This is a genomic window from Streptomyces anulatus (assembly GCF_000721175.1).
Lineage (GTDB): Bacteria > Actinomycetota > Actinomycetes > Streptomycetales > Streptomycetaceae > Streptomyces > Streptomyces anulatus_C.
This window is the reverse complement of the sequence record NZ_JOEZ01000028.1, coordinates 1-109,061: the sequence shown is the minus strand read 5'-3', so window position 1 is coordinate 109,061 and position 109,061 is coordinate 1. Positions and strand designations below refer to the sequence as shown.

Below are 109,061 nucleotides of genomic sequence, written 5' to 3'. Positions count from 1 at the left end.
CGGAGCGGCCTGGAGCAACGCGTCGAGCAAAGGCTGTTCAGCTTTGCCCGGATGATGAAGCTGCGCCGCGACGGCGGGCAGACCGCGTTGGAGTACCTGGGCCTCGTCCTGGTGGTCGTCGCTCTCGTCGGCGGGCTGATGGCCACCGGAACCGGCAGGCAGCTCACCGCGGAGATCCGTAGCGCGATCTGCGAACTGACCGGCAGCTCGTGTCCGGCCCCGGGGCATGACGTCGTGGCCGGTGGTGGGAGCACCGACGGCACGGGCACCGGCACCGGCGGCAGTAATGGCACCGCCAACGGCACCGGTGACGACGAGGCCCCTGGCGCTGATGCCGACACCGGTGCAGCCGGCGGAGGCGGTGGAGGCGACGAGTCCAGCCTGACCGGTGGTACCGGCAGTACCGGTACCGACGGTGACACCGGTGGGGCCGCAACCACCGGCTCCACGGTCGGAAGTAACGGCAACAGCAGCGGAAGCGACGACAGCAGCAACGGCAGCAGCAGCGGAAGTAGCGGCGGCAGCAGCGGAGACAGCGACGGCTCCGGTGGCTCCGGCAGCTCCAGCCCCTCAGGCGACACCGCCCATCCCCAAGGCGGCGACGCCTTCCCCCCGACCGCCGTCTTCGTCCCGGTTGACGCGGGTAGACCCGCGGGCCCCGGCGGCGGGTTCCTCGACGGGTTTCTCGGGGACGGGCTGGGGGGCGACGTCCAAGGGGTCGTCGACGCGGTCCTGCGGCCGGGTGAGAGCGGGCGGCGCATCGTCGACCAGTGGGGGCGCGACACCCGCGGCGCGGGTGAGAAGTGGGCGCGGGGCGACTACATCGGTGCGGCCTGGGACTGGAACAAGGCCGTCGGCGGTGCCGGTGCCGGGCTGGCGATACCCGGTTCCGGGGCGCGTGTCGACGCCGAGGTGCGGGACGCCGAGCGCGCGCACCTGAGCGGGCGGATCCCGCAGAACGCCACGCCCGCCGAGCGCAAGGCCTGGTGGGACGGGCTCTCGCCGGAGGAGCGGCAGCGGTACATCGAGCTGGTCCCGGAGCTGATCGGCAACCTCGACGGCATCCCGGTCCTCGCGCGCGACGCCGCCAACCGCCGCAATCTCCCGGCACTGATCGACAAGCTGGAGGGGGTCGACACCGACAAGGCCCGTGATCAGCTGGCCGGGCTCCGGGAGATAGAGCGGCAGTTGAAGGAGGACGGGAAGCCGCCCATGTATCTCATCGGCATCGGGGACGAGGGCAACGGGCGGGCCATCGTCTCCTTCGGGAATCCGGATGCCTCGCAGCATGTGTCGGCGTACGTACCGGGGCTCAACACCTCGCTCGACGAGGAGTTCGCCAAGAACGACCTCGGGCGGGCCCGGGACACCGCGATCGGGGCGCAGGGGTACGACGAGTCCACGGCGTCCATCGTGTGGCTCGGGTACGACGCGCCGCAGCTGCCGGACAAGGACGGGGCGGCGGGCTACTTCGCCGTCATGGGTACGGGGCGTGCCGAGAAGGGCGGGGCGGCGTACCGCGACTTCATGGGCGGGATCTCCGTCACCAACCAGAACAAGGATCCGCACCTGACGGCCATCGGGCACTCCTACGGGTCCCGGACCGTGGGCGCCGCGGCGGCCCGGCCCGGGGGGATTCCCGGGGTCGACGACATCATCCTCGTCGGCAGTCCGGGGGTCGGCGTCGACCACGCCGTGGATCTCGGCGTCGGCAGCGAGCATGTCTTCGTCGGGGCCGCCGCCAACGACCCGGTGACCAAGTTGCCGTCCAAGACCCAGGTCGTGGTGGGCGGGATCGGGCTGGTCCTCGGTGGGCCCGGCGGGGCCTACCTCGCCGGCGACCTGGCCGATCCGGGCGACGACGACCTGTGGTTCGGGAAGGATCCGGCGAGCAAGGCGTTCGGGGCCCGGCGCTTCCCGGTGGCCGACGGTCCCCCGCTCGTCAGCGGCAGCGGTGTCAGTCTTGACTCGCACTCGAACTACTTCAGCCCGGAACGCGACGCCGTGTCCGCGGACAGCATCGCCCTGATCGTGTCGGGCAACGCCGACCGGCTCAAGATGGAGGAACCGAAGTGAGACGAGCGAAGCGGGTCCTGCCCCTCGTCGCGGTGGTCCTGGCCCTGGGGGTTCCGCTGTCCGGGTGCGGGAGCGTGGAGGGAAGCGCGCGCGACGACGTGAGCACCGGGAAGGAGAGCGGGATGGATATGCAGGAGGCCGCCGAGCGGTCCGACGCGATGCTGGACGCCGTCCTGAAGGGCATCGACCCCGATGTGCAGTGGGCGCACGGGCCGACGACCACCCGGGCCTGCGGGGTGACCCGTCGGCGGACCGTCATGACCGTCGTCTCCGCCGAACGCCGGCAGACGTTCCTGGACCGGGCGGAGACGTTCTGGCGGAAGAACGACTACCGGATCAAGGCGGTCAACAAGGACGAGGAGTTCCCGGCGGTCTACGCGGTCACGAAGACCGGATTCGGTGTCAGCGTCTCCTTCCGTGGGAAGGGGCAGGCCTTCTTGGAGGCCGACAGTCCGTGCGTGAAGGAGTCGAAGGTCGCCGCCCCCACCGCCGAGCCGAACGGACCCGCGTACAAGGACGTCTATCCGCTGCCCCGGCCCAACGTCCGTTCCGACTTCTGGTCGGGTAAGGGCGACTGAGGAGGGCTGGGGGCGGCCGAGGGGGCTGAATGTCCGTCAGTTCTGTCAGGGGTGAGCCGTCGGCGCCCCCGTGTGCTTCGGGTGCGCCGGTGGTGTGCCGCGGATGACTCGTACACACCGTCGAAAACACCTCTGAAGCGCACCCCGATGGGGGATGGTTGAGGGGTGCGGAAATTCTGGGTGTTCGGTGGCATCGGCGTCGCCATGGTCATGTGCTTCCTGGCGCTGCTCGTCGTCGGTACGTACTCGGCCGCCGCCGGGCTCGCCGGGGCGGGGGGCGGCGGTGCCGTCGCGCTGGCCAAGGGAGCGGTCCCGGCACGCTTCCAGCCGCTCGTGCAGAAGTGGGGCAACCTCTGCCCCGCCATCAACCCCGCCCTGCTGGCGGCGCAGTTGTACCAGGAGAGCGGCTGGAACCCGAAGGCGCAGAGCCACGCCGCCGCGCAGGGCATCGCCCAGTTCATCCCCGGGACGTGGGCCACGCACGGGATCGACGGCAACGGCGACGGCAGGCGGGACGTGTGGGACCCCGCCGACGCGATTCCGTCGGCCGCCTCGTACGACTGCGAGCTCGCCGGGTACGTGAAGAAGGTGCCGGGCGACCCGACGAGCAACATGCTCGCCGCGTACAACGCCGGCGCCTACGCGGTCATCAAGTACGGCGGCGTCCCGCCGTACAGGGAGACGCAGAACTACGTCAAGATCATCCGCTCGCTGGAGAAGAGCTTCGCCCGCCCTGTCGGCCGGGTCGCACCCTCCCGGCAGGCCGCAGGGGCCATCTACTTCGCACAGAAGAAGCTCGGCACGCCCTATCTGTGGGGCGGCAACGGGACACCGGAGCAGCAGGGCCGCTTCGACTGTTCGGGGCTGACCCAGGCGGCGTACCGGACCGTCGGCATCGAGCTGCCGCGCGTCGCCAACGATCAGTACAACGCGGGTCCGCACCCCTCGCGGGACGAGCTGCTCCCGGGCGACCTGGTGTTCTTCTCCGACGACCTGACCAACTCGCGCGCGATCCGGCACGTCGGGCTGTACGTCGGGGGCGGCTATATGATCAATGCGCCGTTCACCGGGTCGGTCATCCGGTTCGACAAGATCGATACGCCGGACTACTTCGGTGCGACACGGGTCACCAAGGACGGAGCGGCCGCCCTTCCGACGGATCTGCCCACAGGGTGACGGATGTCTCCCATGCGGATGTCCGGATGTCCGGATGGGCGGGTGTCGGGGTGTGGGGGCACGGAGTTCCGCCCAGCGGAGTTCCGCGCAAGGTTCCGGAGCGGCGAACGGTGCTGACGGGTAGTCGGCCACGGTCGGAACTCTCCGTGAAGCCTGGGCCCTGAGCTGCGACGACCCATCACTCTTCGATAACGTCATGGTGATCATTCGGTGGAGAGCGGAACGCACACGACGGCCGGGCCGTTCCCTGGACGGGGTACGGGAACGGCATGCGCACTGACCCATGCTTTGTAGTGAGGTGCAGTGCGGTAACGGATCGCACCGATACACGGGGGTTCGACCACGGCGGCGGGCAAGGACGCGCGTCGCAGCAGATGAAGCAGACAAGGCAAGGGGCCGCAGCAGATGGCTGGACTCGAACTCGACGGGTCGAACCCGGACGTCAGTCTGCTCTACGACATCAACGGGCTCGCGAAGGCCGCTCCGACCTGGTTCGACCGGGTCATGGAGTTCGTCGGCGAGTACGGGATCATGCTCGGCCTGGTTCTGGTGGGTCTGTGGTGCTGGTGGAGCATGCGCAAGCGCGGGACGGCCGAGGACTCGGTGACGGCCGCCGCCGCCATCGTCTGGGCGCCGCTCGCCGCCGCCATCGCGATCCTCATCAACATCCCGATCCGGGGCTTCGTCGAACGGCCCCGTCCGTTCAACGACCACGAAGGCCTTGAGGTCCTGATCCACGGCAAGACGGACTTCTCGTTCGTCAGCGACCACTCCACCCTGGCGATGGGCATCGCCGTCGGCATCTTCGTGGCGAACCGGAAGTTCGGCTTCGTCGCGATCGGCCTCGCCCTCTTCGCCGGTTTCAGCCGGATCTACATGGGCGTCCACTATCCGACCGACGTGATCGGCGGCTTCGCCCTCGGTACGGCTGTCGTCCTGCTGCTGGCCCCGCTCGCCATGGCGCTGCTGACCCCGCTGATGGCCGCGGTCGCCCGCTCACCGCGCGTCGGCTGGTTCGTCCGGTCGAAGAGTGCGGCCGTCGCGTACGCGGACGAGCAGGGTGGGGCGAGGGGCATCCACGAGCCTCGGCCCGGCCATGGACGCGGCGATCTGGGGGAGAAGGACCTGGCCGCCTGACGGTCCCGTCCTCCCTCCCGTAGCCGATCCGTCAGTCCTCGGGCCCGCTTCAGCCTCCAGTCGCTCGGCCCGTTTCAGCCTTCAGTTGATCGACCGGCCTCCCGTTCCCCCAGGTGCTTGGCGCCTGGGGGTTCGTGCTGAACGGGGCCGATCAGGGGGCGGTGAGGTGTTCGGCGGCATCGGTACGGGCCCGGTCCCGGGACCTGCGCGCCGGGCCCCGCCAGCCGCAGGTGCAGCGGGCCAGGCAGAACGAGCCGCGTTCGATCGTCGTGGCGCTGTGCCCGGCCGGCGGCTCCGGAGGGGGAGCTGACGCGGAGGCGGTCGTGAGCCCCGGGGCGGTGTGGGCCGGGGCGGGGGAATCCTCATGCACCCGACCACGGTACTGGCCGCGGCCGGCCGGCGGGGGGTCGCGGCCCTGCCATCCCCCGACACGCCCGCATCCCCGGTGCGGGACGCGCCGGGGCCGCGTGACGGGGGGCGGCGGCGGTCGTTATGCGGGGCGGGTGAGGGCTCGGCCGGGCGGTAGTCGTTGGGGGTTGGCAGGCGATGGTGGTGCAGCAGTACAGGGACGGAGGCGGGGCCCGTGCTGCCCGCGCCCTCGCCGTGGCCGGGGTGATCGCGGTCACCGCCGGGTGCTTCGGCGGGGACGCGAGGAGCGGCGCGAGCGACGGCTCCGGGCAGCGCTCCCTGGCCGCCGGTCGTCCGCTCGACGTGCTCGGGCGGGCGGCGGACGTCCTCGTCGAGGCGGGCGGCGCGGAGACCCGTACGTCGATGGAGACGGCGGCCGGCGGGACGCGGGTGACGATCCGGGGGCAGGGTGCGTACGACTTCCGCAGGCAGATGGGGCGGCTCAAGGTGGTGCTGCCCACGGACGCCGCGGGCAAGGATGCCGCGGGCGCGGACGGCCACCGGCCGATCACCGAGCTGCTGGCCCCCGGGGCGCTGTACATGAAGAACCGCGGCGCCGGGGTGCCCGACGACAAGTGGGTCAGGATCGACACGACCACGCTGAAGGACGGCAACCTCGTCACCGGCGGGGTCACCGATCCGATGGCCGCCGCCGAACTGCTGCGCGGGGCCGACGACGTGACGTACGTGGGGGAGTCCGAGCTGGCCGGGGTGACGGTGCATCACTACCGGGGCGTCGCCGACCTGAACCGTGCGACCCGGGCCGCCTCACCGCAGTCGCGCGGGGCGCTCGGCGCGGCGGCGGAAGGGTTCAGCGAGGACGCCGTCCCGTTCGATGCCTACCTGGACGAGGACGGCCGGCTGCGGAAGGTCCGGCACCGTTTCACCTTCCCCTCCGAGGACCGGGAGGTGGCGGTGGTCTCGACACTGCTGCTGTACGGGTTCGGGCTGCCGGTCCGGGTGACCCTGCCGGACGAGGACGCCATCTACACCGGCGAGATCCGGCAGGGCTGAGGGGTGCGGGCGGTGGGCGGGGACGCGGTTCCGGGTGGCCGGGGCCGGGGCCCCGCGGCGCCGGGTGGCCGGTCGTGACCTCAGGGGAGGCGGCGGCCGGGACGGGCCGGGCGGTGGGGCCGGTTGGGAGGGGGCTGAAATGGTCCGTCCGTGCCATGCGCGGTGCGTGTCGCGCTCCCTAGGCTGGGAAGCCGGTGTGCCGGGAGTCGCGCGGCAGACGGCAGTTCGACGGCAGGCCCCAGGGGCCGGTGACGGCAGAGAGAGGTGACGCAGGTGGTGACGCTCAGCGCTCCGAACGCTCAGGACTTCGTGGCCCTCGCCGAGATCGAACTGTGCGGCGAGCTGATGATCGCCGCGTCGGCGGCGGGCGAGGAACGCCTCAGTCCCGACCGTATCGACGAAGTGCTCGACGTCCGGGGCGCGGAGTCCTGGGCGACGGTCCCCCGGCAGGCCGCTCGCCGGGGGTGACGCGCGCGACCCCCGCCGCCGCTCACACGGCAGGGCCTCAGGTGCGGAGCAGGCGGGCGATGGCCTTCGTGGCCTCCTCGACCTTCGCGTCGATCTCCTCGCCGCCCTTGACGGCCGCGTCGGCGACACAGTGGCGCAGGTGCTCCTCCAGCAGCTGGAGGGCGAAGGACTGGAGGGCCTTGGTGGACGCCGATACCTGCGTGAGTATGTCGATGCAGTAGACGTCCTCGTCGACCATGCGCTGGAGGCCGCGGATCTGGCCCTCGATCCTGCGCAGCCGTTTGAGGTGCTCGCCCTTCTGGTGGTGGTAGCCGTGGATGCCGCGGTCGTGGTCCGTGACGATGTCCACAGGGGCGGCCGCCCCCGAATCCGGGGCCGCCACGCCCCCCGATTCCGTCCCCGTGGTCCCGGTCGTGGTCATCTGCGTCCTCCCGTTGTTGCTCTCACGTGTCCCGCTGCGTGCCGAATCGGTGTGTGAAGCGCTGGACTGTTCAACGCCGCACTTTGCCATGCTTATACCCCTGCCGGGTATATCGTAACGAATCCCGCCGAAACGTGACCGGGGGTCCGTGCTGAACGCCTTGTCCGATGGGCGACACTGAAGAACGCCGGTTAGCCGTGGCCGGATGATGCGCCTAGCATCAGCCTGACCGAATCCAAAGCACCCCGAGGACCCCACGTGCGCTTTCGTCTGACCCCCAGGGAGACGAGCTTCTACGACATGTTCTCCGCGTCCGCGGACAACATTGTCACGGGCTCGAAACTCCTGATGGAACTGCTCGGGGCGGACGCTGCCTCCCGAGTCGAGATCGCGGAGCGTATGCGGGCAGCGGAGCACGCGGGGGACGATGCCACCCACGCGATCTTCCACCAGCTGAACTCCTCCTTCATCACGCCGTTCGACCGCGAGGACATCTACAAGCTGGCGTCCTCGCTCGACGACATCATGGACTTCATGGAGGAGGCCGTCGACCTGGTCGTCCTCTACCAGGTCCAGGAACTCCCCAAGGGCGTCGAACAGCAGATCGAGGTGCTGGCCCGGGCGGCGGAACTGACCGCCGAGGCCATGCCGGGGCTGCGGACCATGGCCAACCTCACCGAGTACTGGATCGAGATCAACCGTCTGGAGAACCAGGCCGACCAGGTCCACCGCAAGTTGCTGGCCCAGCTCTTCAACGGCAAGTACGACGCCATGGAGGTGCTGAAGCTGAAGCAGATCGTGGATGTGCTGGAAGAGGCGGCTGACGCTTTCGAGCACGTCGCCAACACCGTGGAGACCATCGCGGTCAAGGAGTCCTGAACCTCGTGGACACCTTTGCGCTGATCGTGACCATCGGTGTCGCGCTCGGCTTCACGTATACGAACGGCTTCCACGACTCGGCGAACGCCATCGCCACCTCGGTCTCCACCCGGGCGCTGACCCCGCGTGCGGCTCTGGCGATGGCGGCGGTGATGAACCTCGCCGGCGCCTTCCTGGGCCAGGGGGTCGCCAAGACCGTCAGCGAAGGCCTGATCGCCACGCCCGTGGGGCAGAAGGGGATGGGGATCCTGTTCGCGGCGCTGGTCGGCGCGATCATCTGGAACCTCATCACCTGGTACTACGGCCTCCCCTCCTCGTCCTCGCACGCCCTGTTCGGCGGCATGGTCGGGGCGGCGCTGGCCGGCGGCACGGACGTCATCTGGTCCGGCGTGCTGGAGAAGATCGTCATCCCGATGTTCATCTCCCCGTTCGTCGGCCTGATCGTCGGCTATCTGGTGATGGTCGGCATCATGTGGATGTTCCGGAACGCCAACCCGCACAAGGCCAAGCGCGGCTTCCGGATCGCGCAGACGGTCTCGGCGGCGGGCATGGCGCTCGGCCACGGCCTCCAGGACGCGCAGAAGACGATGGGCATCGTCGTGATGGCCCTGGTCATCGCGGACATCGAGGGCCCCGACGACGAGATCCCCATCTGGGTCAAGATCGCCTGTGCGCTGATGCTCTCGCTCGGGACGTACGCGGGCGGCTGGCGCATCATGCGGACCCTCGGCCGCAAGATCATCGAGCTGGACCCGCCGCAGGGCTTCGCGGCGGAGACGACCGGCGCCTCGATCATGTTCGGTTCGGCGTTCCTGTTCCACGCCCCGATCTCCACGACGCACGTCATCACCTCCGCGATCATGGGCGTCGGCGCCACCAAGCGGGTGAACGCGGTGCGCTGGGGCGTCGCGAAGAACATCATCCTGGGCTGGTTCATCACCATGCCGGCCGCGGCGCTGGTCGCCGCGCTGAGCTACGGAGCGGTTCTCCTGCTCTTCGGCTGAGCCGTCGGTACGGAGTGATCCCGGCCGGTTGGTTACACGTGTGGGTCCGCCCCCGTTCTCGGTACGAGAACGGGGGCGGACCCTTTCGCCTTGTGGTGGCACCGCCATGCAGCACCGCAAGGCCGTCTGTGGGGTGGAGCGGGCCGGGCTCAGCCGAAGCGGCCCGAGATGTAGTCCTCCGTGGCCTGGACGGACGGGTTGGCGAAGATGCGCTCCGTGTCGTCGATCTCGACGAGCTTGCCGGGCTGGCCCACGGCCGCGAGGTTGAAGAAGGCCGTACGGTCCGAGACGCGCGCCGCCTGCTGCATGTTGTGCGTCACGATGACGATCGTGAAGCGCTCCTTCAGCTCGCCGATCAGGTCCTCGATGGCGAGGGTCGAGATCGGGTCCAGCGCCGAGCACGGCTCGTCCATCAGCAGGACGTCCGGCTCGACCGCGATGGCGCGGGCGATGCACAGACGCTGCTGCTGACCGCCGGAGAGGCCGGAACCGGGCTTGTTGAGGCGGTCCTTGACCTCGTTCCAGAGGTTGGCGCCCTTGAGGGACTTCTCCACGACGTCCGAGAGTTCGCTCTTCTTGTAATTGCCGTTCAGGCGCAGCCCCGCCGCGACGTTGTCGAAGATCGACATGGTCGGGAAGGGGTTCGGGCGCTGGAAGACCATGCCGACCGTACGGCGCACGGCGACCGGGTCGACGTTGGAGGCGTAGAGGTTCTCGTCGTCCAGCATCACCTTGCCCTCGACGCGACCGCCGGGGGTCACCTCGTGCATGCGGTTCAGGGTGCGCAGGAAGGTGGACTTTCCGCAGCCGGACGGGCCGATGAAGGCCGTCACGGAGCGGGGCTCGACGGTCATCGAGATGTCGTCGATCGCACGGTGCGTGCCGTAGAAGGCCGTCAGCCCGCTGACATCGATGCGCTTGGCCATGTGGATCACTTCACTTTCGGTGGCCTCAGCGGCCGGTCTGCGGGGCCTTCCAGCGGGCGATGCCGCGGGCCACCAGGTTGAGGATCATGACGAAGGCGATCAGGACCAGGGCGCCTGCCCAGGCGCGGTCGACCGAAGCCGCGGTGCCGACGGAGTACTGCTCGTACACGTACAGCGGCAGCGAGGACTGCGCTCCCTCGAAGGGATTCGGGTTGATCAGCTTCGTGCCGAAGACGAGCAGCAGGACGGGGGCGGTCTCGCCGGTGATGCGGGCCACTGCCAGCATCACACCCGTCGTGATGCCGCCGATCGAGGTCGGCAGGACCACCTTCAGGATGGTGCGCCACTGGGGGACACCCAGGGCGAGGGACGCCTCGCGGAGCTCGTTCGGGACGAGCTTGAGCATCTCCTCGGTGGAGCGGACGATCACCGGCATCATCAGGATCGCGAGGGCCAGGGAGCCGGCGAAGCCGGACGGGCCGAAGCCGAGCATGAGATTCCAGGTCGCGAGGACGAAGAGTCCGGCCACGATCGACGGGATGCCCGTCATGACGTCGACGAAGAAGGTGACGGCTCGGGCGAGCCTTCCCCGTCCGTACTCGACCAGGTAGACGGCGGTCAGCAGGCCGATCGGGGTCGCGATGACCGCCGCGATGGCCACCTGCTCGATGGTGCCGAGCAGAGCGTGGTAGACGCCGCCGCCCTCTTCGGCGTCGAGGAGACCGCTCATCGAGTGCGTGAGGAAGTAGCCGTCGAGAACGGTGAGGCCCTTGGTGAGGGTGATCCACGCCAGGGAGAGCAGCGGCACGATGGCCAGGGCGAAGCAGACCCAGACCAGGCTGGTGGCGACACGGTTCTTGCCCTGCCGGCTGCCCTCCACCTTCGCGGTGATGAAGTAGGTGGCGGCCACGAACGTCAGTGCGGAGAGCAGACCCCACTGGATCCGGCTCTCCAGGCCGGCCACGACGCCGATCAGGCAGCCGGTGGCCACCGAGCCGACGGCGATGGCCGCCGGGGCCCAGCGGGGCATCCTGGCGTGGGCGAGCGTGCCGCGCGACGGGGCGGCGACGGGGCGCTTGTCCTGGACGGTGTGGCTCATGCGTTGGCCCCCGAGTACTCCTTGCGGCGGGCGATGATCGCGCGGGCCGCACCGTTGACCAGCAGGGTGATGACGAAGAGGACCAGGCCGGAGGCGATCAGGGCGTCACGGCCGAATTCGTCCGCCTCGTTGAACTTCGCGGCGATGTTCTGGGCGAAGGTGCCGCCGCCCGGGTCCAGCAGGTGTCCGGAGAGCACGAAGCTCGGGGAGAGGACTACGGCGACGGCCATCGTCTCGCCGAGCGCGCGGCCCAGTCCCAGCATCGAGGCGCTGATGATCCCGGAGCGGCCGAAGGGGAGAACCGCCATCCGGATGACTTCCCAGCGGGTGGCACCGAGGGCCAGTGCGGCTTCCTCGTGCATCTTCGGCGACTGGAGGAAGACCTCACGGGTGACGTTGGTGATGATCGGCAGGATCATGATCGCCAGCAGGATGCCGACGGTGAAGAGGTTGCGGGCGACGCCCTCGCTGGTCCGCTCGAAGATGTAGGTCCAGCCCAGGTACTCGTCCAGCCACTTGTTCAGGCCGTCGAGGTAGGGCACGAGGAAGACCGCGCCCCAGAGGCCGTAGATGATGCTGGGGACCGCGGCGAGCAGGTCCACCACGTACGCTATCGGGCCGGCCAGCCGGCGCGGCGCGAAGTGCGAGATGAACAGCGCGATGCCGATGGCGACCGGTACGGCCAGGACCATGGCGATGATCGAGCTCACGACCGTGCCGAAGGCGAGGACCGCGATACCGAAGACGGGCGGGTCGCCGGCCGGGTTCCACTCGAAGGTCGTGAGGAAGTTCGCTTCGTCCTTGGAGATCGCGAGGACGGCGCGGTAGCCGAGGAAGGCCGCGATGGCGGCCATGATCACGAGAAGGGTGATCCCGGAGCCCTTGGACAGACCGAGGAAGATCCGGTCGCCGGGGCGGGCCTTGCCACGGGGGGTGCCGGTCGGCGGCCCGGGTGGCGGCGCTTGCGTGGGTGCGGTTGCTGTTTCCATCAGTTTCTCCGGTCTGCGGAGCCTCACGGCTCCTGGCGGCGGTGCACCGGAAGGCGCGGCCGGCCCCCGCTCGGGGGGCTGGCCGCGGCCGGGTCAGGACAGGGTGGGAACGATCTCGCGGACCTTGGCCGCGATCTCGGCGGGCATCGGCGCGTAGTGCGCGTCGGTCAGGACCTTCTGGCCCTCGTCGCTGATCGCGTAGTTCAGGAACGCCTTCACGGAGGGCAGGGTCTCGGCCTTGTTGCCCTTGTCGCAGGCGATCTCGTACGTCACCAGGATGATCGGGTACGCACCCTCGGCCTTGGTGGCGTAGTCGAGCTCCAGGGCCATGTCGTTGCCGGTGCCCTTGACCTTGGCGGCGGCGATGGCCTTGGAGGCGTTCTCCGAGGTGGCCTCGACCGGTGCGCCGGCGCCGGTGTCGATCTTGACGGTGGTCATGTCGCTGGCCGCGGCGTAGGAGAGCTCGAAGTAGCCGATGGCGCCGTTGGTGTCCTTGACACCGGAGGCCACGCCGGCCGAACCGCTGGCGGCCTGGCCGCCCTTGGCCTCCCAGGACTTCGAGGAGGCGTCGAACTTCCAGTCGTCGGGGGCGGCGACGCTGAGGTACTTGTTGAGGTTCTGCGTGGTGCCCGACTCGTCGGAGCGGTGGAAGGCCTGGATCGCGGTGTCCGGCAGCTTCGCGTCCGGGTTGAGCTCGGCGATCGCCTTGTCGTTCCACTTGGTGATCTTCGTGTCGAAGATCTTGGCGAGGGTCGGGGCGTCGAGGACGAGCTCGTCGACACCGTCGAGCTTGAATCCGATGGCCACCGGACCGCCGACCATCGGCAGGTTGATGCCCTTGCCGCCGGTGCAGATCTTCTGGGAGGCCTCGACCTCTTCCGGCTTCAGGGCGGAGTCGGAGCCCGCGAAGGCGACCTGGCCCTGGGTGAACTTGGTGATGCCGCCGCCCGAGCCGATCGGCTGGTAGTTGATCTCCACGCCGGGACACGCGGCCTGGAACTCCTTGACCCAGATGTCCATGGCGTTCTTCTGCGCGCTGGAGCCGGCGGACAGGATCTGGCCCTTGGCGTCGTCGCACGTGATGTTCGATGCGGCGTTCGTCTTCTCGCCGGCGCCGGCCGTTCCGCCGTCGCTGTTGTCGTCCGAACCGCACGCCGTGAGGACCAGGGCGCCGGAGACGGCGAGGGCACCGAGCGCGGTGGCACGAAGCCGGTTCTTGCGCTGAAGCTTCACTTTCGGGTGTTCCTTCCAGGAGCCGCCGTGGTCTTCTCGTTCTACGGCGGCGTGCGATGAGGAGGGATGCTGTGGCTTGTCGCCGCGCACCTTGTACGTCCGAAATTAGGCAGAACAGGTGAAGGCGCCTACGGGGGAGAGTGAACGGCAGGTGAACCGTGTCGGGCAGGCGGGTGCGGGCCGGACCCGTGCGGTCGCCAAGGGCGCGGTTCAGGGCGATGGCCAGGGCGCGGATCGTCAAGCGGATCGGAACGCGGTTCAGGGCGCGGCGAGGGTGTCCAGCAGGGCGGTCAGCTGCTGGACGTCGCGGGGCCGGGTGAGCCGGGCGCGGGCGGCGCCGGGGGCCAGCCACAGGATGCGGTCCACCTCGTCGTTGGCGGTGAAGGAGCCGCCGGTCGCCTCCGCCGCCCAGTAGGCGACCTCCTTGGGCCGGCCGTCCACCGCGTAGCGGGAGGTCGGCAGCCGCTCACCCGGGGCGCAGTGGTGGCCGGTCTCCTCCAGCACTTCCCGTACGGCGGCGGCCAGCGGCTCCTCGCCGCGCTTCAGCTTGCCCTTCGGGAAGGACCAGTCGTCGTAGCGGGGCCGGTGGACCAGACAGACCTCCACCCCGTTCCCGTCCGGGGCGCGGCGCCACAGCACGCAGCCCGCCGCCAGGACGGTGCCGGTGCCGGTGCGCTGCTTCGCGGGCCCGCTGCCCGGGGGCTTCCCGCTCATGGGGTGCTCAGGGCGGTGGCGTACGGCCAGGTCTCCCGGAACACCGCCCGCGCCGCCTCCACGTCGTGGCGCTGGTCCGCGTGGAGCACGCCCAGCGCGTACGCCGTGGCGGGCGCGATCCGGGGGGTGCGGGCCGCCGCTGCCGCCGCCGCGGCCGCCTCCACCGCGTCCCGGTGCAGGTCGAGGGCGTGCCCCGGAGCGGCCAGGACCGGGTCGACGGCGCCGAGGACGACCTCGTGGGCGTACCGGTGCAGCCGCAGCAGCAGGCGGGCCTGGTGCCACGCCGCGTCCTGGGCCTCGTTGTACGGCTCCGTGTCGTCGGGCGGGAGGGCGGCCACCGCGGCGAGGAGGCGTTGCTCGGCGCGTTCGGCGGGCTCCAGGAGGGCCTCGGCGGTACCGCCGGCGGTGCCGGGGGCCAGCGGTACGTCGGAGGCCAGGAGCGCCACGGCGTCGGCGACCGCGTGGAAGCGGGAGGAGCCGAGCGCCTGGAGCGCCGCGGAGTGGGACCGGGTCCGGGCGAGGGTGAGGCGGCGTTCCAGCAGCGCCCCGGCCCGCGCGGCCCCGACCCCGAGGGCGGCGCGGCCCTGGGCGTCGGAGGTCGCGCCCTCCCCGGCGGCCCTGACGCCCCGGGCGGCGGGGAGGGCCGGGCCGGAGAGCTGGTGCAGGGCCTCGACGAGCCGGCTGAGGCGGTTCGCGTAGGCGTGTTCGCGGGCGAGGATGCCGGAGAGCCAGGCCAGTTCGGCGCGGAGCTGGTCGGCCCAGTGCGGGTCGAGCGCGGCCCGGAAGGTGTGCAGGGAGCCGCTGATCCGGCGGGCCGCCCGGCGCAGCGCACGGGTGGCGGCCGCGGCGTCGTGGCCGCCGGAGTCCGCGGGGGCGCTGTGCTCGTGGTGCAGGCGCAGGCTGCGCAGGAAGTCCGCGGCCTGCCGCCGGAGGTAGGGCGCGAGGACCGCCTCCGTGGTCAGGTCCCCGATGGGGCCCCGTGTCCCCGTGGCGTCGGGGAGGCGCTCCGTCCCCGGCCCCGTGGCCTCGGCGGGCGGTGCCGGGGACGAGGTCGTGTCCGGGGCCGCGTCCGGCGTCGGCCGGGTCGTCGTCTGCTGGTCAGGGCGTCGCACGCCTGCGCCTCCGGGCTTCGATGAGCATTTCCTGGACGTGCCGCAGCGGCTGGCCGTCCGCGTCCGTGGCGTGCCGGGTCCAGTTCCCGTCGGGGCCCAGGTGCCAGGAGGCGGTGGTGTCGGCCATACCGGTCTCCAGGAGTCGGCTGAGTGCGGCGCGGTGGGCGGGGTCGGTGACCCGGACGAGGGCTTCGATCCGGCGGTCGAGGTTGCGGTGCATCATGTCGGCGCTGCCGAACCACACCTCGGGCTCGCCGCCGTTGCCGAAGGAGAAGACCCGGGAGTGTTCGAGGAAGCGGCCGAGTATGGAGCGGACCCGGATGTTCTCGGAGAGCCCGGCGACGCCGGGGCGGATCGCGCAGATCCCGCGCACCCAGATGTCGACGGGGACGCCCGCCTGGGCGGCCCGGTAGCAGGCGTCGATGATCGCTTCGTCGACCATCGAGTTGACCTTGATCCGCACGTAGGCGGGGCGGCCCGCGCGGTGGTGGGTGATCTCCTTGTTGATCCGGGCGATCAGCCCGTCGCGCAGGGACTTCGGGGCGACCAGGAGCCGGCGGTAGGTCTCGCGGCGGGAGTAGCCGGAGAGCCGGTTGAACAGGTCGGAGAGGTCAGCCCCGACCTGCGGGTCCGCCGTGAGCAGGCCGAGGTCCTCGTACAGCCGGGCCGTCTTGGGGTGGTAGTTGCCGGTGCCGACGTGGGAGTAGCGGCGCAGCGTGTCGCCCTCCTGGCGGACGACGAGGGAGAGCTTGCAGTGGGTCTTCAGCCCGACGAGGCCGTAGACGACGTGGCAGCCCGCCTCCTCCAGCTTGCGGGCCCACTTGATGTTGGCCTGCTCGTCGAAGCGGGCCTTGATCTCGACGAGGACGAGGACCTGCTTGCCGGACTCGGCGGCGTCGATGAGGGCGTCCACTATCGGGGAGTCGCCGGAGGTGCGGTACAGCGTCTGCTTGATGGCCAGCACGTCCGGGTCGCCCGCCGCCTGCTCCAGGAACGCCTGGACGGAGGTGGAGAACGAGTCGTACGGGTGGTGGAGCAGGACGTCACGTTCGCGCAGGGCGGCGAAGATGTCGGGCGCGGAGGCGGACTCCACCTCGGCCAGGTCCCGGTGGGTGCCCGCGATGAACTTGGGGAACTTCAGCTCCGGCCGGTCCAGCGAGGCGATGGCGAACAGCCCGGTCAGGTCGAGCGGTCCGGGCAGCGGGTAGACCTCCGCGTCGGACACCTTCAGCTCGCGGACCAGCAGGTCCAGGACGTACGGGTCGATGGACTCCTCGACCTCCAGGCGGACCGGCGGGCCGAACCGGCGGCGCATGAGCTCCTTCTCCAGGGCCTGGAGGAGGTTCTCCGTGTCGTCCTCCTCGACCTCCAGGTCCTCGTTCCTGGTGACCCGGAACATGTGGTGCGCCAGCACCTCCATGCCCGGGAACAGCTCCTCCAGGTGCGCCGCGATGACGTCCTCGATGGGGACGTACCGCTGGGGCGAGGCCTCCAGGAAGCGGGTCAGCAGCGGCGGGACCTTGACCCGGGCGAAGTGCCGGTGGCCGCTGACCGGGTTGCGGACGACGACGGCGAGGTTGAGGGAGAGCCCGGAGATGTACGGGAAGGGGTGCGCGGGGTCGACGGCCAGCGGGGTCAGGACCGGGAAGACGCGCTGCCGGAAGAAGGTGAACAGGCGGGCCTGCTCCTTCTCGGTCAGGTCCGGCCAGCGGATCAGCTGGATGCCCTCGTCGGACAGGTCCGGGGCGATGTCCTGCTGGTAGCAGGCGGCGTGCCGGGCCATGAGCTCGCGCGAGCGGGTCCAGATGAGGTCCAGGACCTCGCGGGGCTGGAGGCCGGAGGCGGAGCGGGTGGCGACGCCGGTGGCGATGCGGCGCTTGAGGCCGGCCACCCGGACCATGAAGAACTCGTCCAGGTTCGAGGCGAAGATGGCGAGGAAGTTGGCCCGTTCGAGAATGGGCGTGGCCGGGTCCTCGGCCAGTTCCAGGACCCGCTCGTTGAACGCGAGCCAGCTGCGCTCGCGGTCCAGGAAGCGGCCCTGGGGCAGCTCGTCGCCGTCCCGGTCGGGTTCGTAGGCGTCCGCGTCGGAGTCGAGGTCGGGATCCAGATCGGCCGCGGTGGAGAAGCCGACCCCGTTGGGCGCGGGGGTGGCGTGCGGCCGGTGCGCGGCGAGTGAGCCGACGGACGGCTGGGCTGCGGGCTGGTCCGGGACCTCGGAGCTGGGCTGCTGGCTCATGGACCTATTGTTCCGCGCCGAGCGGTCCTCAGGCGCGTCGGAGCCCGGAAAGATCGCGGAAGGCCCGGGAAGCGGCTCGCCCGGGGCACGGCGGTCGGAGCCGGTGGGGGAGCCCGACGGGGAGCCGGGGGAGCCTGGGGAGGCGTCCTTCCGGGTTCTCCCGATGCGGCGGGGGGCGGGCACAGCTGGCTGCATCCCGTGAGGGTCGCAAGGGCGTCTGAACGGCCGGTAACGGCGACATGGCGTACAGGAAGCGGTGTGCCTGCGGATCGGGCGTGCGGTCACTGTACGTGTTCGACGCGTCGGGGCTGCCCCGGGGGCCGGTGTCCGTGCTGGTCGTCCGGGCCCACCCCTCGTGGGGCCCGGACGACGGCTTGTGGAGCCTTCAGCCGTGCAGCATCAGTTCGGGCCGCTTGCCGAGCGCGAGGGCCAGCGCGAGCCGGGTGCGCTGCCCGCCGGAGAGGGTACGGACGCGGGCCTTGTCCGGCAGTGCTCCGGCGATCCGGTCGGCGGTGGCGCGGTCCCAGCGCCCGGGGTTCAGCTGGGCACCGGCCCACAGGGTGTCGGCGACGGTGAGCTGCGGGTACAGGGGTTTGTCCTGGGAGACGAAGGCGATGCGGTCGCGTACGTCGCCGGGGTGGGCGGAGCCGAGGACGGTGAGGGATCCGGCGCTGGGCCGGTCCAGTCCGGCGGCCAGGTTCAACAGGGTCGACTTGCCGGCGCCGTTGGGCCCGACGAGGGCGCAGACGCGCCCTGCGGGCAGCCGGAACGAGCAGTCGTGCAGGGCACGGTGGCCGCCCCCGCGCCCGTAGGTCTTTCCGAGGCCGTGTGCCTCGATCGCTACGCCGGTCATCTTTCCTCGTCCCCCTTGTACGTGCTGTCCAGTACGGCCGTGAAGAGCGCACCGACGTCGTCCTTCTCCAGCCCGGCCGCCCGGGCCCGGCGGGCCCAGTCGGCGAGTTCGGTGCGCAGCGGTGCGTCGGCGGCGGTCGCGTCGGCCGCGCCGCCCAGCGTCCTGCGGACGAAGGTGCCGAGCCCGCGGCGGGCCTCGACGAGGCCTTCGCGCTCCAGCTCCCGGTAGGCCTTGAGGACCGTGTTCGGGTTGATCGCGGTGGCTTCCACGACCTCGCGGGCGGTCGGCAGCCGGTCGCCCGGTTCGAGCACGCCCAGGCGAAGGGCCTGCTTCGTCTGCTGGACGATCTGGAGGTAGGTGGCGACGCCGCTGCGCCGGTCGATGCGGAACTCGACAGCTGCGGACTCGGCTGCCATGCGCTGCACCACCCTTTCACTAATTGAGTAGTGAAAGGGTGGTGAAAAAATGGGGCGGCGTCAAGTGACGCCGCCCCACAGGGCGGTTCGGGTGGAGCGGTCAGGTGCTCGGCGGGACCGGTGTGCGGTCGGCGCGCAGCTCCTCGTTGATGCGCTGTGCCTCTTCCAGCTGGTCCTCGAGGATGACGATGCGACAGGCGTCCTCGATCTTCGTGCCCTGGTCGACCAGTTCCCGGGCGCGGGCGGCGATGCGCAGCTGGTAGCGGGAGTAACGACGGTGGCCTCCGTCGGAGCGCAGCGGGGTGATCAGGCGGTTCTCGCCGAGCGCGCGGAGGAAGGCGGGGGAGGTCCCGAGCATCTCGGCCGCCCGGCCCATGGTGTAGGCGGGGTAGTCGTCATCGTCGAGCTTGCTGGTGGGGCGGGTACTGCTAGCGGGCATAGCACCTCTTCTTCCGGGGACACGTCGGGGGGCCCGAACGCCTTGCGGCGCTCGGGCCCCGAGCTTTCAACACCATCTGCCGGCTGACTGCGCCGGCTCATCTGTTCCGCCGGTCCGCCCGGGAGGGCGGGGAAGCGGGGATCGCGGATGCTTGACCGGGGACCACCTTCCGTTCCGGGGCCTGCGGTACCCGAGCGGAGTCTTCCTCGCTCAGGCGATCCTGATGGCGTCTGCTCCTTACCTCGTGCGGTTCAGTGTTTCGGTACTGCGGGTACTGCGGTCGTGCGTGCGACCCCTGGGGCCGCCCGGCCCGGCAGCCAGCGGGGGAACCCACCGTTTCCGGCTCCCTCGCTCCACTGCCGTTCCGCTTACTGCTCTGACCTGCGTGCACGGCAGTTCGTGTCTGCCGTGCCCTCTTTGCTTCCGACTACGAGGGAAACGCTAACCCCACCGAAGGCTGGATGTCTACTCCCGCCACGACAGATTTTCTTCGGAGTCGGCTGCGCTACGTCCGTGGCGGCCGCGCTCCGGAAGCTGTCGCGGCCGTCGGCCTCAGGACTCGGTGCGGTACATCAGATCCACCTCGTTCGTGGTGAAGCCCATCCGCTCGTACACCGTCACGGCCGCCGTGTTGTCCGCGTCGACGTAGAGCATCGCGGTGGGCAGCGCCTGGGCCGCCAGATGGTGCAGGCCGATCGAGGTCAGCGCCTTGCCGAGGCCGCCGCCCTGGGCCTCGGGCAGGACGCCGACCACGTACACCTCGCCGAGCTGCTCCTCGGCGTGCACCTTCGTCCAGTGGAAGCCGACGATCTGCCCGTCCCGCTCGGCGAGGAAGAAGCCCTTCGGGTCGAACCAGGGCTCGGCCTTGCGGTCGTCCAGGTCCTGCTGGGTCAGCGTTCCCTGCTCGGGGTGGTGAGCAAAGGCGGCGCGGTTCACGGCGAGCCAGGCGGCGTCGTCGCGGCCCGGCTCGAAGGTCCGTACGGTGACGCCCTCGGGCAGCACCGGCTCCGGGAGGTCGAGCGGGATCAGGCTCCGCCTCAGCTGGCGCAGTTCGCGGAAGAGTGAGAGGCCGAGGACCTGGGCCAGGTGGCGGGCCGCTGAGCTGCCGCCGTGCGCCCAGACCCGCAGCCGCTTGCCGGTCGCGGCGAGGAGGGCCGCGCCGAGCGCCCGGCCGTGCCCGCTGCCGCGCCGGCCGGGGTGGACGACCAGCTCGGCGGCCGGGGCCTCGACCGGGTCGGTGTCCTCCAGCTGGGCGTATCCGACGAGCGTGCCGTCGACGGTGAGGAGGAAGTGCCGTACGCCGTCGCGGTGTCCGCCCCGGATCCGGAGTCTGCCCTGCTCGGAGACCGCCTGCCGGCCGTCGGACCGGGCGGCCTCGGCGAGCAGGGCGAGGACGGTGCCGGCCTGCGCGGAGTCGAGTGCGTCGAGGGTCTGGATCTCACGTCCGGGAGCGGGGAGGGGTACGTCAGTCGTCATGCCTCCGAGCGTACGGCGAGCGGTGCGCCCGGCGGGGGCGCGGCGGGGTGGCGGGGCTGCGGACGGTGCGGGGGCTGTGGGTGCGGGCCGTGCCGGGGCCGGGCCACACCGGTGCGGTGGTCGGAGTCGCCGGCCCCGATCGCCGGCACGTGACGTACAGGCCTTCGGTGGTGACGCCTACCGTGTCGCTTCTGCCCCTATATGTGAGTCAGACGGGTGAAGCAGGCGCTCGTGGGGGGTCTCTGACGAGCCATTTGGCTGGATGGCAACCTGTCCGTAACCCCGAACACCTGTTGCGCTACGCGCGTTGACTCTAGGCTGCGGCACGCAGGATCCCAGACCTGAGACCAGCGACACCACCGACAGCACTGACACACAAGGGGACCGATGCCAGCGACTTCGCAGAAGAACCGTGCGACACGGCGGGTGCTCGCCGCCGCGGCCGGTCTGGCCACCGTGGGCGCGCTCGTCGCCGCGATGCCGGCCGGCGCCCATGACCGGGGCAACGGGCACGGCCACAAGTCCCGTACCGTCGACGTGCAGTTGCTGTCGTTCAACGACCTGCACGGCAACCTGGAGCCGCCGGCCGGTTCCGCCGGTACGGTCAAGAAGACGCACGCGGACGGCACGGTCGAGGCCATCCCGGCCGGTGGCGTCGAGTACCTGGCGACCTCGCTGCGCACCGCGCGCAAGGGCAACCCGTACTCCGTCACGGCGGCCGGCGGTGACATGGTCGGCGCGAGTCCGCTGCTGTCGGGCCTCTTCCACGACGAGCCGACGATCGAGGCGCTGAACGGTCTCGACCTGGACGTGACGGCGGTCGGCAACCACGAGTTCGACGAGGGCGCCACCGAGCTGGCCCGCCTTCAGAACGGCGGCTGCCACCCGGTCGAGGGCTGCTACGAGAAGGGCAAGGAGTTCGAGGGCGCGGACTTCCCCTACCTCGCGGCCAACGTGACCAAGGAGAAGACCGGCAAGCCGCTGCTGAAGCCGTACACGGTCTGGAAGAAGAACGGCGTCAAGATCGGCTTCATCGGCGTGACCCTGGAGGGTACCCCGGACATCGTCACCGCGAACGGCGTCAAGGGCCTCGAATTCCACGACGAGGTCGAGACGATCAACAAGTACGCCAAGGAGCTGGACCGCAAGGGCGTCAAGTCCATCGTGGCCCTGATCCACGAGGGCGGGGCCCCGGCCTCCACCTCGTACAACTACGACTGCGACAGCCCCGGCGCGGGCGACGGCATCTCCGGCCCGATCGTCGACATCGCCAAGGGCATCACACCGAAGGTGGACGCCCTGGTCACGGGCCACACCCACCAGGCGTACGTGTGCACCGTCCCGGACCCGTCCGGCAAGCCGCGCATGGTCACCTCGGCCTCGGCGTTCGGCAAGCTGTACACGGACACCACGCTCACCTACGACCGCCGCACCAAGGACATCGTCCGTACGTCGGTGAAGTCCGCGAACCACGTCGTGACCCGGGACCAGCCCAGGGCCGCCGACATGACGCGCCTGATCGACCGCTGGAACAAGCTGGCCGCCCCGGTCGCGAACAAGCCGCAGGGCTGGATCACCGCCGACATCAACGGCCGCGGCTCCGCGGCCCCGGAGAAGCCGCTCGGCAACGTCATCGCCGACGCCCAGCTCGAAGGCCTCGCCCCGGCCGACAAGGGCGGCGCGGAAGTCGCGTTCATGAACCCGGGCGGTATCCGCGGGGACCTGGTGCACAAGGCGTCCGGCAGTGAGGGCGACGGCGTCGTCACGTACGGCGAGGCGTTCACCGTGCAGCCGTTCACCAACATGATGAACGTCGTCGACCTGACCGGCGCCCAGCTGGTCACCGCCCTTCAGCAGCAGGTCAGCGGCTCCAACGAGGCCAGTCCGAAGATCCTCCAGGTCTCCGGGGGCCTCACCTACACCCTCGACCTGACGAAGACCGGCGCGGACCGCGTGGTCGCCGGCACCATCAGGCTCAACGGCGAGGCGATCGACCCGGCGCGCACCTACCGGGTCGCGATGAACGAGTTCCTCGCGGGCGGCGGCGACGGCTTCCCGGCCCTCGGCGAGGGCACGAACAAGCTGGTCGGCGCGTCCGACCTGGACCTGTTCAACGCCTACCTGGCCGCCCACTCCACGGCGACCGCGCCGCTGGCCCCGCCGGCGACGGACCGGATCACGGTCATCCAGTAGTCGTCATGTGACGCGGTGGAGGGGCGGCGGGCCTGCGGGGCCTGCCGCCCCTTCCTCGTACGGTCCCGAGCTCCTGTCGGCTCCTGAAACCGGCTCCTGGACGGTGCTCGCGTTCGCCATCCCGGGTGCGGTCATGAGGCGTCGGGTGCGGCAGCAGCGCCGGGTGGGGACCACACCTTCGTAGGACGCCGACAGGTGTGCGTGCCGTCGGGGCCCGTCTCGACGCTTCATGCGGCGGTCCGCGCGTGTTCGGCTCGGTTCGCGCGGTCTTCGCGGCAGTCGCGGCAGTGGCCGGGGGTGGGGGAGCGGAAGGCCCGGTCGCAGTCGTCGCAGGTCTGGAAGGGCGTGACGGTGACGCGGGGGCGGGCTGGGGGGGGTGAGGTCGTGGGAGCTGGGGAGTGGTGGGGGCAGCAGGACGGTGGCGCGCCGGGTCGCACCAGTGCACGACCCGGCGCGAGGATACGGCGTGAGGGGGCGGGGCCTGTCCAGGCCCCACCCCCTCACGCTTCACGCCTCTACCGTCAGGCGTCGGAGCCGGCTGATGCCCCGGCCCGCCGGGCCGGCCTCCGGTGGGAGTCATTCCGTCGCCGGAGCGTTCAGCGAACGGGGCGGCTCCTTGCGGTTGCCGCTTCGCCGAATACGGTGCGGTACGCGCCGGGTGTCGTCCCGAGAGCGGTACGGAACCGGCGCCTCAGGTTGACCGCCGAGGACAGTCCGACCCGGACGGCGACCGTCTCGACGGGCAGATCGGTCCGCTCCAGCAGCGACCGGGCCGCGTCGACGCGCTGCTGGAGCAGCCACTGCCCCGGACTGGTGCCGACCTGACGGACGAACCGGCGGGCGAAGGTGCGCGGGGAGAGACCGGCGTACGCGGCCAGCCGGCCGACGGAGAGGTCCGTGTCCAGTCGCGTCAGCGCCCACTCCAGGACCGGGGCCAGCGACGCGTCCGGGCCCACGCCCGGACCTGGGTGCGCGGGGGCGGGCGGGGCCGCGTACTGGAGCTGGCTGCCGTCCCGGTGCGGCGGCAGCACCATGCTCCGGGCCACCTGCGCGGCGTAGAAGGCGCCCAGGTCGGACCGCACGAGGTGGAGGCAGAGGTCGATGCCCGCGCCGCTGCCCGCGCTGGTCGCCACATCGCCGTGGTCGACGTAGAGCACGTCCCCGACGACGGTCACCTCGGGGAACGCGTCGGCCAGTTGCCCGCTCCGCCGCCAGTGCGTGGTCGCACGCCGCCCTGCCAGCAGTCCGGCCTGTGCGAGGACGAAAGTACCCGTGCAGATCGACACGATGCGCGCCCCGCGCCGGTGCGCCGCCCGCAGGGCGTCCAGGACGTCGTCCGGCACGGGCCCGCCGGGCGGCTGCCAGCCGGGCACGATCACGGTGTCCGCGCTCCCCAGGGCGTCGAGGCCGCTCTCGACGAGCAGCGCGTGCCCGACGGTGGTCGGCAGGGGGCCGGGTTGGCGCGTGCAGATCTCGAACGTGTAGTGCGTGGGCAGGTCCGGGCGGTCACCGCCGAAGACCTCGGCGGCACAGGCGAGTTCGAACGGCGACTGCGGTTCGTTGAGCAGCGCCACCACGTGATGCCGGGAACGGGATACGGGCATGGCAGGAAAGTACCCGAGGATGTCGTGTTGGACACTCGCCCCGGGTGATTGTCCCGCGTCACGGTGGAGTCATGAGCGAGGAGAGCCGAAACGGCGCGGTGAGCGCCCTGAAGACCGTTGTCCAGGTCGACGACGTCGAGCCGCACGAGGTGGCCCCCGGGATCCTGCGCCGCAGGCTGCCCGGCACGGCGTACGCCCGGGGCTGGCTGATCGACTTCGCGCCGGGCACGGAGTGGCCCGAGATCGACGAACACCGCACGGAGGAGCGGTACTTCGTCCTGAGCGGCGAGGTCATCGACGGCGGCGAGCGCCACGGGCCGGGGACGTACGTCGTGTTCGCGCCGGGCAGTGAGCACCGCCCGCGCACGGAGGCGGGGGCGCAGATGCTCGGCATCTCCCTCATGACCGCATGACCGCATGACCGCATGACCGCATGACCGCCTGAGTGGCCGAGGCGGCCGACGGGACCACGGCTGTCCGCCCGGAACAGGGGACTGGGCGGACAGGCCGGGGCGCCCGTCGGGGGCGGTGCTCCGGCCCGTGCCCAATCCCCTTGCCGTGCGGCTCCGAATCACTGGTGAGAGACGACCCGGCTCCCCTCGCACGGCAGGTGGGACCCATGACGGCACGTTCCCTGCTCACCCCTGATCTTCCGCCCCGCTTCGTGACGCCGGACCTTCCCGGGGCATGCGTCCCGGTGGTTCCGAAGCCGACCGCCGCTTCCGTCGGCCGGGGGCGCTTCGCCCGCCCCGGGGACCGCCGCGAGAGTGATCCCGACGGCGAGCACCGCGAGGAGGGCGGCGACGGCCACGAAGCCTCCTGCTGACACGTCGCAGCAGGTCACGCCGTCGGTTCCGGTCGCCCCAGCGTGAACCAGACGACCTTGCGGCCAGGGTGCCGTGGTCCGCCGCCGCGCGTCCCCCACGCCAGCGCCAGGCTCTCGACGAGAGCGAGCCCTCGCCCGTGCTCCTCCTCCGGGCCTGCCCGCAGTGCGCCGAGAGCGCCGGTGAGCGGGCTGCCGTCATCCGTGACGGCGAAGGTGACCCGTTTCCGGTTGACGGCCGCGTGGACCCGGATCAACGGCGTACCGGTGTGGCGGTGGGCGTTGGTGACCAGCTCGGTCACGCAGATCCGGGCGTCGTCGACCAGCCCGAGATGCCGGCTGACCTCCAGCAGCGAGGCGACGAAGTCCCGCGCGAGACGCGGGGCGCTCGCGGTGTTCGGCAGGGTGAGTCGGTAGACCTCGCCGCCGATCGGGTTCGGTCGTACGGGAGTTGGGTTCGCAGCGGTCATGTCGGTATCCCCTGGTGGTCCGGTTCGGTGAACGAATGCGCTGCGCCCGGCCCGTGGCGATGGCTGCCCTGCCGAACGCGTCAACGCGCGGCGAAGCGGCTGCACTTCGGGACTCCGGGGTGGAGCGCGGTGCTGTGACGAACCGTAGCGCACTGTCTAACGCGTTAGACCTCTACTTGTAACTAGTTCGACTGTTTGAATACCTGTCGAGCAGGGGGCCACACTGGGACCCGACAAGAGGAGGGCCGATGCCATCGAGGAAGGCGCCCACGGCGCGTCAGCGTCGACTGGGTACCGAGCTGCGTCGGGTTCGTGAGCACACCGGGCTGTCGCTCACCGGGGCGGCGGCGATGCTCGGTACGGACCGCACCACCATCAGCAACATCGAATCCGGAAGGTTCGGCGTGAGCGCCGAACGAGTACGTGCCTGGGCCGGCCACTACGGGTGCCCCGACCATGCCTATGTCGAGGCGCTCGCCGGAATGGCTACCGAGCGCATAAACGGCTGGTGGGAGGATTACCGGGGACACCTCACCAGTGATGCCCTCGATCTGGCCGAACTGGAATATCACGGTGTCGGCATCAGGTCGGTGCAGATCATGTATATGCCTGGCCTGCTCCAGACCGAGGACTACGCACGTGCCGTCTTCGCGGAGAGCGTGCCGCCGCCCACCCCTGCCCGCCAGAGGCGTCAGCTGTCGCATCGGCTGAGGCGGCGCGACGTCCTCGACCGGGCAGAGCTGACCTCTTGTACGTTCCTGATCCACGAGGCGGCGCTGCGGATGACCTACGGCGGCGCATCGGTCGCTCGCAGCCAACTCGACCATCTGTTGAGACAGTCGGACCGCGAGAACGTCGTCATCCGCGCGATCCCTTTCGCGGCGGGCGGTTTCCCGTATGCCAGCAGTTCGGCACACTACGTCTACGGTGTCGTTCCGCAGCTCGACACCGTCCAGACGGATACCTCGACCGGGTCGGGTTTCCTGGATTCGGAGACGAGTCTGGAGAACTGGCGAGTCGCGCTGGACCGAACTGAGGAGAGATCTCTCGACCCGGAGAGCTCGCGAGACTTCATTCGTGGAATCGCTAAACAAGTATGAAGGCGTGAGAATGTTGGAAATTCAGTGGCGCAAGTCATCGAAGTCCTCGAATGCAGAGGGCTCCGACTGTCTGGAACTCGCAGAGCACGGCGGTGAGATCCTGCTCCGCGAGAGCGACAACCCCGACGTGATCGTCCGTACGACGCGCGCCAAGCTCCGGGCGTTCCTGGGCGGTGCGAAGGAGGGCGAGTTCGACGACTTGGCCTGAGCTTCCGTGCTCCGGCAGCGGGCGGCCTCCACCGGCGCAGGTGGGGGCCGCCCGCGTTTTCGACCCGACGCGCAATGCCCACCTCACCCGTTAGGCGTCAAACACTTGAAACAGATCGGCGTAACGCGCTAGCTTCCTGATGTGCCGCCGCAGCTCTGCGCGGCCAACTCCCCTCACGCCTGCGCCCGTTGGGGGAGTCGCGATCCAGTGCGCCCCTCCCCGCAGCTCGTCACGCCGGCCGTGGGCGGGGGGCGTCCTGGTGTCACATCAGGAGGCTCTGCCATGTGCGCCCCCCCCGGGCTGCCCGTGCGGGTCGCCACGATAAAGACTCCCGGAGCCAGGGGCCCGGGAACCGGGCGTCACGGCCGGGCGGGGGACCCGGCCTCCGTCCGGGTGCTGGAGAAGGCCGGGTCGTGGTGTGTCAGCCGTCGATGCCGTACAGGTCGAACTGCTCCCAGGAGCCGGTGACCTCGGCGGAGCGGGCGCGCAGCGTGTACTGGAGCGGACCCGTGTAGCTGTTCTCCATCGCGACGAACAGGTTGTTCAGCGTGGACCGGAACGCGTAGAGGCTCAGGTCCTCGTTCTGGTAGAGCTCGAACCGCTCCCAGCCGCCCGCCGTCGTCGAACGGGCCCGCAGCACGTTCTTCCTGGCGCCGGTGAAGTTCTTCTCGACCGCCACATAGCGGTTGTTCGCGAGGGACTTCAGGGCGAACGTCTGGGAGGCCTCGTCCCACTCGAACGCGAAGCCCTCCCATGCGCCGGTGACATTGGTGGAACGGGCTCGCAGCACACCGGTGTCGGGGGCGGCGTAATTCACCTCGGTCGACGTGAACTTCCCGTTGCGCACCGACTTGACGGCCAGGTTCGAGGTCTCGTCCGCCTGCACGGATGCGCTTCTGCCGGATGCGTCTCCGCCGGACGCGGTCGGGGACTGCTGTCTGTCGGATGCGCCGGGGAGCTGTGCCAGGTCGTCCCCGTCCACCTTCTCCCAGCCTGCCGGGATGCCGGCCGCCGGAACCGGGCGGTCGTTCTGCGGGGTGGCTCCGGCCGCCGGTGCGGCCAGGGCGGATGCGGTCAGCAGGGCGGTCAGGGAAAGGAGGGTGGAGGTCATGCGTCGCACAGGTACTTCCTCGCTCTTCGTTGCCACGGATTCCGCATTCCGCACTCGGTATTCCGCATTCCAGGTTCGGGAATGAGCAGAGAGTGCGGTTCGGTGAAGTCGCCCCAGCGTAAGGGTAGTTCCTGATCTCCGGCAAAGGATTTCATGGCATCTCGGGAATTCCGGCAGCGGTCGCGCTGAATGTATTCGTCCGCGGTTTTCCGTTAGGAAAGAAGACTCGCCTCGTTTCCGTCCCGGCCACTTTCAAAGGGGCGGCGATGGGCGCGGCGGTGGGCGCGGTCGGCGGCCATCAGGGCGTCTTCGCCCAGATCGCGCACGGCGGCCGGGGCTCCCACCCGGACACGGCCGGGTCTCCCACCCGGACACCACCGGGCCGCGGCCGGTCGGGCCCCCGCGGTCCTCGGCCTTCCAGTGAGCGGCCTGAGATGCGGCAGGTGTGCGCCCTCTTCCGGAGGTGACGTGTGCCCGTCAGAATCCAAGGGCCCAGCCCCCCACGGCCCTTGGAGGCACCCGCATGTCCACCCCCGCGCGCACGCCCGAGTCCCGCTCCCTGCCCTCCCGCAGAGGCTTCCTGGCCGGCGCCCTCGCCGTCTCCGCCACCGCGGTCGTCGGTGCGGCGCCCGCCGTCGCCGCCACCCGGGAGGCCGGCCGGGCAGTCCGGGGGACGCAGGACTGGATGGCGGCCCTGCCCGACGGCACCCCGCTCCGGCGGCTCACGATCCCGGGGACGCACGACTCGGGGGCCCGGTTCGGCGGTCCGTGGTCGGAGTGCCAGAACACGACGATCGCGCAGCAACTGGAAAGCGGCATCCGCTTCCTGGACGTACGGTGCCGGCTCATCGAGGGCTCGTTCGCGATCCACCACGGGGCCTCGTTCCAGAACATGATGTTCGGCGACGTCCTCGTCGCCTGCCGGGACTTCCTCGCCAGGCGCCCGAGCGAGACCGTGCTGATGCGGGTCAAGCAGGAGTACTCCTCCGGGAGCGACGCCGCGTTCCGGGCGGTCTTCGACGACTACCTGGACGGGAGGGGCTGGCGGTCGCTGTTCCGCCTCGACCCGGCCCTCCCCGACCTCGGCGGGGCCCGGGGCAAGGTGGTGCTGCTCGCGGACAACGGCGGGCTGCCCGGGGTGCGGTACGGCGACCCGGCCCTCTTCGACATCCAGGACGACTACATGGCGGAGCCGTTCGCCAAGTACCCGAAGATCGAGGCGCAGTTCCGCGAGGCCGCCCAGCAGCCGGGCAAGTTCTTCATGAACTACGTCTCCACCGCCGCCCTGATGCCGCCCCGCTGGAACGCCGACCGGCTCAACCCGCAGGTGCACTCCTTCCTGGAGCGCGCCGAGACCGCCGGGTGGACCGGGCTCGGCATCATCCCGCTGGACTACCCGAACCAGCGGTCCGGGCTGGTCGAGTCGCTGATCAGGCACAACCCGACGGGGTGAGGGGCGCACGACCCGACGGGCCGGCGCCCCGGCCGGCCCGCCTGCTCACATCCCCGGCGGCGGCGTCGGCGCCCCCGGCAGCGTGAGTGCCGCCACGGTCCCGGGGCCGCCGTCCGGGGCCGGGCGCAGGGCGATCGCGCCGCCCGTCTGGTGCACCGTACGGGCCACGATCGACAGGCCCAGGCCCGAGCCGGGGAGCTGGCGGGCGGACGGGGAGCGCCAGAAGCGTTCGAAGACGTGCGGGAGTTCCTCGGCGGGGATGCCCGGGCCCCGGTCCCGGACGGTCAGCTCGCCCCGGTGCAGCGTCACGTCGACCGTGGAACCCGGCGGGCTGAACTTCACCGCGTTGTCCAGGACGTTGACGATCGCCCGCTCCAGCGCGGCCGGCTCCGCGCGTACGTACCAGGGGGCCAGGTCCTCCGTGATCGTCAGCTCCGGGCCGCGCAGGCGGGCGCGGCGCAGGGCGGTGCGGGTGATCTCGTGCAGGGCCACCACCTGGAGCGGGCCCGGCTGGGCGGCGTCGGGGCGGGCCAGTTCCTGGAGGTCGCCGATGAGGGCGGCCAGCTCCGTCATCTGGGCCTTCACCGAGGCCATCAGCGCCTTGCGGTCCTCCGGCGGGATCATCCGGCCCGTCTCGTCGCTGCGGGCCAGCAGCTCCACGTTGGTCCGCAGCGAGGTCAGCGGGGTGCGCAGCTCGTGGCCCGCGTCCGCGATCAGCTGCGCCTGGCGGTCGCGGGAGGAGGCGAGCTGGGCCGTCATCGAGTTGAACGAGCTGGACAGCCGGGCGATCTCGTCCTCGCCGTCCACCGGGATGCGTACGGTCAGGTCCTCGGTACGGGCCACGTGCTCGACGGCCTCGGTCAGTTCGTCGACCGGCCGGAGCCCGGCCCGCGCGATCCACAGCCCGGCCACGCCCGCGCCGACCACGCCGATGCCGGAGACGATGAGCAGCACCCAGGCCAGCTGGTTCAGCGGATCGGTGACCTGCTTCATGGGGACGGCCACGGAGACCGCGAGGCCGGGGCGGTCCGGACCGGCGGGCGAGGTGTGGACCCGCATCTCCGTGCCGTCCTCGGCGGTGGTCGTGTGCGTCGCGTCCTCGCGCAGCCCGCCGGCGACCGCCCGGTCCGCGGCCTCGACCGGGATGGCGGACTTGCCGGGCACCGTGCACGGCTTCTGCCCCACGGCCGGCACCAGCTGGATCGTGTACGGCCCGACGATCTGGAAGTCGCCGGGCAGCCCGCTCGTGCAGGACGTCGTCAGCAGGCGGATCGCGTTCTCGTTCGGCTGCACCTGGGACAGCGTCGTGTCGAGCTGCTCGGTCAGCCGCTCGCGGGTGGTGACCCAGCAGGCCACCGCCACCGCCGCCACCGCCACCGCCACCGCCGTGGCCACCAGCATCGCCAGCCGGGAACGCAGCGGCAGCGCGCGGAAGCGGCGCACCAGCCCGTTCCCGGCCGGCCCGGCCCTGCCCTCGGGGGCGTCCGCCGTGCTCACGCCTCCCCGCTCCCGCCCGCACGCAGCGCGTAGCCCACCCCGCGCACGGTGTGGACGAGGCGCGGCTCACCGCCCGCCTCCGTCTTGCGGCGCAGGTACATCACGTACACGTCCAGGGAGTTGGAGCTCGGCTCGAAGTCGAAGCCCCAGACCGCCTTGAGGATCTGCTCCCGGGTCAGCACCTGGCGCGGGTGGGACAGGAACATCTCCAGCAGGGTGAACTCGGTACGGGTCAGCTCCACCCGCCGCTCGCCCCGGGTGACCTCGCGGGTGGCCAGGTCCATCCGCAGGTCGGCGAAGGAGAGGACGTCGTCGTCGGGAGCGTCCGTGCCCGCCGCCGAGGCGTAGGAGCTGCGGCGCAGCAGGGCCCGGATGCGGGCGAAGAGCTCGTCCAGCTCGAACGGCTTGACCAGGTAGTCGTCCGCGCCGGCGTCGAGGCCGGTGACCCGGTCCCCGACGGTGTCGCGGGCGGTGAGCATGAGGATGGGCGTGGTCGAGCCGGTGGCCCGGATGCGGCGGGCCGCGGTGAGCCCGTCCATCCGGGGCATCTGGATGTCGAGGACGATGAGGTCGGGGGCGTACGCCTCGGCCGTCGCCAGGGCGTCGTACCCGTCGACCGCGACCTGTGTGCCGTACCCCTCGAAGGCGAGGCTGCGCCGCAGCGCCTCGCGCACGGCCGGCTCGTCGTCGACGATCAGGATGCGCTGGGGATCGTCTTCGGCGGGGCTCATCGCTGCTGTTCCTCTTCTCGTGTCGACCCGGACTGCGGGGGTGCCTCAGCCTCGCACGGCCGGGGCGGTGCGAGGGATCAGGAACCGTCGCCCGCGCGCAGGGTGTCCAGGTCGGCCTTGAGGGTGTTCACCGGGATCGCGAAGCCGAGACCCACGCTGCCCGCCGCGGAACCGCTGCCCGCGGCCGAGGAACTGGGCGCGTACATCGCGGAGTTGATGCCGATGATCTCGCCGTTCATGTTGATCAGCGCACCGCCGGAGTTGCCGGGGTTGAGCGAGGCGTCGGTCTGGAGTGCCTTGTACGTCGTGGTCTCCTCACCCGTGTCGCCGTTGAACTGCCGCCCGCCGAACTCGAACGGCCACTGCCCGTTGCCGCCGCCCTGCCGGTCCTGGCCCTGACCCCGTCCCGAGCTGCCGGAGTCGTCCCTGGCCACGGTGACGTCCCGGTCGAGCGCGGAGACGATGCCGCTGGTGACGGTGCCGGTCAGGCCCTCCGGCGAGCCGATCGCCACGACCTGGTCGCCGACCTTGACCTGCGAGGAGTCGCCGAGCGTGGCCGTCTTCAGCCCGCTCGCGCCCTGGAGCTTGATGAGCGCGAGGTCCTTGTCGGGGTCGGTGCCCACGACGTCGGCGGTGTACGTCCGGCCGGTCGAGAGCGTGACCTGGATCTGCCGCGCGCCCGAGATGACGTGGTTGTTGGTGACGATCTCACCGTCCTCGGTGATCACCACGCCCGACCCGGTGGACTTGCCCGCCGACGAGTTCGCGCCGATCTCCACGATCGCGGGCGAGACGGCCTCCGCGACGCCCGCGACGGTGCCCTTGCTGCTCTGCGAGATGGTGGTGCCGTTGACCGCGCCGCCCGAACCGGTGGCGCCGGAGCCCTCGCCGTTCAGCTGTCCGACGAGGGTGGCGGTGCCGCCGCCGATCACGCCCGCCGCGATCGCCACCGCCGCCAGCAGCGCGACCGGCCGCTTCGCCCGGCGCCTGTCGGTGGGGGCGTACGGGGGCGGCGGCGGGTAGCCGCCCACGGCGCCGTCGTACGCCGTGCCGTAGGAGGAGTCGTACGCCGTGCCGTGGCCGTACGGGGCCGGGTCCTGGTCCGTCGAGTGCGCGCCGCTCGGGCGAAGGTTCTCCGTCATGTGCACCAGGCTGGTCGGCGAACATGAGAAACGCCTGAGTACGTCCTGAGAAGCCCGGAAGAACCGCGTATGCCCGCTGTAAAGGCCCGACGGGGCAGAGGAAACAGGTCAGGCGGACGGCGAGGGCTCTCCGCAGCCGCACGAGCGCCGGACCACCAGCGCGGAGGGGAACTGCTTCAGCCGCTCCCGGCGCGATCCCGAGACCCGGAGCGAGTCGTCCAGCACCAGGTCCACCGCCGCCCGCGCCATCGCGGGGCGGTCGGAGTGGACCGTGGTCAGCGGCGGATCGGTGAGGCCCGCTTCCTTCACGTCGTCGAAGCCGGCCACCGCCAGCTCGCCCGGCACGTCGATGCGCAGCTCACGGGCGGCCCGCAGCACGCCGAAGGCCTGGTCGTCCGTGGCGCAGAAGATCGCCGGAGGCCGGTCCGGACCCGCCAGCAGCCCGAGGGCCACCTGATAGGCGTCGTAACGGTTGTACGGGGCATGGAACAGCCGGCCCTCCGTGGAGCGGCCCGACTCGCGCATCGCCCGCCGCCAGCCCTCGACGTGGTCGGCGACCGGGTCGCCGACCACCGGGGTCGACTCCATGCCGCCGAGGCAGGCCACGTACGCGTTGCCGTGCTCCAGCAGGTGCCGGGTGGCGAGCTGGGCGCCGCCCACGTCGTCGGTGACGACGGCGACGTCGTCGATCGCCTCGGGGCGCTCGTGCAGCAGGACGACCCGGGCGTCCCAGGCCTCGATCTCGGCGGCGGCGCGCTCGCTGGGGCCCTGGCTGACCAGGATCAGCCCGGAGACGCGCATCCCGAGGAAGGCCCGCAGGTAGTGGACCTCGCGTTCGTCGCGGTAGTCGGAGTTGCCGACGAGCACCATCTTCCCGCGCTCGGCGGCGGCCTGTTCGACCGCGTGCGCCATCTCCGCGAAGAACGGCTGCCGGGCGTCCGGCACGATCATGCCTATGAGGTCCGTGCGGCGCGAGGCCATGGCCTGGGCGACCCGGTCGGGCCGGTAGCCCAGCTCCTTGATCGCGGCGAGCACCCGCTCGCGCGTGGCCGGGGCGACCGGCCGGGGTCCGTTGTTGATGACGTAGCTGACGACCGCGGTCGACGTCCCCGCCAGTCTCGCCACATCGTCCCGCGTCACCTTGGCCACGCGCCGCAGTCTACGCGGATGGACCTACCTCTTGGCAGCCTCCACCGGGGCTTCTTCCGTCACCCCGGCGGCAGGGGACTGCTCCGAACGGGTGACGGCTTCCGCTTCCCCCGACCGCCGCTGTTGCTGCTGCTGGGCGGCGGCCCGGTCCTTCGCCTCCTCCGCCGCGCGCTCGACCTTCTCCGGGGTGACGAAGCGGTAGCCGACGTTACGCACGGTGCCGATCAGCGACTCGTGCTCGGGGCCGAGCTTGGCGCGCAGCCGCCGCACGTGGACGTCGACCGTCCGCGTACCGCCGAAGTAGTCGTAGCCCCAGACCTCCTGGAGGAGCTGGGCGCGGGTGAACACCCGGCCCGGATGCTGGGCGAGGTACTTCAGCAGTTCGAATTCCTTGAAGGTCAGGTCCAGGACCCGCCCCTTGAGTTTCGCGCTGTACGTCGCCTCGTCGACGGAGAGGTCGCCGTTGCGGATCTCCATCGGGGAGTCGTCGGAGGTGATCTGCCGGCGGCCCATGGCCAGCCGCAGCCGGGCCTCGACCTCGGCCGGGCCCGCCGTGTCGAGGAGGACGTCGTCGACGCCCCAGTCGGCGGTGACGGCCGCGAGACCGCCCTCGGTGACGACGAGGATCAGCGGACAGCCGGGCCCCGTGGACCGCAGCAGCTGGCAGAGCGAGCGGACCTGCGGAAGGTCACGGCGCCCGTCGACGAGGATCACGTCGGCGCCCGGGGTGTCCACGAGGGCCGGGCCCTCGGCGGGGGCCACCCGCACGCTGTGGAGCAGGAGGCCGAGGGCGGGGAGCACCTCCGTCGACGGCTGGAGTGCGTTCGTCAGAAGCAGCAGTGAACTCATCGCCGTCCACCTGCCTGGTTCGGTCGATCGTGTTGCACGGTTCGCTCGCCCATTACGTCGGTCCTCCTCGTTCCCTGCGAGAGGGGCACTCCCGGGTCGGACCCGGGGGAGTATGCGGCACTGCTTCGTACGTCATGCGTCATGCGTCATGCGGGTTCTGCGGTGCGGTCCCGCGCCCTGGGACCGCTGAGCTTGTCGAAACGTCGCCGTAACAACGCCCGAAAAGCACAAAAGGACCCGGGGGCTGCATTGCCCGGATCCTCTTCGCAGCAGAATAGCCCACATGAGTTCCGTGTCCGAGGGTCGATTCCTGGGTTCTTCTGTTCCCTTGCTCACGCGACCCCCACGATTCGGCACGTTGCTGACGGATGACGGCGTACCGGTCGAGGCGGTGTACGAGCCGTGTACGGCGGGCTCAGGGGCGGCGGAGGACGAGGGCGCCGCAGCCCCTGCGGCGACCCCCGCGATCGTCGTCGCGCACGGGTTCTCCGGCTCGGCCGACCGTCCTGCCGTCAGGCGTGCCGCGCGGGTGTTCGCCCAGCGTGCGGCCGTGATCACGTTCTCGTTCCGGGGGCACGGGCGGTCCGGCGGGCGCTCCACCGTGGGCGACCGCGAGGTGCTGGACCTGGCCGCGGCGGTGGCCTGGGCGCGGGAGCTGGGACACACCCGGGTCGTCACGGTCGGGTTCTCCATGGGCGGCTCCGTGGTGCTCCGGCACGGCGCTCTGTATACGGCGGAATCCGTCCTCGGGGATTCGCCCGTTCGCGTACCGGAGCGCGAGGGGCGCACTGGGAGCGAGGGGGCGCACTCGGACGCGGTGGTGTCCGTCAGCGCTCCGGCCCGCTGGTACTACCGGGGGACGGCCCCGATGCGCCGGCTGCACTGGGTGGTCACCCGCCCCACGGGCCGCCTCGTCGGCCGCTACGGACTCCGTACCCGCATCGCCACCGAGGACTGGGACCCCGTCCCGCTCTCCCCGGTCGCCGCGGTCCCGCTCATCGCCCCGGCCCCGCTGCTGCTCGTGCACGGCGACCGCGACCCGTACTTCCCGCTGGACCACCCGAGGATGCTGGCGGAGGCGGCCGGACCCGGCGGCGCGGAGCTGTGGCTGGAGCGGGGGATGGGCCATGCCGAGAACGCGGCGGACGACGCCCTGCTGGCCCGCATCGCCGACTGGGCGACGGCCGCGCCGCCCGCGTGACCCATCATGGAGAGCTGACGCACGAGGCGTCCGACGAACCGACCGAAGGAGTGGCGCCATGGCAGCGGGGACGATCCGCTACTGGGCTGCGGCCAAGGCAGCCGCGGGCACCGCGGAGGAACCGTACGCGGCGGCGACCCTCGCCGAGGCGCTCGACGCGGTACGCGAACGGCACCCCGGCGAGCTGAGCCGGGTGCTCCGGCGGTGCTCGTTCCTCGTCGACGGGGACCCCGTCGGGACCCGCGGGCATGAGACCGTACGCCTTGCCGAGGGCGGCACGGTCGAGGTGCTCCCGCCGTTCGCAGGAGGGTGAACCGCAGGCCATGAGCAGCAGCGATCAGCAGTACCCGTATCCGTACGACCCCGAGCAGCCGCAGCAGCCGCAGCAGCCGCAGCCTTCGTCGCCGCACTGGCCCGACGGGACGGCCGGGCGGTCCGCCGTGTCCCCGGAGCCGGCCGACTTCGGCCAGGGCGCGACGCAGACGTGGCAGGCGCCGACCTGGGACACGCAGTACCAGCCGACGATCCGCCCGGACGACCCGCCACAGGCGCAGGGGCAGGGGTACGGGCAGGGTCAGGCGCAGGGTTACGGGCAGCAGCAGCCGCCGCAGCAGCAGCAGCCGGATCCGTACCGGCAGCAGTACCAGGAGCCCCGGTACCAGCCGCAGCAGCAGTACCAGGAGCCGCAGCACCTGGGGCAGCACGAGCCCCAGCAGCAGTTTCAGGAACCGCAGCAGCACCAGGGGCAGCACGAGCCCCAGCAGCAGTTTCAGGAACCGCAGCAGCACCTGGGACAGCACCAGCCCCAGCAGCACCAGGGACAGCACCAGCCCCAGCAGCCGTACCAGCCCTCCGCGGCCGACACCGCCTATCTGCCGCCTCAAGGGGCCTCGGGCTCCTTCCCGCTGCCGCCCGAGGTCCCGGCCACACCCGTCGCACCCGCCACACCGGCCCCCGCTCCCGAGCCCGCGGCCGGACAGCCGGGACCGGGTGGCACGGGCTACAGCGCGCCCACGACGCTGGGCAACGCCCGGATCACCGATGCCCAGCGGGCCCGCGCCGAGGGGCGCTCGCCGATCATCGCGCCGGGGATGCAGCCCGCGGCGCTCACCGCCGTACTCGGGCTGCTGCTCGCGGGGGGTGCGGCGATCGGGCCGTACGCCCTGCTCGTCCCGGTGGTGCTCCTCCAGGCGGTGACGGCCGCAGGCTGGTTCCGGCTCAACGGCATGTGGCCCGCCCGCCAGGGCATCGCGCTCGCCTTCGCCGGCGGGCTCGTCGCCGACGTCGCCCTGCTCGCGGCGGGCCGGGAGCACGGTCCCGCCGCGCTGCTGGGCACGCTGGGCGTCTGGGTGCTGCTCACGGTGGTCCTCCAGCTCCGCAGCCACGCCGGGGCCGACGAGCGGATGTACGGGCTGATGGCCACCGTCGTCTCCGCGTCCCTCGCTGTGCTCGCCGGCGGGCACCTCGCGGCGGTCCCGGACGCGGTGGCGGTCGGCGGGGTGGCCGTCGCGGCGGCCGTGCTCGCCCGTGCCCTGCCGCTGCCCGGCGTGGTCTCCGTCGCGGTGGCCCTGCTCGCGGGTGCGGGCGCGGGCGTCGCGGTCGGCGCTCTGACCGACTTCGGGGCGAAGGGCGCGCTGCTCGGTCTCGCGGCGGGCGGGTGCGCGCTCATCGGGCTGCGGGTGGCGAGCTACGACTACCCGTCCCGGTTCGTGCACATGACCGCCGGGGTGGCGTTGCCGCTGACCGTGGCGGCCCCGGTCGTCTACCTGGTCGGCCGCGCGATCCTCTGACGGCCCGCACCCCGACCGCCGTGCGCCACGGCTGCTGACGGCCCCTCGGGAACCGATGAGGGGCCGTCATTCGTCGATCATTCAGGGCGTCCCCTCCTGCGGCAGTAGGCTCACGGGCGCCAGGGGGACCGATCGGCTCAGGGTGGGGAAACGACACATGCGCGCACTGCGAATACTGCTGGTTCTGGTGGTGGTGCTCGGCGGCCTCTTCATCGCCGTCGACCGCGCGGCCGTCTGGTTCGCCGAGTCCGAGGCCGAGGACCGGGTCACGATCAGCGGGGGCGGCCCCGCCACGACGGAGATCTCGATCAAGGGCTTCCCCTTCCTCACCCAGCTCGCCGGTTCGCAGCTCGACCGGGTCGACGTCAACCTCACCGGCATGCGGACCAGCGCCGCCGGCCGGGCGATGCGGGTCAGCGAGGTCCGGGCCGAACTGCACGACGTGAAGCTCGGCTCCGGCTACCGGAGCGCCACGGCCGCCCGCGCCACCGGCACCGGGCACGTCAGCTACGAGGACCTGACGGCGGCGGCCAGCGACGGCGTCGTCGTGGAGTACGGCGGCAACGGCAAGGCCAAGGTCACCGGCACGGTCGAGGTCCTCGGCCGCCCGATCTCGCGCAGTGTGCTGTCCACCGTGACCCGCGTCGACGGTCACACGATCAAGGTGCGCGCGGACGAGGTGCCGGGCGAGGGGATCCCCGGCGTCGAGGAACTGGTCCGCAAGAAGACCGACTTCGAGGGCGACGTCGACGGGCTGCCGAAGGGCCTGGAGCTCCGGGAGGTCAAGGTGACCGAGAAGGGCCTGGAGATATCGGTGACCGGCTCGGACGTCTCCCTGACGGGCTGACCGGCCGCCCTCGGTCCACCGGGGCCGCCCCGTTGATCCGGATGGTGAGACACCCGTGTCCGGTCCGCAGATAAGAGGAAGGCCCGGGGGAGCCGGGCAGGCGATCCAAGGCCTGTCCGCCCCTCCACGTCTCACATAACGGATGATCGCGTCTCATCATGCGACACGACGGTGACATCTCCGTACGTACCTCCCTACGATCGGACCCATGAAGCGACAGGCGGATCTCACGAAGCGGCGGGCAGTAGACCTGTGCCGCGTCGCCGCCATGCTCTGTCGCACCTTCTGAGCGGGGCGTTCGCACCGTCCCGTTTTCTCCCCGGCCCTTCGACCGTCGTCAGGGCCGGCCGTGCCCCGTACGCGCCGCGTTCCAGTGCCTCCGCGCGTACACCCGCACCCCGCAACTCCGCATCTCGCACCACACCGCCGCAGACTGCCCCGGAGGAGAACAACATGAGCCGCAGCGACGTCCTGGTAGACGCCGACTGGGTCGAGGCCCACATCGACGACCCGCAGGTCGCCATCGTCGAGGTGGACGAGGACACCTCGGCGTACGAGAAGAACCACATCACTAACGCGATCCGGATCGACTGGACCAAGGACCTCCAGGACCCGGTCCGCCGTGACTTCGTCGACCAGGCCGGCTTCGAGAAGCTGCTCAGCGAGAAGGGCATCGGCAACGACACGCTGGTCGTCCTCTACGGCGGCAACAACAACTGGTTCGCCTCCTACGCCTACTGGTACTTCAAGCTGTACGGCCACGAGAACGTGAAGCTCCTCGACGGCGGCCGCAAGAAGTGGGAGCTCGACTCCCGCGACCTGACCGACGTCGTCCCGACGCGCCCGGCCACCCAGTACAAGGCCAAGCCGCAGGACGAGTCGATCCGCGCCTACCGCGACGACGTCGTCAAGGCGATCGGCAGCCAGAACCTGGTCGACGTGCGCTCGCCCGACGAGTTCAGCGGCAAGCTGCTCGCCCCGGCCCACCTCCCGCAGGAGCAGTCGCAGCGCCCCGGCCACGTGCCGAGCGCCCGCAACATCCCGTGGTCGAAGAACGCCAACGACGACGGCACCTTCAAGTCGGACGACGAGCTCAAGGCCCTCTACGAGGCCGAGCAGGTCGACCTGGCGAAGGACACCATCGCCTACTGCCGCATCGGTGAGCGCTCCGCGCTCACCTGGTTCGTCCTCCACGAGCTGCTCGGTCAGGAGAACGTCAAGAACTACGACGGTTCCTGGACCGAGTACGGCTCCCTCGTCGGCGTGCCGATCGAGCTCGGCGCCAACAAGTAGCGCCACCCGGCAGAGTCCTGACGGACCTGACCGATCCGACCGACCGCACGACCCGACCAGAAGGACAGAACCATGTGTGGAGCACAGGCCGGTGGCCCCGACGCTTCGACGATCAAGCCCGGTGAGACCACCATCCAGGGCAGCGTGACCCGCGACGGCGAGCCCGTCACCGGTTACGTACGGCTGCTGGACTCGACCGGTGAGTTCACCGCCGAGGTCCCGACCTCGGCGACCGGACAGTTCCGCTTCTACGCGGCCGAGGGCACCTGGACGGTCCGCGCCCTGGTTCCGGGCGGCAGCGCCGACCGCACGGTCGTCGCGCAGACCGGCGGTCTCTCCGAGGTCGCCATCGCCGTCTGATCCTTCACGGATCCGCGGCGGGCCGGTGGATCCGGCTCACGGAACGGCCGGAGGGCCGCACCCCAGGGGGTTGGACGCCACCTGACGCGGGGTGCGGCCCTTCGTGCCGTCCGGCGACCGGAGACCTACGCTGGAAGCATGTACGCCCGACGCAGGCGGAACTACTTCCTCATGATGGGCGGATGCATCGCGCTCTTCGTGTCCGCCTGGGCCGTGGTGCGCCTGTGGTCCATGCCGGTCGCCGTCGGCATGTGCGTGGTCGCCATGGTGATCCCGCCGATCGCCGCGATGATCGCCAACCGGCGTGGCCCGGAGGACCGTTGGTGGGACGACCCCTCCGGGGACCCGAAGTCCGACGAGTGGTGGGACGAGCTGGACGGCAAGAAGCGCCACTGAGCCATCAGCGGACGGGCTGTCGTCGGTGGACGAGCCCGTCAGCAGACGCGTGCCTTCAGCAGACGCGTGCCATCAGTAGACGAGCGCCTGGGTGCCGTCCGCCATGGCCTCCTGCACGAAGACCTGCGCGCCCGCGATGCGTACGCCCTCCAGCACGTCCTTCTCGGTGATGTCGCGCCGGGCCGCGCACTGGGTGCACAGGGTGATCCGGCCACCCGCCAGGATCGAGTCCAGCAGGTCGGGCAGCGGCGCGGCGTGCGGCAGTTCGAACTCGGCGGCCCGGCCCGGCAGGGCGAACCACGAGGACTCCCCGGTCAGCCAGAGCGAGACCTCGACACCGCTGGCGACGCCCACGGCCGCCACGGTGAAGGCCTGGGAGCAGCGCTCGGCGGCCTCGGGCCCTGCGGTCACCTTGATCACGAGCTTCTTCGGCATATGCCGAACTGTAATCGTCCGGAAGGCAACCGGCGGAGCCGCCCGTGCAGGCCGACGCGCCCGCGCCGGCGGAGCCGCCCGCGCCGCGCCGGCCGACGCGCCCGTACACCGGCGGCCGCGCGGCCGTACGACGGTGATCATCGCGGCGGCGGCGCGGCGCGGGCGGGGCCGCCGTGCGGTACGCCGCCGGACCGCACGGGCACCACGGAGTCCGACGACGGCCGGGCCTGGCCGACGACATCGAGAACCTCTCCCCGTCCGTCTTCGCCGAGCAGGCGCCCTTCGGGGCCGAGCACGTCCGGCAGGCGTACACCCCGGCGGGGGAACACGATCGCCCTCGTCGTGCACGAGCGCGCCGGGAAGCGGGAGACGGCCCGCATCCCCTTCCGGTACACGCTGATCCCGCAGAACCAGCTGCCCGCCCGGGCAGGCCCCGAGACCCGCGGCGGCGGCCCCCGGCCGACACCTGGACGAGAAGACCGGGCCCCCACCCATTAGGCTGTGGGCCCGGCCCTGTACCGCCGCCACCCGCTCGTCCACGAGGAGCCCCCTGTGCTTGAGGCATTCTTCTCCGCCCTGCTGATCCTGGTCTGCGTGGGCGTCACCGCCTTCGCCGCGATCACCGTGAAGAAGCTGTACCAGGGCCAGCGCTGACCCTCGTAACACCCGGTCCGCATCCGGTCCGCACGGGACCGTTCCGCCCCTCCCTCACAGATCGTCTGAGCCGCTCATGATCGAGATTCCGTCCGACCTCCACCCGGACCTCGTCCCGCTGGCCTTCCTCCTCGGCAACTGGGCGGGCGCGGGCGTGTCCGACTTCCCCGGTGCCGAGAAGTGCAACTTCGGCCAGGAAGTCACCTTCAGCCACGACGGCCGTGACTTCCTGGAGTACGTCTCCCGCACCTGGGTCCTGGACGACGAGGGCAAGCAGGTCCGGCCGCTGGAGACGGAGACCGGCTACTGGCGCGTCGACAAGGACCGCAAGGTCGAGGTCGTCATGGTCCGCGACCAGGGCGTCATCGAGATCTGGTACGGCGAGCTGGCCGACCGGAAGCCGCAGATCGACCTGGTCACCGACGCGGTGGCCCGCACGGCGGCCTCCGGCCCGTACAGCGGTGGCAAGCGGCTCTACGGGTACGTCAAGAGCGACCTCATGTGGGTCGGCGAGAAGGCCACGCCCGGGGTCGAGCTGCGCCCGTACATGTCGGCGCACCTGAAGAAGGTCGTCACCCCCGAGGAGGTCGCCGAGATGGCGCGCAACCTCGAGGACATGCCGGACGACGGCATCGCGTTCTTCAAGTAGGGCGCCCGTTCCGGACGAGCACTGCTGGCAGGTGCCCACCCCGCTCTACACTGGGCCTGTGGTGAGCACCGACTGGAAGACCGACCTCCGGCAGCGCGGCTATCGGCTGACGCCCCAGCGTCAGCTCGTCCTGGAGGCGGTCGACGCCCTGGAGCACGCGACGCCGGACGACATCCTGTGCGAGGTGCGCAGGACCGCGTCCGGCGTGAACATCTCCACGGTGTACCGGACCCTGGAGCTCCTGGAGGAGCTCGGGCTGGTCAGCCACGCGCATCTGGGGCACGGCGCCCCGACGTACCACCTGGCCGACCGCCACCACCACATCCACCTGGTCTGCCGGGACTGCGACGACGTCACCGAGGCGGATCTCTCCGTCGTCGCCGAGTTCACCGAGAAGCTCCGCGCCGGCTTCGGCTTCGAGACCGATATGAAGCACTTCGCGATCTTCGGCCGCTGTGCCTCGTGCACGGCCACCAGGAAGGCAGCGGAGGACGCCTCCGCCAAGTCGTAGGCTGGGCGCATGAAGAGCCCCTTGCTGTCCCTGCCCGGTGCCGTTCCCGCCGAAGGCCGCGACGAAGGTGTCGCCGCGCATTACGGCGACCTGTTCCGCGAGCAACGCGCCCTCGCCGACGGCAACGGCTTCGTCGACCTCTCCCACCGCGGTGTCGTCACCGTCACCGGCGGCGACCGGCTGACCTGGCTGCACCTGCTGATCACCCAGCACGTCAGCGACCTCGCCCCGCACCAGGCCACCGAGGCGCTCATCCTCTCCGCCAACGGGCACATCGAGCACGCCATGTACCTCGTCGACGACGGGACGACGGTGTGGATGCACGTCGAACCGGACACCCAGGACGACCTGATCGCCTACCTGGAGTCGATGAAGTTCTTCTACCGGGTCGAGGTCGCCGACCGCACCGCGGACATCGCCCTCGTCCACCTCCCGGCCGGCTCCATCGCCGAGGTGCCGGACGGGGTGGCCGTACGGGAGACCCCGCAGGGCCGGGACCTGTTCCTGCCGCGCCAGGAGCTGGAGGCGTACGCCGCCGCCCACGGGCCCGCCGCCGGGATCCTGGCGTACGAGGCGCTGCGCGTCGAGGGGCACCGGCCGCGCGTCGGCTTCGAGACCGACCACCGCACCATCCCGCACGAGCTGGGCTGGATCGGCACCGCCGTCCACCTCCAGAAGGGCTGCTACCGGGGGCAGGAGACCGTGGCCCGCGTCCACAACCTGGGGAAGCCGCCGCGCCGGCTCGTCTTCCTGCACCTGGACGGCAGCGAGGTGCACCTGCCCGGACACGGGACACCGGTGCGGCTGGCCGCCGACGGCCAGGAGGGCCGCCAGCTCGGCTTCATCACCACCTCGGCCCGCCACCACGAGCTGGGCCCGATCGCCCTGGCCCTGGTCAAGCGGAACGTGGCCGTCGACGCGGAGCTGCTCGCCGGGGACACGGCGGCCGCCCAGGAGACCGTCGTCGAGCCGTAGCGCGCCGCCCCTCCGCGTACGGCTACACCTCGATGATCACCGTGAACGGGCCGTGATTCGTGAGCGAGACGCGCATGTCCGCTCCGAACCGGCCCGTCTCCACCTGCGCCCCCAGCGCCCGGAGCTGGGCCACGACCTCGTCCACCAGCGGCTCGGCGACCTCGCCCGGAGCCGCGGCGTTCCAGGTCGGCCGGCGGCCCTTGCGGGCGTCCCCGTAGAGAGTGAACTGAGAAATCACCAGGAGGGGCGCATTCACATCCGAACAGGACTTCTCGCCCTCCAGGATGCGCACCGACCAGAGCTTGCGGGCCAGCTGCGCCGCCTTCTGAGGGGTGTCGTCATGGGTGACCCCGACCAGCACACACAGGCCCTCACCGACGATCTCCCCGACGATTCCGGGCGCCGAGGGGCCGTCCGTCGCACCGGCGACCCAGACGCTCGCGCCGTCCACTCTCTGTACCACTGCACGCATACAGACCAACCTATCTTGGGCTGAACGGGTACAGAGCACCTGCATCGGCCCCGTGCGGAGTGGCACGATGCACGATGTCGGTGTGCCGACGCACCGGTCGAGGGGACGGAACAGCATGAGTACCTATGGAGCCGGACAATCTCCCGGTGCCGTACCGGGCGCACGTCGCCGCACCAGCACCCTGCGGTCACCCGTACAGCGCAGTCTGCCAGGGCAGGGGCCCGCACCCCTGCCGCCGCCCGCTCAAGGGCCCGTTTCCGGACCCGTCTGCGGGCCTGCCGCCGTGCCCGCCTCCGTGCCGGAGCAGGCCGGCGGCGACGCGGGCTTCGGCGGACTGCGGCTGCCGGAGCTGCGGACGCTGCGCCGGGACGCCCAGCGCGACGAGGCCGACATCGGTTACGTACGCCGGCTGGTGCAGGGACGGATCGACATCCTGCGCGCCGAACTGGCACGCCGCCGTGACCCGCAGGCGCCCGTGGAGGACGCGGCGGTGGTCGACCGGCTCTCGGAGATCCTGGCCGACACCCCGTCCCGGCACCGCTCCTCCGCCCGGCACGTCACGCTGCGGACGCCGCGCGGCGACGAGTTCCGGCAGCTCGCCGCCGAGACCCTCGCCGAGGTCGAGCTGTCCGATCTGGACGCCCGGACGGACGAGGAACTGCACACGGCGATGGGGCGGCTCGTCCGCTACGAACAGCAGGTCTCCCGGCGCCGTCACGAGCTCCAGCGCACCGCCGACGATTGCGGCGCGGAGATCGCCCGCAGGTACCGTGACGGGGAAGCACAAGTAGACGACCTGCTCGCCTGAAGCGATCCTTCCGGGCGCGGGTCCCGCACCCCCGTCCCCGGAAGGCCACCATGACGTCCAGCGACGCCCCGTCCGCCATATCCTCCGCTCCGGTCCCCGCCCCGCCCGTCCTGGCCGAGGTCGTGCGCTCCGGGTTCACGGAGGGACACCACCGGGGTGCGCTGGTCCTGCTGGCCGCCGACGGCAGCGTGGAACGGACGATCGGCGATCCGGCGGCGCCGGTCTTCCCCCGGTCGTCCAACAAGCCGATGCAGGCCGCCGCGATCCTGCGGGCCGGCCTCGACCTGTCGGGCGAACGGCTGGCGCTGGCCGCGGCGAGCCACTCCGGGGAGCCCTTCCACCTCGACCTCGCGCGGAAGATGCTCGCCGAGCACGGACTGAGCACCGCCGACCTCCGGACCCCGCCGGACCTGCCGCTGGACGCGGTGGAGGCGGAGGCCTACCTCGCCGCCGGGAACGTACGCGAGCGGATCACGATGAACTGCTCCGGCAAGCACGCGGCCATGCTCGCCGTCTGCGTCCACAACGGCTGGGACACCGCGACCTACCTCGACCCCGCCCACCCGCTCCAGCGGCTCGTGGGCCAGGTCGTCGCCGAGGCGGCGGGCGAGCCCGTCGCGGCGCTCGGCACGGACGGCTGCGGGGCCCCGCTGATGGCGATCGGGCTGACCGGCCTGGCCCGCGCCTTCCGGTCCTTCGTGCTGGCGGAGCCCGGGAGCGCCGAGCGCCGGGTCGCGGACGCGATGCGCGCCCACCCGGAGTACGTCGCGGGCACCCGGCGCCTGGACACGTGGCTGATGCGCGAGGTGCCGGGGACGCTCTCCAAGATGGGCGCCGAGGCGGTCCAGGCGGTGGCCCTGGCCGACGGCCGGGCCCTCGCTTTCAAGATCGACGACGGGTCGGTCCGGGCGCTCGGCCCGGTGCTGGCCCGAGCCCTGGAGCTGCTGGGCGTGGACGCCCCGGTGGTCGCCCGGATCGGCCGTTCGCCGCTGCTGGGCGGGGCGGCGGAGGTCGGGGAAATTCGCGCGACATTCTGAAGTGCGCGTGCCTAGCGTGGGGGAATGAGCCTTGATGTCCGCACCGTCACCGCGTCCGAGACCGCCGACTGGATGAGGGCGGTGGGGACCGGGTTCCTGACACCGGGCACACCGAGCGAGGAGCTCGTCGCGGACCGGTTCGCCGACGCCGATCTCTCCCGTACGCAGGGCGCGTTCGAGGCCGGGCGCTGCGTGGCGACGTTCCGTTCGTTCGCCCAGGAGCTGACCGTGGTCGGCGGGGCCACCGTACGGGCCGACGCGATCAGCGGGGTGACGGTGACGTCCACGCACCGCCGGCGCGGACTGCTCAGCCGGATGATGGCGGCGGACCTGGCGGCGGCCAGGGAGCGTGGCGAGCCGGTCGCCTCGCTGATCGCCGCCGAGTACCCGATCTACGGGCGGTACGGCTTCGGCCCCGCCGCCTGGAGCGCCGAGTGGGAGGTCTCCGTGCACCGGGCCGGCCTCGACCCGCGCCGCTCCGGGCAGCCGGCGGCCGGCGGCCGCGTCGAGATGGTGGACGGCGCCGACGTCCGCAAGATCGGCCCGGAGGTGCACGCGGCGCTGGCGGCCCGGCAGCCCGGCATCGTCACCCGCGGCGAGCGCTGGTGGCGGCTGCGCACGGGGGCCGCCCCCCGCCCGGACCACGACAAGTGGACCGAACCGTTCTACCTGGTGCACCGCGCCGCCGACGGCACGGTCGACGGCTTGATGGTGTACAGCGCGGACGACAAGTGGGGTGACGCCAAGCAGCCGCTGAGCACCGCCTCCGTACGGGACATGATCGCGCTGAACCCGGCGGCCGAGCGGGCCCTGTGGCACCACGTCTGCTCGATCGACTGGATCAGCGCGGTCCGCTCGGGCCACCGCGCCCCCGACGACCTGCTCCCGCTGCTGCTCCCCGACCCGCGCGCGGCCCGGATGATCACGAACGTGGACTGGCTGTGGCTGCGGGTGCTGGACGTGCCGCGCGCCCTGGAGGCCCGGACCTACGGCACCGAGGCGTCGCTCGTCCTGGACGTCCGGGACGACGCGGCTCTGGCCGGCGGCCGCTTCCTGCTGGACGCCTCGCCCTCCGGTGCGCGCTGCACCCCGACCACCCGCAGCGCCGATCTGGCCCTGGGAGTGGCGGAGTTGGCCACGCTGTATCTGGGCGACGAGTCCGTGCGGCGGCTGGTGGACCTGGGCCGGGCCGAGGAGTTGCGGGCGGGTGCGGCGACGGCGGCGGACGCCGTGTTCCGTACGGGCCGGCGGCCGTGGTGCCCGGACGTGTTCTGAGTCCCGCCCGCCGGTGGGGCCGGGTCAGCGCGTCCGGATCCGGAACAGCGTCCCCGAGGCGCCGATCGCCACGGTGAGCAGCCCGGCGGCCCAGGCGAGCGCGATCCAGGGGGTGTCGCCCACGTCCTGGCCGAGCAGCAGCCCGCGCAGGGACTCGATGGCCGGGGTGATCGGCTGGTGGCCGGCGAACCCGTGCAGCCAGTCCGGCATCTTCTCGGTCGGGACGAACGCGCTGCTCGGGTAGGGCAGGAGCGACATGAAGAACGTGAAGCCGCTCGCCGCCTCCGGGGTCCGGGCCAGCAGGCCGATCGCCGCCGAGATCCAGGACAGGGCCACGATGTAGGCCACCAGCACGACGGCCACCACGAGCCAGCCGCTCCAGGTGGCGGCGGGACGGAAGCCGATCAGCAGCGCGACGCCGAAGACCAGGGCGGTGGCGAGGAGATTGCGGACGGTGCTGGCCGCCACATGGCCGGCGAGCACCGGCGTGCCGCCCACGTCCAGGGAGCGGAAGCGGTCGATGATGCCGCCCTTCATGTCCTCGCTGACGGCGGTGGCGGTGGTCGCGGCGCCGAACCCGGCGGACAGCAGCAGGACGCCCGGGACCACGTACATGACGTACGAGTCGTAGTCCGTCCCGGTGTCGATCGCGCCGCCGAAGAGGTAGACGAAGATCAGCATCAGCATGATCGGCAGGGCCAGGGACGTGATCAGGGCGTCGGTGTTGCGGCTGCTGATGCGCAGGGCACGGGCGGCCATGACGACGGTGTGGGTGAGCGGGCCGGGCCCCCGGCCCGGGTCCCGCACGGCCTCGGCCCCGACGGGGCGCCGGGCCGGGCTTCTCCGCTGAACGGCGGTGTCAGACATGGGTGGGTGCCTCCGGGGCCGGGGCCGGGGCCGGGGTCGCGTTCGAGGTGGTGGGCGTGCTCGGGGCCGCGTTCGAGGTCAGGTCCAGGAAGACGTCGTCGAGGGTCGCGCTGTGCAGGCTGAAGCGTTCGATCTCGTGGCCCGCCGGGTCGATCTCGTCGAGCAGCGCGCGCACCTGGGCCGCCGAGCCGTCGGTGGGGAGGCCGAGCGTCAGGGTCTCGGGGGAGTGGTGGACGGCCCGGCCGGCCAGTCGGAGGTAGGCCTCGTCGCTGGTGAGGACCAGGTCGAGGCGGTGTCCGCCGACGCGGGACTTGAGGTCGGCGGCGGTGCCGTCGGCGACGATCCGGCCCCGGTTCAGCAGGGCGATCCGGTCGGCGAGGCGGTCGGCCTCCTCCAGGTACTGGGTGGTGAGCAGGACGGTCGCCCCGCGTACGGCCAGCTCCCGGACGACCGCCCAGAGCTCCCGGCGGCTGCGCGGGTCGAGGCCGGTGGTCGGCTCGTCGAGGAAGAACACCCCGGGCTCCGGTGAGCCGACGAGGCCGGCGGCCAGGTCGAGGCGGCGTCGCATGCCGCCGGAGTACGTCCGGACGGGGCGGCGGGCCGCCGTGGTGAGGTCGAAGCGTTCCAGCAGCTCCGCCGCCCGGCGTCGGGCGGCGGCCCGGGGCTGCCCGGTGAGCCGGGCCATCATGCGCAGGTTCTCCTCACCGGTCTGGGTCTCGTCGACGGCGGCGAACTGGCCGGTGAGGCTGATCGACCGGCGCACGGCGCTCCGCTCGGCGACCACGTCGTACCCCGCGACGCGGGCGGTGCCGGAGTCGGCCTCGGCGAGCGTCGCGAGGATCCGCACGGTGGTGGTCTTGCCGGCCCCGTTCGGCCCGAGGAGGGCGAAGACGCTGCCGCGCCCGACCTGGAGGTCGATGCCGTCGAGGACCCGGACGGCGGGCTTTCCGTAGGACTTGGTGAGGCCGTACGCCTCGATGGTGCGGGTGGCGCCGCCGCTTTCGGCGCCGGCGGTGATTCCGGACGGGTCTGTCATGTCGGGACCCCCTTCTGCGTATGCCATACGCGTTATTGCGTAAGCATTACGCATCCTTAGGATGGGGTCAAGGTGCACCGGGGAGCGGAGCATGGTGGCGGAGTGCGCGGGACGTCGGGCGAAGGGGATGCGGTGACGGAGAAGAGCGGCTCGGGCGGCGGCGACCTGCCGGCCAGCCTGGAGGCGGCCTGGGGGCTGCGGGACCGCCCGGCCAAGGGGCCGAAGCCCGGCCTGAGCCTGGAGCGGATCGTGGCGGCGGCGGTCGGCGTCGCGGCGGCCGACGGGCTCGCGGCCGTGTCGATGGGCCGGGTCGCGCAGGAGCTCGGCGCGTCCACGATGTCCCTGTACCGGTACGTCTCCGCCAAGGACGAGCTGTACGTCCTGATGCGGGAGGCGGCCGTCGGCCCGCCGGAGCCCCTGTCCGCCCTGGAGGACGGTGCGGGCTGGCGGGCGGCGCTCACCGAATGGGCCTCCGCGCAGCGCGAGCGCTTCCGCGCCAACCTCTGGGCGCTCCGCATCCCCATCGACGGGCCGCCCGCCACCCCCAACTCCCTCGCCTGGTGGGAGCAGGGTCTCCAGGCGCTGGAGGGCAGCGGCCTCGGCGAGGGCGACAAGATCTCGGTGATCCTGCTCGTCTCCAACTTCGTCCGCAGCGAAGCGCTCCTGATGAGCGACCTGGCCGCCGCCGTCGCCGCGCGCGGAGTGACGCCCGAGGAACTGTCGGCGTCCTGCGAGCGCACGCTCAAGCGGCTCGTCGACCCCGAGCGGCACCCCGGGATCGCCCGGCAGCTGGAGGCCGGGGTCCTGAGCGAGCCGGACGACCCGGATTACGAGTTCACCTTCGGCATGGGCGTGTTGCTCGACGGGGTGGAGGCCCTGATCCGGAAGACGGCCGACGGCTCCCGGGCCCCGGCCGACGAGGTCAAGTCCGCTTGAGGTCAAGGGCGTACGCTTCATGGTCATGAGCGGAGAGAAGGCCGGGAGCACGTCCGAGAACGATCCCGGGAACGGCGTCGGCCGGCAGACCGCCGGCCACGCGCGGCAGCACCCCCAGGCCCCGGCGACGGTCGGTCTGCGGGAGCGCAAGAAACAGCTGACCTACCAGGCGGTCTCCGAGGCCGCCATCGCGATGTTCCTGGAGCGCGGCTTCGACAAGGTGTCCGTGGCGGAGGTGGCGGCCGCGGCGGACATCTCCAAGCCGACGCTGTTCCGGTACTTCCCCGCCAAGGAGGACCTGGTGCTGCACCGGTTCGCCGACCACGAGGACGAGCCCGCCCGGGTGGTCGCAGGACGGCCCTCCGGCGACAGCCCGCTGGACGCCCTGCGCCGCCACTTCCTAGACGGCCTCGACCGCCGCGACCCGGTGACCGGCCTGTGCGACGTACCCGAAGTGCTGGCGTTCCTCCGCCTGTTGTACGGAACACCGTCACTGGTGGCCCGCATGTACGCCTACCAGGGCCGCTCCGAGGCGGCCCTCGCCCGCGCCCTCGGCGGCGGCGCGCCCGAACGGCTCGCGGCCGGGCAGATCATCGCCGTCCTGCGCATCCTGGCCCTGGACAACTGGCGGCGGATCGACGCGGGGGAGAGCGCGGACCGGGTCTACGCGGGCGCGGTCCAGGCGGCCGAGCAGGCGTTCGTCCAGCTGCGAACGGGGCTGGAGCCCCCGCCGCGCGGCTGAGAGCCTGTCGGGTGGCCTTCGATCGGAAAGCGGACGCGGTCTGGTGCGTGCGATTCCCAGGCACGGAGAGGTCCTCGTAGCGGAGTTGCCAGGGCATTTCGGCAAAGCCGGAAGCGTGCGTGCCGGGGCGTGGCCGCCCGATCAGAGGTCACCCGAGAGGCTCAGAGGGGGCGACGGGCCACGGCGCCCGTCACCGGCGCGCCCCGGCGGCAGGTGCGGCCGGTTCGCGGTGGTCAGCCGGCGAGCAGGGCGGCGGTCAGCGCGCGGCGGTGGTCCACCAGCCAGTTCTGGTGCCGGTCCCACACCGCCCGCCCGCTCTCCTCGTACGCCGCCGTGTACGCCGCGTCGCCCCGTTCCACCCGCCGCTCGACGAACGCCCGGCACACCGCGGTGGCCTTCTCGATCACGTGCGGCAGGCCGGCCCGGTCCGCGCGCCCCATCCCGTAACCGTCGGCCAGCACGCGCAGGCGGTGCGGCGGGTCGAGACCGGCACGGCCCCGCATCGGCACCCAGTAACGCGCCGCCATGGCCACGTCCCACACCGGTCGGCCGGGCGCGGCCAGATCGAAGTCGATGAGGGCGGCGGCGCGACCGCCCCGGAACACCACGTTCTCCAGGCACGCGTCGTTGTGGCAGACCACCGTGCCGTGCGCCGCCGCCCCCTCCGGGTCGGCCAGGTCGAAGGGCCAGTCCGCCGCGCGGTCGAACGGAACGTCCGCCGCCGTGTCGTGCATCCGCCGGAGCAGCGCCCCCACGGAGTGCAGGACCTCATCCGTCCAGGTCCAGGGCGGGTGCGGGGCGACGGCGACCTCGCCGGGGACGTACGAGAGCCGCTCGCGACGCCCGGTTGCGGAGACGTCCAAGGGGACGGGCGCACCGTCGAACCCCTGCTCCCGGAGGGCCCGGAGGTGGGCGTGCAGGACGGCGACGTGCGGTGGGGCGGGGCGCTCGACGGCGTCACCGTGGCGGAGGACGGCTCCGGCGTTGGCCAGCCCGCCGGACAGCACCTCCGGCTCCCGGGCCACGGCGCCCGTCACCGGCGCGCCCCGGCGTACTCCGCGCACGGCCCCAACGCCGCCCGCAGATCCGCCGGTTCGCGGTAGAGCGCGCCGGTCATGCCGAGGGCGGCGGCCGCGTCGACGTTCTCCTGTCGGTCGTCGACGAAAAGGCACCGCGCCGGCGGTACGCCCGCCCGCTCGGCCGCGATGCGGTAGATGGCCGGGTCGGGCTTGGCCACCTGCTCCACCGCGCTGCTCACGACCGCGTCGGCCAGCTCGGTCAGCCCCAACAGGGCCAGGTCGTGGTCCAGTTGGAGCGTGGCGTTCGTGACGAGCACCAGGGGGACGTGGGTCCGGGCCCGGCGCAGCAGCGACACCACCTCCTCGTCGGCCCGGAACGGCGCGTCCGCGAGGGCCCGGCCCAGTTCGCGGGCCCGGGCCGCGCCCACCCGCTCCGTGAGCTCCGCGGTGATGGACTCCACCCAGGCGTCCGGGGTGATGAGGCCCAGGAGCAGCGGGAGGTCGATCTCGGGTGCGTAGGCGATGTCCGTCGTGGTGCCCTCCGGCAGCCCGGCGGCCCGCTCCAGGGTGGCGAGCGGGGCGGTGTCGTAGAAGCGGACGACGTTGTCGAGGTCGCAGAGCACGGCGTCGAAGGCGCGGCCGGCGGGGGCGGGCGGGAGGGCGGGGGAGACGGTCGGGGCGCGGTCGTCGCCCGGGGCGTATCGCGTGCTCATGGCTGGTCTCCTACGGGCCTTCGATGCGGCCTTCGGCGCGTGATGCGGTGGTGTGCGCTGTGGTGCGTGTGGTCGGCCATGAACGGCCGCCGGACCGTTCATGGCCGACCACGACCGCCCCTTCGGGGCGGCCTGCGGGGCGGCACGCGTCACCGTGTGTCCCACACTTGGCGGTGGGTCAGCCCGCATAGACCGTAGGGTCGGCCGGTCGTGCTGTCAGGGGCCCACGGGCCCACGGCCGGGCCCAACGCGCAGCCCCGTTCGCCGCGTTGTGCGCACGGCCGCCCCGCCGGTGCGGAAGAAGAAGGCACGGGCGCGCCCTCCGCGCCTCGGTTCCCCTCCGCGGGCGGAAACCTGAGAAGCCGGAGCGACTTCGTCCGAGCCGTCTCGGCCCGGAACCGCCACCCGAGTACGACTTTGCCGACCGGACCTCAACTCCTGACGGCCTCTGCGACCTGCAGGGCGGCCTGGGCGGGCGTGAGGTGCGTGGTGTCGACCACTTCGGCCTCGCCGTGCAGCCATGTGCGGGCCGCCTCGGCGTAGGGCTCCAGGTACTTGAGACGGAACGGGGAGGGGCCGAGCACGGTGTCCCCCTCGATGCGCCCGCGGAGGGTCTCCTGGTCGGCGTGGAGAACGAAGTGCCGTACCGGGATCGCGTGTTCGGCGAGTCCCGCGCTGATCTCCCGCCAGTACTGCTCGACCAGGACGGTCATGGGCATCACCAGGGTGCCGCCGGTGTAGTCGAGTACGCGCCGGGAGGTCTCCACCACGAGCGGCCGCCACGGCGGCCAATCCTGGAAGTTGCCCGTCCAGGGCAGCCCCGGCGTGATGTCCATGAGTGTCTCGCCGACCTTCTCGGCGTCGAACACCCGCGAATCCGGGATCAGCTGCTGCACGAGCGCACTCGTTGTCGTCTTGCCTGCGCCATGGGTGCCGTTGAGCCATACGATCATGGCAGCCCACGCTAGAGCAGTGCGGGCCGAGGGGACGGGCGCGGCAGGAATCCGGTGCGGCTTCGGCGCTTCTCGGGGTGGCGTCGACCCACCAAGATCAGGTGGCGCCTGTCATCCAGGTCAGGCCTTCGGAAGGTCGGCGTCCGGAAGTCGCAGGTGCCTACTTCCGGGTGGCGCGCGACACTTTTGCAAGCATGTGCTTGCAAAAGTTAGCAAGGGTGTTGCACTATCGAGTCATGGCATCACTCAACGTCGGCAATCTCGGTGAGTACCTGCGGGAGCAGCGCCGTGCAGCGCAGCTCTCGCTGCGGCAGCTCGCCGATGCCACCGGGGTGTCGAACCCGTATCTCAGCCAGATCGAGCGCGGCCTGCGCAAGCCCAGTGCGGATGTGCTCCAGCAGGTCGCCAAGGCGCTGCGGATCTCGGCCGAGACCCTGTACGTACGTGCGGGGATCCTCGAGGAGCGGGAGCGGGAGGAGCTGGAGACGCGGGCGGTCATCCTGGCCGATCCGTCGATCAACGAGCGGCAGAAGAACGTTCTGCTGCAGATCTACGACTCCTTCCGCCGCGAGAACGGATTCGCCCCCGGTCCCGACGCGGATGTGAACGCGGACGCCGACGCGGGCGGCGATGCCGTGCCCCGTAGCGGCGACGACGCCGGTACGAGCGTCACCAAAGACCAAGACCCTCACAGCTAGCAGCTGGTTCTGATGATCCGGGAGGACCACAGTCATGGCCATCACCGATGACCTGCGCAAGACCCTCACCGACCCCACCCCCCTCTACTTCGCCGCCGGTACGGCCGACCTGGCCGTGCAGCAGGCGCGCAAGGTCCCGGCGCTGATCGAGCAGCTGCGGGCCGAGGCGCCCGAGCGGATCGACGCCGTGCGCAACACCGACCCCAAGGCCGTGCAGGAGAAGGTGACCACGCAGGCCAAGGAGGCCCAGGCCACCGTGCAGGCGAAGGTCACCGAGGTGTTCGGTTCGTTCGACGCCGCCGACCTGAAGAAGCTGGGCGAGAGCGCTCAGGACCTGGCGCTCCGCAGTGTGGGCGTGGCCGCGGAGTACGCGATCAAGGCCCGGGAGACGTACGAGAAGGTCGCCGAGCACGGCGAGCAGACCGTACGGACCTGGCGCGGCGAGACGGCCGACGAGATCATCGAGATCGCCGCCGTCGTCGAGGCCGAGCCGAAGACCGGCGCCAAGGCCGCGCCCAAGGGTGCGACGAAGAGCGCTCCCGCGGCCGGCGGCTCCGTGAAGCCCGCCGCCCCGGCCAAGCCGGCCGCCAAGCCCGCCGCGACGAAGACCGCGCCCGCCGAGGCCAGGCCCGCCGCGCCGGTGAAGTCCGCCGAGGCCAAGGCCGCGCCGGCCAAGAAGACGCCCGCGCCGCGCAAGCCCGCGGCCAGGAAGACCCCGCCGGCCGACGGCAAGTGATCCTCGCGGCCCTCACGGCCCTTATGGGTTTCACGGGTCCTTCCGGGGCGCGGTACGCGTGACCGGGGCGCGGGGCGGGCACCTTTACGGGTGGCCGGCTCGTTGTCCCGGTACCTTGGCCCTCTCGGCCGAAGGGCGCTCATCCACTCACTAGGCGGTACACACCATGTTGCTCTCAGGATTCGGCACGATTCTCCAGCTGCTCTATCTGGCGATGCTGGTGCTGGCCGTGGTCGCGTTCGTCTTCGCGGCGACCGCCCGTGAGGACGCCTACCGTGCCGCAGACAAGAAGAAGAAGTCATTCTGGCTGGTGATCCTCGGCGTCGCCGTCGCCGTGAACCTGCTGATCCCGATGCTCTTCCTGCAGCTCGCGGGCGTCGTCGCGTCGATCGTGTTCATGGTCGACGTGCGCCCCGCGCTCAAGGAGGTCTCGGGCGGCGGCGGTGGTGGTGGCCGCAGGGGCGGCTCCAGCAGCGACGGCCCGTACGGTCCCTACAACGGCGGGCGCTGAGCCCCCGCCGCCCTCGCGGGCGGGGACGGCGGCCGGTCGACGGACGCGGGGTGGGAGCGCGGTGCGCTGCCGCCCCATCGTCGTATCCGCTCCGGATCGCGGCCCAGCAGCAGGACCGCCACGTCGTCGGTCAGCTCGCCGCCGTTCAGCTCCCGCACCTCGGCGACCGCCGCCTCCAGCAGCTCCTCGCCCGCCAGGCCCTGCTCCAGCCGGCTGTTGACCATCGCGACCATGCCGTCCTGGCCGAGCCGCTCGCTGCCACCGGTCCCCACGCGCCCCTCGATGAGCCCGTCGGTGTACATCATCAGGCTCCACGCGCCGCCCAGCTCCACCTGACGGCGCGGCCAGCGGGCCCGCGGCAGCAGCCCCAGAGCCGGGCCGCCGTCCTCGTACGGGAGCAGCCGGGCCGGCCGGCCGTGGCGGGCGAGCAGCGGCGCCGGGTGTCCGGCCAGGCAGAGTCCGGCCCGTCGCCCGTCGGACGCGATGTCGACGGTGCAGAGCGTCGCGAAGATCTCCTCGCTCTGCCGTTCGTGCTCCAGCACCTGCTGGAGCGTGGAGAGCAGCTCGTCCCCGCACAGCCCGGCCAGGGTCAGCGCCCGCCACGCGATCCGCAGCTCGACGCCGAGCGCCGCCTCGTCCGGGCCGTGTCCGCAGACGTCGCCGATCATCGCGTGCACCGTGCCGTCCGGGGTGCGGACGACGTCGTAGAAGTCGCCGCCGAGAAGGGCGCGGCTGCGGCCGGGGCGGTAGCGGGCGGCGAAGCTCAGGCCGGAGCCGTCCAGCAGCGGGGTGGGGAGCAGGCCGCGCTCCAGGCGGGCGTTCTCCTGGGCGCGCAGCCGGGACTCGGTCAGCTGGTGCTGGGCGATGTCGGCGCGCTTGCGCTCCACGGCGTACCGGATGGCGCGGCTCAGGACGCGCGCGTCCAGCTCGCCCCGGAAGAGGTAGTCCTGCGCCCCGACGCGTACCGCCTCGGCCGCCAGCTCCGTGTCGTCCTGCGCGGTCAGCGCGAGGACCGCGTGCAGCGGAGCGATGCGGAGTACGTGGGTGAGGGCCGCCAGCTCGTCGGCCCGCTCGGAGGCGGGCTCGGCCCGCTCGGCGACCGGCTCGGCCCCGGAGCCGGTGACCGGCAGCGCGAGGTCCAGCAGGATGCAGTCGACGTCGTCGGTGAGCAGCCGCGCGGCCTCGGTGAGGTTGCGGGCGGTACGGACACGGACCCGGGTCCCGGCCGCTGCCGAGAGCTCGGGAACGGTGATGGTGGTGCCCGCCGGGTCGTCCTCGATCACCAGCAGAGTGAGGCCGCCGTGCGAGGTGTCCGCAGGGGGAACGGATCGCTGCTGCGGTACGGGTACGGGCATCGGTTCGCGGTTCCTTCCCTCCCCCCGAGGGTGCGGCGGTCCGACGATCGACGATCCGCCAGTCGGGGACGATAGCGGTACGCGGTGGGGGAACGGAATGGCGCATGGGGACCGGCCCCTGTCATATGCGGCGTCATAAGCCGCGTCCCGACACGGATCCGGCGCGCTGGGCCGCCGTACGGGCGGGGAAACGCCCATGACGAACATCACGCCCCCACCGACGGCGACGTGGCCCCGCTCACGTGGCCCGGGCCTTGCGCGTCCGGCCCGGCCTCATGCGTTCGACCCGGCCTTGCGCGTCCGGCCCGGTCCTACTTGTCCGGGCGGACCACGCCGAGGATCTTCATCGAGCCCGCGCCCGCCAGCGTGACATCGCGGCCGGGGCGCGGGGCGTGGACGATCGCGCCGTCGCCGACGTACATCCCGACATGGCTGGCGTCGGCGTGGTAGATGATCAGGTCGCCGGGGCGCATGTCCTGGATGTCGATACGCGGCAGCAGCCGCCACTGCTCCTGCGAGGTGCGCGGGATCGGCCGCTTCGCCGCCAGCCAGGCCTGGGACGTCAGACCGGAGCAGTCGTACGAGGCCGGGCCCTCGGCTCCCCAGACGTACGGCTTGCCGATCTGGGCCGTCGCGAAGGCCACCGCCGCCGCTCCGCCCTCGCTCGCCTCGCCGCTGACGTCCCTGACCGCGCCGGAGGAGAGCCAGGCCGTCTGCGCCTTGTCAGCGGCGTCCCGCTCCAGCTGGCGGAGCCGGTCGCGCTCCTTCTCCTCCAGCTGCGACTCGAGCTTCTCCGCCGCCTTGATCTGGGCGTTGATCTTCTTCTTGGCCTTGGCCTGCTTGACCCGGTTCGTCTCCAGCTTCTCCCAGTTGGCGCTGGCGTCCTGGGTGTACGTCTCCAGGTCCTGCTGCGTCTGGTTGAGGTCGGTCAGGAGTGACTTGGAGGCCTGCTGGCTCTGGTGGACCTTGTTGATCCCGTCCAGGAAGAGCTTCGGGTCGTTGCTCAGGGCCAGTTGCGCGCCGGGCGGCAGGCCGCCGTTGCGGTACTGCTCGCGGGCCTGGGCCCCGGCCCGGTCCTTCAGTGCGGCGATGCGCGCCTGGCCGTCGACGATCGCCTTGGCCAGCTTCACGATCTCGCCGGACTGCTTCTTGGTCTGCTCCTCGGCGAGGTTGTACGCGTCCGTCGCCGCGCCCGCCTTCCGGTACAGCGTCTCGATCTGCTCGCGGACCTTTTCGAGGTCCGCGTTGGAGTAGCGGGGCGGCGAGCCGGCGGGGGAGGAGGACGGGGAGGGCGACGGGTCCGGAACCGGGGCGGCCATGGCCTGGCCCGTGGACGTGAGCAGGGCCAGCGCACAGACCAGCGTGATGGCGGCAGTGGCGCAGTGGCGTCGGTTCACGAGCTCCCCCTCCGGGTGGTTACAACGGGGCCGCCTCCGGACGAAGGCGGCAAAGGAAACGACTACGGTGAATACAGCAGAAGCGAGAAAAGCAACAGAAGCCGGGTACCGCATATCTGACTTACCGTCAGTAGCTTTTCGGCAGCGTCGCGATCGTGCCATGGCGTCCCGCAAAGCAACAGAGGCCGACGGCACCTGGCGCGTCACATGCCGCCCCTGGTGGGTCATTTCGTCACGATTCCCCCCGGCTCGCGCGGCGCTCCGCTCCGCACCCGTCCCCACTCACTGGGACGAATGATGTCCCCGCGGTGTTCCCGGAGCGGGGGAGTTCTGCCCTTCCGGGCAACTGTTCAGTGGCCCTCGGGCCGCAGGGCCTCCCACGGCACGGTGATCTCGCCCTGCCGCCACCGCCGTACCCCGTCCGTCACCGGCCAGTCGGCGGCCACCATCCGCACCGCCGCGATCCAGCGCTGCCGCGCGCCGAGCGAGGCGTACGGGGAGGCCGTCGCCCAGGCCCGGTCGAAGTCCCGCAGGAACGCGTGGACCGGCTCGCCCGGAACGTTGCGGTGGATCAGCGCCTTCGGCAGCCGTTCCGCGAGGTCCGAAGGGCGCTCCAGCGAGCCGAGCCGGGTCGCGAAGGTGACCGTGCGCGGCCCCTCCGGCCCCAGGGCCACCCACACGTGCCGGCGCCCGATCTCGTCGCAGGTCCCCTCCACCAGGAGGCCGCCCGGGGCGAGGCGGGAGCACAGCCGCGCCCAGACCTCGGCGACCTGGCCCTCGTCGTACTGGCGCAGCACGTTCGCCGCCCGGATGAGCAGCGGCCGGACGTCCAGCGGGACCTCGAAGCCGCCGTGCACGAAGGTGAGGCCCTCGCGGGCGTACGGCTGGGCGGCGGCGACCCGCTCCGGGTCGATCTCGATGCCCGCCACCACGGTGCGCGGCTCGGCGGTGCGCAGCCGGTCCAGCAGCTCGACGGCGGTCCAGGGGGCCGCCCCGTACCCGAGATCGACGGCCACGGGCGTTCCGGCGCGGCGCAGGGCGGGCCCGTGCGCATCGGCGATCCAGCGGTCCATGCGCCGCAGCCGGTTCGGGTTGGTGGTCCCGCGGGTGGCGGTACCGATGGGGCGCTGGCGCATGGGTCGAGCGTATGCGACGGGGCGGGGACGAGCGGATACCCCGACGCCCCGCCCGGGCCGCGACGCGCCGCCCGGCAACGTAATGATTTGGCAAAGCGGAAATGAAAGCCGCGATTCCGCTGTTCTCGCTCTTCGGAGGCCCTCAGTGTCCTCTCGCCAGCACGCCCCGAACGAGGAGGACCGACGAGGTGAGCCAGTACGTCTCCCGGCTCGGCTCCACCCGGACGGCCGCGCGCCTCAGGTTCCCCGGAGGCTTCACCGGGGCCTCCCGCAAGCCGCGCCGCATCGCGATGCTCTCCGTGCACACGTCCCCGCTCCACCAGCCCGGCACGGGCGACGCGGGCGGGATGAACGTCTACATCGTCGAACTGGCCAAGCGCCTCGCCGCGATCAACATCGAGGTCGAGATCTTCACCCGGGCCACCACCGGCTCGCTGGCCCCCTCGGTCGAATTGGCCCCCGGAGTCCTGGTCCGGCACGTCGACGCCGGGCCGTACGAGGGCCTCGCCAAGGAGGACCTGCCCGCCCAGCTCTGCGCGTTCACGCACGGCGTGATGCAGGCCTGGGCCGGTCAGCGCCCCGGCTACTACGACCTCGTGCACTCCCACTACTGGCTCTCCGGCCAGGTCGGCTGGCTCGCCGCGCAGCGCTGGGGCGTCCCGCTCGTGCACGCCATGCACACCATGGCCAAGGTCAAGAACGCCGCGCTCGCCGATGGCGACACCCCCGAGCCGGCCGCCCGGGTCATCGGTGAGACCCAGATCGTGAACGCCTCCGACCGGCTGATCGCCAACACCGCCGAGGAGGCCGCCGAACTCGTCCGCTTCTACGACGCGGACCCCGCCGCGGTCGCCGTGGTGCACCCCGGCGTCAACCTGGACCGCTTCCGCCCCTCCGACGGCCGCGCCGCCGCGCGGGCCCGGCTCGGCCTGCCGCAGGACGCGCTGATCCCGCTCTTCGCGGGCCGCATCCAGCCCCTGAAGGCCCCGGACGTGCTGCTGCGCGCGGTGGCCGTGCTCCTGGACCGGGACCCGTCGCTGCGGTCCCGCATCGTCGTGCCGGTGGTCGGCGGCCCGAGCGGCAGCGGCCTGGCCAAGCCCGAGGGCCTGCAGAAACTGGCCGCCCGGCTCGGCATCGCCGACGTCGTACGGTTCCACCCGCCGGTGGGCCAGGACCAGCTCGCGGACTGGTTCCGGGCCGCGTCGGTGCTGGTCATGCCGTCGTACAGCGAGTCCTTCGGCCTGGTCGCCATCGAGGCCCAGGCGGCCGGCACCCCGGTCGTCGCGGCAGCCGTGGGCGGGCTGCCGGTGGCGGTGCGCGACGGGGTCAGTGGCTTCCTGGTGCCCGGACACGAGCCGGAGGCGTACGCCCGCGCGCTCGGGCGGTTCGCGGACGCGCCGGAGCTGGTCGAGCGGATGGGGGCGGCCGCCGCGGCCCACGCCCAGTCCTTCGGCTGGGACACGGCCGCGTCGGCGACCGCCGACGTGTACACGGCCGCGCTCTGCGACCACCGGCGCCGGGCCCGTACGCACCACGGCTGAGGCCCGTGCCCACCCACGGCTGAGGCCCGTACGCACCACGGCTGGACCCGTACGCACCACGGCTGAGCCCGTGCGGTGCGTCCCGGTGCTCCTGTCGTACGCTCACTGCATGGCTGACGTACCGGACGAAACCGCAGCGGCCCAGGTCATCGAGGCGACGCTGAACGACGCCGGGCTCGTATGGGAGAGCCCGGAGCGCGGCAACTACGTCGTGACGCTGCCCGGCACCCGCAAGCTGTCGACGACCTGTTCGCTGATCGTCGGCAGACACTCGCTCTCCCTCAACGCGTTCGTCGTCCGCCACCCCGACGAGAACGACGCCGAGGTGCACCGCTGGCTGCTGGAACGCAACCTCCGCCTGTTCGGGGTGGGTTACGCGATCGACTCGCTCGGCGACGTGTATCTGGTCGGCAAGCTGCCGCTGTCGGTGGTCACCGCCGAGGAGCTGGACCGGCTGCTCGGCGTGGTGCTCGAAGCGGCCGACGGGGCGTTCAACACCCTCCTGGAGCTCGGTTTCGCGAGCTCGATCCGCAAGGAGTACGCGTGGCGGGTGTCGCGCGGCGAGTCCACGCGGAACCTGGACGCGTTCAGCCACCTGACCCGGCGTCCGTCCGAGTCCGGCAGCTGACGACACTACGAGGCGCAGCGCGGCGTGCGGTGAACGCGTCCGTCAGCTGACCGTCAGCCGCCCTGCCGGACCCTGTCCAGGGCATCGACGAGGTGGGGCGCGACCGACTCCCAGGTCGCTTCGGCGGCTTCGGGCCCGACACCGCGGGGCACGGTCTCGACGAGCATGATGAGGTAGAGGTAGCTCCGGTAGAGGGCCAGCCGGGTCCGCAGCGAGTCCGTGAACTCCACCGCTCCGCCGGTGGAGCGCGCGTAGCCGTCGAGGAAGTCCCGGTCCTGCTCGATGTCCCCGAAGAGCGCCGGCGAGACGAAGTCGGCCACCGGGTCGCCCCAGAACATCCGCTCCCCGTCGATGATCCCGCCGATGGTGCGCGCGCCGGGCTCCCCGGCGACCAGCAGGTTCCCCGGCCACAGATCGAAGTGCACGAGGGCGGGCCGGGCGACCTCGTCCAGGAGGCGGGCCGCGCCCGCCAGGACCGTACGGATATGGCCGACGGGGTACGGCAGCCGGGCCCGGTAGGCATCGGCGTCGGCGAGCACGGCCTCGGTCATCGCCGTGAACGCGGTACGCCAGGTGGGGGAGAGCGGCCCGAACGGCTCGGCGGGGTAGCCGAATCCGGAGCCGGGTCCGGCGGGCGCGGTCACGGCGTGCAGAAGTCCGACGAGCCGGCCGAGTTCGGCGCGCAGCCGGGGCTCGTCGCCGGCGTCCGCCGTGAGGCCGGCCTCGTGCCAGGGGCGGCCGGGGCGGGCGGTCATGACCAGGTACGCGCCGGTGGGCGAGGCCGGATCCGCTTCGCTGCGGACGACACGAGGGATCACCGGACCTCCCGCCCGCGCGGCGGCGGTGTAGAAGGTGACCTCGTTGACGAGGAGGTCGCGTTCGTACCGCAGGGCGGCGGTGTGCGGCGGGGGCGTCTTGACCACCCAGTCGCGGCCGTCGGTGAGCGTGACGCGGGTGACGGTGTTGTACGTGCCGCCGGTGAGGGTGACGCGCGAGGCGATGTCGCGTTCGCCGGCCCCGAGGGCGGCGAGAACGCGGGCGAGAGGTGTGACGGGGGCCTGCTCGGACACGCGGGTGACGCCCTTTCGGCTGCGGCGGCGGTACCGCACGACGGGGTGGACGGAGCCTGCGGGGGTCGCGCACGGGAGGGTTGTACGGCGATTCCGCACGGTGCGTTCACAGGATGATCACAGCAGAATCACGATCATGGGAGGGGCCCACTGGACCGATCATCGCGCACAGGTTCGATCGTAAAGTGTGGTCACTGCGACGGCCCGTCCCAGACGGCGTCGAAGTGCCGTGCGAGGGAGGGCGGTTGCTTCCGAACCGGAGATTGCAGGAAGTAGAACCATGCGCACCACTGCCGTACGCCGTACCGCCCTCGCCGCCTCCGCGGCCGCTCTCACCCTGCTGGTCACCGCCTGCGGCGGCTCGTCGGACGCCGACGCCAAGGACGGGAAGAACGACAAGGGCACCGCGGGCGGTAGCAGCTCGGCTCCGAAGACCCCGGCCAAGGCGCTCACCGCGGCCGAGCTGGAGAAGGCCACGCTCGCCCAGGGCGACGTGAAGGACCGCAAGGTCACCAAGGCCGGCCCGGCCGACGAGGTCCCGGCCGACGGCGTCACCGTCGACAAGAAGGAGTGCCTGCCGGTCGCCCACGCCATGTACGGCGTGGCGCAGGAGGGTTCGGTGGCCACCACGAAGCGCAAGGTCATCGACGAGCCGAAGAAGACCGACGGCAAGAAGTCTCTGGAGGACCTGGCGGACGGCGAGGCCGAGGACGCGCTCAAGGACGCCTTCAACCTGACGTCCACGTCCGTCGCGCTGACCTCGTACGAGGGGACGGCGGGCCCGGACGCGTTCGCCGCGCTGAAGAAGGCCGCCGCGGACTGCGCGGGCGGCTTCACCGCCACCGTCGCCGGTACGCCGACGAAGATCGCCTCGGTCGCCGAGGAGAAGGTCACCGGCGGTGACGAGTCCGCGGCGTGGACGGTCACCTCCGAGGACGACGGCGACCAGGCCCCGTTCAAGCTGGTGGCGCTCCGCAAGGAAGGCACCGTGGCGACGTTCTTCGCCTTCAACCTGGCGGCGGCGGGCGGCGACGTGAAGTTCGAGGTGCCGGCCGAGGTCGTGGCGGCGCAGGACGAGAAGCTCGCCTGACGGACCTGCGCCGTGCCTCTGCCTGGTGGGGTCAGGGCAGGGGCACGAGGCGCACGACGGTGACGGTCAGGACGGACCGGGAGACGTAGTAGAGGACGATGGCCCCGGAGACGGTCGCCTCGCGCCGGTCCCGTTCGCTCTTGACGGCGGAGGAGGCGTGGCCGTACGGCTCCTCGCCGAGGGTGCGGGCCATCTCGTTCCGGAAGGACTCGCCGCCGCGCATCTTGGCCAGGGTGTCGTCGGCGGGCGGTGCGTAGGAGATGCGGAAGCTCAAGCGACGCTCCGCCTCTCCGCCTCGTCCTGCGCCAGCCGGTCCAGGATCTTCTCGGCCTCGGGATCGGGCACGGCCTCCAGCATCCAGTGCCGCATGACGGCCTGGATCTCGTGCACCCCGGCCTCGTTGATCGCGAGATCGAACTCCTCGCGTCTCTCCTCGGGCAGCGCCGCGCGGATGTCCGGGATGCTGTTGGGCACGTCGACCTCGGCACCGCCGACGAAGGTCTTCAGAGACTCACCCATGATCGCTCTCCTCGATCTCCTCGCCCCGGAAGCAGACGGACGGCATGGGCCCACCGTAGTGCGTACGAGGGGCGTTTCGGCCCGTCCGGCGGGGTCACGGATCGGGCACGGATCAGGGCGTGCCGCAGGCACGCCACGCCTCGACCCACGCTGTCCGGCAGCGACCGCGACACGGACCGCCACCGGGACCTCAGTCCCGCCCGAGCCTCTCCGCGACCCGGTCGCGCAGGATCGCGTACTCCTCCTGGAGCCGCCGCCACTCGCTCACGGGCGGCCGCACCATGACATCACCGCCGACTACGACCTCCTCGGGCCCGAACTGCTCCCGCGTCAGATCGACCTCCACACCCATGCCCAGGCGGTTCCACCAGTGGAAGTCGGTACGCACCCCGTCGACATGCACCTCGCCCCGGATCAACTCCCCGCCGAGCAGGTCGTTGACCACCATGGCGGTCACGCCGCACTGATCCCGCGCCGGATTGTCCGGACGCCAGCGGTCCCGGAACTCCGGGGTGCAGGTCTCGGCGCTCCAACTGTCGCGGAGGGCCTGTTCGATGTCGGAGAGCAGGTAGGTCGCCATGACGGCCATGGTGGCAGGGGGCACTGACAACGCCACGGCTGCCCGGCCGGGCCGGTACCGCAGGCTTGCCGGGGCGGCGTCGGTGACGTTCGCCGCGGCGACGGCGACCGGCCTCCACACCTGGCAGTGAGAGCGCCGGGCCAGGCCGTATCAGCTGCCGCCCGCGACAGCGGCAGCGCGCCGTCTCCGGCGCCGCCCGACCAGCTGGATGCCGAGCCGCACCAAGGCGAAGGCGGCGCAGGCCCCCGCCAGCACCCTGACGTAGGAATCGCTTCCGGAACTCGCCGCTGCCCAGAACGCCACGACCCCGATGAACGCCATATACCCGGGTGTGTCCAGGTACGACTTCCTCTTGGCCACGACCCGCCCACCCCAGCCTTGTCGTCCGCGCCCGCCCTGCCCCGTGGTCCCACTCGATCCACGCAGGCCGGGGGCGGCAGCCGCCCACCCGCGCAGAGGAGTTGACCGCGGGAAACCGCGTCGACACGGGCCCCCGGCGCCCGGGCAGAGTGGTCGCCCGTGACGAGCAGCGAACTGTGGACCCGGGCGACCGCCGACCGCTACGACGCCGAGGAGGCCGAGAACTCCTCGGCCGCCGTCCTCGAACCCACCCTCTGCTTCCTCGCCGAACTGGCCGGAGACGGCCGCGCCCTGGAGTTCGCCATCGGGACCGGGCGCGTGGGCGTGCCGCTCCGGGAGCGCGGCGTGCCGGTGGTGGGCATCGAACTGTCCGAGCCCATGGCGGCGGTGCTCCGGCGCAAGGTCGACGAGGCCACCCTCCCGGTGGTCATCGGGGACATGGCCACCACCGTCGTCCCCGGCGAGTTCACCCTGGTCTACCTCGTCTACAACACCATCTCGAACCTGCTCACCCAGGACGAGCAGGCCGAGTGCTTCCGCAACGCGGCCCGGCACCTCGCGCCCGGCGGCCGGTTCGTCATCGAACTCGAAGTACCGCCGCTGCGGTTCCTGCCGCCCGGCCAGGTCGCGGTGCCGTTCGACGTATCCGAGCGGCACCTCGGCTTCGACACCTTCGACCTGGTCGGGCAGATCCTCGTCTCGCACCACTTCACCCGCGACGGCGAGGACGGCAGCTACCGCCGGGGCGCCTCCCGGCACCGGTACGCCTGGCCGGCGGAGCTGGACCTGATGGCCCGCATCGCCGGCCTGGAGCGGGAACGGCGCGTGGCGGACTGGGACTGAGCGCCGTTCACCGAGTACTCCGGCAAACACATCTCCGTCTGGCGCAAGCCCGTCTGAGCCGCACTGGCCCGGAGCACCGACGAGCCCCCTGCCTCGCGGTCCGCGAAACAGGGGGCTCGGTGTGGAGAAGAGGTGGGCTACTTCTTCTTGCCCTGGTTCTTCACGGCCTCGATGGCGGCCTTCGCCGCGTCCGGGTCGAGGTACGTGCCGCCAGGCTTCAGCGGCTTGAAGTCGGCGTCCAGCTCGTAGGAGAGCGGGATGCCGGTCGGGATGTTGAGGCCCGAGATCTCCTCGTCCGAGATGCCGTCCAGGTGCTTCACCAGGCCGCGCAGACTGTTGCCGTGGGCGGCGACCAGGACCGTGCGGCCCGTGAGGAGGTCCGGGACGATGCTGTCGAACCAGTACGGGAGCATCCGGACGACGACGTCCTTCAGGCACTCCGTGGCCGGGCGCAGCTCCGGGGGGAGGGTCGCGTAGCGCGGGTCGTCGAACTGGGAGTACTCGGCGTCGCGGTCCAGGGGCGGCGGCGGGGTGTCGTACGAGCGGCGCCACAGCATGAACTGCTCCTCGCCGAACTCGGCGAGCGTCTGCGCCTTGTCCTTGCCCTGGAGCGCGCCGTAGTGGCGCTCGTTCAGGCGCCAGGAGCGGCGGACCGGGATCCAGAGGCGGTCGGCGGACTCCAGGGCCAGCTGGGCGGTCCGGATCGCGCGGCGCTGGAGGGAGGTGTGCAGGACGTCGGGGAGCAGACCGGCGTCCTTGAGCAGCTCACCGCCGCGGACTGCTTCCTTCTCGCCCTTTTCGGTGAGGTTGACGTCCACCCAACCGGTGAACAGGTTCTTCGCGTTCCATTCGCTCTCGCCGTGGCGGAGGAGGATCAGCTTGTACGGTGCGTCGGCCATGAGTCCGAGCGTAATCGAACCCGTGCGGCCTCCGCGCGCCCGCCCGCAACGCGGACAGGGCCCGGCCGGGGAGGGCCCGACGGCCGGACGATTGACGGTGGGCGTCAATCCGGTGGCGGGCGGGGAGCCGGGCTTCGTAATGTCTCGATGGCCGCCGGGAGTGTTACCCGAGGCCCTCGTTCCGTACGTCCCGTGGGGGGAATCCTTATGTCCGTCGCCGGTCTGCGCAGAGCCGCCCGGGAGACCGTCTCGGGGATGCCCCGCGAGTTCTGGTGGCTGTGGACCAGCACCCTGGTCAACCGCCTCGGGGCGTTCGTCGCGACCTTCATGGCCCTGTATCTGACCCTGGACCGGGGCTACTCCGCCTCGTACGCCGGGCTCGTCGCCGCCCTCCACGGGCTCGGCGGGGTCATCTCCTCGCTCGGTGCGGGCGTGATGACCGACCGGCTCGGGCGGCGGCCCACCATGCTGATCGCCCAGGTCTCCACCGCGGTGTCGGTGGCGGTGCTCGGGTTCATGGTGCATCCCTTCGCCATCGCCGCGGTGGCGTTCTTCGTCGGCATGGCGAGCAACGCCTCCCGCCCCGCCGTCCAGGCGATGATGGCCGACATCGTGCCCCCGAAGGACCGGGTCCGGGCCTTCTCGCTCAACTACTGGGCCATCAACCTCGGCTTCGCGATCTCCTCCGCCGGGGCCGGGTTCATCGCCGAGTACAGCTACCTCGCCGGTTTCATCGGCGAGGCCCTGATGACGCTCGTGTGCGCCGTCGTCGTGTTCGTGAAGGTCCCGGAGTCACGGCCCGCGGAAGCGGTCGTGAAGAGCGCCGGCGGCAAGCGGCCCAAGGACGAGGTGCGGCTGACCACCGTGCTGCGCGACGGGCGCTACATGGGTGTCGTGGGGCTGTCGTTCCTGGTGTCGCTGATCTTCCAGCAGGGGTACGTGGGGCTGCCGGTGGCGATGGGTACGGACGGGCTCTCCAGCTCCGACTTCGGCACCGCCATCGCCGTCAACGGTGTGCTGATCGTGGTCCTGCAGATCCCCGTCACCCGCTTCATCCAGCACCGCGATCCGCGCCGGCTGCTGATCATCTCCTCGCTGCTCGCCGGGTACGGCTTCGGGCTGACGGCCTTCGCCGGGTCGGTCGCGGCGTACGCCCTGACGGTGTGCGTCTGGACGCTGGCCGAGATCGTGAACGCGCCCACCCAGACGGGTCTGGTCGTGCAGTTGTCGCCCGCCGAGGGCCGGGGCCGCTACCAGGGCGTGTACACGATGTCGTGGTCGGTGGCCGCGCTCGTCGCGCCGCTGATGTCCGGCTTCGTCATCGACCACTACGGCGCCACCTGGCTCTGGACCGCCTGCGCCGTGATCGGCACGGTCGCCGGCCTCGGCTACTGGCTGCTGATGCGCAACCTGCCGCGCGAGGAGCACGACGTTGCGGACGCCCTGCCCGAGCCCGCACCCGTCCCGGCCGAGGCCCGGCCGGACCAGGCCGAGCCGGAGCCCGCACCCGCGCCGTCGGCGGAGCGGGCCGTCTGACCGGCGGCCCGTCGAGCGGACGCCGCCCGCCCGGAATCCGGACGCGGGCAGCGCCTTGCCCCGGGCCTCCTCCGGGCAGCGCTTCGCCCCGGGCCCGGGACCCGGAACCTGAACGCGGAACGGCGCCCGCCCGGAGGAAGAACCGGGCGGGCGCCGTCCGTTGCGTACGCGGTGCGAGTCGGCCGGATCAGCCGCCGCACTGGCACGGGGCACCGGACTGGCAGCCGCACCCGCAGCCCGAGCCGCAGCCGCAGGCGCCGAGCACGCCTCGGTGCACCACTTCGGTCGGGGTCTCCTGCTGGGGTTCGGTCATGGGGGAATCGGCCATGGTCCCTCCTCAGGGCGTACGGCTGGGGCGGCGGTCGGCATGGTGCACCGCCCCGCCCCATTGCACGCCCATCCCGGCAGGCGCATCAACGGCGCACGCGCGCAGGAACGTATGTGCGACCCGCGTACGCCAGTAGTGATGCCCATGGATACCGGGCTGGTGACGCTCCGGCACGGCGTCGCCGCACCGGAGCCGTACCGGAGCCCTGTCGGAGTCGTACCGTCGCCGTACCGCAGCCGCACCGTCGCCGTACCGCAGCGGCCGTTACGCGCCCTCGACCGGCGCCGCCGCCTGGATCTCGTCCGCGTGCTCACCCGTCACCAGGTAGACGACGCGCTTGGCGACCGACACCGCGTGGTCGGCGAAGCGCTCGTAGTAGCGGCCCAGCAGCGTCACGTCGACGGCCGTCTCGATGCCGTGCTTCCAGCGGTCGTCCATCAGGTGCTGGAACAGCGTGCGGTGCAGCAGGTCCATCTCGTCGTCGTCCTGCTCCAGCTGGAGCGCCAGATCGACGTCCTTGGTGATGATGACCTCCGCCGCCTTGGCCATCAGGCGCTGGGCGAGCTGGCCCATCTCCAGGATGGTGGCGTGGAGGTCGTGCGGGACCGCCGCCTGCGGGAAGCGCAGCCGGGCCAGCTTCGCCACGTGCTGGGCGAGGTCGCCCGAGCGCTCCAGGTCGGCGCTCATCCGCAGCGAGGTCACCACGATGCGCAGGTCGGTCGCCACCGGCTGCTGGCGGGCGAGGAGCGCGATGGCGCGGGCCTCCAGGTCGTGCTGGAGGTCGTCGACCTTCTGGTCGCCGGCGATCACGTTCTCGGCCAGCGTCAGGTCGGCGTCGAGCATGGACGTGGTCGCCCGCCCGATCGCCGAGCCGACCAGCCGGGCCATCTCGACCAGGCCTTCTCCGATCGAATCGAGTTCCTCGTGGTAAGCGTCGCGCATGGAAGTCCCTCTCCAGTTCCAAACTGAGGCCGGGGTCTCGGACCGACCCCCACGGTTACACGGTGGGGGCACAACGCGTCGGGATCCGACCCCCTAAGTGAACCGGCTCCATCCCCTCGGTGAACTCTGGGCGACGAGTGTTCGAGAAGGCACTCGGACGGCTGGGAGGGAGTCGGCGCACCCGCATAACCTTGAAGCATGGACGTGAACGCGGCGGTCGCCGCAGCTGCAGCGATCGCCGGTCTCTGTACCGGTGTGATCGCCATGCTGGCGTTCCGCTGGAGCGAGCGCGACCTGAAACGGCCCACGCGTACGTCCCTGCGGCCCGACAGCAACGCGGCCCTGCCCCCCGGAGTGGACACCGTCCTCTCCGTTCTCAGCTCCTCCGCCGTCGTCCTCGACGAGAGCGACAGCGTGGTCAAGGCCAGCTCCGCGGCGTACGCCCTGGGTCTGGTCAGGGGCGGCCGGCTGGCCGTCGAGCCCATGCTCAACATGGCCAGGGACACCCGGCGGGACGGGGAGATACGACAGGGCGAGCTGGACCTGCCCCGGCGCGGCACCGGCCGGGGGGACACCCTCGCCGTCTCCGCCCGGGTCGCCCCGCTGGGCTCGCGACTGGTGCTGCTGCTGGTGGAGGACCTCACCGAGGCCCGCCGGATAGAAGCGGTACGGCGCGACTTCGTCGCCAACGTCAGCCATGAGCTCAAGACGCCGACCGGGGCGCTCTCCCTGCTCTCCGAGGCGGTCATGGACGCCTCCGACGACCCGGAGGCGGTGGAGCGGTTCGCCGGGCGGATGCAGATCGAGGCGACCCGGCTGACCAACCTCGTCCAGGAGCTCATCGACCTCTCCCGGGTGCAGAACGACGACCCGCTGGAGGACGCCGAGCCGGTCAAGGTGGAGACGCTGGTGGCCGAGGCGATCGACCGCTGCCGCCAGCAGGCCGGCTCGAAGCAGATCACCATGGCCTCCGCGGGCACCGAGGACCTCACGGTCTGGGGCAACCGCGGCCAGCTCGTCGGCGCGCTCGGCAACCTCGTCGAGAACGCCGTCAACTACAGCCCCGCCCACACCCGCGTCGGCATCGCCGCACGCCGGATGGCATCGCCCGGCGGGGACCTCATCGAGATAGCCGTCACCGACCAGGGGATCGGCATCTCCGAGAAGGACCGCGAACGGGTCTTCGAGCGGTTCTACCGCGTCGACCCGGCCCGCTCACGGGCCACCGGTGGCACCGGTCTCGGCCTCGCCATCGTCAAGCACGTGGCCGCCTCGCACGGCGGGGAGGTCACCGTCTGGAGCTCCGAAGGACAGGGCTCCACCTTCACCCTCCGGCTGCCCGAATCGGGCGCCACGAGGGAGCGCACCACCGGCGGACCGCTTATCGTCAACGGCGACGACGAGGGGCCGTACGAGACCGACACCTTTGACCCCTTCCCTGCCCCGGAGGCTCTTCCGTGACCCGAGTGCTTGTCGTCGAGGATGAGGAATCCTTCAGCGACGCCCTGTCCTACATGCTGCGCAAGGAAGGTTTCGAGGTCGCCATCGCGGCGACCGGCCCCGACGGGCTGGACGAGTTCGAGCGCAACGGCGCCGACCTGGTCCTGCTCGACCTGATGCTGCCCGGCCTGCCCGGCACCGAGGTGTGCCGCCAGCTCCGCAGCCGCTCCAACGTCCCGGTGATCATGGTCACCGCCAAGGACAGTGAGATCGACAAGGTCGTCGGGCTGGAAATAGGAGCCGACGACTACGTCACCAAGCCCTTCTCCTCCCGGGAGCTCGTCGCCCGCATCCGGGCCGTCCTGCGTCGCCGCGGGGAGCCGGAGGAGGTCACCCCGGCCGCCCTGGAGGCGGGACCGGTCCGGATGGACGTGGACCGGCACGTGGTCACCGTCTCCGGCGGCAAGGTCGACCTCCCGCTCAAGGAGTTCGACCTGCTGGAGATGCTGCTGCGCAACGCGGGCCGGGTGCTGACCCGGATGCAGCTCATCGACCGGGTCTGGGGCGCGGACTACGTCGGCGACACCAAGACCCTCGACGTCCACGTGAAGCGCCTGCGCGCCAAGATCGAGCCCGACCCGGGTGCGCCGCGCTACCTCGTCACCGTGCGGGGCCTGGGGTACAAGTTCGAGCCGTAAACCGCGAGGCCGCGTATGCCGAAGGGGCGCTTCCCGGCCGGGAAGCGCCCCTTCGGCGTGCGTGCTGTGTGCGGTGTGCCCGCGTTACGGGGCCGGAGCGCCCGCGTCAGTCGGCCGCGGGCACCGAGGCGGCGTCGCCCGCGCCCTGCGCAGCCGCGTCGCCCTGGGCGCCTTCGGTGCCGGAGCCGTTCGCCGGCGCACCGGACGTCTCGCCCGTGGTCGCGCCGGGGGTCTCCCCCTCGCCGGAGGCGTTGCCCGACGGGGTCGGGCTCGGCTTCGGCGCGGGCGCCTCCGCCTTGGGGCTGGGGCCGAAGTCCTTGAAGAAGCCCTCGGCGGGGAAGACGCTGGCGCCGAGGCCGACGTCGCCGGTCCGGCTGAGCTTGAAGACGACCTGCTGGACGTCACCGTTGCGCGCGGCCTCGCCACTGTTCTCGATCACGGCGGCGGCGTTGCCCTTGCCGCCGATGATGACCTGGCCGCCGGCCGGGACCACGATGGGCCCCTCGCCCTCGGCGGCCTGGAGCTTCACCTCGACGTCGCTGCCGGGCAGCGTGACCGCCTCCAGCACCTCGCGCTCGGTGCCGTCGTTGAACAGCGTCGCGGCGACGACGGCGGGGCCGTCCGCGCCGCCGTCGGGCTGCGTGATCACGTTGACGTTCTGGATCTTGATGTCGCCCACCGTGGTGGCCGGGTTGTCCGGCCTGACCTTGAGCGTCTCGGCGTTGTTGCCCGCCGCACAGGCGGACAGGGAGACGATCGAGAGCACGGTGGCGGTGGCGGCGAGGGCGCCGTGTCGAAGGCTGCGGCTCACGGCGGCGGCAACTCCTTGAACGATCGGATCTGCGGGCTTCGGACGTCGGGCGTCGGGCGGTGGTGTGAAGCCGCCCCAAGGGTGTGTCAGCGGCCTTAGGCTACCGAGCCGCCGTGCCCGCCCCGCACCCGACCCGCCCCTTGGAGGTGTCTCGTCGATCAGGGCCGGGCCCGCCCTTCCGCGGCAGGCCCGCCGAACGGTCCGCGAGGTGTTCCCGCAAGGTGTTCTACCGGCCGGTACGCCATGTGCCGTTCACATAATCCGTGTGATCAATTCTTCCGCCCGCGTCGTGGCTTCTTCTCCATTCCCCGCTTCGCGGCGGAAAAGTGCCGGGCGGCCCCTGGCTTGATCAATTTCATTGCGGCCCGGCAGTTACGCTCGTACGGGTGAGCGGTCATCGAACGGAGTATGGAATGATCGCCATCCGTAAACCGACAAAACGGGACTTTCGCCCTCTTCTGCAGGACTTCCGGGGCATGTGACGTGGGTGTTTCGCTCCGGGTGCGCAGTGGCTCCGACCTGCGAATACCGCCTTCCGGAAGCCTTCCGCAGCACGTCCGTGTCGCTGTTGTCAAGCCCCGAGATATGCCCTGACCTGCGAAAACGCCATTCAGGAGATGCGGTTCTCGTGTTACTCTGGATAGCCACGGAAGGGGTACCTGTCACATGACGTTCAAGGTTGGCGACACCGTGGTCTATCCCCATCACGGGGCCGCGCTGATCGAGGCTATCGAAACTCGCCAGATCAAAGGCGTGGACAAGACCTACTTGGTGCTCAAGGTCGCCCAGGGCGACTTGACGGTTCGTGTGCCGGCGGACAACGCGGAGTTCGTAGGCGTGCGCGACGTGGTCGGGCAGGACGGGCTGGACCGGGTCTTCGAGGTGCTGCGCGCACCGTATGCCGAAGAGCCGACGAACTGGTCCCGGCGCTACAAGGCAAATCTCGAAAAGCTCGCCTCCGGCGATGTCATCAAGGTCGCCGAAGTAGTGCGTGACCTGTGGCGTCGGGAGCGCGAGCGCGGTCTCTCCGCCGGAGAGAAGCGCATGCTCGCCAAGGCCCGCCAGATCCTGGTGAGCGAACTCGCTCTCGCGGAGAACACGAACGAGGACAAGGCCGAGGCCCTGCTCGACGAGGTCCTCGCGTCCTGAAACCGGATCGCACCGGTCGTATGAATGTGCCGCGGTGCCCGCTGACCAGCCGTTTCCACGCTGTGTCGTCGGGCGCTGCGGCATGTTCGGACCCAGAACCGCATGCTCGGACCCGGATCCGCAGGTCCGGATCCGGACCCACCAACTCCGACCCGCGTCCACATCCGGTGCCCGACTGCCGGTCACCCTCGTGCCCGCGGCGTGATCCGTGAATGCGGCGACCGTCGCTACGCGGCGGCCTCCGGTGGTGCTTGAGCGCCCGATGCGACCTGTGCTCGACCGGGTGTCACGGAAGGGGCCCGGTGCGAGTCAGGGCGTCACGCCCGGCTCGCTGGGCCCCTACCCATGTCGGTCGTGGAAACAAACCTGCCGAACCTTCGGACCTTCCCCCTCGGACCCTCTCGGACCTTCGGAGTGCAACCGATGTCATCGACGCCACCCCCGACCGACCGGCCGCGCCCTCCCCGTACCGCCGCGGTGATCCCCGCCGCCGGGCGGGGCGTGCGACTCGGGCCGGGCGCGCCCAAGGCCCTCCGGGTGCTCGGCGGGACGCCCATGCTGATCCACGCCATTCGCGCCATGGCCGCGTCCCGCGCCGTCTCCCTCGTCGTGGTCGTCGCCCCGCCGGACGGCGCGCCCGAGGTGAAGCACCTCCTCGACGAGCACGCGCTGCCCGAGCGCACCGACTATCTGGTCGTGCCGGGCGGTGAGACCCGCCAGGAGTCCGTGCGCCTGGGCCTCGACGCGCTGCCCGAGGACTTCTCCGTCGTCCTGGTCCACGACGCCGCCCGCCCCCTGGTGCCGGTCGACACGGTCGACGCGGTCGCCGCCGCCGTACGGGACGGTGCACCCGCCGTCGTCCCCGCGCTGCCCCTCGCGGACACCGTCAAGGAGGTCGAGCCGGCCGGGACGCCCGGCGAGCCGGAGCCGGTGCTCGCCACCCCCGTACGGGCCAGGCTGCGCGCGGTGCAGACGCCGCAGGGCTTCGACCGGGACACGCTGGTGCGGGCCCACGCCGAGGTCGCGCTCGACGGCGAGGGCGCCACGGACGACGCGGGCATGGTGGAGCGCCTCGGCGCGCCGGTGGTCGTCGTCCCCGGCCACGAGGAGGCGTTCAAGGTGACCCGGCCGCTCGACCTCGTACTGGCCGAAGCGGTACTCGCCCGCAGGAGGGCCAACGATGGCTTCTGAGCAGCATGCGGCCGGAACGCCCGCCGCACCCGTCATCCCGCTCGTCGGGATCGGCACCGACATCCACGCCTTCGAGGAGGGCCGCGAGCTGTGGTGCGCGGGCCTGAAGTGGGAGGGCGAGGGCCCCGGTCTCGCCGGTCACTCGGACGCCGACGTCGTCGCGCACGCCGCGTGCAACGCGCTCTTCTCCGCCGCCGGTCTCGGCGACCTGGGGCAGCACTTCGGCACCGGCCGCCCCGAGTGGTCCGGGGCCGCGGGCATCACACTGCTCACCGAAGCCGCCCGGATCGTCCGCGCCGGGGGCTTCGAGATCGGGAACGTCGCTGTCCAGGTCGTCGGTGCATCGCAAGGCGGAGGGGCATCCGCATACTGGATGTATGTGGATGTTCCGACAACGCGGCGAGGTGCCGTAGCTGTCGTCGTGCGCCCGCCGGGAATCGCGGGACAGCCCTAGCCGCACCGGCACCGGCGTTCACTCTTCCGGCGGGCCGCGGCGGGAAGGAAGCGGGGGCGCGCACGGTTACGAGGTAGAAGCATCGGACCGATCGCCCCGCAGGCACTCAGGAGGACGTACGCATGACCGCCGCACTCTCCGCCGAGCTCAAGAACCTGCTCGACACCCCCGTGTTCGTCAACATCGCCACCATCCAGCCCGACGGCAGCCCCCAGGTCTCCCCGGTCTGGGTCAAGCGCGACGGCGACGACGTCCTGATCTCCACCACCGTCGGCCGCCGCAAGGAGAAGAACCTCCGCCGCGACCCGCGCGTCACCGTGGTCGTCCAGCCCTTCGACGCCCCGTACAGCTACGCCGAGATCCGCGGCGAGGCGACGCTGACGACGGACGGCGGACAGGAACTGATCGACGAGCTCTCGGTGAAGTACACCGGCAAGCCGTACGCCGAGTTCAACCCGAACTCCGGCGCCGACGACCCCCGTGTGGTCGTCCGCATCTCCCCGCGCAAGGTCGTCGGCAGCATCTGAGGCCGCTCAGGGCCGGTCGTCACCTTCCCGCCTGCCGGGCGATGCCCGGCGCGCACGCTCGCGGAGGGCGTCCCGCGCACCCCGGGAGACGCTCTCCGGGCCGCTCCGGGCCATCCCGGTACCAGAAAGTTGTCCCCGCGATCCCCAAGGGTCGCGGGGCACTGGTGCGGGCCTACTACCCTTGAGGCGTGACTATTCGCCTGCACGACACCAGCGCCCGGCAGATCCGTGACTTCGTCCCGCTCACAGCGGGCTGTGTCTCGATCTACCTCTGTGGCGCCACCGTCCAGGCAGCACCGCACATCGGCCACATCCGCTCGGGCCTGAACTTCGACATCATGCGCCGCTGGTTCACCTACCGCGGCTACGACGTCACGTTCATCCGGAACGTCACCGACATCGACGACAAGATCATCGCGAAGTCCGCCGAACAGGGCCGCCCGTGGTGGTCGATCGGCTACGAGAACGAGCGCGCGTTCAACGACGGCTACAACGCGCTCGGCTGCCTGCCGCCCACCTACGAGCCCCGCGCCACCGGCCACGTTCCCGAGATGATCGAGATGATGCGCGGCCTGATCGAGAGCGGTCACGCCTACGAGGCCCACGGCAACGTCTACTTCGACGTGCGCTCGCTGCCCGGCTACCTGGAGCTCTCCAACCAGGAGCTGGACGATCTGCGCCAGCCCTCCGGCGAGGGCGAGACCGGCAAGCGCGACCAGCGTGACTTCGCCATGTGGAAGGCCACCAAGCCGGGCGAGCCCAGCTGGGAGACGCCCTGGGGCCGTGGCCGGCCCGGCTGGCACCTGGAGTGCTCCGCGATGGCCCACAAGTACCTGGGCTCCGCCTTCGACATCCACGGCGGCGGCATCGACCTGATCTTCCCGCACCACGAGAACGAGATCGCCCAGGCCAAGGCCTACGGCGACGAGTTCGCGAAGTACTGGGTGCACAACGGCTGGGTCACCCTGTCCGGCGAGAAGATGTCGAAGTCGCTGGGCAACTCCGTCCTCGTCGGCGAGATGGTCAAGCAGTGGCGCCCGATCGTCCTGCGCTACTACCTCGGCACCCCGCACTACCGGTCGATGATCGAGTACAGCGAGGAGGCCCTGCGCGAGGCCGAGTCCGCGTTCGCGCGGATCGAGGGCTTCGTCCAGCGCGTCACCGAGAAGGCCGGGGAGACCGTTCCCCCCGCCGCCGAGGTGCCGCCCGCCTTCGCCGAGGCGATGGACGAGGACCTCGGCGTACCGCAGGCGCTGGCGATCATCCACACCACCGTCCGCCAGGGCAACAGCGCGCTCGCCGCCGACGACAAGGAAGCCGCCGCCGCCCGCCTCGCCGAGGTCCGGGCCATGCTCGGCGTCCTCGGCCTGGACCCGCTCGACCCGCACTGGGCGGGCGAGGGGGACCGGAGCGAGGACCTGCACGGCGTCGTCGACACGCTCGTCGGCCTCGTCCTCGACCAACGGCAGTCGGCACGCGCCCGCAAGGACTGGGCCGCCGCCGATGCCATCCGCGACCAGCTGAGCCAGTCCGGCCTCGTCATCGAGGACAGCCCCACCGGCCCCCGGTGGACGCTGGGACCGCGCTGAGCACCCGCTCCGAGCAGTGAGATCGTGCCGCCCGGCGATCCGGGCGGCACACTTTCCTTATACGTACGTACGTCTGAAAGCAACGAAACAGGTAGATCATGGCCGGGAACAGCCAACGCAGGAACCGCCGCACGTCCAACAAGAAGGGCATGCAGGTCGGCAGCGGTGGCCAGCGACGCCGTGGTCTCGAAGGCAAGGGACCGACGCCGCCCGCCTCCGCCCGTAAGGGGCACAAGAAGAACCGGGTCGCCAACGCCCAGGCCAAGCAGGCCGCGGCCCGCCGTCCCGCGCCCCGGCGCGGCGGCGTGAAGGGCACCTCGGAGATGGTCGTCGGCCGCAACCCGGTCTACGAGGCCCTGCGCGACGGCGTGCCCGCCGTCACCCTCTACGTCCAGCAGTACATCGACAACGACGAGCGCGTCCGGGACGCCCTCAAGCTCGCGAGCGAGCGCGGCAACATCAACCTGATGGAGGCCCCGCGCCCCGAGCTGGACCGGATGACGAACGGCCTGAACCACCAGGGCCTCGTCCTCCAGGTCCCGCCGTACGAGTACGCGCACCCGGAGGACCTCACCGCCGCCGCGTACGACAACAACGAGGACCCGCTGATCGTCGCCCTCGACGGGGTGACCGACCCGCGCAACCTCGGCGCCATCGTCCGCTCGGTCTCCGCGTTCGGCGGCCACGGCGTGGTCGTCCCCGAGCGCCGCGCGGCCGGCATGACCGCCGGAGCGTGGAAGTCCTCCGCCGGCACGGCGGCCCGCACCCCGGTCTCCCGGGTCACCAACCTCACCCGCGCGCTGGAGGGCTACCAGAAGGCGGGCCTCACGGTCGTCGGCCTGGCCGCCGACGGCGAGCACACGGTGGAGGACCTGGAGCAGCTGGCCGGCCCGGTCGTCATCGTCATCGGCAGCGAGGGCAAGGGCCTCGGCCGGCTCGTCGGCGAGACCTGCGACTACCGGGTCCGGATCTCGATGCCGGGCGGCGCGGAGTCGCTCAACGCCGGTGTCGCCGCGGGCATCGTGCTGTACGAGGTGGCGCGCCGCCGCGGATAGCCGCGCGCGGAGTCCGCGCCCCGGCGCGACGGGGCCGCGGCGTTCGCGCCGCGGCCACGCGCCCGGCAACCGGATCGCCCGATCCGCGAGTTGACGCGCGAACGCCGAACACAGATCCAGGATGCCCGAGTTTGGCCTGATCTTGACGGGTCTCGGACACATCCGGTGCGGTCAAGGCAGTGTCCTAAGCACACATCACTCGGTTAGATGAGTGTGGACACCAGAACGCCTCGGTTCGACGAGCAACCCGCCCTGAGCATGACCAAGGTGGACAGCGACCCCGCGCAGGTCATCGTCAACCACGCCAGCTTCCGGGTGCAGCTCGCCCCGGGCCAGCGCGCACGGCTGCGCGGTGCCCCCGCGGAAACGGCCCGCATCCCCGCCATGAGCGGCGCCGCCGGAGGCCGCAGGCGGGCACCGGTCGTCTGGAGCGGCAGGTCCGCTCCCGGCGACCCCGGCGCGACGGGCCTCCTCCAGGCCGTGCGCAACTCCACCGCCGGACACCTCGACGCCGGACTCGGCGGGGTCTCCGGGGGCGGGCACGGGCACGAAGCGGGCGCGACGCAGGTCATCCCGCTCCTGGAGGAGACGCAGCCCAACCCCGTACTGACCGCCCCCCACCAGCCCGGACGCACCGGACCGCTGCTGCCGCCCATGCGGCAGGCCGTCGGCGCGTACGACGACCCGGTCGACCGACCCGACGACCCCGGCCGGCCCGACGGCGTCGACGACGACTACGACGAAGCCGCGGACTCCCGCGCCCGGCGCCACGGCAACGACCCCGTCCGGCACGCCTACTACCCCGGCCACCGGATGAACCTGGGCGTCGTCCTGCTCCCCATGCGGGTGCTCCTCGGCTTCATCGCCATCTACGCCGGCATGGGCAAGCTGTGCGACCCCGTCTACTTCGACGGCGGCGAGCGCGGCTCGATGGTCAAGTGGCTGACCTCCCTGCACCCGTGGGCGCTCGCCGAGCCCCTGCGCGACTTCGCCCTCTCCCACCCCGTCGGCGCCGGACTCACCGTCGCCTTCCTCCAGGTCGTGGTCGGCGTGCTCACCGTCCTCGGCCTCTGGCAGCGGGTCGCCGCCGCCTTCGGCGCGCTGCTCTCCGCCGCGCTGCTGGTGACGGTCAGCTGGCGCTCGGTCGCGGTGTACGACGCCCCCGACATCATCCTGCTCGCCGCGTGGAGCCCGCTGATCATCGCGGGTGCCCCGGTCTACTCCGTGGACGGCCGACTGGCCGGGGAAGCCTGGCGCAAGCTCGGCCCGCGCTCGGAGATCTGGGACCTGCGCCGCCGGGTCCTGCGCCGGGGCACCGTCGTCGCCACGGTCGTCGTCGGCCTCACCCTGCTCATCGGCTCCATCCTCGGCGGCGCCGTCCGCTCCACCGAGGTCGTCACCGTCCCCGGCCGCAACGACAACCCCACCAACCGCCTCCCCGGCATGCCGCTGCCCCAGGAGTCCACCGGCGAACGCCAGGCCTCCCGTACGCCGGAGCAGCAGCGACAGCCGGAGCCCACCCGCTCCGGCGCGGCCACCGCACCCGCCCCCGGGCAGGCGACCCCGGGCGCGACCCGCGACTCCGGCGGCCAGAGCACCGGCGCGGACACCCGGCCCAGCCAGACCCAGGGCACCGGCCAGGCACCCCCGCAGCAGTCCACCCCGCAGCAGCCCCCGGCCGCCACCAGTGCCGGACCCGCCTCGTCCGGCTCCACCGGCGGCGACGCCTCCTCCGGCGGCGGCGAACCGGCACCCACCGGCGGCTCCACCTCCTCCGGCGGCGAGGGATCGACCTCGGGCGGCGGAGGGCGGAACCCGATCGGCGGCCTCCTCGGCTGACAGTGAGGATGTGACGGCACACAGGACGGCGCCCACCCGGACGGAAGACCGGGTGGGCGCCGCCCCGTGCGTGCGCGTTCTGCGGGTGCCGGTGTCCGTCAGGCGGTGGGGGAACCGAGCTCGCGGGCCGCTTCGGTCAGGTCCTTCGCGGTGTCGATGGCCCGCCAGTACGCCCCGTTCGGCAGCGGATACCCGGCCAGCCGGCGCTCGCGGGCCAGCCGCGGGAACGTGGTCCGCTCATGGTCGCCCCGGTCCGGCAGCAGCTCCGTGAACGCCGGCGAGAACACGTAAACCCCGGCGTTGATCAGATACGGCGACGGCGGCGACTCGATGAAGTCGGTGATGTGCCCGAACGCGTCCGTCTCCACGGCGCCCCACGGGATCCGGGGCCGGGCGAGCGCGAGGGTGGCGGTGGCATCGCGCTCCGCGTGGAAGGCGGCCATCTCCCGCAGGGAGAAGCGCGTCCAGATGTCGCCGTTGGTCGCGTACCAGGGCTGCTCCGGATCGGGCAGCCGCCCGGCCGCGTACTTCAGTCCGCCGCCGCGCCCCAGCGGCTCGGTCTCCACGACGGTGGTGACCCGGAGCGGCAGCACGGCCGCCTCCAGCCACTCCTGGAGCACCTCGGCGAGATGCCCGCAGGAGACCACGGCGTCGGTGACCCCCTCGGCGGCCAGCCAGGACAGCTGATGGCCGATGATCGGAGTCCCGGTCCCGGGGATCTCGACCATCGGCTTGGGGCGGTCGTCGGTGTACGGCCGCAGCCGCGACCCCTGGCCACCGGCAAGGATCACGGCCTGCGTCGGATACGTATGCATGGCAGGCACGATATGCGGTGCCCGCCGACGGAGGGCACCGCTCCGCGCGGCCGCCTCCCGGGCTCAGCTGAACTGCGCGACGCCCGAGGCGAACGAGGTGTCGCAGACGGGCCGGGAGAAGCGGTGCGCACGGGTCGGGCCGTACTGCTCGACGGCCGCCTTGCCGAGGGCCCGGGCGATCGACATGCAGTGGCGGGCGAGCGAGGGGCGCTGCTCGACGGCGCGCTGGAGGCCCGTGAGCGCGGTGCCCGGGTCCTTCTCCTGGAGCTCCACGAGCAGCTTCTCGCGCAGGACGTCCTGCGGGGCGTGCGGCTTCGCGGGCTTGGACACGGTCTCCGATGAGGCGGCCAGCAGCTGGGAGTCGTTGTCCGACGCCGCCCACGGAACGCTGGTGACCGCGAGGGTCCCGGACAGAACCATGACGACGGGCAGGACGAGAGCGAGGGATCGGCCGATGCGGCGCGCGGTGTGGGTCACGCAGCGAGCGTAGCGGCCAGTGATGACCTGGCGACAATTCGTCACCCTCGCGGGGGATGGTTCGACGCGCCCTTTCGAATACGAGGTTGACGAACCGGGGCGAAATGCCCTGTGTGCCGGGGTATTTGACGTCGCCCGGCACCGAAACCCAAACCAGCCGGGACCACGCAAACGGCCCCGCACCCCCTTGCGCCTTGCGGGGGTGCGGGGCCGGGCGTACGGCGGGCGGGGCGTCAGTTGGTGAGCCGCTCACCGGTGGAGGTCGCGAAGACGTGCAGCTCGTCCGGGCGCGGGACGACGTGCAGCTCGGTGCCCTTCTCCGGGACGGCACGGCCGCCGACACGGACGACCAGGTCCTTGTGCTCGCCGGCGACCTGGGCGCCGCCGTAGACGAAGCCGTCGGCGCCGAGCTCCTCGACGACGTTGACGGAGACGGCGAGACCGGCCGGCGCGTCGGAGGCGTCCTTGGTCAGCGACTTGGCGGCGGCGCCACCGTGCTCGACGATGTCGAAGTGCTCGGGGCGGATGCCGACCGTGACGGTGGTGTCGCCACGGTCCGCGGCGGCGGAGAGCGCCTCGCGGGAGACCGGGACGACGCTGTTGCCGAACTTCACGCCGCCGTCGGTGATCGGGACCTCGACGAGGTTCATCGCGGGGGAGCCGATGAAGCCGGCGACGAAGAGGTTCGCGGGGCGGTCGTACATGTTGCGCGGCGAGTCGACCTGCTGGAGCAGCCCGTCCTTCAGCACCGCGACCCGGTCGCCCATGGTGAGGGCCTCGACCTGGTCGTGGGTGACGTACACGGTGGTGATGCCGAGGCGGCGCTGCAGCGAGGCGATCTGCGTACGGGTGGAGACACGGAGCTTGGCGTCGAGGTTCGACAGCGGCTCGTCCATGAGGAAGACCTGCGGCTCACGCACGATGGCCCGGCCCATCGCCACACGCTGACGCTGACCACCGGAGAGCGCCTTCGGCTTGCGGTCCAGGTAGTCGGTGAGGTCCAGCATCTTTGCGGCCTCTTCGACCTTCGCCCGGATCTCCGTCTTGTTGATACCGGCGATCTTCAGCGCGAAGCCCATGTTGTCCGCGACGGACATGTGCGGGTAGAGCGCGTAGTTCTGGAACACCATGGCGATGTCCCGGTCCTTCGGCGGCAGGTGCGTGACGTCGCGGTCACCGATGCGGATCGCACCGCCGTTGACGTCCTCGAGACCCGCGAGCATGCGCAGGGAGGTCGACTTGCCACAACCGGAGGGACCGACGAGGACGAGGAACTCACCGTCCGCGATGTCGATCTCGAGCTGGTCCACGGCCGGCTTCGTGGAGCCGGGGTAGACGCGGGACGCCTTGTCGAACGTGACACTGGCCATGCTGAATCTTCTCCTCAACCGGCAGGAACGTGCCGGACGATCCGAGTAGGGAGTGGTCTGGTCCACAGACGCGAACCTGCCGTGACGCTACCTGGCGGTTCCCGATCTGTCAGTAGTCCGAGGCACACCTTTATCGCGGACGGGCGGGCGCGAGGTTGGTTAGACTGCTCCCGGCACGCCTCCTTAGCTCAGCTGGCCAGAGCAACGCACTTGTAATGCGTAGGTCGTCGGTTCGAATCCGACAGGGGGCTCCGAGAAACCCCAGGTCACATAGCCCGTGACCTGGGGTTTTCTGTTGCGCAGGGCATGACGGGGCACACTGTCGGGGTACCGAAGCACTACCGCATCAGCCGTCGGCGCCCCTTCCCGCAGCGACCGGCCGCCGACACCGGCCGGGACTCCCACGAGTCGGCCGACCCGCGCACACCGCTGATCCGGAACAGTCGCCCACAGGCCGCGGTCAAGCGGCGGCCGCCATCAGGCGTGGTCCGAGGCGAGCCTCTGCATGATGGTGGCCACCTCCTGAGGGCCGAGTGCCGCCAATGCCCCGAGCGAACTGAGACTCCGACCGGAGGACCAGATGCCGGTCGTCGGCGGCCGGAACGGCGTGACGGCGATGCCCTCGGCGGCGAACGGTGCCGGGTCGAGGTACGCCATGCCGCCGGTTCCGCAGAGATAGGCGCGGGCACCGGTGATGGCGGAGAGATCGGCGAGCCGCTGGGAACGCCCTGGCCGGGAGGGCAGATCGCTGCCGGTGAGGATCTCGCCCTGCCAGCCGAGCAGGCCGAGCAGAGCACGCGTGGAGGTTTCGGCGACCGTGGCGGTCCTGCCCGTACCGAAGGCATCCAGTACTGGGGCCAGGGCCTGTGCGAGAGCGGGCCAGTAGGGGCTCGCACCGTAGTACTGCCGCAGCATCCCCGCAGTTTTGCGGCAGGCCCGGTCGGGATCGTCGATCAACGTGTCCCGGATGAGCGTCGGACGTCCATGGGGGAGGCGGGTAGGGACGGTGATCCACTGCCGACGGTCCGATTCGTCGAGGTCGCCGAGGCGGGCTCGGTGCTGGTAGTCGCGGCGGGTGAACTGCACGTCGTCCAGGACGATCCAGTAGTCCGCCGCGAACAGCTTGGCCAGCGTCGTCAGTCTCGGGAACAGATTGGGCTGGTGGATGGCACACAGCCCGCCCGACTCCGGCAGGTCAGGAAGCGATGAGACGGCTGATGAAGCCATCACGGATGAGGGATTCGTACGCTGCATGCACGTCCTCCGGGACCTCCTGCTCGATGGCGAAACCGAGCTTCGGATACTCGATGACCCGCTGGAGATCGCCGACGAGCATGTCCAGCACGAGCTTCTCGTCGCCGATGGACTTCACGTAGTCGTCGAGCTCCAACGGCTCCGACGCGCAGAGAATCTCGACGTCGGGCCAGAGCTTGCGGGCGGTCGCGAACGACCGCCGTTCCATATAGGGCTTGGAGACCAGCAGCACCGTCGTCGGGTGGATACCGGCGGCGGCAAGGACCTGACGGGAGAGAGTGATGTTCTGCCCCGTGTTGCCGGCGTCCGGTTCCAGCAGGATCGCCTCTGCGGGTACGCCGAGGTAGATGGCGTGCTCGCGGAAGTGGACGGCCTCGCCTCGGGGGAAGACCTTGGCGGTGGTGGGGCTGTTGCCGCCGGTGAAGACCAGGGTCGAGAAGAGTCCGGCGCGGTACAGCTCGGCGGAGTGCGTGGCGACGCCGAGGTCGTGGCTGCCCAGGCCGATCGCCACGTCGACGGGCCGCAACTGGTGGTGCATCTGGTGGTAGTCCCAGATGAGCGCGGCCCGGTGCCACTGGTCCTCGGTGATGGCCTGCTGCTTGTCGCTCACGCGTCTCTCCCTGGTCACCGTCGCCGGGGGCCGGTCGACCCCTCGTTCATGGCCTTGATGCCCTCGATACTGCGCAATTGGTGGACGAGTCCATACTGCGCGGCCGTGCGCGTGGCCCGATCGAGGACAAGGAGCCCATCATCCCGGGTCGCCGTGTCGGAGAGCAGGATGTGGCCATGGGCGGTATCCAGCCGTACGCGTTGCATCGGTGAGTCGGTGGCTCCACTGCCGCGGGCGATGTCGATGTAGTGCAGGGCTTGGGTGAGGTCGTCGGCACCTCGGCGGGCAAGGGCTAGTTTCTGGTGGGCCACCGACCAGTCGTCGGGTTCGGTGAGGTCCTCGAAGTCGCGGGTCGCGGCCTGCATGACGCGGGTCGCGTAGTCGTGCCGACCGTTCTTGCTCAGCGCCGTGCCCACCCACAGGCGGGCCCTGGCACGGTCCCGACGGGAGAGCCGGTCGTCGACGGCGAGGGCTTCGTAGTGGCGGGCGGCAACCTCCAGGCTGCCGGACATTTCCGTGATCACCGCGAGGGAAAGGTCGAGCTGCGCGACACGTCGCGGGATGTCGAGCTGGGTGAAGACCGCGCGCGCCCTGGTGTAGGAGTGCTGGGCGGAGAGTGGTCCGAGCACAGCGCCTTGGTCGCGTTTGACGTCACCGAGCAGCGCAGTCGATCGGGCGAAAAGGTACAGGCCCTTCTCGTCCATTTCCCTGGCGTCGTACCGCGTCAGCCAGCGGCTGAGCAGGCTGTCGGCGAAGGCGAAGTTCTGGCGGGAGAGCGCGACCACCACGCGGTCCAGGTCCTCGGCCCACGATTCGTACTCCCAAGCTCGCGGGCCGGCAGTGGTGACGCGCCGCCCGGCGTTCTGCACGGTGCTGGCCATCTCGGACAGGAGGGTCTCGAAACGCAGGTGGGCGGGAGCGTCAGCGCGTCCGAGGGCGGTGTCGAGGATGGCCTGGGTGTCAGGTCTGGGCTCGGTCTCGGCGCGCTTGCTCTCCCACTTCGAGACCGTCGCGACGGCCACACCGAGGTGCTCGGCAAAGGCCCGCACGCTCAGACGTAGAGCGAGACGCAGAGCCCTGGCCTCCAGGCCGGTCCAGTGGTGCACGGTTGCCACGCCTTGCTCCCTTCCACCGTCATCGAAGCAGATGCCCGGGGGCGGCGGGACGGAAGTGGAACGGAAGTAGAACGACGGGTGATTGGCCAGGAGTTCGGGGACCTCCATGCTCAGGAGCGTCACCACCTGCCGACTCCTTGGACGGTCCCCAGCATGGAACCCCTCACGGAACATCGCCCGGTCAGCGGGCCTGTCATCTACGGATTCCTGCGGCTGGTGCGGGTCTCCGAAGCCAGGCAAGAGGCGCTGGCCGCCTCGCTCGCCGAGTACTGCCGCAGGCACGAGCTGGAGCTGTCCGGCGTCTTCACTGATCGCGAGGCGAGTGCCGGACCCGGTTCGGCGGCCTTCACTGGTCTGCTGGACGTGTTGGCCCTGCCGGACGTCTACGGCGTACTCGCCCCGGCCGCGTCCCACCTTGGCCCGAAGGCGATAGCCGCTGAGCGCGGTCGGTGGATTGAGGCGGCCGGCTCCCGGCTACTGCTCGTCCGGCGGCCCTGCCCTGCGCGCGCGTCGGGCGCCTCCAGTGGCACTGCTCCCCGCCACGGCTGCGGACCCGCCCGCCTCCTGGACGCCGAGTCATGAGGACACCCATGATCGAAACGGACCAGCGCTTCTTCGAGGTCACTCCCAAATCCGTCCAACAGGCGCGGGAATTCGCCACCGCGACCCTGGCCGGGTGGGGCCGTGGTGAACGGATCGACGATGTCCGTCTCTGCGTCTCCGAGCTGGCGACGAACGCGCTGGTCCACGGCACCGTCTCCGACCACGGATTCCTGGTCCGCCTCGACGCCGAGGACGACGGCGTACGCCTGGAGGTGCACGACAGCCGCCGCGAACGCCCCAAGACGCGTGAGGCCGCCGACACCGACCTGTCCGGACGCGGCCTGGTCCTGGTGGCCGCGCTCGCCGACGACTGGGGAGTGCAGGACCGCACGCCTTTCGGGAAGATCGTTTGGTCCTCCTTCAAGGGCGCGGGAGGGAACCGGGCGTGACCGCCATCCCTACTCCGACCGGACCTGAGCCCCGACTACTGCTCTCGCTCGCTGCTTGGAGCTGGCCGGGCATCGGTCCGGACGACCGCGAGATCGCCCACATCCTGATCACGCACAGTCCTGCCCCGGCTCTCCCCGACACCGCTGACGCGCTCGAAGCCCGCATGCGGTGTCTCGCGGACAGCCTCGGCGGACTGGGCCGGGCAGAGGACGTGGTTCCGGACGCCGGCCGCTGCCTGCACATCATTGGCGACCAAGTGTTTCTGCACTTCCCCGGCGCCTTCCACAGGCTGCGGCTGCCGAGCCGCCCCGCCTGGACGGCTCTGGTCGCCCGCACCGGCACAGCCGTTCTCCTGCTCGGCTTGGAATCGTTGTCGCAGTCCGCCGACGCATCCCAGCTCGACACCTACCTGGGTACGGCAAGCCGGTCCGACCGGCTGCTGTACGGGATGGCCCGCACCCGCTGACCGCCTGAAACCTCCTGCACGTTCCGGTTGTACGGACGAGAGGGAACTGAGATGGAAACCTTCGAACGCGCCAAGCTGGACGCCTACTTCGCCCGGATCGCCGCCCAGTTCGCCCCCGACGAGCAGACCTCGTCGCTCCTGATCACTCACCTGTTGGCCGAGCGCCCCGCATTCGTCCGTGCCGTCGCCTCGATGACCCGGCTCGCGGCGGTGCTGCCCAAGCCGAAGTCCGTCGACCCGGCCGCCCAGCGTGAGACCGAGCGGACCGTCGCCGTCGACTCGCTCACCCGCGAACTGTTCGCCGACCCGGACACGGCACTGGACTACCTCGAATCCCGGGCCGCCGGAGAATCCGTCGCCCTCCTCGACGTCGGGGGCTACTTCTCCCCTACCCTCACCGACCTCCACAGCCGCTTCACCGGTCGCCTGGTCGGCGTCGTCGAGGACACCGAGAACGGCCACCGCCGCTACGACGCCCTCGACAAGCTGCCCTGCCCTGTGGTCTCGGTGGCCCGCTCCCCGCTCAAGGACCCCGAGGACTTCCTCGTTGGCCAGTCCGTGGTGTTCTCCACCGAGGCCGTCATGCGTGGCCGCGGCGACATCCTCCACGGCCGCCCCGCCCTGGTGATCGGCTTCGGCAAGCTCGGCTCCTCCATCGCCAGGCTCCTGCACGCCAAGGGCGTCCAGGTCACCGTCTTCGACATCGACCCCGTCCGACGTACTCAGGCCCTGTCCCAGGGGTTCACCGTCGCCCGCGACCGTGAGACCGCTCTCACGGGTGCCGGGCTGGTGCTCTGCGCCACCGGCGCGGTCTCCCTGCGCGGCGAGGACTTCTCCCACCTGCGCAACGGCGCCTACGTCGCCACCGTCACCTCCAGCGAGGACGAGCTCGACCTCGCCGGCCTGCCGGACGTCTACACCCGCACGGTCGTCGGCGACCACGTCACCCGCTACCAGACCACCGGCCATTACTTCTATCTGGCGAACGGCGGCAATGCCGTCAACTTCATCCACGGCGCAAGCGTTGGACCGTTCATCTTCCTGATCCAGGCCGAGATCCTCGCCGCGATCAGGATGCTTACCCACGGGGACCTCACCCCTGGCATCCACGAGGTCTCCGCACCTGACCGCGAGGCCATCGCGGCGACCTGGCTCTCCTACTTCAACAGGTGATCACCATGCCCATCACGGCCCAGCACATCCGCACCACCATCACCGCGTACCTCGACCAGCACCCCGAGGACAAGCGCGAGATCACCGTCGTCCAGGGCCTCCTCGACGACGGCGACGACCTCACCAGCCGCAAGTCCCTGCCGGGACACGTCACCGCGGGGGCGATCCTCGTCGGCCGTGACGGCCGCGTCCTGCACATCCTCCATAACGCCACCGGCAAATGGCTGCTGCCCGGTGGTCACATCGAACCCTCGGACGACACGCTCCTGCAGGCCGCTGGCCGTGAGCTCGCCGAGGAGACCGGCATCCCACCCCAGGTCGTCACCCCGCACAGCGAGATCCCACTGCACATCGATATCCACCCCATCGCCGCCGATCCGACCAAGAGCGAGCCCGCCCATCAGCACTTCGACTTCCGCTTCCTCTTCCGTACCACTGCCGACATCGGCGAACTGCAGGCCGAAGAAGTCACCGATGCAGCATGGCGCACGGTGGAGAGCTTTTCCGATGAGCGGCTGAGGCAGCGGGTCGCCCGGGCGATTCTCTAACCTCGAGAGGCCACCGGCTCCCGGGCACGAATACGATGTGGCCATGCTCGGGGGCGTCCGTTCTCCCTGTGGTCCCACCGCTCCGCCCACTCCCGAGGGCAGCCAGATGAAGGTCCTCCGGCGTAGCGCAATCGTCGTTCAGGCAACCGCGACCATGAGTACCCAGAGTCATGAGATAACAACTCTCAGTAATGATCATGGGAGGGGTCATCATGGCCGATGTGCTGCCCTTGTATTGCGTAGGTCGTCGGTTCGAATCCGACAGGGGGCTCAGCGTGAAGCTCAGGTCGGATGCGCTCTGACCTGAGCTTCATTCATTTCCGGGCGGCTTCGGGCGGCGCACGCCCGGTTGTTTCGCGCGCGTGGCGCCAGCCGTCGGTGCGTCCGGCTTCGGCTGCGGGGTGGGTGTGCCACGCGGAGGCAGGGGTGCGCCGCGTGGTGCCACGCGGTGTCGATGTGGTGCCATCTTTGGTCATCCGGGGGGCTTGTGCGGTGCCATTCCGGCATGCTTGGCGGTAATGCCGCAGGTCAGGGGCGATCCTGAGTGTCGGGCGCCATTGTGGCTCGAAGTGGTGCCATGTGTGTGCCATGATGGCTCCATGGACCTCACCCCTTACGTCGACAATCTCCGGCGGGAACTCGCCGTCGCCGCGGGCGCCGGCGGCGACGAAGCCCGCGCCCTGGCCGAGCGGCTCAGCGCCCCCCTGGAGTCCGCCGCCCGGCTGGCCCTGCTCAACGTGCTCTCCGCGGCCATGGGTGAGGTCACCCGGGAGCTGGCGCCCGGTTCGGTCGACGTACGGCTGCGCGGGCTCGATCCCGAGTTCGTGGTGACGCCGCCGCCGGTGCCCGAGCCGGTGCGGGAGGCGCAGGAGCCGGTCGTGGCTCCCGCGGTGGCCGCGCCGCAGGGCACGGAGGCCGACGACGACACCATGGTGCGGATCAACCTCCGCCTCCCCGCCCACCTCAAGGGCCGGGCCGAGAGCGCCGCGGCGGCCGAGGGGCTGTCGGTCAACGCCTGGCTCGTGCGGGCCGTGTCCGTCTCCCTCGACGGTGGGGGGCGGGCGAGCGCGCCGGGCCGGGGCAAGGGCGCGGGCGGTCGCGGCGGCTTCACCGGCTGGGTCCGCTGAGCCGGACACGCCCCAGGCCCGCCGGGCCCGCAGGCGGCACCACTTCACGGGCGGATCGCCGATCCGGCCGATGCCACTGATCACCCATCACTCATCACTCACCGAGCCAAGAGGACGGGACAGCCATGCCTTCTTTCGATACTCCTGAGCCGATCTCCGCCGTCGTCGAGCTGGACGCCGGCACCGCCCGCGTCACCGCCGGCAAGCGCGCCGACACCGTCGTCGAGGTGCTGCCGGGCAACGGGTCCGACGAGGACGACGTGCGCGCCGTGCAGCAGACCCAGGTCACCTGCTCGGGCGGCCGTCTCACCGTCAGGACCCCGAAGAAGCGGTCGCTCTTCGGGAAGCCGGGCACCGTCGTGGTCAGCATCGAACTGCCCGCCGGATCCGACGTACGGGGCACCTCCGCCCTGGGCGGCTTCTTCTGCGAAGGCCCCCTCGGGGACGTGAAGCTCACGACCTCGCTCGGCGACCTCCAGGTGGACGAGGCGGCCCGCGCCGAGCTCAGGACCGACCACGGCGACATCCGGCTGGCCCGCACCACCGGGGACGCCGAAGTCGTCGGATCCGGCCGGGTCGAGGTCGGTGCGGTCACCGGGGCGGCGGTCGTCAAGAACGGCAACGGTACGACCGGGATCGACGAGATCGGCGGTGCGCTGAAGGTCAACGCGGCCAACGGCGACATCTCCGTGGGCGTCGCGCACGGCGACGTCGTCGCCAAGTCGGCCAACGGGCGCATCGAGATCGGCGTCGCCCATGCCGGGGTCGACGCGAACTCCTCCAACGGGCGCATCCGCGTCGGCGACGTGACCCGTGGCCGCATCGCTCTGCGCACCTCCGTCGGCGACCTCGAAGTGGGCATCCACGAGGGCACCGCCGCCTGGCTCGACCTGAACCCCAAGTTCGGCACCGTACGCAACTCGCTCGGCGCCGCCGCCGGTCCCGAGGACTCCGACGAGACCGTCGAGGTGCACGCCCGGAGCGGGGCCGGCGACATCATCGTCCGCCGCGCCTGAGCTCCGCCGCGTCCCGCACCGCCCACGCCCGACCCACCGCTCGTGAAAGGGAATCAGCATGACTGTCACCCGGGCCTCCGCGCCGCTCGCCGGCCGGGCCGCGACGCAGGCGATCACCGCCACCGGACTGCGCAAGTCCTACGGCGACAAGCTCGTGCTCGACGGCATCGACCTGTCGGTGCCCGAGGGCACCGTCTTCTCCCTGCTCGGCCCCAACGGCGCGGGCAAGACCACCGCCGTCAACATCCTCTCCACCCTCGTCACCGCCGACGCGGGCGAACTCCGCGTCGGAGGGCATGACGTGGCCACCGACCCGCAGGCCGTGCGCGCCGCGATCGGCGTCACCGGGCAGTTCTCCGCCGTGGACGGGCTGATCACCGGTGAGGAGAACATGCTGCTCATGGCCGACCTGCACCACCTGCCGCGCCGGGAGGGCCGCCGGGTCGCCGCCGAACTGCTGGAGCGCTTCGACCTCGTGGAGGCGGCGAGGAAGCCTGCCGCCGGCTACTCCGGCGGCATGAAGCGCCGCCTGGACATCGCCATGACGCTGGTCGGCTCCCCGCGGATCATCTTCCTGGACGAGCCGACCACGGGTCTCGACCCGCGTTCCCGCCACACCATGTGGGGGATCATCCGCGAACTGGTCGCGGGCGGCGTCACCGTCTTCCTCACCACCCAGTACCTGGAGGAGGCCGACGAGCTGGCCGACCGTATCGCCGTGCTGAACGACGGGAGGATCGCCGCCGAGGGCAGTGCCGAGGAGCTGAAGCGGATCGTCCCCGGCGGGCACGTCAGGCTCCGCTTCACCGACCCGGACGCCTACCGGTCAGCCGCCTTCGCCCTGCGCGAGGCCACCGGTGACGCCGAGGCGCTGTCGCTCCAGATCCCCAGTGGCGGCAGTCAGCGTGAACTGCGCTCCATCCTCGACTGGCTGGACGCGGCCGGGATCGAGGCCGACGAGCTGACCGTGCACACCCCCGACCTCGACGACGTGTTCTTCGCCCTCACCGGATCCGGGGCGCCCGGCCGGAACGACCAGCCCAAGGAGGCCCTCCGATGAGTACCCTCGCCCTCGCCGTACGCGACTCGAACACCATGCTGCGCCGCAACCTCCTGCACGCCCGGCGCTACCCCTCGCTCACGCTGAACCTGCTCCTCACACCTGTCATGCTCCTGCTGCTTTTCGTCTACGTCTTCGGCGATGTGATGAGCGCGGGCATCGGCGGCCCAGGGGCCGACCGCGCCGACTACATCGCCTACATCGTCCCGGGGCTGCTGATGATGACCATCGGCTCCACCGTGGTCGGGACCGCGGTGTCCGTCTCCAACGACACGACCGAGGGCATCATCGCCCGCTTCCGCACCATGGCCATCCACCGCGGCTCGGTGCTCGTCGGGCATGTCGTCGGCAGCGTGCTGCAGAGCGTGCTGAGCGTGGTCCTGGTCGGCGCCGTCGCCGTGGCGATCGGCTTCCGGTCCACGGACGCCACGCTCCTGGAGTGGCTGGCGGCGTTCGGGCTGCTCGTGCTCTTCGCCTCGGCCCTCACCTGGATCGCGGTCGGCATGGGGCTGATCAGCCCGAACGCCGAGGCCGCCGGCAACAACGCCCTGCCGATGATCCTGCTGCCGCTGCTGTCCAGCGCCTTCATCCCGGTGGAGACGATGCCGGGGTGGTTCCGGCCGATCGCCGAGTACCAGCCGTTCACCCCGGCCATCGAGACGCTGCGCGGCCTGCTGCTCGGCAGCGAGATCGGCCACAACGGCTGGCTCGCCGTCGGCTGGAGCCTCGGGCTCGTGGTGCTCGGCTACTTCTGGGCGACCGCGAAGTTCGGCCAGGACCCCCGGTAGCCGACGAGGAGATGTGGGGCCGGGGTGAGGGTCCGGGCCGATTTCTACCGGGGGGTAGGCGGCCCGGACTCCTTGTTATACCTTGCGTCTAACAAGCGGGTGGGGCACCCGGCCGGTGCCCGGGCGACGGGGCAGTCGCCGTGCGTACGGCACCACGCCGCGCGCACACATCGCCACGATCAAGGATCACCGCACTCGACCCAAGGAGCCGCAGCATGGCCGGCAGCACCGTTCCGTCGAAGGTCCAGGAGAGCCCCGAGGGCGACGACGTCGCGCGGCGGCTGCTCGACTCGGCCGCGCAGCTGGCGTACGACCCGGCCACCGAGGTGGACTGGGAGACGCCGCTGGACAAGGAGTTCCACGGCGCGAGCCCGGAGTGGAGCAGTCTCTACGGGACCGCGTACTGGGGTGAGCTGACCGAGAGCCAGCGCAAGGAGCTCACCCGGCAGGAGGCGGCCTCGGTCGCCAGTACCGGGATCTGGTTCGAGATGATCCTCCAGCAGATGGTGCTGCGGGACATCTACATGAAGAACCCGGCGGGCGCGGAGTTCCAGTGGGCGCTGACCGAGATAGCCGAGGAGTGCCGCCACTCGATCATGTTCGCGCGTGGCGCGCAGAAGCTCGGCGCGCCCCACTACCGCCCCCGCCGCGCGGTGATGGAGCTGGGCAGGGCCTTCAAGACGCTGGCGTTCGGCGAGGCGGCGTACGCGGCGATCCTGGTCGCCGAGGAAGTCCTCGACGTGATGCAGCGGGACTGGATGCGCGACGAGCGGGTCGTGCCGTTCGTCCGCACCATCAACAACATCCACGTGGTGGAGGAGTCCCGGCACATGAAGTTCGCCCGGGACGAGACCCTCAAGCGCCTGGAAGGCGCCGGGTGGGCGCGGCGGCAGATCAACGCGTTCGTCGTCGCCGTCGCCTCGTACTTCATCGTGACCAGCATGGTGAACCCGGAGGTCTACCGGAGGGCCGGGCTGGACCGGAAGCGGGCGCTGGCCGCCGCCAAGGGCAACGAGCACCACAAGTCGATGATGCGGTCGAGCTGTTCGGGGCTGATGGACTTCCTGGCCTCCGCCCGCCTCCTCACCAAGCCCGCCCTCGCGTTCTACAAGCGCGCGAACCTGATCTGAGCCGGGGCCATGACCTACGCCATCACCCAGACCTGCTGCAACGACGCCACCTGCGTGGCCGTGTGCCCGGTCAACTGCATCCACCCGACACCGGAGGAACGCGCCTTCGGCAGCACGGAGATGCTCCACATCGACCCCCGGGCGTGCATCGACTGCGGCGCCTGCGCCGACGCCTGCCCGGTGGACGCGATCTTCCCGGTCGACGCGCTGCCGGCGGGTCAGCGGGAGTACGCGGAGATCAACGCCGCCTATTACGAGGACGAGGAGCGGCCTTCGACCGGGGACGAGGTCGACGGGCCCAACTTCCATGTCTGGGGCGAGCCGGCCTTCGGACGCAGCCTGCCGTCCGACTTCGGGCCGCTGCGGGTGGCCGTCGTCGGCACCGGGCCGGCCGGGATGTACGCGGCGCAGGATCTTCTGCTGCACACCGCCGCCGAGGTGACCCTGATCGACCGGCTGCCGGTGGCCGGCGGGCTCGTCCGGTACGGGGTGGCCCCCGACCACCCCGCGACGAAGAAGGCCGGCGACACCTTCTCCCGCTTCCACTCCCATCCCCGGGTCCGGATGCACCTGGGCATCGAGGTGGGCCGGGACGTCACCGTGCAGGAGCTGGCCGCCCACCACGACGCGGTGATCTACGCGGTCGGCGCCTCCACGGACCGGCGGCTCGGCGTCCCGGGTGAGGACAGCCCCGGGTGCCTGTCGGCGACCTCGTTCGTCGCCTGGTACAACGCCCATCCGGAGGCGGTCGCGCAGGGTGCCGACCTGTCGGCCGAGCGGGTCGTCGTGGTGGGCAACGGCAACGTCGCCCTCGACGTCGCCCGGATCCTGGTCGCCGACCCGGAGGCGCTCGCGGGCACCGACATCGCCGCCCACGCGCTGGAGGCGCTGCGGGCGAGCCGGGTCCGAGAGGTGGTGGTGCTGGGGCGGCGGGGTCCCGGGGACGCCGCGTACACCCGCTCCGAACTCCTCGCGCTGAAGCATCTGCCGGACGTGGAACTGGTGGTGGACGACCACGATCCGCGGACGGGGGCGGCGATCGACGCGGCCGGGGCGGGCGACCGGGCCGGAGTGCTCCGTGGGCTGCCCCGGGTCCGGACGGAGGCCGCGTCCCCCGCGCCCGGTCGAGGGGCGGACCGGCGCATCGTGCTCCGGTTCCACTCCGAGCCGGTGGAGATCCTGGGCGAGGGGGGCGTGCGCTCCGTACGCGTCACGGACGGCGGGGGCACGGCCGACCTCGGCGCCGGGCTGCTGCTGCGGGCCATCGGCTACCGGGGGCTGCCGGTCCCCGGGCTGCCGTTCGACGAGGCCGCGGGCACCGTCCCGCACGAGGGCGGCCGGGTCGCGGGGCTGCCCGGCAGCTATGTGGCCGGCTGGATCAAGCGAGGGCCCTCCGGCGGGATCGGCGCCAACCGCACCTGCGCGGCCGAGACGGTCGGCACGCTCCTGGCCGACGCGGTCGCCGGGACACTGCCCGCTCCGACGGGCGACGCCAAGGCGTTCCGGCGCCTGGCCCATCAGCGCAACCGCCGGGTCGTGGACGCCCGGGGCCTGGCCGCGATCGACCGTGCCGAACGGGAACGGGGGCGGCGCGACGGGCGGCCCCGGGTGAAGCTCGCCACCGTGGAGGAGCTGGTGGCGGCGGCGAGGTCGGGGCGGCTCCTGCGGCTCACCCGCTGACGCGTCGTCCCGACGGCGCTCGTCACCGTACGAAGACCGGCCCGGGGCCCGGCGGTTCAGCCGCCGGGCAGCGGGCCGTGTTCCGTTCGGACGTCGGTCAGGCGTTGGCCTTCGACGGCTCGGGCGCACCCGCCGGACCGGAGGCGGCGGCCGGCCGGAGGAGTGCGGTCGCCGGGCGTACGGGGATGAGGGCGGCGACGACCGCCGCCGCGAGCCCCACCCCGCAGCCGATCAGCATCGCCGCGCGGAAGCCGTTCTGGGAGGCCAGCGGGAAGCCGCCGAAGTCCGTGGTCATCCGGGCCAGGACCACACCGATCACCGCCGCGGCGAACGACGTGCCGATCGAGCGCATCAGGGAGTTGAAGCTGTTCGCCGACGCGGTCTCGGACCGGGGCACCGCGCCCATGATGAGCGCGGGCATCGCCCGTACGCGAAGCCGACGCCCGAGTTGCAGACGAGGGTGACGATCAGCAGGCTCCACGGGGAGTCCGCGCCGATCAGCGGCACGGACAGGCCGTAGCCGGCCGCGATGAGGAGGCTGCCGACGGTCAGGGTGACCTTCGGGCCCTTGGCGGCGGACAGTTTCGCGCCGACCGGGGACATCGCCATCATCATCAGGCCCGCCGGAGCCATCCACAGGCCCATCGCGAGCATCGACTGCCCCAGGCCGTACCCGGTGGCCTCGGGCAGCTGGAGCAGCTGGGGCACGACGAGGGACTGGGCGTACGTCGCGAAGCCGACCAGGACCGAGGCCGTGTTCGTCATCAGGACCTGTCAGCGGCACCACCGCCCGCGCGGCCCGTCCCGCCCCGGCCGGCCACCGGCGAGATCGGCGGGCTGGAGTCGGAGGAGAACGCGGGTCCAGGGGTGGGCGGGTCAGTGGCGGCCCGCTATGCGGTCCGCCGCCTTCGCGACGGGGTCCGTGCCGGGGCGGGGCGAGGTGCTCTCGCGGCGGTCGGCGGCGCGGTAGGCCGCGTACATGCCGTGGACGCCGAGCCAGCGGAAGGGTTCCGGCTCCCAGCGGCGGACCTTGTGGTTCACCCAGGGCAGGGCGGTGAGATCCGTGGGACCCGCCTGGCCGGAGTCCTGCTGGATCAGGTCGCGCAGGGTGCGGGCGGCGAGGTTGGCGGTGGCGACGCCGGAGCCGACGTAACCGCCCGCCCACCCCAGGCCCGTGGAGCGGTCCAGGGTGACCGTGGCGCACCAGTCGCGGGGGACGCCGAGGACGCCGGACCAGGCGTGGTCGACGTGGACGCCCGCCGTGGTGGGGAAGAGCTTGACCATCAGGTCGCGCAGGGCGGCCACGGTGGCGGGCCGGGTGCGGCCGTCGTCGTCGGTCGCCGAGCCGAAGCGGTACGGGTGGCCGCGTCCGCCGAGCGCGATGCGGTCGTCCGCGGTGCGCTGGGCGTAGAAGTAGGCGTGGGCCATGTCGCCGAGCGTCTCGCGGCCCTCCCAGCCGATCGTGTCCCAGATCCGGGCGGGCAGCGGCTCGGTGACGATCATGGAGGAGTTCATCGGGAGCCAGGTGCGCTTCTGGCCCTTGAGGCTCGCGGTGAAGCCCTCGGTGCAGCGCAGGACGTACGGGGCGCGGACCGTGCCGTACGGCGTCACCGCGTGCTTGGGCTCGATCTCGGTGACCGGCGTCGACTCGTGGATGGTGACGCCGAGCGCCTCCACCGCGTCCGCGAGGCCCTTGACCAGTTTGGCGGGGTGCAGCCGGGCCCCGTGCGGGGTCCAGGTGGAGCCGACGGCCCCGGTCACATGGACGCGCTCGGCGGTCTCGCGGGCGCCGCGCAGGACCCGGTCGGTCTCCCCGAAGGCGATCTCGACGCTGTGGAAGTCCTTGAGGCGGGCGAGCTGGGCGGGGGTGTGGGCCACCTCCAGGACGCCGCCCTGGTGGATGTCGGCGTCGATCTTCTCCTCGGCGGCGGCCCGGACGACCTCGCCGACCGTCTCGTTCATCGCCTTCTGGAGCCGCACGGCGGCGTCGTGGCCGTGCAGCTTGGCGTACCGGTCGCGGCCCGCGATGCCGTTGTACAGCCAGCCGCCGTTTCGGCCGGAGGCCCCGTAACCGCAGAACTTCGCTTCCAGGACGGTGATGTTGAGGAAGGGGGCGGCCTTCTTCAGGTAGTACGCCGTCCAGAGGCCGGTGTAGCCGCCGCCGACGATGCAGACGTCGACGCTCGTGTCGCCGGGGAGGGGTTCGCGCGGGGCGGGGGTGCCCTCCTGCGCGTACCAGAACGATATGCCGCCGACGACGGTACTGACGGTGCTCATGATGCCCCTGGTGTCCCTGCCCGGTCCGGAGAGATGCCGAGCGTACGTGTGGCGGGACGTTACTGCGCGCGGGGCCGTTCCGTCTCCCGCCGCCCGGCCCGTCCCTAGGATCGGTGGCGTGATCGACATCCCCGAGGAACTGATCGCCACGCAGTCCCACGGCAACGGAGCGGCCGGCCGGGCCTTCGTCGCGGCCCTGCCGGACCTCGCCGAGAGCTTCCTGGAGCGGTGGGGGCTGCGGCCGGACGGCCCGTCGATGTACGGGATGTGCGCGCTGGTCCTGCCGGTGGTGCGGGAGGCGGACGGGCGGCCCGCCGCGCTGAAGCTCCAGGCGGTGGACGAGGAGACGGTGGACGAGCCGGTCGCGCTGCGGGCGTGGTCGGCCGCCGGGGCCGGGGCGGTGGAGCTGCTCGACCACGATCCGGAGACCGGTGCGCTGCTGCTGGAACGGCTCGACGAGCGGCGGCCGCTGTCCGGCGAGACCGATGTGCGGGGCGCGGTGGCGGCCCTCGGCGCGGTGCTGGCCCGGCTGGTGGCGGTGCCCGCGCCGCAGGGGCTGCGCACCTTGGGCGGGGTGGCGGAGCGGATGCTCGCGACGGTGCCGGAGCGGGTGGGCCTGCTGGCCGACGAGGCGGACCGGCGGCTGCTCGCGGACTGCGCGGCGGCGGTGCGGGAGGTCGCGGGGGAGCCGGGGGACCGGCTGCTGCACTGGGACCTGCACTACGACAACGTCCTGGCCGGGCGCGCTGACGCGGGGCGGGCGGATCGGTGGGTGGCGCTCGACCCGAAGCCGCTCGCCGGAGACCCGGGCTTCGAGCTGTTCCCGGCGCTGGACAACCTCTTCGACGCGGAGGAGGTGGTGTGGCGGTTCGACGCGCTGACGGAGGCGCTGGGCCTGGAGCACGACCGGGAGCGGGCGCGGGCCTGGACGCTGGGGAGGGTGCTCCAGACCGGGCTGTGGGCGGCCGGGAGCGGGGAGGAGCGGATCGCCCCCGACCATGCGGAGATCGCGCGGCGACTGCTGGGGCGGTGACGGGCGCCGTCTCCCGGCTGCTTACGCTGCGCCCATGATCCGTACCGCTACCCCTGACGACATTCCCGCCCTGCACTCCCTGGTGCGCGAACTCGCCGCGTACGAGAAGGCCCTCGACGAGGTCGTCGCCTCCGAGGAGCAGCTGCACCAGGCGCTGTTCGGCGACCGGCCCGCCGTGTACGCGCACGTCGCGACGGCCGACGACTGCGGCGAGGTGATCGGCTTCGCCCTGTGGTTCCTCAACTTCTCCACCTGGCGCGGGGTCCACGGCATCTACCTGGAGGACCTGTACGTCCGCCCCGAACGGCGGGGCGGCGGACACGGCAGGGCGCTGCTGACGGAGCTGGCGCGGATCTGCGTGGAGCGCGGCTACCAGCGGCTGGAGTGGTCGGTGCTCGACTGGAACGAGCCGGCCATCGCGTTCTACGAGTCGCTGGGCGCACGGCCGCAGGACGAGTGGACGGTGTACCGGCTGACGGACGGGCCGTTGGCGCGGCTGGGCGCCGCCGACGGCGCCCCCTAGCCACTTCGGCCCGGCCGGTCGGCTGGTCAGGCTGGTCAGTCTGATCGCGCTGGTCAGGTTGCTCGCGCTGGTCATGGCTCCAGGACCACCTTGCCCATCGTGCCGCGGGTCTCCAGGGCCCGGTGGGCGGTGGCCGCCTCGGCGAGGGCGCGGGTCTCCAGGGCGCGCAGGCCGCCGCCGATGACGAGAATTTGCTCCATGACTGGATCTCCGTCGCATCTTCGATGATGCGAGGGATCCGGGGCGGCCGCTCGTGACACGGTCGCCGGGGCGGTGTCAGTGGGGTGCGTCACGATGGGGACATGGCAGCGAGCGCGGGCAGGACGACCAGGACGGCCAGGACGACGGCGGCGGCCGGAAGCAGGAAGGACGCCGTCGCGGCGGCGCGGCGTCCGGAGGTGCGGCTGCCGCCGCTCGTTCCGTACGACGGCGAGGGCCTGGAGCCGGACGGGGACTACGACGGGGTGCGGTTCGACGGGGTCGACCTGGCGGACGCGTCGGGCCGGGGCGCCCGGTTCATGGACTGCGCCCTGGACCACTGCGGCCTGGACCGTGCGGAGCTGGCGCGGGCCCGCTTCATCGACACGGTGCTGACGGGCGTACGGGGCGTGGGCACGGACCTCGCGGAGGCGTCGCTGCGGGACGTGGAGGTGGTGGACGCGCGGCTGGGCGGGGTGCAGCTGCACGGGGCGGTGCTGGAGCGGGTGGTGGTGCGCGGCGGCAAGATCGACTACATGAATCTGCGCAAGGCACGGCTGAAGGACGTCGTCTTCGAGGGCTGCGTGCTCTCCGAGCCGGACTTCGGGGACGCGCACCTGGTCCGGGTCGAGTTCCGTGACTGCGTGCTGAAGCGGGCGGACTTCAGCGGGGTCCGGATGGAGTCGGTGGACCTGCGCGCGGTGGCCGAGCTGGACATCGCCCGGGGCGTGGACCGGCTGGCGGGTGCGGTGATCAGCCCGTCGCAGTTGATGGAGCTGGCTCCGGCGTTCGCGGCGCAGATCGGGGTGCGGGTGGAGGGGTGAGCGAACCCCGGGGGCCTCACAGGCGAGGAAGCGAATCCCGGGCCTCACAGGCGAGGAAGCGGGCCCCGGGGCTTCACAAACGGGGGAAGCGGGCCTGGAGGTCCCAGATCACGGGGTTGTCGGCGAGGCCCTCGTGCATGTCGGCCAGATCGGCGATCAGGTCGTGCAGGAAGTCGCGGGCCTCGCGGCGCAGGAGGGAGTGGCTGAAGGTGAGCGGGGGCTCGTCGCCGGGCATCCAGTCCGCCTCGACGTCGACCCAGCCGAAGCGCCGCTCGAACAGCATCCGGTCCGAGGACTCGGTGAAGTCCAGCTCCGCGTACTGCTGCCGGTGCGAGCGGTTGCCGCGCGGGTCCTGGTCGATCTGCTCGACGATGTCGCACAGCGCCCACGCGAAGTCGAGCACCGGCACCCATCCCCAGGCTGTGGACACCTCGCGGTCCGCCTTGGTGTCCGCGAGGTAGACGTCGCCGGAGAACAGATCGTGCCGCAGCGCGCGGACGTCCGCGCGGCGGTAGTCGGTCTGCGGGGGGTCGGGGAAGCGGCGGGAGAGGGAGTAGCCGATGTCGAGCACGGATCGATGGTGTCATGCCCGTCCGAGGCGGGCCACCACGATCGAGTGAAGCCGTGCGGATATGTCGGACGCATATGCCGATCGGTCTCTAGTCTCCGGCACATGGTCAGTTCGCCTCATGAGGCTCATCATCGGATCTTCCAGGAGAGCCCGGGTTTATTCGCGAGTGCTTTCCGCACCTTGGGCATCCCTTTTCCGGAACCCGTCGCGGTGTCGCTCATGGACACGGATCTCACGGAGATCAGACCCCTCGAACGACACGTGGACACGCTGCTGCGCATCGACGTGGCCGACGGGGGCTCCCTGTTGCTGGCGATCGAGGCTCAGGGCAGGAAGGACCCGGACAAGCGCAGTAGCTGGGCGTACTACCTCGCCCACCTCTACGCGAAGTTCCGCTACCCGTGCGTGCTCCTGGTCGTCTGCCGGGACAAGGGGACGGCGGAGTGGGCGGCCGAGCCGATCCGTATCGGCCTGGACAAGCACCCGAGCCTGGTCGTTCTCCCCCTGGTGCTCGGGCCGCACAACGTACCCATGGTCACGGACGCCGCCAGGGCGGCCGACGACATCCCGATGGCCGTCTTCTCAGCGATCACTCATAGTGACGATCATGGCATCGCTGTCATACTGGAAGCTCTTGCCGAGGCGCTCCGGGCCACGGACGCCGATGCCGCAGCGGTCTTCGCCGAATTCACCGAGGCGGGTCTGGGAGCCACCCCGGCCCGCGAGATCTGGAGGAACCTGATGGGCACTGGTCTCAGTCACTTCCGCGGCTTCGTCGCCGAGAGCTTCCGCGACGAAGGCCGCGACGAAGGCCGCCTCGAAGGCCGCGTCGAAGGCCGTGTCGAAGGCCGGGCCGAGGACATTCTGCGGATTCTCGCGGTGCGCGGTGTCACGGTGCCGGATGAAGCACGGCAGCGGATCACCGCCTGCAAGGACCTCACGGTGCTCGACGTGTGGTTCGAGCGGGCCGTTACGGCGACGACCGTCGACGCGGTGCTCGCGGAGATCTGATCGCCGGGTTCGCTCCGGAAGTCCTGTCTTCGCGCGCACCTCAACAATGTCTGGTGTGCGAGGGCCGCTCGGCGCGGGGCAGCCGGCCACGGCCTCGATGACGGCGAACGGTGCGGCCTCCGGGAGCGGGGTGACCGCCGTGAGGGTCGGGCCCGCGCGGCGGCACGTCACCCACTACGGCCTGGAGCTCGACGTCGACCCCGCCGTCGGCCAGCTGCGCGGCACGGCCACGATCACCGCCCGCGCCACCCAGGACCTGAGCGCCTTCCGCTCCGACCCGGCAGGCTCGATGTGGAGAGCGCCACCGTCCAGGGGCTTCCGGCCGCCGTGAACCGGGCGGGCAGGGAGCTGACGATCCGTCCGGGCGCGGCGGTGGAGGACCGGCTGCGCAAGGGGCGCACGTTCACGACCGTCGTGCGCTACTCCGGCTCCCCGCAGGCCATCACCGACGCGGACGACGAGCAGGAGGGCTGGCTGCGGGCGGCGGACGGGGCGGTGGCCCTCGGCGAGCCGACCGGCTCCATGGCCTGGTTCCCCGGCAACCACCACCCGGGCGACAAGGCCGCGTACGACATCGGGATCACCGTTCCCGAACCGCTGGCGGCCGTCTCCAACGGGGAGTTGGTCTCCCGGCGTACGGTGAACGGCCGCACCGTCTACCGCTGGGGGACCGCCGAACCGATGGCGAGCTATCTGGCGACCGTCGCCGGAGCTGTGGGACGCCTGGCTGTACGGCGGGAGCCGGCCGCCCGTGGAGAGCTGACCGGCTCCCGTGTTCCTCACGGCTGGGGTTACTTGACGTCGACCCCGGTCCAGGTGGCCGAGACCGCCTTCAGCTCCTCGCTGTCCGCGCCGAACAGGTCCGGTATTCGGTGAAGTGGCGGCTTTTCACCGTGCGCGGCTGGTGACGTGACCGACCCTCACACGCGCCGGAGCCCCCGGCCGCGAAGGCGGCCGGGGGCTCCCGTGAAGCAGGGTGAAGCGGGTGAGGCGGATGTGCGCTCGGGTCAGAGGTTGACGCCGAAGTCGCGGGCGATGCCGCTCAGGCCGGAGGCGTACCCCTGGCCGACCGCGCGGAACTTCCACTCGGCGCCGTTGCGGTAGAGCTCGCCGAAGACCATGGCGGTCTCGGTGGCGGCGTCCTCGCTCAGGTCGTAGCGGGCGATCTCGGCGCCGCCGGCCTGGTTGAGGATGCGGATGAACGCGTTGCGGACCTGGCCGAAGTTCTGGCTGCGGGTCTCGGCGTCGTAGATGGAGACCGGGAAGACGATCTTGTCCACGTCGGCCGGCAGGCCCGCCAGGTTGACGTTGATCTGCTCGTCGTCGCCCTCGCCCTCACCCGTGACGTTGTCACCGGTGTGCACGATGGTCTGGTCCGGCGTCGCCTTGTTGTTGAAGAAGACGAAGTGGCCGTCCGAGACGACCTTCCCGCCCGGGTTGACCGCGATCGCCGAGGCGTCGAGGTCGAAGTCGGTGCCGGTGGTGGTGCGGACGTCCCAGCCGAGGCCGACCGTGACGGCGGTAAGGCCCGGTGCCTCCTTGGTGAGCGAGACGTTGCCGCCCTTGGACAGGCTTACTGCCATGGGATGTCCCTTTCCTCGTCGTGTGCGGGCTTCGTGCCATCACGAAAGCTACCGTCACCCGTCATAACGCAAGCAGCAGACCACGAGGTTCCTGGTCGCTTTACTTTCTTTGCCGAACTTCGTCCTGATGAGACACCTGGCAGCGGGCTCCGGGCGCAAAAGAGGGTGACGAACGGTGCGCGGGGAAGGGACCATGGGTGTCATGTCCGGGCCCTATGTCATCCGCGGCTCGGTCTCCCTCCCGGAGGCCGAGCTCACGTGGCGTTTCTCGCGGTCCTCCGGGCCCGGCGGTCAGCACGTCAACACCAGCGACTCCCAGGTGGAGCTGCGCTTCGACCTGGCGGCGACCGACGCGCTCCCCGAGGTGTGGAAGGCGCGGGCGCTGGAGCGGCTCGCGGGCAGGCTGGTGGGCGGGGTGGTCTCCGTACGGGCCTCCGAGCACCGCTCCCAGTGGCGCAACCGCGAGACGGCCGCCGTGCGGCTCGCCGCCCTCCTGGCCGAGGCCACGGCGCCGCCGCCCAAGCCCCGGATCAAGCGGAAGATCCCGCGCGGGATCAACGAGCGCAGGCTGCGTGAGAAGAAGCAGCGCGGCGACACCAAGCGCGGGCGCTCGGGCCGCGACTGGTGACTCCGCAGGCGGTGCGCCGTCAGCCCGACCGGCGGTAGCGCCCGCCGTCAGCCCACCTGGCGGTAGCGCCCCTTGAAGTACGTCAGGGGGTCGCCCTCCGGGCTCGGCAGGTCCGCCGTGAGCACCCGCCCGATCACCAGGGTGTGGTCCCCGGCCACCACGCGCTGCTCGGTGCGGCACTCCAGCGTCGCCAGCGCCCCGCCGATCAGCGGGGCGTGCGTCACCTCGCCCCGTACGTACGCGACGTCCTCGAACAGCAGCCGGTCGCTGATCCGGCCCTTCATGGCGAAGCGGCCCGCGATGTGCCGCTGGCTCGCGGCCAGGACGGAGACCGCCCACAGCGGCTGCTCGTCCAGCAGGTCGTCCATCCGGGAGCCGTTGCGCAGGCTCACCGTCACCAGGGGCGGTTCCAGGGACACGGACATGAAGGCGGTCGCCGTCATGCCCACGTCCTCGCCCCGGCCGTCCTCGTCGAGGGGCGGCTCCTGGGCGGTGACCAGCACCACCCCGGCGGCCAGCCGCGCGAGAGCGGCGCGGAACTCGTCGTTGCTCACTCCCTCAGCATGGGGGATGGGCTCGGGTCGCGGGGTGGGGGGTTTCGTCTGGAGCACACCCAGACGCTAACCGCGGCGGCGGGGTGGTCGCATCGGGCCAGGGGACCAGGCCGGTCCTAGGACCCCGGGCCCCCGGGCCCTGACCCCCGGAAGGAGGGCGTGCGCGGGCGCACACAACGGGAACCGGTCCCTCCCGGTGACCGCCGAACGACCACCGTCGCCGTGAGTCACCGGCACCACCCGGGCATCTGTTGTGACTTGAGTCACAGAGTCCATTTTCTGCTGACCCTGTGTACCGGGTGCACAGCTCACTGTGATTCAGTGGCCGTGACACTGCAACAAGTACGTCGATATGAAACCTGGAGTTGCTGTCGAGGTCTCGGGGAGTGCGAGCAATGGAGGCCGAGTCGGAACCGTACGTCCGCCTTGCGACCATGCGGCAGCTGCATCAGGCCGTCGCTGATCTCAATACGGCGCGGAGTCTGGCGGACACGCTGCAGGCCGTGGCCGACGGGATCGTCGAGGGCCTCGGTTACGAGCTGGGCTGCGTCAACCTGGTCCGGCCGGACGGCGACCTCGTCATCGCCGCCTTCGCGGGCAACGCCGCCGCCGAGGCGCTGATCACCGGCCGCGTCGGCTCCCGTGCCTCCTGGGAACGGCGGCTCTCCATGGGTGAGGCCTGGGACGACCTCCGGTTCATCCCGCACACCGAGGGCTGGGTCCTCCTCGACGACGACGTACCCCAGTGGCACACCGAGGGGCCCGAACCCCGGTTCGAGGACGAGTGGCACCCGCTGGACCGGCTCTACGCCCCGATGTACGCCTCCGGGGGCGGCCGGGACCTCCTCGGGGTCATATCCGTCGACCGGCCGCGCAATGGACGCCGCCCCGGCGCGTGGGGGCGCGAAGCGCTCCAGATGTACGCCTCCCAGGCCGCCATCGCGATCAGCAACGCCCGTCTGCGGGCCAACATGCAGCGTGCCCTGGTCCGCCTGGAACGGGAGCAGCAGGCGCTGCGGGCCAGCGAGGAGTCCTTCCGGCAGGCCTTCGAGTACGCGCCCAGCGGCATGGCCATCGCCGAGATGGGCGGCGACCAGCACGGCCGGCTGCTGCGCACCAACGACGCCCTGTGCCGGCTGCTCGGCCGCCCCGCCTCGGTGCTCCGCCGCTACTCCTTCGCCGACCTGGTCCACCCCGAGGACATCGGCACCCTGCTGCGCACCTCCGCCGAGGGCGGCCGGGCCGAGCTGCGGCTGAGCCGCCGGGACGGCACCTACCTCTGGGTCTCGCTCCGCAACTCGGTCGTCGCCGACGCCGCCGACGGCCCGCGCTTCCTGCTCACGCATGTCGAGGACATCGAGGAGCGCAAGCGGCACGAGCTGAACCTCGCCCACCGCGCCTCGCACGACGCGCTGACCGGGCTGCCCAACAGTGCCGAGCTGAAGTCGCGGCTCAGTGCCCGGATCTGCGAGCGCCCGCACTCCCCGGCCGCGACCGCGATCGAGGCGCTGGACGCGGCGTACGGGGACGTCGAGTCGTCGCTGACCCACGGTTACCAGGCCGACGGCTACGAGGGCGAGGTGGTCCCCGGTGGCGGCGGGCCCTTCGACCACCATGTGCACACGGTGGCCCCGGATCCGGAGCGTGACGACGGGACGAAGGGGCTCGCGGTCCTCTTCTGCGACCTCGACGGCTTCAAGTCCATCAACGACCGCTTCGGACACCACACCGGCGACGCCGTGCTCATCGAGGTCGCCCGGCGGCTGAGCACCTGTGTGCGGGACGGCGACACCGTCGCCCGGCTCGGAGGTGACGAATTCGTCGTCCTCGCCGACGGCCTCGGAGCGGCGGACGCGGCTGACCTGGCCGTTCGTCTGAGGAATGCCATCATTCCCCCCATAAGGGTCGACGGTCGCGCGGTCCGGGTCGGGGCGAGTTTCGGCATCGGCTGGGCCGAGTGCGGAATGACCGTGGAAGAGGTCCTGCGCTCCGCCGACCAGCGGATGTACGTGGAGAAGCGGTCCCGGTCGAAGGTTCACCGCAGGGCCGGATGACGTTCACGACCCGTTTCTCCCCCTACCCCGTACCCGTTCCCCCAGGGCCGCCCCGGTCGACGAGCGCAACTCGGGGGCTGCTCCGTTCGAGGTAGGCTCGGCCGGTCGGCGACGGCTGGCGACATGGTGAGGAGTGACCCAGGGATGACGGCCGGAAACAACGGCGCGAGCAAGCCCGAGGACGACGATCCGTTCGGCTATCTGTACGCGGACGGACAGGCGGCAGGCGCCCAGGCGCCCGGCCAGGGCGGCTACGGCTACCCGGGTCCGGCCGCCCAGCCGGGTGTGCCCAGAACGTCCTACAACCAGGTGCGTGCCGTCGGCGAGCGCCAGTACGGCCAGCAGCAGGTGCCGCCGCAGCAGGGTGGTTACGGCTACCCGCCCCAGCAGCAGTACGGCCAGCCCGCACAGCAGTACAACCGGCCGAACCCGCAGTACGCGGCCCCCGAGACCTACCCCGGCGGCGCGTCCGGCGGACAGCCTCCGGCGCAGGGCGGCCACGGCGGCGGTCCGGGCCGCGGCGGCCCGAACACGAAGGCACTCCTGATCGCGGCGGTCGCCGTGGTCGCGGTCGTCGTCATCGGCATCGGCGCCGCCCTGCTCACGGGCGACGACGGCGACAAGGACGACAAGAAGGACGAGGCGTCCACCTCGCAGGGCTCGGCGGGCCAGGTCGAGGAGTCGAAGAAGCCGGAGAAGAAGCCCAAGGAGACGCCGAAGCCGGTCGAGCTGCCGAAGCAGGACGCGGCGACGCTGACGCTGGGCGGCCCAGCCACCGTGGAAAGTTCGATCGAAGGGGCCCAGGGGGGTAACGGTGCGTATGTCACCGGCTTCAACCACGTCGGCTCATCCGTGACCTGGCGGGCGGAGATGAAGGGCGAGGGGGAGTATCGCCTTGCCGTTCGATATGCGGTTCCGGCCAAGGATGCTGATGCCACTCTGGCGGTCAATGGAAAGAAGAACAGCCAGCCGATTGGCTTGAAGAACTTTATCAAGTCTACTGACCCGAGCTGGGAGAAGAACTGGCAGACCACCTGGGCGCCGGTCACTCTGCAACCTGGTCAGAACGAAATCAAGATCTCGTGTGAGACCGGTAACCAGTGTGAAGTGATCCTGGATTGGGTCGAGGTCACGCAAGCCACCTCTTAGGTAATCCGGAAAACCCCCCTGGGTGGCTCTCAGGGGGTTTTCCGTTTTAGGTGCGAGTGGCTAGTACTCCAGTGTGACTTCGCGATCTTGGGTCGGACCCGCGTGAGAACTGGAACGGCCACCGCGTGATCATCAAGGGTTGTGTGGACTCATGACGAT

The 109,061-nt window shown here is 71.4% G+C and carries 115 protein-coding genes, 1 tRNA gene and 5 pseudogenes (1 of these 121 running past the window's edge); 68 read left to right on the top strand and 53 right to left on the bottom strand.

Going from position 1 to position 109,061, the window contains the following annotated elements; translation table 11 throughout:
- The 4 genes from IG90_RS0128770 to IG90_RS0128755 all read left to right on the top strand — a co-directional run.
- A protein-coding gene (locus tag IG90_RS0128770; RefSeq protein ID WP_030590677.1) for an alpha/beta hydrolase crosses the window boundary here: on the top strand, window positions 1–2,076 show its 3' portion. Its footprint begins 354 nt before the window's first position; the window shows 2,076 of its 2,430 coding nt (coding positions 355–2,430); its start codon lies off the left edge, out of view; it ends in the stop codon at window positions 2,074–2,076.
- Window positions 2,073–2,654 carry a hypothetical protein gene (locus IG90_RS0128765; protein ID WP_030590674.1) on the top strand — a complete coding sequence of 194 codons (582 nt, stop codon included), beginning with the start codon at window positions 2,073–2,075 and terminating at the stop codon, window positions 2,652–2,654. The genes IG90_RS0128770 and IG90_RS0128765 overlap by 4 nt, the downstream gene beginning before the upstream one ends.
- Window positions 2,655–2,834: 180 nt before the next feature.
- Complete coding sequence (locus IG90_RS0128760; protein WP_030590671.1) at window positions 2,835–3,830, top strand: C40 family peptidase; 996 nt, start codon at window positions 2,835–2,837, stop codon at window positions 3,828–3,830.
- Window positions 3,831–4,235: 405 nt separating this feature from the next.
- Window positions 4,236–4,967, top strand: coding sequence for a phosphatase PAP2 family protein (locus IG90_RS0128755; protein ID WP_030590669.1), 732 nt, complete (start codon window positions 4,236–4,238; stop codon window positions 4,965–4,967).
- 151 nt (window positions 4,968–5,118) lie between these two features.
- On the opposite strand, the gene IG90_RS42560 is transcribed toward IG90_RS0128755, so the two are convergent.
- Entirely contained in the window at window positions 5,119–5,337 is a 219-nt protein-coding gene (locus IG90_RS42560) for a hypothetical protein (protein WP_078585517.1), read from the bottom strand.
- Window positions 5,338–5,513: 176 nt separating this feature from the next.
- Here IG90_RS42560 and IG90_RS0128750 point away from each other — a divergent pair, with 176 nt between their 5' ends.
- The gene (locus IG90_RS0128750; RefSeq protein ID WP_030590666.1) at window positions 5,514–6,389 is read left to right on the top strand and encodes an SCO4651 family lipoprotein; all 876 of its coding nucleotides are present in this window, start codon (window positions 5,514–5,516) and stop codon (window positions 6,387–6,389) included.
- A 264-nt stretch (window positions 6,390–6,653) separates the two neighbouring features.
- Complete coding sequence (locus IG90_RS0128745) at window positions 6,654–6,857, top strand: hypothetical protein (RefSeq protein ID WP_030590663.1); 204 nt, start codon at window positions 6,654–6,656, stop codon at window positions 6,855–6,857.
- 37 nt (window positions 6,858–6,894) lie between these two features.
- On the opposite strand, the gene IG90_RS0128740 is transcribed toward IG90_RS0128745, so the two are convergent.
- Window positions 6,895–7,278 (bottom strand): metal-sensitive transcriptional regulator, encoded by a 384-nt coding sequence (locus tag IG90_RS0128740; RefSeq protein WP_030590660.1) that lies wholly within the window; start codon window positions 7,276–7,278, stop codon window positions 6,895–6,897.
- 258 nt (window positions 7,279–7,536) lie between these two features.
- Between IG90_RS0128740 and IG90_RS0128735 the strand changes: the two genes are divergently transcribed.
- Both IG90_RS0128735 and IG90_RS0128730 read left to right on the top strand, forming a co-directional pair.
- Window positions 7,537–8,157: a DUF47 domain-containing protein gene (locus IG90_RS0128735; RefSeq protein ID WP_030590657.1), complete on the top strand. Its 621-nt coding sequence runs from the start codon at window positions 7,537–7,539 to the stop codon at window positions 8,155–8,157.
- Window positions 8,158–8,162: 5 nt separating this feature from the next.
- Window positions 8,163–9,161: an inorganic phosphate transporter gene (locus tag IG90_RS0128730; RefSeq protein ID WP_030590654.1), complete on the top strand. Its 999-nt coding sequence runs from the start codon at window positions 8,163–8,165 to the stop codon at window positions 9,159–9,161.
- A 149-nt stretch (window positions 9,162–9,310) separates the two neighbouring features.
- Here the strand turns inward: IG90_RS0128730 and pstB are convergent, their stop codons facing one another.
- From pstB to mshD, 11 genes and pseudogenes are all read right to left on the bottom strand, one after another.
- Complete coding sequence (gene pstB, locus IG90_RS0128725; protein WP_030590652.1) at window positions 9,311–10,087, bottom strand: phosphate ABC transporter ATP-binding protein PstB; 777 nt, start codon at window positions 10,085–10,087, stop codon at window positions 9,311–9,313.
- Window positions 10,088–10,112: 25 nt separating this feature from the next.
- On the bottom strand, window positions 10,113–11,186 hold the full coding sequence (gene pstA, locus IG90_RS0128720) for a phosphate ABC transporter permease PstA (RefSeq protein ID WP_030590650.1): 1,074 nt from the start codon (window positions 11,184–11,186) through the stop codon (window positions 10,113–10,115).
- Window positions 11,183–12,175 (bottom strand): phosphate ABC transporter permease subunit PstC, encoded by a 993-nt coding sequence (gene pstC / locus IG90_RS0128715; protein ID WP_030590647.1) that lies wholly within the window; start codon window positions 12,173–12,175, stop codon window positions 11,183–11,185. Before pstC ends, pstA begins: the two co-directional genes overlap by 4 nt.
- Before the next feature lie 93 nt (window positions 12,176–12,268).
- Complete coding sequence (pstS, locus tag IG90_RS0128710; RefSeq protein WP_030590644.1) at window positions 12,269–13,408, bottom strand: phosphate ABC transporter substrate-binding protein PstS; 1,140 nt, start codon at window positions 13,406–13,408, stop codon at window positions 12,269–12,271.
- Window positions 13,409–13,666: 258 nt separating this feature from the next.
- Window positions 13,667–14,122, bottom strand: a complete 456-nt coding sequence (locus IG90_RS0128705) for an NUDIX hydrolase (protein ID WP_030590641.1) — start codon at window positions 14,120–14,122, stop codon at window positions 13,667–13,669.
- On the bottom strand, window positions 14,119–15,234 hold the full coding sequence (locus IG90_RS0128700; protein ID WP_030590638.1) for a CHAD domain-containing protein: 1,116 nt from the start codon (window positions 15,232–15,234) through the stop codon (window positions 14,119–14,121). Before IG90_RS0128700 ends, IG90_RS0128705 begins: the two co-directional genes overlap by 4 nt.
- The gene (locus IG90_RS0128695) at window positions 15,221–17,470 is read right to left on the bottom strand and encodes an RNA degradosome polyphosphate kinase (RefSeq protein ID WP_030590636.1); all 2,250 of its coding nucleotides are present in this window, start codon (window positions 17,468–17,470) and stop codon (window positions 15,221–15,223) included. Before IG90_RS0128695 ends, IG90_RS0128700 begins: the two co-directional genes overlap by 14 nt.
- Window positions 17,471–17,864: 394 nt before the next feature.
- Window positions 17,865–18,323 (bottom strand): annotated as a pseudogene (locus IG90_RS0128690) (ATP-binding cassette domain-containing protein); the annotation flags it as partial.
- The gene (locus IG90_RS0128685; protein ID WP_030590630.1) at window positions 18,320–18,739 is read right to left on the bottom strand and encodes a GntR family transcriptional regulator; all 420 of its coding nucleotides are present in this window, start codon (window positions 18,737–18,739) and stop codon (window positions 18,320–18,322) included. The gene IG90_RS0128685 and the pseudogene IG90_RS0128690, both read right to left, overlap by 4 nt.
- A 100-nt stretch (window positions 18,740–18,839) precedes the next feature.
- Window positions 18,840–19,178 (bottom strand): MerR family transcriptional regulator, encoded by a 339-nt coding sequence (locus IG90_RS0128680; RefSeq protein ID WP_030590627.1) that lies wholly within the window; start codon window positions 19,176–19,178, stop codon window positions 18,840–18,842.
- Between the two features lie 552 nt (window positions 19,179–19,730).
- Entirely contained in the window at window positions 19,731–20,654 is a 924-nt protein-coding gene (gene mshD / locus IG90_RS0128675; protein WP_030590624.1) for a mycothiol synthase, read from the bottom strand.
- Between the two features lie 387 nt (window positions 20,655–21,041).
- On the opposite strand from mshD, the gene IG90_RS0128670 reads away from it, so the two are divergent.
- On the top strand, window positions 21,042–22,847 hold the full coding sequence (locus IG90_RS0128670; RefSeq protein WP_033894725.1) for a bifunctional metallophosphatase/5'-nucleotidase: 1,806 nt from the start codon (window positions 21,042–21,044) through the stop codon (window positions 22,845–22,847).
- A gap of 227 nt (window positions 22,848–23,074) precedes the next feature.
- Here the strand turns inward: IG90_RS0128670 and IG90_RS46930 are convergent.
- Window positions 23,075–23,273: pseudogene (locus IG90_RS46930) on the bottom strand (hypothetical protein); the annotation flags it as partial.
- Between the two features lie 170 nt (window positions 23,274–23,443).
- The gene (locus tag IG90_RS0128665; RefSeq protein ID WP_209443578.1) at window positions 23,444–24,451 is read right to left on the bottom strand and encodes a GlxA family transcriptional regulator; all 1,008 of its coding nucleotides are present in this window, start codon (window positions 24,449–24,451) and stop codon (window positions 23,444–23,446) included.
- A gap of 71 nt (window positions 24,452–24,522) precedes the next feature.
- Here IG90_RS0128665 and IG90_RS0128660 point away from each other — a divergent pair, with 71 nt between their 5' ends.
- A complete protein-coding gene (locus tag IG90_RS0128660) occupies window positions 24,523–24,864 on the top strand; it encodes a cupin domain-containing protein (RefSeq protein ID WP_030590615.1) in 342 nt (113 codons plus the stop codon).
- Window positions 24,865–25,070: 206 nt separating this feature from the next.
- Window positions 25,071–25,277: a hypothetical protein gene (locus IG90_RS0128655; protein WP_030590612.1), complete on the top strand. Its 207-nt coding sequence runs from the start codon at window positions 25,071–25,073 to the stop codon at window positions 25,275–25,277.
- Window positions 25,278–25,291: 14 nt separating this feature from the next.
- On the opposite strand, the gene IG90_RS0128650 is transcribed toward IG90_RS0128655, so the two are convergent.
- Entirely contained in the window at window positions 25,292–25,744 is a 453-nt protein-coding gene (locus tag IG90_RS0128650; protein WP_030590609.1) for an ATP-binding protein, read from the bottom strand.
- Window positions 25,745–25,992: 248 nt separating this feature from the next.
- On the opposite strand from IG90_RS0128650, the gene IG90_RS0128645 reads away from it, so the two are divergent.
- Both IG90_RS0128645 and IG90_RS0128640 read left to right on the top strand, forming a co-directional pair.
- Entirely contained in the window at window positions 25,993–26,844 is an 852-nt protein-coding gene (locus tag IG90_RS0128645; protein WP_030590607.1) for a helix-turn-helix domain-containing protein, read from the top strand.
- 10 nt (window positions 26,845–26,854) lie between these two features.
- Window positions 26,855–27,052 (top strand): DUF397 domain-containing protein, encoded by a 198-nt coding sequence (locus tag IG90_RS0128640; RefSeq protein ID WP_030590605.1) that lies wholly within the window; start codon window positions 26,855–26,857, stop codon window positions 27,050–27,052.
- A 421-nt stretch (window positions 27,053–27,473) separates the two neighbouring features.
- On the opposite strand, the gene IG90_RS0128635 is transcribed toward IG90_RS0128640, so the two are convergent.
- Entirely contained in the window at window positions 27,474–28,163 is a 690-nt protein-coding gene (locus IG90_RS0128635) for a fascin domain-containing protein (protein ID WP_030590602.1), read from the bottom strand.
- Window positions 28,164–28,686: 523 nt separating this feature from the next.
- On the opposite strand from IG90_RS0128635, the gene IG90_RS0128630 reads away from it, so the two are divergent.
- Window positions 28,687–29,616, top strand: a complete 930-nt coding sequence (locus IG90_RS0128630) for a phosphatidylinositol-specific phospholipase C (RefSeq protein ID WP_030590599.1) — start codon at window positions 28,687–28,689, stop codon at window positions 29,614–29,616.
- A gap of 45 nt (window positions 29,617–29,661) precedes the next feature.
- On the opposite strand, the gene IG90_RS0128625 is transcribed toward IG90_RS0128630, so the two are convergent.
- The 5 genes from IG90_RS0128625 to IG90_RS0128605 all read right to left on the bottom strand — a co-directional run bounded on the left by IG90_RS0128625 (window position 29,662) and on the right by IG90_RS0128605 (window position 34,984).
- Window positions 29,662–31,113, bottom strand: coding sequence for a sensor histidine kinase (locus tag IG90_RS0128625; protein ID WP_051860388.1), 1,452 nt, complete (start codon window positions 31,111–31,113; stop codon window positions 29,662–29,664).
- Window positions 31,110–31,844, bottom strand: coding sequence for a response regulator transcription factor (locus IG90_RS0128620; protein WP_030590595.1), 735 nt, complete (start codon window positions 31,842–31,844; stop codon window positions 31,110–31,112). Before IG90_RS0128620 ends, IG90_RS0128625 begins: the two co-directional genes overlap by 4 nt.
- Before the next feature lie 77 nt (window positions 31,845–31,921).
- Window positions 31,922–32,986 (bottom strand): S1C family serine protease, encoded by a 1,065-nt coding sequence (locus IG90_RS0128615; RefSeq protein ID WP_030590593.1) that lies wholly within the window; start codon window positions 32,984–32,986, stop codon window positions 31,922–31,924.
- Between the two features lie 108 nt (window positions 32,987–33,094).
- Complete coding sequence (locus tag IG90_RS0128610; protein WP_030590591.1) at window positions 33,095–34,135, bottom strand: LacI family DNA-binding transcriptional regulator; 1,041 nt, start codon at window positions 34,133–34,135, stop codon at window positions 33,095–33,097.
- A 24-nt stretch (window positions 34,136–34,159) separates the two neighbouring features.
- Entirely contained in the window at window positions 34,160–34,984 is an 825-nt protein-coding gene (locus IG90_RS0128605; RefSeq protein ID WP_030590589.1) for a response regulator transcription factor, read from the bottom strand.
- A 358-nt stretch (window positions 34,985–35,342) separates the two neighbouring features.
- Between IG90_RS0128605 and IG90_RS0128600 the strand changes: the two genes are divergently transcribed.
- The 8 genes from IG90_RS0128600 to IG90_RS0128570 all read left to right on the top strand — a co-directional run bounded on the left by IG90_RS0128600 (window position 35,343) and on the right by IG90_RS0128570 (window position 40,871).
- A complete protein-coding gene (locus tag IG90_RS0128600) occupies window positions 35,343–36,185 on the top strand; it encodes an alpha/beta hydrolase (RefSeq protein WP_030590587.1) in 843 nt (280 codons plus the stop codon).
- Between the two features lie 58 nt (window positions 36,186–36,243).
- Entirely contained in the window at window positions 36,244–36,498 is a 255-nt protein-coding gene (locus tag IG90_RS0128595; protein ID WP_030590584.1) for a MoaD/ThiS family protein, read from the top strand.
- A gap of 10 nt (window positions 36,499–36,508) precedes the next feature.
- Window positions 36,509–37,975 carry a hypothetical protein gene (locus IG90_RS0128590; RefSeq protein ID WP_030590581.1) on the top strand — a complete coding sequence of 489 codons (1,467 nt, stop codon included), beginning with the start codon at window positions 36,509–36,511 and terminating at the stop codon, window positions 37,973–37,975.
- Window positions 37,976–38,132: 157 nt separating this feature from the next.
- Window positions 38,133–38,822, top strand: a complete 690-nt coding sequence (locus IG90_RS0128585) for an LmeA family phospholipid-binding protein (RefSeq protein ID WP_030590578.1) — start codon at window positions 38,133–38,135, stop codon at window positions 38,820–38,822.
- 208 nt (window positions 38,823–39,030) lie between these two features.
- Window positions 39,031–39,111 (top strand): putative leader peptide, encoded by an 81-nt coding sequence (locus IG90_RS47165; protein ID WP_350310325.1) that lies wholly within the window; start codon window positions 39,031–39,033, stop codon window positions 39,109–39,111.
- 164 nt (window positions 39,112–39,275) lie between these two features.
- On the top strand, window positions 39,276–40,115 hold the full coding sequence (locus IG90_RS0128580; protein ID WP_030590575.1) for a sulfurtransferase: 840 nt from the start codon (window positions 39,276–39,278) through the stop codon (window positions 40,113–40,115).
- Between the two features lie 72 nt (window positions 40,116–40,187).
- Window positions 40,188–40,475, top strand: a complete 288-nt coding sequence (locus IG90_RS0128575) for a DUF1416 domain-containing protein (RefSeq protein ID WP_030590573.1) — start codon at window positions 40,188–40,190, stop codon at window positions 40,473–40,475.
- A gap of 138 nt (window positions 40,476–40,613) precedes the next feature.
- Window positions 40,614–40,871, top strand: a complete 258-nt coding sequence (locus IG90_RS0128570; protein WP_030590570.1) for a DUF3099 domain-containing protein — start codon at window positions 40,614–40,616, stop codon at window positions 40,869–40,871.
- Between the two features lie 72 nt (window positions 40,872–40,943).
- Here the strand turns inward: IG90_RS0128570 and IG90_RS0128565 are convergent, their stop codons facing one another.
- Window positions 40,944–41,306, bottom strand: a complete 363-nt coding sequence (locus IG90_RS0128565) for a DsrE family protein (RefSeq protein WP_030590567.1) — start codon at window positions 41,304–41,306, stop codon at window positions 40,944–40,946.
- Between the two features lie 730 nt (window positions 41,307–42,036).
- Between IG90_RS0128565 and IG90_RS0128550 the strand changes: the two genes are divergently transcribed.
- The 3 genes from IG90_RS0128550 to ygfZ are packed head-to-tail and all read left to right on the top strand — an operon-like array spanning window position 42,037 to window position 44,095.
- Window positions 42,037–42,609 carry a heme-binding beta-barrel domain-containing protein gene (locus IG90_RS0128550; protein WP_030590560.1) on the top strand — a complete coding sequence of 191 codons (573 nt, stop codon included), beginning with the start codon at window positions 42,037–42,039 and terminating at the stop codon, window positions 42,607–42,609.
- A gap of 58 nt (window positions 42,610–42,667) precedes the next feature.
- Complete coding sequence (locus tag IG90_RS0128545) at window positions 42,668–43,120, top strand: Fur family transcriptional regulator (RefSeq protein WP_030590557.1); 453 nt, start codon at window positions 42,668–42,670, stop codon at window positions 43,118–43,120.
- Between the two features lie 9 nt (window positions 43,121–43,129).
- Window positions 43,130–44,095: a CAF17-like 4Fe-4S cluster assembly/insertion protein YgfZ gene (ygfZ, locus tag IG90_RS0128540; protein ID WP_030590555.1), complete on the top strand. Its 966-nt coding sequence runs from the start codon at window positions 43,130–43,132 to the stop codon at window positions 44,093–44,095.
- A 22-nt stretch (window positions 44,096–44,117) separates the two neighbouring features.
- Here ygfZ and dtd read toward each other — a convergent pair whose 3' ends face one another.
- On the bottom strand, window positions 44,118–44,567 hold the full coding sequence (gene dtd / locus IG90_RS0128535) for a D-aminoacyl-tRNA deacylase (protein ID WP_030590552.1): 450 nt from the start codon (window positions 44,565–44,567) through the stop codon (window positions 44,118–44,120).
- 115 nt (window positions 44,568–44,682) lie between these two features.
- Between dtd and IG90_RS0128530 the strand changes: the two genes are divergently transcribed.
- From IG90_RS0128530 to IG90_RS0128520, 3 genes are read left to right on the top strand one after another with little or no spacing between them, the layout of a single operon-like run.
- Entirely contained in the window at window positions 44,683–45,375 is a 693-nt protein-coding gene (locus IG90_RS0128530) for an RsiG family protein (protein WP_233436176.1), read from the top strand.
- Between the two features lie 50 nt (window positions 45,376–45,425).
- Window positions 45,426–46,412 carry an asparaginase gene (locus tag IG90_RS0128525; protein ID WP_030590546.1) on the top strand — a complete coding sequence of 329 codons (987 nt, stop codon included), beginning with the start codon at window positions 45,426–45,428 and terminating at the stop codon, window positions 46,410–46,412.
- 24 nt (window positions 46,413–46,436) lie between these two features.
- Entirely contained in the window at window positions 46,437–47,687 is a 1,251-nt protein-coding gene (locus IG90_RS0128520) for a GNAT family N-acetyltransferase (RefSeq protein WP_030590542.1), read from the top strand.
- A gap of 24 nt (window positions 47,688–47,711) precedes the next feature.
- On the opposite strand, the gene IG90_RS0128515 is transcribed toward IG90_RS0128520, so the two are convergent.
- Both IG90_RS0128515 and IG90_RS0128510 read right to left on the bottom strand, forming a co-directional pair.
- Entirely contained in the window at window positions 47,712–48,554 is an 843-nt protein-coding gene (locus tag IG90_RS0128515; RefSeq protein ID WP_030590539.1) for an ABC transporter permease, read from the bottom strand.
- Entirely contained in the window at window positions 48,547–49,590 is a 1,044-nt protein-coding gene (locus tag IG90_RS0128510) for an ATP-binding cassette domain-containing protein (RefSeq protein WP_030590537.1), read from the bottom strand. The genes IG90_RS0128515 and IG90_RS0128510 overlap by 8 nt, the downstream gene beginning before the upstream one ends.
- 132 nt (window positions 49,591–49,722) lie before the next feature.
- On the opposite strand from IG90_RS0128510, the gene IG90_RS0128505 reads away from it, so the two are divergent.
- Both IG90_RS0128505 and IG90_RS0128500 read left to right on the top strand, forming a co-directional pair.
- A complete protein-coding gene (locus tag IG90_RS0128505) occupies window positions 49,723–50,526 on the top strand; it encodes a TetR/AcrR family transcriptional regulator C-terminal domain-containing protein (RefSeq protein ID WP_030590535.1) in 804 nt (267 codons plus the stop codon).
- 25 nt (window positions 50,527–50,551) lie between these two features.
- Window positions 50,552–51,268 (top strand): TetR family transcriptional regulator, encoded by a 717-nt coding sequence (locus IG90_RS0128500; RefSeq protein ID WP_411572663.1) that lies wholly within the window; start codon window positions 50,552–50,554, stop codon window positions 51,266–51,268.
- Between the two features lie 233 nt (window positions 51,269–51,501).
- Here IG90_RS0128500 and IG90_RS0128495 read toward each other — a convergent pair whose 3' ends face one another.
- The 3 genes from IG90_RS0128495 to IG90_RS0128485 form a co-directional block, all read right to left on the bottom strand.
- Window positions 51,502–52,293, bottom strand: a complete 792-nt coding sequence (locus IG90_RS0128495) for a phosphotransferase (RefSeq protein WP_030590531.1) — start codon at window positions 52,291–52,293, stop codon at window positions 51,502–51,504.
- 8 nt (window positions 52,294–52,301) lie between these two features.
- Window positions 52,302–53,000, bottom strand: a complete 699-nt coding sequence (locus IG90_RS0128490) for an HAD-IA family hydrolase (protein WP_030590528.1) — start codon at window positions 52,998–53,000, stop codon at window positions 52,302–52,304.
- 431 nt (window positions 53,001–53,431) lie between these two features.
- Window positions 53,432–53,953, bottom strand: coding sequence for a P-loop nucleotide/nucleoside kinase family protein (locus tag IG90_RS0128485; RefSeq protein WP_030590525.1), 522 nt, complete (start codon window positions 53,951–53,953; stop codon window positions 53,432–53,434).
- Between the two features lie 236 nt (window positions 53,954–54,189).
- Between IG90_RS0128485 and IG90_RS0128480 the strand changes: the two genes are divergently transcribed.
- The 3 genes from IG90_RS0128480 to IG90_RS0128470 all read left to right on the top strand — a co-directional run bounded on the left by IG90_RS0128480 (window position 54,190) and on the right by IG90_RS0128470 (window position 55,898).
- The gene (locus IG90_RS0128480; protein WP_030590522.1) at window positions 54,190–54,651 is read left to right on the top strand and encodes a helix-turn-helix domain-containing protein; all 462 of its coding nucleotides are present in this window, start codon (window positions 54,190–54,192) and stop codon (window positions 54,649–54,651) included.
- 34 nt (window positions 54,652–54,685) lie between these two features.
- Window positions 54,686–55,387 (top strand): hypothetical protein, encoded by a 702-nt coding sequence (locus IG90_RS0128475; protein WP_030590519.1) that lies wholly within the window; start codon window positions 54,686–54,688, stop codon window positions 55,385–55,387.
- Window positions 55,388–55,553: 166 nt separating this feature from the next.
- Window positions 55,554–55,898 (top strand): DUF2516 family protein, encoded by a 345-nt coding sequence (locus IG90_RS0128470; protein ID WP_030590517.1) that lies wholly within the window; start codon window positions 55,554–55,556, stop codon window positions 55,896–55,898.
- On the opposite strand, the gene IG90_RS0128465 is transcribed toward IG90_RS0128470, so the two are convergent.
- The 3 genes from IG90_RS0128465 to IG90_RS0128455 all read right to left on the bottom strand — a co-directional run bounded on the left by IG90_RS0128465 (window position 55,880) and on the right by IG90_RS0128455 (window position 59,786).
- A complete protein-coding gene (locus IG90_RS0128465) occupies window positions 55,880–57,253 on the bottom strand; it encodes a PP2C family protein-serine/threonine phosphatase (RefSeq protein WP_030590514.1) in 1,374 nt (457 codons plus the stop codon). The genes IG90_RS0128470 and IG90_RS0128465 overlap by 19 nt on opposite strands.
- A 311-nt stretch (window positions 57,254–57,564) precedes the next feature.
- Entirely contained in the window at window positions 57,565–58,650 is a 1,086-nt protein-coding gene (locus tag IG90_RS0128460) for a C40 family peptidase (protein ID WP_030590511.1), read from the bottom strand.
- Between the two features lie 350 nt (window positions 58,651–59,000).
- Entirely contained in the window at window positions 59,001–59,786 is a 786-nt protein-coding gene (locus tag IG90_RS0128455; RefSeq protein ID WP_030590508.1) for a class I SAM-dependent methyltransferase, read from the bottom strand.
- A gap of 188 nt (window positions 59,787–59,974) precedes the next feature.
- Here IG90_RS0128455 and mshA point away from each other — a divergent pair, with 188 nt between their 5' ends.
- Window positions 59,975–61,327, top strand: coding sequence for a D-inositol-3-phosphate glycosyltransferase (gene mshA, locus IG90_RS0128450; protein ID WP_030590505.1), 1,353 nt, complete (start codon window positions 59,975–59,977; stop codon window positions 61,325–61,327).
- A gap of 109 nt (window positions 61,328–61,436) precedes the next feature.
- Window positions 61,437–61,955, top strand: coding sequence for a type III secretion system chaperone family protein (locus IG90_RS0128445; RefSeq protein ID WP_030590502.1), 519 nt, complete (start codon window positions 61,437–61,439; stop codon window positions 61,953–61,955).
- A gap of 53 nt (window positions 61,956–62,008) precedes the next feature.
- Here the strand turns inward: IG90_RS0128445 and IG90_RS0128440 are convergent, their stop codons facing one another.
- On the bottom strand, window positions 62,009–63,025 hold the full coding sequence (locus IG90_RS0128440; protein WP_030590499.1) for a phosphotransferase family protein: 1,017 nt from the start codon (window positions 63,023–63,025) through the stop codon (window positions 62,009–62,011).
- 280 nt (window positions 63,026–63,305) lie between these two features.
- On the opposite strand from IG90_RS0128440, the gene IG90_RS0128435 reads away from it, so the two are divergent.
- On the top strand, window positions 63,306–64,115 hold the full coding sequence (locus tag IG90_RS0128435; RefSeq protein ID WP_030590496.1) for a hypothetical protein: 810 nt from the start codon (window positions 63,306–63,308) through the stop codon (window positions 64,113–64,115).
- A gap of 31 nt (window positions 64,116–64,146) precedes the next feature.
- On the opposite strand, the gene IG90_RS0128430 is transcribed toward IG90_RS0128435, so the two are convergent.
- The 3 genes from IG90_RS0128430 to IG90_RS0128420 form a co-directional block, all read right to left on the bottom strand.
- Window positions 64,147–64,389, bottom strand: a complete 243-nt coding sequence (locus IG90_RS0128430) for a hypothetical protein (RefSeq protein WP_030590494.1) — start codon at window positions 64,387–64,389, stop codon at window positions 64,147–64,149.
- Complete coding sequence (locus IG90_RS0128425; RefSeq protein WP_030590491.1) at window positions 64,386–64,634, bottom strand: hypothetical protein; 249 nt, start codon at window positions 64,632–64,634, stop codon at window positions 64,386–64,388. Before IG90_RS0128425 ends, IG90_RS0128430 begins: the two co-directional genes overlap by 4 nt.
- A 190-nt stretch (window positions 64,635–64,824) precedes the next feature.
- Window positions 64,825–65,214 (bottom strand): YunG family protein, encoded by a 390-nt coding sequence (locus IG90_RS0128420; RefSeq protein ID WP_030590489.1) that lies wholly within the window; start codon window positions 65,212–65,214, stop codon window positions 64,825–64,827.
- On the opposite strand from IG90_RS0128420, the gene IG90_RS46745 reads away from it, so the two are divergent.
- Complete coding sequence (locus IG90_RS46745) at window positions 65,213–65,344, top strand: hypothetical protein (RefSeq protein WP_267958710.1); 132 nt, start codon at window positions 65,213–65,215, stop codon at window positions 65,342–65,344. The two genes, IG90_RS0128420 and IG90_RS46745, sit on opposite strands and share 2 nt — an antisense overlap.
- 20 nt (window positions 65,345–65,364) lie before the next feature.
- On the opposite strand, the gene IG90_RS39840 is transcribed toward IG90_RS46745, so the two are convergent.
- Complete coding sequence (locus tag IG90_RS39840) at window positions 65,365–65,574, bottom strand: hypothetical protein (RefSeq protein ID WP_033894722.1); 210 nt, start codon at window positions 65,572–65,574, stop codon at window positions 65,365–65,367.
- A 159-nt stretch (window positions 65,575–65,733) separates the two neighbouring features.
- Here IG90_RS39840 and IG90_RS39835 point away from each other — a divergent pair, with 159 nt between their 5' ends.
- The gene (locus IG90_RS39835) at window positions 65,734–66,417 is read left to right on the top strand and encodes a class I SAM-dependent DNA methyltransferase (protein WP_051860389.1); all 684 of its coding nucleotides are present in this window, start codon (window positions 65,734–65,736) and stop codon (window positions 66,415–66,417) included.
- 137 nt (window positions 66,418–66,554) lie between these two features.
- Here IG90_RS39835 and IG90_RS0128405 read toward each other — a convergent pair whose 3' ends face one another.
- The gene (locus tag IG90_RS0128405; RefSeq protein WP_030590487.1) at window positions 66,555–67,316 is read right to left on the bottom strand and encodes a phosphoglyceromutase; all 762 of its coding nucleotides are present in this window, start codon (window positions 67,314–67,316) and stop codon (window positions 66,555–66,557) included.
- A 207-nt stretch (window positions 67,317–67,523) separates the two neighbouring features.
- On the opposite strand from IG90_RS0128405, the gene IG90_RS0128400 reads away from it, so the two are divergent.
- Window positions 67,524–68,852: an MDR family MFS transporter gene (locus IG90_RS0128400; protein WP_030590485.1), complete on the top strand. Its 1,329-nt coding sequence runs from the start codon at window positions 67,524–67,526 to the stop codon at window positions 68,850–68,852.
- A gap of 187 nt (window positions 68,853–69,039) precedes the next feature.
- Here the strand turns inward: IG90_RS0128400 and IG90_RS44950 are convergent, their stop codons facing one another.
- Both IG90_RS44950 and phoU read right to left on the bottom strand, forming a co-directional pair.
- Complete coding sequence (locus tag IG90_RS44950; protein WP_164493847.1) at window positions 69,040–69,180, bottom strand: hypothetical protein; 141 nt, start codon at window positions 69,178–69,180, stop codon at window positions 69,040–69,042.
- Between the two features lie 264 nt (window positions 69,181–69,444).
- Window positions 69,445–70,122, bottom strand: a complete 678-nt coding sequence (gene phoU / locus IG90_RS0128395; RefSeq protein WP_030590483.1) for a phosphate signaling complex protein PhoU — start codon at window positions 70,120–70,122, stop codon at window positions 69,445–69,447.
- A 198-nt stretch (window positions 70,123–70,320) separates the two neighbouring features.
- Here phoU and phoR point away from each other — a divergent pair, with 198 nt between their 5' ends.
- Both phoR and phoP read left to right on the top strand, forming a co-directional pair.
- Window positions 70,321–71,583, top strand: coding sequence for a two-component system sensor histidine kinase PhoR (gene phoR, locus IG90_RS0128390; protein WP_030590481.1), 1,263 nt, complete (start codon window positions 70,321–70,323; stop codon window positions 71,581–71,583).
- Between the two features lie 5 nt (window positions 71,584–71,588).
- Entirely contained in the window at window positions 71,589–72,260 is a 672-nt protein-coding gene (phoP, locus tag IG90_RS0128385; protein WP_007446453.1) for a two-component system response regulator PhoP, read from the top strand.
- 106 nt (window positions 72,261–72,366) lie between these two features.
- Here the strand turns inward: phoP and IG90_RS0128380 are convergent, their stop codons facing one another.
- Window positions 72,367–73,071: a hypothetical protein gene (locus IG90_RS0128380; protein ID WP_030590478.1), complete on the bottom strand. Its 705-nt coding sequence runs from the start codon at window positions 73,069–73,071 to the stop codon at window positions 72,367–72,369.
- A gap of 666 nt (window positions 73,072–73,737) precedes the next feature.
- Between IG90_RS0128380 and IG90_RS0128375 the strand changes: the two genes are divergently transcribed.
- The 7 genes from IG90_RS0128375 (at window position 73,738) to IG90_RS0128345 (ending at window position 80,875) form a co-directional block, all read left to right on the top strand.
- On the top strand, window positions 73,738–74,220 hold the full coding sequence (locus tag IG90_RS0128375; RefSeq protein WP_003953493.1) for a CarD family transcriptional regulator: 483 nt from the start codon (window positions 73,738–73,740) through the stop codon (window positions 74,218–74,220).
- 423 nt (window positions 74,221–74,643) lie between these two features.
- Window positions 74,644–75,411 (top strand): 2-C-methyl-D-erythritol 4-phosphate cytidylyltransferase, encoded by a 768-nt coding sequence (ispD, locus tag IG90_RS0128370; RefSeq protein ID WP_033894718.1) that lies wholly within the window; start codon window positions 74,644–74,646, stop codon window positions 75,409–75,411.
- A complete protein-coding gene (locus tag IG90_RS0128365; protein WP_245170723.1) occupies window positions 75,401–75,865 on the top strand; it encodes a 2-C-methyl-D-erythritol 2,4-cyclodiphosphate synthase in 465 nt (154 codons plus the stop codon). Before ispD ends, IG90_RS0128365 begins: the two co-directional genes overlap by 11 nt.
- Before the next feature lie 122 nt (window positions 75,866–75,987).
- Entirely contained in the window at window positions 75,988–76,392 is a 405-nt protein-coding gene (locus IG90_RS0128360; RefSeq protein WP_030590470.1) for a PPOX class F420-dependent oxidoreductase, read from the top strand.
- Between the two features lie 188 nt (window positions 76,393–76,580).
- On the top strand, window positions 76,581–77,981 hold the full coding sequence (gene cysS, locus IG90_RS0128355; protein WP_030590468.1) for a cysteine--tRNA ligase: 1,401 nt from the start codon (window positions 76,581–76,583) through the stop codon (window positions 77,979–77,981).
- 98 nt (window positions 77,982–78,079) lie between these two features.
- Entirely contained in the window at window positions 78,080–79,036 is a 957-nt protein-coding gene (rlmB, locus tag IG90_RS0128350) for a 23S rRNA (guanosine(2251)-2'-O)-methyltransferase RlmB (RefSeq protein WP_030590466.1), read from the top strand.
- A gap of 207 nt (window positions 79,037–79,243) precedes the next feature.
- Window positions 79,244–80,875 carry a DoxX family membrane protein gene (locus IG90_RS0128345; RefSeq protein WP_233436177.1) on the top strand — a complete coding sequence of 544 codons (1,632 nt, stop codon included), beginning with the start codon at window positions 79,244–79,246 and terminating at the stop codon, window positions 80,873–80,875.
- Window positions 80,876–80,973: 98 nt separating this feature from the next.
- Here the strand turns inward: IG90_RS0128345 and IG90_RS0128340 are convergent, their stop codons facing one another.
- The 3 genes from IG90_RS0128340 to IG90_RS0128330 all read right to left on the bottom strand — a co-directional run bounded on the left by IG90_RS0128340 (window position 80,974) and on the right by IG90_RS0128330 (window position 83,537).
- Window positions 80,974–81,690 carry a nucleotidyltransferase family protein gene (locus IG90_RS0128340; RefSeq protein WP_030590461.1) on the bottom strand — a complete coding sequence of 239 codons (717 nt, stop codon included), beginning with the start codon at window positions 81,688–81,690 and terminating at the stop codon, window positions 80,974–80,976.
- 63 nt (window positions 81,691–81,753) lie between these two features.
- Entirely contained in the window at window positions 81,754–82,167 is a 414-nt protein-coding gene (locus IG90_RS0128335; protein ID WP_030590459.1) for a hypothetical protein, read from the bottom strand.
- Between the two features lie 233 nt (window positions 82,168–82,400).
- Window positions 82,401–83,537, bottom strand: a complete 1,137-nt coding sequence (locus IG90_RS0128330) for an ABC transporter ATP-binding protein (RefSeq protein ID WP_030590457.1) — start codon at window positions 83,535–83,537, stop codon at window positions 82,401–82,403.
- Window positions 83,538–83,714: 177 nt separating this feature from the next.
- Between IG90_RS0128330 and IG90_RS0128325 the strand changes: the two genes are divergently transcribed.
- Window positions 83,715–83,788: transfer RNA gene (locus IG90_RS0128325), tRNA-Thr, on the top strand.
- A 226-nt stretch (window positions 83,789–84,014) separates the two neighbouring features.
- Here IG90_RS0128325 and IG90_RS0128320 read toward each other — a convergent pair.
- From IG90_RS0128320 to IG90_RS0128310, 3 genes are read right to left on the bottom strand one after another with little or no spacing between them, the layout of a single operon-like run.
- Window positions 84,015–84,764 carry a WbqC family protein gene (locus IG90_RS0128320; protein WP_233436178.1) on the bottom strand — a complete coding sequence of 250 codons (750 nt, stop codon included), beginning with the start codon at window positions 84,762–84,764 and terminating at the stop codon, window positions 84,015–84,017.
- Entirely contained in the window at window positions 84,733–85,401 is a 669-nt protein-coding gene (locus tag IG90_RS0128315; RefSeq protein WP_030590455.1) for a YdcF family protein, read from the bottom strand. The genes IG90_RS0128320 and IG90_RS0128315 overlap by 32 nt, the downstream gene beginning before the upstream one ends.
- Window positions 85,402–85,415: 14 nt before the next feature.
- Window positions 85,416–86,516, bottom strand: coding sequence for a helix-turn-helix domain-containing protein (locus IG90_RS0128310; RefSeq protein ID WP_030590452.1), 1,101 nt, complete (start codon window positions 86,514–86,516; stop codon window positions 85,416–85,418).
- A gap of 153 nt (window positions 86,517–86,669) precedes the next feature.
- On the opposite strand from IG90_RS0128310, the gene IG90_RS0128305 reads away from it, so the two are divergent.
- The 11 genes from IG90_RS0128305 to IG90_RS0128250 all read left to right on the top strand — a co-directional run bounded on the left by IG90_RS0128305 (window position 86,670) and on the right by IG90_RS0128250 (window position 96,497).
- Window positions 86,670–87,098 carry a hypothetical protein gene (locus IG90_RS0128305; RefSeq protein ID WP_030590450.1) on the top strand — a complete coding sequence of 143 codons (429 nt, stop codon included), beginning with the start codon at window positions 86,670–86,672 and terminating at the stop codon, window positions 87,096–87,098.
- An 8-nt stretch (window positions 87,099–87,106) separates the two neighbouring features.
- A complete protein-coding gene (locus IG90_RS0128300) occupies window positions 87,107–87,508 on the top strand; it encodes an ATP-binding protein (protein ID WP_030590448.1) in 402 nt (133 codons plus the stop codon).
- Window positions 87,505–87,975: a hypothetical protein gene (locus IG90_RS0128295; protein WP_030590445.1), complete on the top strand. Its 471-nt coding sequence runs from the start codon at window positions 87,505–87,507 to the stop codon at window positions 87,973–87,975. The genes IG90_RS0128300 and IG90_RS0128295 overlap by 4 nt, the downstream gene beginning before the upstream one ends.
- Window positions 87,976–88,026: 51 nt before the next feature.
- Window positions 88,027–89,148: an adenosylhomocysteinase gene (locus IG90_RS0128290; protein WP_030590441.1), complete on the top strand. Its 1,122-nt coding sequence runs from the start codon at window positions 88,027–88,029 to the stop codon at window positions 89,146–89,148.
- 5 nt (window positions 89,149–89,153) lie between these two features.
- Window positions 89,154–89,696 carry an NUDIX hydrolase gene (locus IG90_RS0128285; RefSeq protein WP_030590438.1) on the top strand — a complete coding sequence of 181 codons (543 nt, stop codon included), beginning with the start codon at window positions 89,154–89,156 and terminating at the stop codon, window positions 89,694–89,696.
- 599 nt (window positions 89,697–90,295) lie between these two features.
- On the top strand, window positions 90,296–90,823 hold the full coding sequence (locus tag IG90_RS0128275) for a toxin-antitoxin system HicB family antitoxin (RefSeq protein ID WP_030590435.1): 528 nt from the start codon (window positions 90,296–90,298) through the stop codon (window positions 90,821–90,823).
- Between the two features lie 125 nt (window positions 90,824–90,948).
- Complete coding sequence (locus tag IG90_RS0128270) at window positions 90,949–91,839, top strand: DUF4097 family beta strand repeat-containing protein (RefSeq protein ID WP_030590432.1); 891 nt, start codon at window positions 90,949–90,951, stop codon at window positions 91,837–91,839.
- Window positions 91,840–91,897: 58 nt separating this feature from the next.
- A complete protein-coding gene (locus IG90_RS0128265) occupies window positions 91,898–92,899 on the top strand; it encodes an ATP-binding cassette domain-containing protein (RefSeq protein ID WP_030590429.1) in 1,002 nt (333 codons plus the stop codon).
- On the top strand, window positions 92,896–93,687 hold the full coding sequence (locus IG90_RS0128260) for an ABC transporter permease (RefSeq protein WP_030590426.1): 792 nt from the start codon (window positions 92,896–92,898) through the stop codon (window positions 93,685–93,687). The genes IG90_RS0128265 and IG90_RS0128260 overlap by 4 nt, the downstream gene beginning before the upstream one ends.
- A 215-nt stretch (window positions 93,688–93,902) precedes the next feature.
- Window positions 93,903–94,817: an AurF N-oxygenase family protein gene (locus IG90_RS0128255; protein WP_030590423.1), complete on the top strand. Its 915-nt coding sequence runs from the start codon at window positions 93,903–93,905 to the stop codon at window positions 94,815–94,817.
- Window positions 94,818–94,826: 9 nt separating this feature from the next.
- On the top strand, window positions 94,827–96,497 hold the full coding sequence (locus IG90_RS0128250; RefSeq protein WP_030590420.1) for an FAD-dependent oxidoreductase: 1,671 nt from the start codon (window positions 94,827–94,829) through the stop codon (window positions 96,495–96,497).
- Between the two features lie 97 nt (window positions 96,498–96,594).
- Here IG90_RS0128250 and IG90_RS39830 read toward each other — a convergent pair.
- A pseudogene (locus tag IG90_RS39830) lies at window positions 96,595–97,271 on the bottom strand (MFS transporter); the annotation flags it as partial.
- A gap of 102 nt (window positions 97,272–97,373) precedes the next feature.
- Window positions 97,374–98,774, bottom strand: a complete 1,401-nt coding sequence (locus IG90_RS0128240) for an NAD(P)/FAD-dependent oxidoreductase (protein ID WP_030590418.1) — start codon at window positions 98,772–98,774, stop codon at window positions 97,374–97,376.
- Between the two features lie 118 nt (window positions 98,775–98,892).
- Here IG90_RS0128240 and IG90_RS0128235 point away from each other — a divergent pair, with 118 nt between their 5' ends.
- Both IG90_RS0128235 and IG90_RS0128230 read left to right on the top strand, forming a co-directional pair.
- A complete protein-coding gene (locus IG90_RS0128235) occupies window positions 98,893–99,807 on the top strand; it encodes an aminoglycoside phosphotransferase family protein (protein ID WP_030590415.1) in 915 nt (304 codons plus the stop codon).
- A 34-nt stretch (window positions 99,808–99,841) separates the two neighbouring features.
- Complete coding sequence (locus IG90_RS0128230) at window positions 99,842–100,330, top strand: GNAT family N-acetyltransferase (RefSeq protein ID WP_030590412.1); 489 nt, start codon at window positions 99,842–99,844, stop codon at window positions 100,328–100,330.
- Window positions 100,331–100,401: 71 nt separating this feature from the next.
- Here the strand turns inward: IG90_RS0128230 and IG90_RS43850 are convergent.
- Window positions 100,402–100,509 (bottom strand): annotated as a pseudogene (locus IG90_RS43850) (oxidoreductase); the annotation flags it as partial.
- A 123-nt stretch (window positions 100,510–100,632) separates the two neighbouring features.
- Between IG90_RS43850 and IG90_RS0128220 the strand changes: the two are divergent.
- On the top strand, window positions 100,633–101,352 hold the full coding sequence (locus tag IG90_RS0128220) for a pentapeptide repeat-containing protein (protein WP_030590410.1): 720 nt from the start codon (window positions 100,633–100,635) through the stop codon (window positions 101,350–101,352).
- A gap of 73 nt (window positions 101,353–101,425) precedes the next feature.
- On the opposite strand, the gene IG90_RS0128215 is transcribed toward IG90_RS0128220, so the two are convergent.
- Complete coding sequence (locus IG90_RS0128215; protein WP_030590408.1) at window positions 101,426–101,923, bottom strand: hypothetical protein; 498 nt, start codon at window positions 101,921–101,923, stop codon at window positions 101,426–101,428.
- 102 nt (window positions 101,924–102,025) lie between these two features.
- On the opposite strand from IG90_RS0128215, the gene IG90_RS0128210 reads away from it, so the two are divergent.
- Together IG90_RS0128210 and IG90_RS39825 are read left to right on the top strand one after the other, a co-directional pair.
- On the top strand, window positions 102,026–102,934 hold the full coding sequence (locus IG90_RS0128210; RefSeq protein ID WP_030590406.1) for an RpnC/YadD family protein: 909 nt from the start codon (window positions 102,026–102,028) through the stop codon (window positions 102,932–102,934).
- Window positions 102,935–102,980: 46 nt separating this feature from the next.
- Window positions 102,981–103,690 (top strand): annotated as a pseudogene (locus IG90_RS39825) (gluzincin family metallopeptidase); the annotation flags it as partial.
- Between the two features lie 251 nt (window positions 103,691–103,941).
- Here IG90_RS39825 and IG90_RS0128200 read toward each other — a convergent pair.
- Entirely contained in the window at window positions 103,942–104,517 is a 576-nt protein-coding gene (locus IG90_RS0128200; protein WP_030590403.1) for a TerD family protein, read from the bottom strand.
- Between the two features lie 202 nt (window positions 104,518–104,719).
- Here IG90_RS0128200 and arfB point away from each other — a divergent pair, with 202 nt between their 5' ends.
- The gene (gene arfB / locus IG90_RS0128195) at window positions 104,720–105,145 is read left to right on the top strand and encodes an alternative ribosome rescue aminoacyl-tRNA hydrolase ArfB (protein WP_030590401.1); all 426 of its coding nucleotides are present in this window, start codon (window positions 104,720–104,722) and stop codon (window positions 105,143–105,145) included.
- Between the two features lie 47 nt (window positions 105,146–105,192).
- On the opposite strand, the gene IG90_RS0128190 is transcribed toward arfB, so the two are convergent.
- The gene (locus IG90_RS0128190; RefSeq protein WP_030590399.1) at window positions 105,193–105,699 is read right to left on the bottom strand and encodes a flavin reductase family protein; all 507 of its coding nucleotides are present in this window, start codon (window positions 105,697–105,699) and stop codon (window positions 105,193–105,195) included.
- Between the two features lie 395 nt (window positions 105,700–106,094).
- Here IG90_RS0128190 and cdgB point away from each other — a divergent pair, with 395 nt between their 5' ends.
- On the top strand, window positions 106,095–107,753 hold the full coding sequence (gene cdgB, locus IG90_RS0128185; protein ID WP_030590397.1) for a diguanylate cyclase CdgB: 1,659 nt from the start codon (window positions 106,095–106,097) through the stop codon (window positions 107,751–107,753).
- Between the two features lie 144 nt (window positions 107,754–107,897).
- Window positions 107,898–108,902, top strand: coding sequence for a CBM35 domain-containing protein (locus tag IG90_RS0128180; RefSeq protein WP_030590395.1), 1,005 nt, complete (start codon window positions 107,898–107,900; stop codon window positions 108,900–108,902).
- Window positions 108,903–109,061 lie beyond the last annotated feature (159 nt).

Excerpts from the sequence above, each read along its gene's own strand:
- IG90_RS0128755 (WP_030590669.1), top strand. The coding sequence starts at position 4,236 with ATGGCTGGACTCGAACTCGACGGGTCGAACCCGGACGTCAGTCTGCTC.
- IG90_RS0128750 (WP_030590666.1), top strand. The coding sequence starts at position 5,514 with ATGGTGGTGCAGCAGTACAGGGACGGAGGCGGGGCCCGTGCTGCCCGC.
- IG90_RS0128740 (WP_030590660.1), bottom strand. The coding sequence starts at position 7,278 with ATGACCACGACCGGGACCACGGGGACGGAATCGGGGGGCGTGGCGGCC.
- pstB (WP_030590652.1), bottom strand. The coding sequence starts at position 10,087 with ATGGCCAAGCGCATCGATGTCAGCGGGCTGACGGCCTTCTACGGCACG.
- pstA (WP_030590650.1), bottom strand. The coding sequence starts at position 11,186 with ATGAGCCACACCGTCCAGGACAAGCGCCCCGTCGCCGCCCCGTCGCGC.
- pstC (WP_030590647.1), bottom strand. The coding sequence starts at position 12,175 with ATGGAAACAGCAACCGCACCCACGCAAGCGCCGCCACCCGGGCCGCCG.
- IG90_RS0128705 (WP_030590641.1), bottom strand. The coding sequence starts at position 14,122 with ATGAGCGGGAAGCCCCCGGGCAGCGGGCCCGCGAAGCAGCGCACCGGC.
- IG90_RS0128695 (WP_030590636.1), bottom strand. The coding sequence starts at position 17,470 with ATGAGCCAGCAGCCCAGCTCCGAGGTCCCGGACCAGCCCGCAGCCCAG.
- IG90_RS0128685 (WP_030590630.1), bottom strand. The coding sequence starts at position 18,739 with ATGGCAGCCGAGTCCGCAGCTGTCGAGTTCCGCATCGACCGGCGCAGC.
- IG90_RS0128680 (WP_030590627.1), bottom strand. The coding sequence starts at position 19,178 with ATGCCCGCTAGCAGTACCCGCCCCACCAGCAAGCTCGACGATGACGAC.
- mshD (WP_030590624.1), bottom strand. The coding sequence starts at position 20,654 with ATGACGACTGACGTACCCCTCCCCGCTCCCGGACGTGAGATCCAGACC.
- IG90_RS0128670 (WP_033894725.1), top strand. The coding sequence starts at position 21,042 with ATGCCAGCGACTTCGCAGAAGAACCGTGCGACACGGCGGGTGCTCGCC.
- IG90_RS0128665 (WP_209443578.1), bottom strand. The coding sequence starts at position 24,451 with ATGCCCGTATCCCGTTCCCGGCATCACGTGGTGGCGCTGCTCAACGAA.
- IG90_RS0128660 (WP_030590615.1), top strand. The coding sequence starts at position 24,523 with ATGAGCGAGGAGAGCCGAAACGGCGCGGTGAGCGCCCTGAAGACCGTT.
- IG90_RS0128655 (WP_030590612.1), top strand. The coding sequence starts at position 25,071 with ATGACGGCACGTTCCCTGCTCACCCCTGATCTTCCGCCCCGCTTCGTG.
- IG90_RS0128650 (WP_030590609.1), bottom strand. The coding sequence starts at position 25,744 with ATGACCGCTGCGAACCCAACTCCCGTACGACCGAACCCGATCGGCGGC.
- IG90_RS0128645 (WP_030590607.1), top strand. The coding sequence starts at position 25,993 with ATGCCATCGAGGAAGGCGCCCACGGCGCGTCAGCGTCGACTGGGTACC.
- IG90_RS0128640 (WP_030590605.1), top strand. The coding sequence starts at position 26,855 with ATGTTGGAAATTCAGTGGCGCAAGTCATCGAAGTCCTCGAATGCAGAG.
- IG90_RS0128635 (WP_030590602.1), bottom strand. The coding sequence starts at position 28,163 with ATGACCTCCACCCTCCTTTCCCTGACCGCCCTGCTGACCGCATCCGCC.
- IG90_RS0128630 (WP_030590599.1), top strand. The coding sequence starts at position 28,687 with ATGTCCACCCCCGCGCGCACGCCCGAGTCCCGCTCCCTGCCCTCCCGC.
- IG90_RS0128620 (WP_030590595.1), bottom strand. The coding sequence starts at position 31,844 with ATGAGCCCCGCCGAAGACGATCCCCAGCGCATCCTGATCGTCGACGAC.
- IG90_RS0128615 (WP_030590593.1), bottom strand. The coding sequence starts at position 32,986 with ATGACGGAGAACCTTCGCCCGAGCGGCGCGCACTCGACGGACCAGGAC.
- IG90_RS0128605 (WP_030590589.1), bottom strand. The coding sequence starts at position 34,984 with ATGAGTTCACTGCTGCTTCTGACGAACGCACTCCAGCCGTCGACGGAG.
- IG90_RS0128595 (WP_030590584.1), top strand. The coding sequence starts at position 36,244 with ATGGCAGCGGGGACGATCCGCTACTGGGCTGCGGCCAAGGCAGCCGCG.
- IG90_RS0128590 (WP_030590581.1), top strand. The coding sequence starts at position 36,509 with ATGAGCAGCAGCGATCAGCAGTACCCGTATCCGTACGACCCCGAGCAG.
- IG90_RS0128585 (WP_030590578.1), top strand. The coding sequence starts at position 38,133 with ATGCGCGCACTGCGAATACTGCTGGTTCTGGTGGTGGTGCTCGGCGGC.
- IG90_RS47165 (WP_350310325.1), top strand. The coding sequence starts at position 39,031 with ATGAAGCGACAGGCGGATCTCACGAAGCGGCGGGCAGTAGACCTGTGC.
- IG90_RS0128580 (WP_030590575.1), top strand. The coding sequence starts at position 39,276 with ATGAGCCGCAGCGACGTCCTGGTAGACGCCGACTGGGTCGAGGCCCAC.
- IG90_RS0128575 (WP_030590573.1), top strand. The coding sequence starts at position 40,188 with ATGTGTGGAGCACAGGCCGGTGGCCCCGACGCTTCGACGATCAAGCCC.
- IG90_RS0128570 (WP_030590570.1), top strand. The coding sequence starts at position 40,614 with ATGTACGCCCGACGCAGGCGGAACTACTTCCTCATGATGGGCGGATGC.
- IG90_RS0128565 (WP_030590567.1), bottom strand. The coding sequence starts at position 41,306 with ATGCCGAAGAAGCTCGTGATCAAGGTGACCGCAGGGCCCGAGGCCGCC.
- IG90_RS0128550 (WP_030590560.1), top strand. The coding sequence starts at position 42,037 with ATGATCGAGATTCCGTCCGACCTCCACCCGGACCTCGTCCCGCTGGCC.
- ygfZ (WP_030590555.1), top strand. The coding sequence starts at position 43,130 with ATGAAGAGCCCCTTGCTGTCCCTGCCCGGTGCCGTTCCCGCCGAAGGC.
- dtd (WP_030590552.1), bottom strand. The coding sequence starts at position 44,567 with ATGCGTGCAGTGGTACAGAGAGTGGACGGCGCGAGCGTCTGGGTCGCC.
- IG90_RS0128530 (WP_233436176.1), top strand. The coding sequence starts at position 44,683 with ATGAGTACCTATGGAGCCGGACAATCTCCCGGTGCCGTACCGGGCGCA.
- IG90_RS0128525 (WP_030590546.1), top strand. The coding sequence starts at position 45,426 with ATGACGTCCAGCGACGCCCCGTCCGCCATATCCTCCGCTCCGGTCCCC.
- IG90_RS0128520 (WP_030590542.1), top strand. The coding sequence starts at position 46,437 with ATGAGCCTTGATGTCCGCACCGTCACCGCGTCCGAGACCGCCGACTGG.
- IG90_RS0128515 (WP_030590539.1), bottom strand. The coding sequence starts at position 48,554 with ATGTCTGACACCGCCGTTCAGCGGAGAAGCCCGGCCCGGCGCCCCGTC.
- IG90_RS0128510 (WP_030590537.1), bottom strand. The coding sequence starts at position 49,590 with ATGACAGACCCGTCCGGAATCACCGCCGGCGCCGAAAGCGGCGGCGCC.
- IG90_RS0128500 (WP_411572663.1), top strand. The coding sequence starts at position 50,552 with ATGAGCGGAGAGAAGGCCGGGAGCACGTCCGAGAACGATCCCGGGAAC.
- IG90_RS0128490 (WP_030590528.1), bottom strand. The coding sequence starts at position 53,000 with ATGAGCACGCGATACGCCCCGGGCGACGACCGCGCCCCGACCGTCTCC.
- IG90_RS0128485 (WP_030590525.1), bottom strand. The coding sequence starts at position 53,953 with ATGATCGTATGGCTCAACGGCACCCATGGCGCAGGCAAGACGACAACG.
- IG90_RS0128480 (WP_030590522.1), top strand. The coding sequence starts at position 54,190 with ATGGCATCACTCAACGTCGGCAATCTCGGTGAGTACCTGCGGGAGCAG.
- IG90_RS0128475 (WP_030590519.1), top strand. The coding sequence starts at position 54,686 with ATGGCCATCACCGATGACCTGCGCAAGACCCTCACCGACCCCACCCCC.
- IG90_RS0128470 (WP_030590517.1), top strand. The coding sequence starts at position 55,554 with ATGTTGCTCTCAGGATTCGGCACGATTCTCCAGCTGCTCTATCTGGCG.
- IG90_RS0128465 (WP_030590514.1), bottom strand. The coding sequence starts at position 57,253 with ATGCCCGTACCCGTACCGCAGCAGCGATCCGTTCCCCCTGCGGACACC.
- IG90_RS0128455 (WP_030590508.1), bottom strand. The coding sequence starts at position 59,786 with ATGCGCCAGCGCCCCATCGGTACCGCCACCCGCGGGACCACCAACCCG.
- IG90_RS0128445 (WP_030590502.1), top strand. The coding sequence starts at position 61,437 with ATGGCTGACGTACCGGACGAAACCGCAGCGGCCCAGGTCATCGAGGCG.
- IG90_RS0128435 (WP_030590496.1), top strand. The coding sequence starts at position 63,306 with ATGCGCACCACTGCCGTACGCCGTACCGCCCTCGCCGCCTCCGCGGCC.
- IG90_RS0128425 (WP_030590491.1), bottom strand. The coding sequence starts at position 64,634 with ATGGGTGAGTCTCTGAAGACCTTCGTCGGCGGTGCCGAGGTCGACGTG.
- IG90_RS46745 (WP_267958710.1), top strand. The coding sequence starts at position 65,213 with ATGACGGCCATGGTGGCAGGGGGCACTGACAACGCCACGGCTGCCCGG.
- IG90_RS0128420 (WP_030590489.1), bottom strand. The coding sequence starts at position 65,214 with ATGGCGACCTACCTGCTCTCCGACATCGAACAGGCCCTCCGCGACAGT.
- IG90_RS0128405 (WP_030590487.1), bottom strand. The coding sequence starts at position 67,316 with ATGGCCGACGCACCGTACAAGCTGATCCTCCTCCGCCACGGCGAGAGC.
- IG90_RS0128400 (WP_030590485.1), top strand. The coding sequence starts at position 67,524 with ATGTCCGTCGCCGGTCTGCGCAGAGCCGCCCGGGAGACCGTCTCGGGG.
- IG90_RS44950 (WP_164493847.1), bottom strand. The coding sequence starts at position 69,180 with ATGGCCGATTCCCCCATGACCGAACCCCAGCAGGAGACCCCGACCGAA.
- phoU (WP_030590483.1), bottom strand. The coding sequence starts at position 70,122 with ATGCGCGACGCTTACCACGAGGAACTCGATTCGATCGGAGAAGGCCTG.
- phoR (WP_030590481.1), top strand. The coding sequence starts at position 70,321 with ATGGACGTGAACGCGGCGGTCGCCGCAGCTGCAGCGATCGCCGGTCTC.
- IG90_RS0128375 (WP_003953493.1), top strand. The coding sequence starts at position 73,738 with ATGACGTTCAAGGTTGGCGACACCGTGGTCTATCCCCATCACGGGGCC.
- ispD (WP_033894718.1), top strand. The coding sequence starts at position 74,644 with ATGTCATCGACGCCACCCCCGACCGACCGGCCGCGCCCTCCCCGTACC.
- IG90_RS0128365 (WP_245170723.1), top strand. The coding sequence starts at position 75,401 with ATGGCTTCTGAGCAGCATGCGGCCGGAACGCCCGCCGCACCCGTCATC.
- IG90_RS0128360 (WP_030590470.1), top strand. The coding sequence starts at position 75,988 with ATGACCGCCGCACTCTCCGCCGAGCTCAAGAACCTGCTCGACACCCCC.
- rlmB (WP_030590466.1), top strand. The coding sequence starts at position 78,080 with ATGGCCGGGAACAGCCAACGCAGGAACCGCCGCACGTCCAACAAGAAG.
- IG90_RS0128345 (WP_233436177.1), top strand. The coding sequence starts at position 79,244 with ATGAGTGTGGACACCAGAACGCCTCGGTTCGACGAGCAACCCGCCCTG.
- IG90_RS0128340 (WP_030590461.1), bottom strand. The coding sequence starts at position 81,690 with ATGCATACGTATCCGACGCAGGCCGTGATCCTTGCCGGTGGCCAGGGG.
- IG90_RS0128330 (WP_030590457.1), bottom strand. The coding sequence starts at position 83,537 with ATGGCCAGTGTCACGTTCGACAAGGCGTCCCGCGTCTACCCCGGCTCC.
- IG90_RS0128320 (WP_233436178.1), bottom strand. The coding sequence starts at position 84,764 with ATGGCTTCATCAGCCGTCTCATCGCTTCCTGACCTGCCGGAGTCGGGC.
- IG90_RS0128305 (WP_030590450.1), top strand. The coding sequence starts at position 86,670 with ATGGAACCCCTCACGGAACATCGCCCGGTCAGCGGGCCTGTCATCTAC.
- IG90_RS0128300 (WP_030590448.1), top strand. The coding sequence starts at position 87,107 with ATGATCGAAACGGACCAGCGCTTCTTCGAGGTCACTCCCAAATCCGTC.
- IG90_RS0128290 (WP_030590441.1), top strand. The coding sequence starts at position 88,027 with ATGGAAACCTTCGAACGCGCCAAGCTGGACGCCTACTTCGCCCGGATC.
- IG90_RS0128285 (WP_030590438.1), top strand. The coding sequence starts at position 89,154 with ATGCCCATCACGGCCCAGCACATCCGCACCACCATCACCGCGTACCTC.
- IG90_RS0128275 (WP_030590435.1), top strand. The coding sequence starts at position 90,296 with ATGGACCTCACCCCTTACGTCGACAATCTCCGGCGGGAACTCGCCGTC.
- IG90_RS0128270 (WP_030590432.1), top strand. The coding sequence starts at position 90,949 with ATGCCTTCTTTCGATACTCCTGAGCCGATCTCCGCCGTCGTCGAGCTG.
- IG90_RS0128265 (WP_030590429.1), top strand. The coding sequence starts at position 91,898 with ATGACTGTCACCCGGGCCTCCGCGCCGCTCGCCGGCCGGGCCGCGACG.
- IG90_RS0128260 (WP_030590426.1), top strand. The coding sequence starts at position 92,896 with ATGAGTACCCTCGCCCTCGCCGTACGCGACTCGAACACCATGCTGCGC.
- IG90_RS0128255 (WP_030590423.1), top strand. The coding sequence starts at position 93,903 with ATGGCCGGCAGCACCGTTCCGTCGAAGGTCCAGGAGAGCCCCGAGGGC.
- IG90_RS0128250 (WP_030590420.1), top strand. The coding sequence starts at position 94,827 with ATGACCTACGCCATCACCCAGACCTGCTGCAACGACGCCACCTGCGTG.
- IG90_RS0128240 (WP_030590418.1), bottom strand. The coding sequence starts at position 98,774 with ATGAGCACCGTCAGTACCGTCGTCGGCGGCATATCGTTCTGGTACGCG.
- IG90_RS0128230 (WP_030590412.1), top strand. The coding sequence starts at position 99,842 with ATGATCCGTACCGCTACCCCTGACGACATTCCCGCCCTGCACTCCCTG.
- IG90_RS0128220 (WP_030590410.1), top strand. The coding sequence starts at position 100,633 with ATGGCAGCGAGCGCGGGCAGGACGACCAGGACGGCCAGGACGACGGCG.
- IG90_RS0128210 (WP_030590406.1), top strand. The coding sequence starts at position 102,026 with ATGGTCAGTTCGCCTCATGAGGCTCATCATCGGATCTTCCAGGAGAGC.
- IG90_RS0128200 (WP_030590403.1), bottom strand. The coding sequence starts at position 104,517 with ATGGCAGTAAGCCTGTCCAAGGGCGGCAACGTCTCGCTCACCAAGGAG.
- arfB (WP_030590401.1), top strand. The coding sequence starts at position 104,720 with ATGTCCGGGCCCTATGTCATCCGCGGCTCGGTCTCCCTCCCGGAGGCC.
- cdgB (WP_030590397.1), top strand. The coding sequence starts at position 106,095 with ATGGAGGCCGAGTCGGAACCGTACGTCCGCCTTGCGACCATGCGGCAG.
- IG90_RS0128180 (WP_030590395.1), top strand. The coding sequence starts at position 107,898 with ATGACGGCCGGAAACAACGGCGCGAGCAAGCCCGAGGACGACGATCCG.